A 98,126-nucleotide genomic window follows, 5' to 3' on the forward strand; every position below is an offset into this window, starting at 1 on the left:
TCGCCCACGACAACTCCGCATCGCCCTGAACACTCGCGATCCCCCAGTGGATGAACAAACCCAACCCCGCCTCCGGATACCACTGCGCGTCCGCATGCGTTGTCCGGTGAAAACTGTCTTGGGCGGCGTTCGTATCCTGAACCCCAATGACCTTGTGCTGCTCTTGCGCCGCGTCTTCCTGTGCAATGGTGACAGGCGAAAAGGCTAGACCAATAGCAGTCGCCACAATGAAGAGAAGAGAGGGGGGGTGAAAGCAAACCCGGTTATTCATTTTGCGCACTCCGTTTTATGCAGAACAATGAACCGCGCAATCGCGGGCATCGGTGGCAGCAATATTGGTCAACTTAACGGCCATCATTCGACATCGGGTAACATGCCAACTGTTCAATCACTCACACGCTCAGCCTTTCCGCTTAGCCCTTCCGCTCCGCTTCACCGGTCCGCTTCTCCGGAGCGCTGCAAGCGCGAAATACTCTAGCCTGGGGTGAGATTCGCGTTTCAGACGCGAATCGAAACCCCAGGTATCGACCCCCACCCAATATGAGCCCTGAAAGGGCGAAAGCAACTTACACGCCCTGTCTAACGGCAGCCCTCAGAATAAGCGAGGCGACTGAGTGGTACAAGTGGGAGTCTGCATTGCGTACAGGCAGGTGCTCTCAACCCCGCGACCCGTGTATAGTCGTGGGATGCGAACACTGGGTTCGGGTTTAGGGGGAGACATGAAAACTAGAGTGTACGGCGCTGTAGTTGCCTTCGCGACAATATCCGTATTGGCTTTTGCGGCCGACGCGCCGTTTCCGGGCGCGAAGAGCGACTGGAACGGATACGACAAATACGATTTCGAGTGTGCCGAACGTCCTGCCATGGTTGTGGTACCCAAGGAAGCGGCACCAGGAAAGCCGTGGATTTGGCGGGCGCTCTTCTGGGCGCACGAGCCGCAGGTAGACACCGCCCTTCTCGCGAAGGGGTTTCATGTCGTCTATCTCGAAACATCCGACATGTACAGCAGCCCAAAGTCCATGCAGGAATGGGACGCCTTCTACGATTTCCTGACGAAAGAGAAAGGGCTGTCGAAGAAGGTCGCTCTGGAAGGACTGAGCCGCGCCGGACTTATTTGCTACAACTGGACCGCGCTTCATCCCGAGCGAGTCTCGTGCATCTACGCCGATGCTCCGGTGTGCGACATCCGGAGTTGGCCTTCGGGAAAACTCACCAGCCCGGGTAATCCTTCCGCGTGGCAGGATTTGCTAAAGGCCTACGGCTATACCGAGGAACAGGCCTTTGCCCAGTTCAAGAATCCCATTGATGTGCTTGATCCGATTGCTAAGGCGAAGATCCCGGTGTTGCACGTGGTCGGCGATGCCGATACGGACGTTCCCGTTTCGGAGAACACCGCCATCCTGGAAGAACGCTACAAGAAACTAGGCGGCGATATCGCTGTGATTCACAAGCCGGGCGTGGCGCATCATCCCCACAGTCTTGTCGACCCGACGCCGATTGTCGATTTCATACTGAAGCACACTGAGAGCTTTGGAACAAAGTAGACGATCAGGGCTTATCGCCAAACCGCACATTGGGGTCCGCGATGATGCCGTAGAGTTCCGGGCGCCTGTCACGAAGGTGATTGTCGTCGGTGGACGCGTTGAGGTCCACGTCGCACAGAAGCACGCCAGGATTGTCAAAGCGTTTCGCGGCGAGTCCGCCTCGCGGATCGGTAACGAGTCCCACGCTGGGGTGCGCAAACGCGATGAAGCATTGGTTTTCGTACGACTTGGTGCGCATCCAGTATTCGTTGGTCAGGTGATGCATGCCATACGTCGGGTTCAAAATCAGCCGCGCCCCTTGAAGCCGCAACGTTCGCGCGGTCTCGGGCCACCGCCGGTCCGCGCAGATCATGATGCCTACCGTTCCCCAACGCGTCTGCCAGACAGGTAGCGATTCCCCCTGTGCGAACTGAAGGTCGTGCGTTTGTAGATGGGTCTTGTGGTATACGCCGATCAGCTTGCCTGCGTCATCCCAAAGCCCGGCGGAGTTGTAGATCTTCCCGTTCTCGAGTGACGTGAACCCAAAACAGATGTACGTCTTCCGTTTGCGCGCTTCTTCGGCGACGCGCTGAAGGTAGGTGCTTGACGACAGGTCCTGCGCGACAGTTCGCAGGCGTTCCGGTGAAGACGCCGGGTCCGCCGCCGCATAACCATCCAGCCAGCACTCCGGCGTGATGAAGATATCCGCGTCTTTCGCCTCGTCCAGCTGTTTAAGGAAGGTTCCGAAGTTCGATTCCAAGTCCCATTTCACGGGCATGGATTGCATCAGTGCCAGCCTCACGTGTCCCTCTTCGGAAGACTTCGGCTGTGCGAAGGCAGCGTGTGCGGCATCCCATGCTTTGAGCTGATCCTGCGCGGCCTTCCACCACTCCTGCAGGGCCTTGCCGCTCAGTCCCTCCAGCGCGTTCGAGCGTTTTGCGTCTCCGGGCCGCACGTCCACGACCAACATCCGATCACGCAATTGCGGCGCCTTGGCCACAACCGTTCCACGGGGATCGACGATCACGCTGTTTCCCAAGCTCAAAGACTTGCCATGCTTCGGTCCAATTCCATTGCTTTGGATATACCAGATGTTGTTCTCGACCGCCCGTGCGATGGACTGCGCCCGGTATCCTTCCTTCTTTCGTAGCGCGCCTTCACGTCCATTGATTTCGTAGCTGATATAAAAGCAAATTTGCGCCCCCGCGATCGTCGGCACGCGCACAAGTTCCGGGAAACGGCTATCGTGACAGATGATCAACGTGCACGGAATCCCGTCGATGGAAAAGAGCGCCATGTGATCGCCGGGTTGAAACCACGATTCAGGGAAGTTCTTGTGATACCGCGTAACCTCTTCACCATCTGGTCCGATGACGAATGCGGTGTTGTACGGCTTGTCGGAAGTGGAACGGGATGCCGCACCGAAGATCACGTACATCTCAGTGTCCCGTGCCCTTTGCCGAATACGCTCGATGGCCTGATCCAGCCGCTCCCAGTCCAGCGATTCAATGGCTTCCTTGGAAAGGCCCGTTAATGCAGTCTCGGGAAAGACCACAACGCGCGCACCCTCGGCCTTTGCTTTGGAGATGCCCTTCTCTATCCGAAGGAGGTTCGCGTTCATGTCATTGGTCACGGCCATCTGCACCGACGCAATTCGAATCGATTCGGGCGGTGTAGCCTCCGAGACTTCGTTAGCTGTGGTCGCGTGCAACAGCACTCCAAGGAGCATCAGGACAGCCATAGAACATTCTCCTCGCAATATGGGAACACCCGGCTGCATGATACAGAATCGCCGGAAACGAATGAGCGTCGCGGTACTTGGGCCCAGGCTTATCGAGTTGGCGGCACGTATTTGGGGTTGGGCGTCGGCATGTTCGCATCCACGCGATCGCGCCATGCTCGCAACATTTCGAGAAGTTGCGCCGCGCGAGCGGGTTCAACTTCTGCCAAGTTCTTGGCCTCGCCGATGTCGTCTTTCAGGTTGTACAGTTCCAGCTTCCCATACTCGTAGTTCTCGATAAGCTTCCAGTCACCTGCACGTACTGCGCCTCCAGGCCGGCCCCCCTGATTGGAGAAGTGGGGATAATGCCAATACAACGCATCCCTGCGAAGCGTCGCGCGAGGATTTCGCAGCAATCCGGATAGGTCGACACCATCCACATCGCGCGCCCCAGCAGACCGAAAGTCCACGCCCGCCAGTGCGCAGACCGTCGGCATGAAGTCAATGCTGCAAACCGGAGTCTCGCACACGCTTCCTGCCGCGATGGCCGCGGGCCACGACACAATCATAGGCTCGCGGATACCGCCTTCGTGAAGGTAACCCTTGCCATCTCGCAGCGGAGCATTCGTTGTCGCCGGCGTGTGCGCGCCCTCCTCGACGGATAGACCACCGTTGTCGGAGAAAAACACCACCACCGTGTTTTCTGCAATCCCACAACGCTCCAAAGTCTCCATTACACGGCCGACGCTGTCGTCGACCGATTCCACCATCGCCGCGTATCGCGGATTGTTTTGTTCGCCGGGATTGGCCGGATGCTGCTTCAGCTTCTCTTCGTACTTCGCCAACTTGTCTGGCTTCGCTTCTATCGGCACATGGACCGAGTAGTGGCAAAAGTTGAGGTAGAAGGGACGGTCCTTATTCGCCTCAATAAACCGGCAGGCCTCGTCGGTCAACCTGTCCGCGAGATACTGGCCTTCCGACTCACCCTCGATTGGCGGATTGCCCTTCCAGGCAGGCCAGAAGTAACTCTTTGGCATACCGCTGTAGCAGCCTCCGAAGTTGAAATCGAATCCCTGGTCTTCGGGCCAGAATCCACGCTTGCCCAGATGCCACTTCCCGACATGTCCCGTGGCATACCCCGCCGTCCGAAGAGCTTCCGCAACGGTGATCTCCTCCAGCGGCAACTCATCCAGGTAAGGCGCGGGTGATAGGGGAGAATCTTCCGGGCTCCGCTTGCCCTTGAGATAGTCCGTGAGCTTCAGGCGTGCGGGGTACTTGCCCGTCATGATGCTGGCGCGAGTGGGGGAGCAGACCGGGCACGCGGCGTAGGCTTGTGTGAAGCGTTCTCCGCCCGCAGCCAACCGGTCGATATTTGGCGTTTCATGAAACGTACTGCCGAAGCACCCAACGTCCGCGTATCCAAGGTCGTCAATCAGGATGAACACGAAATTAGGAGGTCGGGTCGGCTGCTTTTCGTGTCGGGCCCAAGTCGCGCAACCGGCCGCGGAAAGCGATGCGGCAGACGCCAAAGTCAGGAAGTCTCTGCGATTAATTGGGCCGTGCATCATGTCAAAGCCTTCTCATTTCGCTTGCGTAGTGCTATTCTCGCTCGGAAGAATAGCGCGACGAAGTGCCGGGAGCAAGGGTTTCCCGATTGTGAGGCAATCGTGTATCGAATTACATCCGTCTCTTTAAACAAAAGCCATATTTTATGGCATCTACTTTTGTGGGAAATTTGCATTTGACGTATTATTTCGGCACAATGACGTTGGAGCGCCACATGGTTCAGAGAGCGGTAGCTATGCTCTTGTTTCTGGTCGCGGCAGTGAGCGGGACAGGGGCCGAACCGGACCTCATCGTTTTGGATAACGGCGCCATCCGTGTAGAATTCGACCCCGGAGTGTTTGCCGTGCGATTTGTGGGGGTTCCGGGAGGCGAAAATGCCATCGCTCCGCTTCCGATTCCCAAGGAATCGGAGAGAGAGCACGACTGGGTGGACGCGGGCGGACTCCAGACCGACTTGTTGCCGTTTACGGGGTTGGATCCGGCGATCCGCCGTGGACCGGGCAAAGTGCTGGAAGTAAGGTCCGATTATTTCGCGGTGCTTGGTCCTGTTTCATCGGTATCGGGAATGCAGGTGAAGAAGGAGGTCCAATTGGTGGGGCGCGAGGGGAAAGCACGTTTTCGGGTGACAGCGTTCCGCGCGGGACCCGAACCGGGGCCGTGCGCAATTCGCAACACGGCGCGCCTTCAAGCTGGGTCTTCGGTGCGGTTGGAACGAAAAGAGGGAGAAGTTCGCATGCTCTCCGGCGGCGCGCAGCTTGTGCCGTTTGTAGTACGATCGCTCAAGTATTGGCTCATCCCTGTTCCGCCGACGGCGCGCGCCGAGAAAGTCGTTTTGGGGGCATTTGCCTCGGGTTGCGCCACGGAGAATAAGTCGGGATTTTGGACGCGTAAGCTCTCGGATAAACCGTCTAAGCCCGAGGGCGTGTCTAATGGTTGTACGTTCCTGTGCTTGCTGGATGACGCCACAAAGACGTACGGAGTGGCCCTACAAAGCGAAACGAAAACTCTGGCGACAGGAGCATCCATGTCGCTGGAAGAAGAATGGAAAGTGGAACGGCGAGGCCGCAAGTAGATTTGCGGTTCTTGTAAGAAGGGAGACCCTCTGATGAGTCAACCTCAGTACAGTGCCCCAATGGCAATGCCGCAGAAAAGCAAGGGATTTCCCTGGTTGTTATTCGGTTGCGGATGTCTGTTCGCAATCGTCGCGTTGGTGGTCGTTCTATCCATTACCGCATACGTGCTCGTGAAGGACGTGGTTGAGACGTATTCGGAGCCTGCCCCGAAAGATATTCCCGTGAGCACCGCCACACCCGAGGAGTTCCAAGCGGTTGACGCGCGCATCAAGACCTTTGTCGCTGCGGTCAAGCAGGGCACGCCCGTGGGTCCCCTGGTATTGACGGGCGATGACATCAATGCGGTCATTGCCAATGATCCGGAATGGGCTCCAATGAAGGGTCGGCTTCACGTGACTATTGAGGGAGACAAAATGACGGCGGAGACCAGCATCCCGCTGGACGCGATTGGATTTTCAGGCCGGTATTTCAATGGCGCGGTCACGCTTTCTTCGCGAATGGAGAACGGGAAGCTCCATATCCATATCGAGTCGGCGGAGATGAATGGGAAGGCCGCGCCCGAACAGGTCATGGGGGCATGGCGGGCGCAGAACCTCGCAGACGAGATGAATAACAATCCGGATATTCGTCCCGCGCTGGAAGCCATGGAGAGTATAGAAGTGAAGGACAGTACCGTTATCTTCACTCCGAAGAAGAAACTGTAGCCCGGGTTGCTCACAAATAGAAGTAGATCTATCTCGCTATCGTCGACTTTGCGAGACGTACACCCAAGAATGGGCAATTCTCCGTGGATGGGGCAATTCGCGGGGTAGAGGCGGTAGAAGAACGTACAGGAAGCGTCATTGATGACAAGCAGATTGAGGGGAGTTCTGCGCCAGAATTGGGTGCGGCCGTTTGGAACACTGTTGTTTGTGATAATCCTCGCGACGGTATTCTCACCCTATCGGCAAGTGGATCCTGCCAGCGCGTCTGGGTGGGACTACGCGGTGAGCAAGGTGTTCGCATTTTCTCACAACGGTATCCCCATATTCTTAGGCGGGGCGAACCTCGCGAATATTCTGCAACAGATTGCGGTCATCGCCGTGATTGCGACGGGGATGACATTGGTTATCATCTCCGGTGGAATCGATCTGTCGGTGGGTTCGCTGCTGGCGCTGTCGGGAACGATATTCGCACACACGCTTTCCGCCAAACAGTGGCCTTTGCCTTTCGCCATTGCCGCTGCCTTGCTGGCTGCTTCGCTTTTCGGGCTCGCGAGCGGCGTGCTCATTTCCGGTCTTCGAATGCAGCCATTCATCGTCACCTTGGCGGCCATGATCGGGAGTCGAGGTTTCTCGCGGTGGCTGGTCGACAATGCCAATATCGATATCGGCTTTGGCGAAGGCTCCGTGACGCGGGTTGTCGAATTCGTTGCCCAGAAGATGTTCTTGATTCCGGCGTTTCTCATTGTCGCGGCCATCGGCCACATTCTGCTTCGCATGACACGATTCGGCAGGTATCTCTATGCAGTTGGCGGGAGCGAGACGGCGGCGCGACTGACCGGCATCAATGTCAATTGGGTCAAAATTCGAGTCTATACGCTGTGCGGATTCCTGGCTGGCGTGGCCGGCATCATGCATTGCTGCGAAAACTATCAAGGGAACCCCAACGCGGGCGTCGCCTATGAGTTGGATGCCATCGCGGCAGCCGTCATCGGCGGGACAAGCCTTGCGGGCGGCAAAGGCAGCATCTTTGGAACCATGGTGGGCGCGCTTGCGCTCGGCATCCTCTCCAACCTGCTTGGGCTCAACAACGTCGATGAAAATATTCAGTTCATGTTGAAGGCAGTGATTATCGTCATTGCAGTATGGTTGCAGTTGGTGGGCACGAAAAGAGACACTTAATCGCACGGTATACGAATCGTTTGGGCGGGCATACCAGTGTTGTGTTTGACGACGGGGAGGGTGAATCCAGTGAAACGGTTTGGCTTTGGCGTGTTGGCGGTGGCGATGTGCGTGGCGATGCTGGGATGCGGACAGCAGTCAACTCCAACAAACGGTCCTACGGAAGGCGCGGGCGGTCAGACGCCTGCGGCAGGCGCGCAGAAGAAGTTGGTGATCGGGTTCTCCCAATGCAACAGCGCCGAACCCTACCGTACGGCACAGAACAACATTTTTCAATCGAAGATCAAGGAGTACGGAGACAAGTACGAGTTGGTCATTCACGATGCGCAACAGGACAATTCGCGCCAACGCGCCCAGATTGAAACCCTGATCACCCAAAAGGTGGATCTGTTGATTGTCGCGCCCAACGAAGCGACGCCCCTGACTCCAGTCGTGAAGAAAGCCCACGATGCGGGTATTAAGGTCATCTGCCTTGAACGCGATCTCGCGGAACCGGTCTACGATGTTTTCGTGGGTGCGGATAACGTCGTGATTGGCGAGATGGCCGGTCAGTATGTCAAGGAATACTGCGAAGGAAAAGGCCTGCAGAACCCGGTCATCGTCGAAATGAAGGGCTACCTGGGGACCAAGCCTCAGGAAGAACGTCACAACGGCGCGCGAAAGAGTATCGATACCATCGCGGGCGTAAAGGTAATCGAAGAAGTCGCGAACTGGCTGCAAGACGAGGCGAAGAAGCGGATGCAGACCATCTTGCAGGCCAATCCGAAAATCGACGTGGTCTATGCGCACAACGATCCAATGGCAATTGGCTGCTACCTTGCTGCGCAAGAAGCCGGTCGCGAAAAGGAAATGATTTTCGTCGGTGTCGACGGATTGGGTGGAGAAGCCGGCGGTATCAAGAAAGTCATGGATGGTGTGCTGGCCTGCACCTTTATCTATCCGCCGTGCGCCTCGGAAGCCCTGGATGTCGCCATCAAAATGCTCAATGGGGAGCCGGTTGAGCCTCGCTTAATCCTGCAACCCACGAAAGTGACGCCGGAGAATGCCAAAGAACTCTACGAGAAGGCCACGGTTGCGGCGCCGTAGCGAACTGGCAGTTGCCCAGACCGCTCGCTCAACCGGCTTTCTCATCCGATTTGCCCGCTGCGCGATGCTTTTTCTAGTGAGCCTCGCGGTGACGGGTTGCGCAGATTCAATTCATGATCGTGCCGCGGCGGGGGACATCTCCGCCGTGGCACGTTTGTTGGAGCAGGACTCCGCGCTCCTAAGTGCCCGAAACGAACGCGGCAAGACGCCCTTGCACATGGCCGTCACCAGTGGAAGCACGCCGATGGTTCAATGGCTGCTTGAGCACGGGTCTGAGGTGAATGCCCAGGACTCAACTGGTCTCACGCCCCTGCATCTGGCGGCGTGGTGGACGGTGACGGAGCGAGCAAAAGTCCTGCTGGATTCTGGAGCGAATCTTGAGGCACGAGATGCCTTTGGTGATACGCCACTGCATATGGCGGCCATGCACGGGCGCAATGCAATGGTCCGGCTTCTGATCGATAGGGGGGCAGACGCATCGGTGCGGAACAAGGACGGGCGTACCCCGGCCGAGTTGGCGCGCACGAAGCGTCATGAATTCACGGCGCAATATATCGAAGGCCGCATAGCCGTTCGATAGGCGACTGCCGTCATGCACGGAGTAACACGATGAGAGCAGCATATTCTTGTTTTGTCCTTGTGGCGATAGTGGGGCTGTTGTCCGCCGCGGGCCACGCGCAGAATACCGTCACGGAGGCGGGGGAGCTTCGGGCTCGCATCGACCTGGTGACGTCTCGGATGCTCGAAGGCGGGGAGCCTCGCTTTACACCCGACTTCGTCCTGGCGGATGTGGAACTGCGCCCTGACTATCCACGGCGCTTTTCCAACTACAGCGGCGATCTGTCGGGACGGGTCATCGGTGCCTTCTCCGAGGTGCCTTTGGAAAAGAGTAGCCCCTATGTGGATGGACTCGTCTCCGAAGCCCTCAAGCATCAAAAGACAGATGGACGGTTCGGCGCGGAATCGCTACCGTTCGAACCCAGTGCCATTGGCAGTGAGCATATGGCGCTCTTGTGGGGCAACGGACGGCTGCTTGTCGGGTTCATGGAGTACTACGCACACAAATCCGATCCCTCCGTGTTGGTTGCATCTAAGCGATTGGGCGACTTCCTGCTGGCGGCCGTTGCCGCGTGTTCGAACGAGGAAGTGAAGAATCGTGTGCTCGGCCTTGGAGCCTCCGGGATGATCTGTTTCAGCCAGCTCAACGAAGGGCTGGTAATGCTGGCTAACACCACCGGCGACTCGCGCTACCTGGACGCATGCAAAAGCATTCAGACATGGTTTCCCGCGGAACGCGGAAAACAACATTCGCACGGCTACCTCACGACACTGCGCGGCCTTGTCATGCAGTATGAGGCTTCGCGCGACTCGGCATTGCTTGAGACGGTGGAGAAGCTCTATGAATCACTTGTCACGTCACCGGAGTTGATGGTCTATGGCGGCGTTAAAGAATTCTTTGGCGACCCCAATTACGAATGCGATGAAGGTTGTTCGGAAGCCGACTTCCTGAGGCTTGGTCTTCAGCTTTGGCGGATTACCGGAAAGGCCGGCTACCTGAATCGCGCCGAACATATTCTCTACAACCAGTTCTACGCGAACCAGTACGCGACCGGAGATTTTGGACATCACTTCTACTCCGCCAAGGGAATCACGCGAAAGGGCGGTCACGGCCGCGCGTGGTGGTGCTGCACGATGCATGGCATGCGCGCCTTCCGCGACGTGCTGGACGCCGTTGTCACGTGCGACTCGAATCGCGTTCGCGTCAACCTCATCGATTCCGTGCAATGGACGAATGACGAGTTCGGAATCACGACTACCGCAGACCGCTCCTCGAAAAACGGCGTCCTGCGCATACGCGTGGACAAGGCCCCTGAGAAGGGAGTGCCCATCTCCATACGCGTTCCGGACTGGATGCTCGGCGAATCCGTTGCTTCCGGCGGCCAACCCCTCAAGTCCGGCAAAGAAGACGGCTACTTGGTCCTGGATAAATCACTTCGCGCGGGGGAGACTGCAGAACTGAGTTTCGAATATAAACTGCAGTTCTTGATGCGCGATGGAACTGTCGCAGATGTCTCTCAACTTACGGCGGAACCCACCGAAGCGATGGTGCAATACGGGCCTTGGCTTTTGGGGATTGATGAGCACTTCAATCCGCTCTTCTACAGCGAACCGATGAGCGACAATGTCGTGACAATTCCTGCAGCCCCCAGACTTGACGAGAGCCGCATCGGGTCCGCGCTTGCAGTCAATGCCGCTCACCTGCAATGCAATTACGTGCACGGCGGCTACCCGGACGTGCAGCAAGTTACTTTGCGCCCTGTCTCGGAACGTACGCTGCACGCGCCACAGGAATTCATGACGTGGCTGCGGATCCGTGCGGAACGATAACTTCCAGCATTTCCCAGGAAAGCGCCAAGCGTGTCAAAGTCGAAAACAGGCAGCCGGATTCAACTGCTACTTGCCGTAGTGATTTGGAGTACGGCCGAGGTTGTCACGCGCACGATCGTCGGCAAGATTACCCCGGTTCAGCTTTCCTGTCTGCGCTTCGGAGTAGGCGCGATCCCGTTGCTCCTCATCTTGCCATTCGACTTGCGCGGCAAGGGCCTGCGCCTTACCCCGCGCATACTCTTGCACGTAGCTTGGGTAGCGCCAATCGGTGTGGTTCTTGCCAATATCACCTATCAGTACAGCCTCGTATACGCAGGAGCCAGTGTCGTGGCGACTGCCTTCGGCACCAGCCCTCTGCTCACCATGTTCTTCTCCACGCTGGTCATGCGCGAACCGATGCGAATCCGGCGCGTAGCGGGAGTCGTCCTGGGTTTTGCAGGCATCGCCGTCCTGGCGATGAGCGATGAGTCTCCAACGTATTCATTCTGGGGCATGACCTTTGCCCTCATTAGCGCGCTGTCAATTGCCATTTTTACCGTTGGCGTCAAGCAAGTTGCCGGACCGTATTCCGGTCTGCCCGTAACCGCCCTCTGTGCGGGTTGTGGCGCCCTCTATTTCATCCCGATGGTGGTGTGGGAAGGACGTTGGGAGACCGTCGCTTCACTCGGGAGCATCTGGCCTCAGTTGGCCTATCTTTCCATTGTGGTCACCGGTCTCGCGTATCTCCTGTATTTCCGTGGCCTTGAAGGTGTCGACGCTACGCAAGCCGCAAGCAGCCTGTTCCTGAAACCTCCATTGGCCACGGCCCTTGCGGCATGGGTCCTTGGCGAGCCGGTGACGTGGAAGCTGGGCGTTGCGCTGGTAGCCGTACTTGGCGGTCTCTATCTCGTCATTGTCGCCGGCGCATCGCCGGTCGCGGCTGAAAGCGGGGCAAGTCCCTGACAAGAGTTGCTATACTTCTTCCCACACCCAAACGGGGTCGTGAGAGTGGCGCTCGTCAAGCGCGGGCGTCTCAAAACAGCACCCTTTCAGGAGTTGTTATCATTACGATATGAGTGCAGCGTTGGTTGAGATTTTCACAGACGGAGGATGTCGTCCCAATCCGGGCGTGGGCGGATGGGCCGCCATCCTTCAGTACGGCGAAAAAATACGCGAGCTATCCGGTGGAGAGTCCAATACCACGAACAACCGTATGGAACTCACCGCGGCGGTGCGCGCGCTTGAAGCACTGAAACGGCCGTGCCGCGTCGTCCTCCACACCGATTCCGAGTACGTGAAACGCGGCATTACCGAATGGATGCCCCAATGGAAGCGAAGCGGCTGGAAGCGCCGCGAAGGCGAATTGAAGAACAAAGACCTGTGGCAGAAACTGGATAGCCTGACGCAGAGTCATACGATAGACTGGAGATGGGTGAAAGGACATGCCGGGCACCCCATGAACGAACGCTGTGATGAACTGGCAACTCTGGAAATCGAGAAGCGCGCCCCGGCATATGGCGATTGAGAAAGGACGTTCACGCAAATGAGTGCAACTCGCCAGCGTCTGCGCTTGCCGCTGTACATGATTCCCATCGTATTGGGTCTGTGCGGCGTGCGGTTTGCGCGCGAGGTCAGCGCCCCGGAAATCCGTTTCACTGTCATCCTGATTTCCGTTGCAGGCCCATCCTTCGCTCTGGGCATCCTCCTAAACCGCGGCCGGCAGGCGGGATATCAACGGTTTGTACTCGTTACTGGCGTCATTATGTTGTTCGTCGGCGCTATGGTCACCGTGGCAAATCTCTCCAATACGGTCACCGGTACGAGCCCCGTACCCGAGAACATCGAGGAGTTGTCCCGATGGATCGGCTTGGTCAGCCTCGTGGTTGGCCTGGCCGCCATTCTCTTCATCATTGCCCGCAGAGAACAACAGATTGAGGAAATGGGTGAACGCTTTGCGCATTTGGCGGAGCACTTGAACGAAGGGTTCATTCTCACCGGCGCAGACGGAACGATCACCCTCGCCAACAACGCCCTCCTCGAGATCATGGGATTGAAGCGCGAGGACATCGTAGGCAAGAACAGCCAGGCATTGGCGGAAGAGTTGGATCTGAAACCGATGCTTACGCCTTTCTCGGGACGTTCCAAAGGCGGGGCATCCGAATACGGTGTGACTTGGCGCGTCAACGGTGAAGAACGTCAGCTCTGGTTCAATGCCACGTCTCTCTTCAACTGGCGGGGCAATTTTGCGGGAGCACTGGCCACCGTCCGCGACGTAACCGAACAGCATCGTCTCTCGAAGCGCCTCGAACGCTATGCGGAAGAGCTGCAACGCGTTGTGGACGAACGCACGCACCGCCTGCAGCAGAGCGAGCAGCGCTACCGCGAACTGCTTGTTCACATGAACGAAGGCTTCGTTACGGTCGACGCCTCATACAGGGTGCGGTTCGCAAACGCCCGCATGTGCGAAATGCTCCTGGTCGATCCCGAAGATATCATCGGCCACGATATGTTCGACTTCGTGGAAGCCGCAAGCAAGGGAAGGCTGCTGGAATTGTTCGAGGTGGCACGTTCCTCATATGCCGATCGCATGCAGCAGGACTTAAGTCTCATTCGAACGGGGGGGGCGAGCGTCCAGGTTATGGCAGCTATTTCGCCCATCGAAGAGTCCCCGGGCCAGGAAGCCCGGTTCTCGCTCGTGATGACCGACGTAACCGACCTGATGCGCATGCAAAGCGAACTGGAACAACGCGCGCACGAGTTGGAAGAAGCCAACGTCGAATTGCGTATGTTGGACCGCGCCAAAGACAGTTTCCTCGCGAGCGTTTCGCACGAATTGAGGACTCCCTTGAGCACGGTGCGCGGCTATGCGGAAATGCTCGAGTCCGGAAACCTGGGCACATTGGCCTCCGCACAGCAAGGCGCGCTGCGCGTATTAATGCGCAACGTGGAGCGGTTGGGAACCCTCATCGACGAGATGATCGAGTTCAGCCGCATGGAAGTGCGTGGAGTCCGCCTGCATCACACGATCTTCTCAATGGGACAGTTGCTTCGTGAATGCGCGGCCTCGATCAAGCCTCAAGCTTTGGCCCGCGAATTGGAGGTGTCGGCGGAAGGTCCGCAAGAAGATGTACTGATGTGGGGCGACCGAAAGCGCATCGCGCAGGTCCTCGCCATCTTCCTCTCGAACGCAGTCAAATTCTCGTCGAAAGGCAACACAATCACGATCACGGGCACGTTGCGCGAAGACGGAGTAGTCGCGCTGGCCGTTGCCGACACGGGTATCGGCATTCCTCTCAATCTGCACAAGCGGGTCTTCGACAAGTTCTTTCAGGCCGACAACACTCTCGCCCGCAAATACGAGGGGGCCGGCATAGGCCTTTCCATCGCCAAGAGCATTTCGGAAGCCCATGGAGGGACCATCGAACTCGTAAGCGAACCCAACAAGGGGAGCATCTTCACGTTGGTTCTGCCTGGATGTGCATTCGATCACGCCAGCGTGCCCTTCACCGAACCCACGGGACCCAAACTCAACGTTCTGTGCGTAGCCAGCGACCGTGTATATGCGCAGGCGCTCGCCGATGTCCTGGGGAGGGATGGATACGATGTTCACACCACCGTCAAGGGACATGAAGCCATTCGCGAGTGGAAGGAACGGAAATACGATCTCCTGGTTGTTGATGAGATCATGGAAGACCTGAGCGGAGCCGCTATGCTGAGCCGCGTAACCCAGGATTGGTCGGAGCTGGATTGCACGGTCCTGCTGCTGGTTGGTGAGGAGGGGCTTCGCCGCGAAGACAGTCACCATGTGCCTGTGGCCGTCCCTGTTCTTGCGAAACCTTTTGCACCGGCACGTCTGCTCGCCATGATTAAACATGTTTTGGGACAGTCCGAACTCTCGGATGACACGGCTGACCTCGCCTGGCGCAACTCGACACATGCCGACAAAGGCATGGTGTTGGCGATTAGTCATGATGGGGATTTGCTTGATTGGCTCTCCACGGCGTTGTCGCGGCGCAAGTTCGTCTGCGTGGGCGTGACCGATCTCGATCGTGCGCGTGATCGTCTCAAGGAGCGTCTGCCGGATTTGATTCTCGCCGATTTGGACGGTACCGATGGATCGGAAGGATCGTTCCTTGGAATGGTTCGCCAGCTTGGCCGTGACTGCGGAGCTAAGGTTTGTGTCATGACCGGTTTGCCCTCGGAGTATTCAGGTCTTGACGTCGAGGATGAGCTTCCGCTTCTGCAAAAGCCATTCAGTGTCAAGGAACTCAGCGAGGTAGTGGGAGCCGCAATGGTTGGCTCTGTGCGATCAAGCATGATAAAGTGAGGCAGGGATGCCGTACGGCTTGAAGAAGGGAGTCTAAAGACGTGAGAGAGTACGCAAAACGGCTGTCTTGGGTTTTCATACTTGCACTGACGATAGGTGTCGCGGGCGCTTGGAGCGCGGAAGACGCGCTTCCTTGCACGAATTACATCATGATGGTCGCGGACACCGGTCTCGTTGTCGACGAATACAATGCGGACGAGCCCCATGCCCCCGCCAGCATGGTCAAGCTTATGCTCATGCTGCTCGTCACGGAGGGTCTTGAGTCCAACAAATGGACGCTGGAGACCCCGATTAAGATCAGCACCGATGCCGCCAACGTGGGCGGTACTCAGGTCGAGTTGCGCCCCAATGAAACGTGGTCCCTCGATCAATTGATGACTGCCGTTGCTGTCGCTTCGGCGAACAACGCGGCCACAGCCGTAGCGGAGGGGCTCTGGGGCAGCATCGACAAATACCTTGAGGCGGCCAACGCGCGCGCCAAAGAGCTGGGAATGAACTCCACGGAATACCACTCGGTGCACGGGCTGCCTCCAGATAAGGGTCAATTATCCGACTTGACCACCGCCCGCGATATGGCCCACTTGGCGGAGGCATGCATTACGAAGGCCCAGATTATGACTTGGGTTGGCGTAAAGGAATTCTCGTTGCGCCCCGAAGAAGCGCCGAAACCCAATACAAACAAGCTCCTATTCAGTCTGGAAGGTTGCGATGGATTGAAAACGGGCTACACGCGCGCTGCCGGCTTTTGTCTGACGGCCACGGCGGTGCGAAATGGAGTCCGCTTGATCACCGTCGTCATGGGATGCCCCGTTTTGAGTCAGCGCTTCGAAGTGGCTCGCGTTCTCCTCGACCAGGGTTTTTCCACGGTTCGCCGGGAACGCATCATTGCCAAGGGCGACCTCATTGAGCCGGCCGTTCCCGTGGGCAACGCCAAAATCGATAGCCTCCAGCTTGCGGCAGGCGAAGACGTTTGGGTCATTGCCAAGGAAACCGACCTGAAGCAGGTCAAATTGGTTGCGGAGCATCCCGAGCGATTGGTAGCGCCGCTGGATGCCGGGGCGGTTGCAGGCACGGTTAAGGTAGAACTGGCCGGCAAACCGATTGGCGAATCGCCGCTGCTTGTTCCAAGCACGGTCGAAGAACCCGGTTGGCGTTGGAAGCTCACGCACAGCGTCTTGGGCAGGTCGCGTCAGACTCAACAACAGGGCGGATAAAAGACGCGCCTCAAGCAAGGCCCGGAACTACGATGAATACTCCGGAGCGGCTGCCTTTAGCGAATCGATGGCTTCGAGCCGAGAGGGGTGCTTGTACACGTACGAGCCCGCCACCAAAACGTTCGCTCCCGCTTGAATGACGACCGGCGCCGTGGTTTGGTCAATACCGCCGTCCACCTGTACGTCCCGTTCGCCCATCATGGCGCGGACGTATTGAATCTTGCGCACCATCTCCGGGATGAACTTCTGCCCGCCAAATCCAGGATTCACGGTCATGATGAGAACCATGTCGAGATTCTCGGCGAGGAACTCGATTTCTTCTTGGGACGTTCCCGGATTCAGCGCGATACCGGCCTTGCAGCCGCAGTCTTTGATCTTGTTGATGATTCGATGAGGATGATTCACCGCTTCAACGTGAAACGAGATGATATCCGCGCCTGCATTGGCAAAGTCTTCAATGTACGCGGCAGGGTCTGTGATCATCAAGTGGACATCCAAGGGCACCGAGCAGTGTTCGCGCAAGCAGGCGACCACCGGCGGCCCAATCGTGATGTTTGGCGTGAAATGGCCATCCATCACGTCCACGTGAATCCAGTCAGCGCCGGCTTCAATCACGGACCGGATTTCATCACCCAGCTTGCTGAAATCGCTTGAGAGTATCGATGGCGCTATGCGTACGGGGGGCACTTCAGGTATTTCCTCCGGAGGTATCTTCAAAATCCACTATCTCTGGCTCTGCGTCGCCCACATAATGATACGAGCGCGCCTTGACTCCATCCAAGAATACTTCGACCATGATTTCATCACGGAAACGAATCTTCTGATTCACTTTGCTTCCGGGATCGAGGACCGGAGGCTTCCCGTCGACGTACTGCGCTTGCGGCGGGAAAATAGTCTGCCGTGCGCCATCTTTCGTAATGACGTCGATCCGGACTTCGCGCTGCATCCACGATTGCGGCACCGTGTACGATACCGTAACGTCACGCCATGCTCCCTCGATGGGGGTATCGCTGCGAATATCGAAGTAAACCCGTGTGCCGGGCGTAATGAGTGTTCCCGTGCCAGGCCTCTGATCGATTACGACATTCGCGGGGGCGTCGGGCCGATCGACTTGCACCGGAATCGCTTCGACCCCCAGCGGTTTCAGCGTCTTGATGGCATCCTGGCTCGTCATGCCGATGAGATTGGGCATGTAGAGCTGTTGCCCTTGGCCGGGGCCGCTGCTGACCAGCAAGTTGATCTTGCTGTTCTCGGGGACAGGTTGCCCGGGTGGGGGGTCCTGCGAAATCACCGTATTGGCGGGCGCTTGATCCGCTACACGCGAAATCTGGCCCTGCTGATACTGCGAACGGTCCAATTCGGCAATGGCCTCTTGAAGCGTCTTACCATGCAGGTCCGGTGCCGAAGCGAACTCCGTTCGGCTGACAGTGGGATAGACCTTTCTTCCCGAGCGAACGACCTTGCCCGCCGCGGGTGTCTGGTACATGACATAGTCCGGCTGCCACTTGTCGCTCGCACGCGCAGTCTGTGTACCCATCTCCAGACCGTTGGCGGTCAGTACCCGGGCCGCTTCCTGGACCGGCATGTTCGTGATGTCAGGGACGGTCACGCAGTTTGCGCCTTGAACCGCCTCGCTGAACACGTAGTATCCCGATCCCGCCATGATTCCGATAAAGAACAAACCGGCAAAGAACCAACGCAAACACCACCAGACGAAGCCAAGACCGAACAGCGACGAGCTCAAGACGCCTTGCGCAACCGCATCAAGAAGAATCCGTCCATATTGCCGGCGTGGGGGAGGGTTCGATATGTTCCGGGACTTATTTTCCAAGGGTTGAGCCATTTAGGTCCGTCTTCCAAAACCACGGGTAACGAAGATTCGGCAAACGCGCGAACATCCACTGTTTCGTCGCGGGTAAACGTGCACACGGAATACACAATACGGCCGCCATTTTCGCAGAGATCGACGGCAGCGCGCAATAATTCGCGCTGAACCGCGCCCATTCGCGCCGCGTCCTCCGGCTGTGCGCGCCACTTCAAATCCGGATGCCTCCGCAGCGTGCCATACCCCGTGCATGGCGCGTCCAACAGGATTGCGTCGAATTTCCGTGCAAACGGCGCCATTCGGCCGTCGGCGGCGATGGGGTGAATTCCGCGCAGCCCCAGCCGCTCCATGTTCTCGCGCACGAGGGCAAGCCGCTCCGCGTTGGCATCTGCCGCGACAATATTCAATTGCGAATCCGCGAGTTGGGCCAGGTGGGTGGTTTTGCCTCCAGGCGCCGAACACACATCCAATACCCATTGCCCCGGTAACGGTTGCATCAGGTGCGCCGCAAGCATTGAAGCCGGGTCTTGCAGCATGTATTGGCCCTGCTGAAAATGCTTCGATTTGAGCGGCGATCCCTTGATAACGGTCAGCTCCTCGGGAACGGCGGTACGCTTCTCCACCAGGAATTCGGCGTGAGTGAGATAGCGAGTGAGCTGTTCGGGCGTACACTTTGTCGTATTGACGCGCAGGGTCGTCGGGGCCTGCTCGTTACACGCCGCGCACAACTTCTCCGCGGTTTCCTCTCCGAATTCCTCAATCCACTGCTCCACCATCCAGCGCGGCAACGAATACCGAAATCCCAAATGGCGGGCAAGCCCTTTCTCGCGCGGCGGAAGCTTGATGTCCTCAAGCGATCGCGGCGCGCGCCGAAGCACGGCGTTGACCAGTCGGGCTGTGCCCGCATGACCCCGTTTCCGCGCCACGCTGACGCTCGTGTGAACCATGGCCGGGAACGTCACGTTGTCGCAGAACAACGCCTGAAAGACCCCCATCCGCATCACCGCCAGAATGGGACGCGGGAGTTTGTCCATTGGCTGATCCAGAATGCGCGAAAGGGCCAGATCGCAGAGCGCCTTGTGACGAACCGTGCCATACACCAACTGAGTCAAAAAGCGCCGCCCGCGTTCCGAGATGGTGGACTTCCGGAGCATTTGATCGAGCGCGTCGCTCAGAAACGCGCCTTCCTCAAACACGCGAAGAAGCACGTCGACGGCGGCAAGGCGTACAGGATCGGCCGGCGTCATGGGATCGACTCGAATCGTTCGCCTACGTCAATCGCGTGGCCCCGAAGGTAATCTTGCATCGGCAGGGCGCGTTTGCCCGGCGCTTGAAAGACCAGAACAGCCAATCCGCCTTCTCCCGTCGCGACGACTGCCCGGTCCTTCTCGACCTGCACGACGGTCCCTGGAGCAGCCGCCGTATCGCAACGTACCGGAAGCGACTGATGTATCCGGCAGACTTCGCCGCGAAAAAGGCATTGCGCACCGGGCCACGGATTCGCCGCCCGCACCAGATTATGGAGTGCGGCTGCGGGCTTGGCCCAGTCGATTCGCCCGTCACGCTTCTCGAACAACCTGCAATAGGTGGCGCGCGCGTGGTCTTGAGGCGTGAAGATGGCTTGGCCTCCTTCGACGAGACTCACACCTTCCGCGAGCATTTCGCCGCCCAGTTCGGCGAGGCGGTCCGTTAAACTCTCCGAATTGTCTTCAGGGAGAATGGAGACACGCTCCTGCGAGAGAATATCCCCGGAGTCCATTTCGAGGGTGATCCGCATAATCGTGACCCCCGTCTCTGTATCGCCGTTGAGAATGGCCGACTGAATCGGCGAAGGCCCGCGATACAGCGGCAACAAGCTGGGGTGCATATTCAGGAAACCGTGAGGCGGTACGTCCAGGATAGCCTGCTTCAGCATGCGTCCATACGCCGCCAGAACGCATAGTCCGGGGTTCTGCGCACGCAGCCACGCCTCGAATTCGCCGTCATTCAATTTCGATGGCTGCACCACCGGAATACCATGCTCCTCGGCCCACACCTTCGTGGGCGGGGGAACAGGTTTGCCGCTGCGGCCCTGCGGGCGGTCGGGTTGACAGACAACTGCGGCCACCTCGTGACGGCGTGCCACCGCCGCCAACGATGGCACTGCGAGTTGCGGAGTGCCGAAGAAGACTGTCCGCATGGCGGGTTGGATACTCCTACCGTGTAATTCGAGGTCTGGCGGACTACGTGAGACCGGGGATGTTCAGACCGCCGGTGATTTCGGACATGCGGCTTTTTACGTGCTCCTGCATGCGGTCAACGGCTTCATTCACCGCCGCGCGCACCAAGGTTTCAAGCACGTCGATTCCGTCCTTGTCGACGACTTCCGGCTCAATGCGGATGGACACGACCTTGAATTTGCCGTTGACTACTACGGTCACCATGCCGCCGCCCGCTGAAGCCTCTATGGTCTCTGCCTCGAGCGAGTCACGCAATTGCTCTACTTTTGCCTTCATCTCCATGGCCTTCTTCATCATCCCGGCCATGTCGCCCAAGCCGCCAAGTCCTTTCGGTAACACAGTCTCTCCTTTAACGGGCTCGCGCCCACGTTGTTCACGATGCCGGGAGTATACCCGTGCATTGGGCATAGGCGCAATGGACGTATCGAGAGCGGTCAAGTCGCAAACGGTTGAAGACCAATTTGGCAACGAGCGCCGCTTTGTTTTGAAGCCAGAGCCTTCGTCCGCCGGAGGCGGCCTCCTAAGAAACGGACCGTGTAAGGTTGCTTTCGCCCTTACAGGGCTCACGTTGGGTAAGGGCTGGTACCTGGGGTTTCGATTCGCGTCGGTGACGCGAATCTCACCCCAGGCTGGAGTCTGCCGTGCCTGCGGCACTTAAGAGTAAAGGCCGTCCGCTTGGCTTCTGTTTCTACCACGGAAACCCGCGCTCCCGCGGTCCCCCGCACAGGATGACAAGTAACGCGATCTCTCACGAACTGTCATTCTGAGTCCGCCTCCGGCGGATGAAGAATCTGGCACAGGCTATTCGCGGGGGATCTTTGTTGTGGCGTGGTCTCCTGACCGCGCCACAGCGAGGAGATTTGAAATTCAGAGCGGGGAATGTGTGGCAGGCATCTTGCCTGCCTCTTCGTGCTCGGACCAATCGGCAGGCAGGATCCTGTCACACACCCAGGGGCAACTGCGTATGAAGACGCCTGCCACATGGCGTGCGTCGAATTTGCTATACTCCCGCCTTCGTATACCCAATTCATGAATACCCCGTTGGAGGTTTTATATGTCGGGAAGTGCGTATGATTTTGTGGCCATCGAGAAGAAGTGGCAGGACTATTGGCTGAAGAATAAGACGTTCAAGACGGAATTGGACCGCAGTAAGCCGAAGTATTATGTGCTCGATATGTTCCCGTATCCCAGCGGCGACGGGTTGCACGTGGGGCATCCGGAAGGGTACACGGCGACGGATATCGTCTCGCGGTATAAGCGTATGAATGGCTTCAACGTGCTGCATCCGATGGGATGGGACGCGTTTGGATTGCCCGCGGAACGGCATGCGGTGCGCACGGGTGAGCATCCCGCCATCATCACGAACAAGAATTGCGAAACCTTCAAGCGCCAGATCCAAGCCCTGGGTCTTTCCTACGATTGGGACCGCGAAGTCAACACGACCGACCCCAATTACTACAAGTGGACCCAGTGGATCTTCCAAGTACTGTATGAACGCGGCTTGGCCTATCAGACGGAAGCCCCGGTCAATTGGTGCCCCGCGCTCGGGACGGTGCTCGCCAACGAAGAAGTCAAGGATGGCAAGTACGTGGAGACGGGCGATCCGGTCGAGAAGCGGATGATGAAGCAGTGGATGCTGCGTATCACCGTATATGCGGAGCGCCTGTTGGAGGACCTCGAAGGCCTCGATTGGCCGGAGAGCACGAAAGTGATGCAGCGGGAGTGGATCGGCAAGAGCGAAGGCGCCGATGTCATCTTTACTGTCGCGGACTCGGGAGAACAGTTCACCATCTTCACCACGCGCCCCGATACGTTGTTTGGAGCAACGTACTGCGTGTTGGCGCCGGAACATCCCCTGACCCTGCAAATCGCGTCGGCTGAGCAACGGGCCGCCGTGCAGGATTACGTTACGTCGGCGTCGCGCAAGAGCGCTCAAGACCGCATGCGCGACGAGCGGGAGAAGACGGGTGTGTTCACGGGCGCGTATGCCATCAACCCCGTGAATGGCCAGAAGGTGCCGATCTGGACGGCGGACTATGTCCTTGCGGAGTACGGTTACGGCGCGATCATGGCGGTGCCCGCACACGACACGCGCGATTACGAATTCGCGACGAAGTTCGGTCTGCCGATCATTGAGGTCATCAGCGGTGGCGACATCAGCAAGGAAGCGCACACCGGCGACGGCATTTTGGTGAATTCGCCGTTAATCGATGGACTGAACGTGGCCGACGCGAAGCGCAAGATATCGAAGTGGCTGGAAGAGAAGGGGCTCGGCAAAGCGACGGTTAACTACCGCCTTCGCGATTGGTTGTTTTCGCGGCAGCGGTATTGGGGAGAACCGTTCCCCTTGATGACCTTGGAAGACGGCACCGTGCGCCTGGTTCCAATTAAAGACCTGCCCGTGATTCTTCCCGAACTGACTGACTACAAGCCGACGGCGGATGGTCAGCCTCCGGTTGCGCGCGCCGCCGAGTGGGTTGAAACCACCTGTCCAGAGACGGGCAAGCCCGCGAAACGCGAGACGAATACGATGCCCCAATGGGCCGGTTCGTGTTGGTATTTCCTGCGCTTTGTCGATCCGCGCAACGAGCGTGAAGCTTGGTCGAAGGAAGCCGAGAACTACTGGATGCCCGTGGACTTGTATGTGGGTGGCGCGGAGCACGCCGTGTTGCACCTGCTGTACGCGCGGTTCTGGCACAAGGTGCTCTATGACGCGGGCTATGTCTCCACCAAGGAGCCCTTCACGAAGCTCTTTCACCAGGGCATGATCCTTGCCTATTCCTACCAGGACGAGAAAGGGAAATACTACTTCCCGCACCAAGTCGAAAAACGCGGCGAGGAGTGGTGCGTGAAGGAGTCTGGCGCGCGCGTGCATGTGCAGATCGAGAAGATGAGCAAATCGCGCTACAACGTCGTGAATCCCGACGATGTGGTGCATCAGTATGGGGCAGATTCCATGCGCCTCTACGAGATGTTCATGGGCCCGCTCGATCGCGAGAAACCGTGGTCGGACGAGGGCGTTCAAGGCGTGCACCGTTTCCTGAAACGGGTGTGGGCGCTATTCGTCGGTGAGGACGGCGGCTTGAGTCCCAAGATTGTGGACGAAGGCGGGGACGCGAGCGTTGAGAAGGTCCTTCATAAGACCATCAAGGCCGTCGGAGCGGACATAGAGCATCTGCAATTCAATACGGCGATTGCCCGGTTGATGGAGTTCGTCAACGCGGCCACGAAGGCAGATAAGCTGAATCGCGCGTGGATGGAGAAGTTCGTCCTTGTCGTATCTGCGTTTGCTCCTCACATCGGTGAGGAACTGTGGGAACGATTGGGCCACTCGAAAACGCTTGCCTACGAACCGTGGCCGGCCTACGATGAAAGCCTTCTGGTTGAAGATTCCATCGAGATTCCTGTACAGATCAATGGCAAGCTGCGGTCGGTGGTCACGGTGGCAGTCGATGCCACGAAAGAAACGGTCATCGCAGCGGCAAAAGCCGATGCAAAGGTGCATGCCAATATCGAAGGCAAGCAACTGATAAAGGAGGTTTTTGTACCAGGAAAACTGGTCAATTTTGTCGTGAAGTGATGTGTCGGGGGGCACGGTGCTTCAAAAAAGGGGAGAGAAGAGATGCGAGCAGCACTGTTGTCCTTGATGATGATGGGTCTAGTTTTGACCGCGGTGGCGCAGGATACGGCCCCTCCGCCGCCCGCGCCCGCAGAGATGATCTTGCCACAGCCCGCGACTCCCGGCGCCGGGCAATTCAACGTCATGGATTATGGCGTGAAAGGCGACGGAAAGACCGACGATACGGCGGCGTTTCAAAAGGCGCTGGATACGGCGGGTGATGCCGGCGGCGGCATCCTCCAAGTGCCGGTTGGCGCCTATGCCATCCACGGCCACTTGAGAGTGCCCGACAAAGTTACTCTGCAGGGTGTGTGGACGCGTCCGCTGTGGAGCAAGCCGATCGATTTCAAGGGATTGAGCGTCCTCCTTGCCTACGAAGGGAAAGGGAAGATGGAGGGTGATCCGTTCATCCTTTTGCAGAATTCCTCTACGTTGCAGGGGATATCGGTGTTCTATCCCGAACAAATCAACTCCCTTGAGCCGCATCCGTATCCTTGGACCGTTGCAGGAAAGGGCGACAACTGCACCATCGTGAACTGCACGTTGTTCAACCCATATCAAGCGGTCGATTTTGGCAGCTTGGGCGGAGGGCGTCATTACGTCAACGGACTGTATGGTCAGCCACTGTTCTTGGGGCTCTACATCGACTCCTGTTTCGACGTGGGCCGTGTAGAAGACGTTCACTTCTGGCCGTTCTGGAGCGGCACCGACCTGAAGGAACCCGTATGCACGTTCATGCGCGAAAAGGGGACGGCCTTCCTCATTGCGCAGACGGACGGTCAGATGTTCTTCAACTGTTTCTGCATCTACTATCGCTACGGTTTCAAGTTCATCGACACACTCGGCAAGAAACCCGACGGCTCGCCGCGCAGAGGACAAGGGTCTGGTGTCTACACAAATTGCTATCCCGACATCTGCAAGACATCGATCTATGTCGAAGAAGTCCAGCCTAATTCGGGCATATCCTTTATCAACGGAATGATCATGGGTGGCGTGGAAGTTGCCGAGACGAACAAGGGGCAGGTCAAGTTCACGGCATGCGGCTTCTGGGCCAATCGCGATCAGGAGACCCATGCGAAACTCTTGGGAAGAGGAATCGCTATCTTTGAAGGATGCCACTTCACCAATTGGGACCGCGTGAACCAAGGGTTGCCTTGCATCGACGCCAACAACAAGAGCCTGATCGTTACCGGCTGCGAGTTCTCGGCGGATAACCCGGACACGAAATTGAAGGTCAAGCTCGGCGCAAACATCGAATCCGCGATTATCACGTCGAACCGCATGGTAAACGGCGTGGAAATCAAGAAAGAGTGCCCGCCCGAATCGGACATTCAAATCGGATTGAATACGGCCAAATGACTTGGGGCAAGTCACGCCTGTTTCTTAGTTACGCGTAGGGATAACCCCGGCATGGCCGGGGTTATCCATTTTAGGGGGGAGTTGTATGAAGCGGTGGAAAACGTCGTGCGTCGTGCTATGCGTATTGAATGCGAGCGCAATGGCCCAATCGGTGGTCTTTCAGGAGACATTTGACGGAGCGGATCTCAAGCAGGGTCAATCAGTCAAACAGCCGCCATTGAGCTGGACCCTTTTGAGTCCGAACGACCCCGCAAAGAACCTCGTCGGTGATCTGCTGATCGGAAAAGGGCCCTCGGGTTTGACGGGGAATTGTTTAGAAGGTTCGACCGCCGCCGCGCCGGATGCGGAGAATTCGTTCCAGAAGACGTTCGCGCCGCTGGTCTGCGGGAAGGCCGTACTAACGTTCAAGGCACTTGCTGCGGGGGAAACGTCTGCGGGGTCTTCTGTAGGGATGAGCGCGATGCAGGCGAAGTACAGCAACCGTGGCGGTGGTTGGATTAGCACGCCAACGGGATGGACCTTCTGGACCGGTCACGTGGACTCCAGCACGTATCCCCTGGGCGATCAGAAGTTCGGTCCGTACGAGATCCTCCAAGATGCAATGAGCGGCGCACACGATGTCCCGGTGAATTTCACGATGACTGTCGACCTTGATCGAAGCAAAGCGTGGGGCGAGGCGCGATGGTTGGATGCGCAAGGGAAAGAGCAGTCTTTTAAATCGCGGGAACTCGATTGGGATACCGCCGCCGGCGACATCTCCAGCGTGATCGTCACTATCGACAAGCGCAGCGGGCACACGGGCATTCTCGTTGACGATATCGAAGTGAGCGGACAACCGGCTTCTCTTCACGCGAGTCCTTTCGAGAAAACGGAGCATCTTGTTCGACACATGGATGGCGACGCGGAGGCTTCGTCCGCTCCGGCCGAATTGCACTGGATCAGCCGGGAATGGGGAGGCGAAAACGCACAGATTCCTTATCTCGCGTACGCACCTGAGAAGAACCGCGTACTGATGTTGGTGGCCTGTGGCTCTCCAATCCACTCGGCGATCATCGAGAGCGAGAACGGCGGCGCAACGTGGAGCGAGCGCCGTTGGCTGAGCGTGGATGACGCGGGTCAACCGAATGCCACAGCATTGGGACTAACCCAGATCGGCTCCGAAACACTATTGGCATATCCCGAGTCCCTCGGCACGTTCTGGATCAGCACTGACTATGGGAGAACATGGAGCAAGCGTGAGTCGCAAGCGCCGGCCGGGGAACGTTACGCCTGGGACCCATTGCTTGTGCTGGACGCGACTCGCCTCGCACAGGCGTGGTGGAAGCCGACGGGAATCCCTTGGGGGTCGGCGGAAGCGCCGTATTCGCAGGCGTATATCCGCTTCAGTAACGACGCGGGCCTCACGTGGAGCGAAGACTCCAAAGTACCGCAGTGGCTAGGTGTCAACGAGGTTTGCATGATTCGCGCGTCGAATGGCAACTGGATTGCCGCGTGCAGGACGGATAGTCCGAAGCGGTTTGCCCACTGGGCTTTCGATCACTACTCGGGCTTGGGCGTAAGCATCTCCAGCGATGAGGGAAAGACGTGGTCCTACCTGAATGTGCTGTACGAATGGGGCCGCCATCATCCGAGCATGGTGCTCTTGCCCGATGGACGGATCCTGATGACCTACGCGGTGAGACTCGGCTATCCCAACACGCCAGACGGTTTCGAGCAATTTGGCGTGGAAGCGGTGATCAGCAATGACAACGGCCAGACTTGGGATTTGGCACACCGCTATATCCTTGCGAAGTGGACGGGCAATATCAAAGGTGAGAACGCGTGGTTTTGCAGCGTTCAGTCGTCGTCGACCGTGATGCTTGAGGATGGCACATTGCTGACGGCGTTTGGCACGGGGTTCCGGAACAAACCCGGAGACTCCACGTGCGTTATGAGTGTCGCTTTGGTCCGGTGGCGCTTGTAGACCTGGCACTATTGGTTGAGTGCGAGTTTTGCCAAACGTAGCGCGCCGGGCTTCGCGTGCTTGCCGGTCTCTATTTTGGGGCCCACGCAGCTCGGACAGCCCTCTTTGCAGGAGCAGCCGCTGATCAACGAAATCGCCGCTTCGAGCAGCCGACGGTGATGCGTGAAGATCTTCTCGCTTATTCCCACACCGCCGGGATAGGTTTCGTAGAGATAGACCGTGGGCTTGTCGGAGAATGGGGCCCGCAGCATGGCAAATGCGCGAATATCCGTGGGGTCGCACAGAATCTGTACGGGGGCAACCTGTCGGAGCGTGTTTGCCAGTCCGTGTAGCGCTTCCGAAAGTTCGGTCTCTTTCAGGTCGAGGCGCTTTGCCAATTCGGCGTCGAACTCGATCCAATACGACGACGTATGCATCGTCGACTCGGGAAGACTGATCTCACCCCAGCCGACGTTTTCGTGCGTGCCGAACTTGATCTTCTTGTAGATGCTCGGCAGCCAGGTCACGCTGACTTCGCCGCAGAATTTGACGGCTTCGCCTTCCGGTTCTTCGCGGAAGCGATCCAGGACTTTCATGTCGACTTTGATTTGCGCGTCGGTGTAGTAATCGACATCGACGGGCCGCGCGTACGCTTTGCGATCTTCGAGATCCAGCCGCTCGATGGTGTATTGCGCGCTTTGGTGGATGTAGATGGCGTTTTGATATACCTCAACGGGCGCGGAAAACAGATCCACCTCGCCGATCACGCGCCCATTCTGCGATGTGTCGAGAATCACGACATTACCCGGCGCAGCCGTGCGCAGGCTGATGTCTTCGGCGGGATAGGTATCCGCGCTCCAGTGCCACTTGTCGCGCACATGACGCAGGATTCGCTGGTCCGCGAGGTACTGCAGGATTTCCTGGGTTGAAGCGGGGTCAAGCCCAAACGCCTCGTTATCTTTGAAGGGAATCTCAAACGCGGCGCATTTCAAATGGCTCGTCACGATAATGAGGTTGTTGGGATCGACCGTCGCGTTTTCCGGAGACTGCTCAAAGAAGTACTCGGGGTGATTGATGATGTACTGATCGAGCGGGGCGCTCGACGCGACGAGGATGACGAGTGAAACTCCGGAGCGGCGTCCTGCGCGCCCTGCTTGCTGCCACGTGCTGGCGATACTCCCGGAGTATCCAACCATGACGCAGACGTCGAGCGAGCCGATGTCGATTCCCAATTCGAGCGCGTTCGTGCTGACGACAGCCATGATTTCGCCGTCGCGGAGTCCACGTTCGATGGTTCGGCGTTCCGTGGGCAGATAACCTCCGCGATACCCGCGCACGAGATTGTGGTCCTTGCCCAATCGGCGGACAGCGTCCTTCAAGTAGGTGGTCAGGATTTCCACGCGTAGCCGGCTGCGCGCAAACACGATGGTCTGGATGTTTCTGGAGAGGACCTGCGTGGCGATTCGCGCGGCTTCCTTGATTGAAGATTGGCGAATGCCTAATTGCGTGTTCACCACCGGCGGGTTGTAGAAGAGAAAATGGCGTTCGCCTGTTGGAGCGCCATTGTTGTCGATGAGGCGCACGGGTCTCTCGATAATACGTTCAGCCATCTCTTTGGGATTGTTGATGGTGGCGCTACAACAGATGAATCGCGGGTTAGAACCGTAGAATTCGCAAATGCGCTTGAGCCTCCGCAGTACATTTGAGAGGTGGCTCCCGAAGACTCCGCGGTAATGATGCAATTCGTCAATCACCACGTATTGAAGATTTTCGAACAATTTCATCCAAATGGTGTGATGGGGAAGAATGCCGGTGTGGAGCATGTCGGGATTGGTGACTACGATGTGCCCGGCATTCCGAATGGCTTTGCGCGCCGACGCCGGGGTGTCACCGTCGAAGGTGTAGGTGCCGATCTGCACCTTGAGGCCTTCAATCAGCGTTTGCAGTTCGTGCACCTGATCCTGCGAGAGCGCCTTCGTGGGAAAGAGGTAGAGGGCGCGCGCATCGGAATTTGAGAGGAGCGTATTCAGGACCGGCAAGTTGTAGCAGAGCGTTTTGCCGGAGGCCGTGGGCGTGACGACACAGACGTGACCACCCGCCAGGACGGCATCAACCGATTCGCGTTGGTGCGTGTAAAGGTTTTCGATTCCCCTGTTCTTCAGGGCGGTTACGAGTCTGGGATCGAGCGCATCCGGGAAGCCTGCATACTGCGGCGGCTTCGCGGGGACAGTGCGCCATGCGGTCAGATTGTGCCGGAATGACGTGTCGGCCTTAAGGCGGTCAATGATTTGCGCGACGTTCATATACCGAGGTTACCCGAAGTTGCGAGTTGGCTGAATATATCATCAGTGACGATGTTGGTCAACCAACCGGCTCCGCATGATATTCGAAACGCCCGATCATGGTACACTTCAGGGTGTGGCCGCGGACATTAGCGTCAAGGCACGGTCCCAGTCTCAAAAATCCTTGCCACGGGGAAGGTATGTTTCCTTCCGTCAGAAGGTGGCGGCGAGATTCCGGTGGGTGATTGCGGTAGTAGGGTGAAGCATGGCTCAGTTTGAATTGGTTCTGCTTAAGGGCGAGTCGAGTATCAGTTCCTTTCCAGTCGGCGCAGATGGACTCATAATTGGCCGAGCCTCCGAATGTGACGTGGTCCTGCCTGATTCGATGGTTTCGCGCCGCCATGCGCGGGTCTACGTCGATGGGGATATGCTGAAGGTCGAGGACCTTGGCGCCCGAAACGGGATCATAGTCAACGGAGAGCGCGTCTCTCGCCTTCGAATCGAGGAAGGTGACGAGTTGACGGTGGGCACGCATACTTTCCAGGTCTCGCGTCTCACCAAACCCAAAGCTCTCTCGGATACGGGGGCCTTGATCACCTTCGAGAAGGCCGGTGACATGTACCAGAAGATGGTGCGTGTGCCAGGCGGCGAATTGCCGATTCTCTACAAAGCCGCGCAGCTGCTGGGGACGGTGTTCGATCTCGACGATCTTCTCCGGAACATCTTGCAGCTTATCTTTGAGGCAATTCCCGCCAAGCGAGGCTACATCCTCACGATGGACAATGAGACGGCCGAGCCGGTGATTCGCGCCAGCCTGCCGGAAGAATCCAAGCGATCCAACCCGACGCTGAGCAAGACGCTGATTGACCACGCCGTTACGTTGAAGAACGCAGTACTTACCCTCAACGCACAGGAAGACTATTCCGCATCCGACAGTGTTGTTGAGTACGGTATACAATCTGCCATGTGCGTGCCGCTGTGTGGAAGGGAAGCGGTGGTGGGTGCAGTCTACATCGATTCGGGCGAGTCGGATGTCATCTTCCGAAACGACCACCTTAAGCTGTTGACGGCGATTGGCCGCGTTGCCGGTGTGGCCGTTGAGAACGCACGCTTGCACCAAGACGCGATTGAGCGCGAACGGCTCGTTGCTATCGGCAAAGCCACGGCGGGTTTGGGCCATAGCATCAAGAACATTCTTGTCGGCATTAAAGGCGGAGCCGAGTTCATTGACTTGGCGATTGAGACGGGGGAGTGGAAGTATCTGCAAAAGGGATGGCCGCTCATTTGCCGTTCAGCGGCGCGCATCGAAGATGTTGTCCTCAATCTTTTGGCGTTCTCGCGCGATCGTGAGCCGGAACGCGTTCCAACGGATTTGAATAAAGTGGTAGGCGAGGTAATCGAAGGTACCTGGTCGTTGGCGGAACGCTCCAAAGTGAAGGTGGATTTCAAGCAAGGCGAGATGACTCCGCTGCAATTAGACAGCCACGGAATTTATCTGGCACTGCTTAATCTCATTACAAACGCGATTGAGGCGTGCGAGGAGAACGGCGGCACAGTCACCGTTAAGACCTTGATCGACGACCGAGGCCGAGCGGTTGTCGAAATCAAGGACAATGGCGTCGGCATCGCCTACGACGCCTTCCCGCGCATCTTCGAAGCCTTCTACAGTACTAAGGGAAGCCGGGGAACGGGTCTGGGATTGGCGTGCTGCAAGAAGATCATCCAGGAGCACGGAGGCACCGTCTCCTTTGACAGCAGGCCCGGCAAAGGCGCCAGGTTCATGGTAACGTTGCCCATCCAGACGCAAGTTGGATAAGGGGCTAGTTGGCGGCCGATTGGGGCCAGGAACGGAGCACGAAAGCGCGGGCTTCGTCCGGTGAGTGGATTGTCCCTTCAAGCTGGGCATCTTCCACAGAACTGAGTATCGCCTTAAAGTCCGGACCCGGCTCGTACCCAAGAGCTATCAGGTCGTGGCCCGTAATCAGCGGCGCAGGACGGCACTCCTCGGGCTTTAGGTTATTGCAGTACTCTTCAATCCACGCGATAGTGCTCAGGTCGCCGTGGCTTGCCAGGCAATCCAACTTCCCGAGTTCGATAAGCTCTTGAAAGCCATCCTCGCGTACGAAGCGCTTGCGTTTGCTTTCGCGCATGCCCGGCGTGTGCGCCAATCGCATGTGTTGTTCAACCAGCCAGGATACGCGCTCGGTTTCATGGTTGGACATGCGCAGCCTTCTGCAGATGGCCTCCGCCATGGTTGCGCCTACTTTGTCGTGGTAATTGAAACGTATCCGGTCCTCTTCCGTGAACGTCTCCGGCTTGCCCACATCGTGGAGCAGGGCGCCCAGTGCGAGTGTGGGCGTGGGATTCTTGAGCAAATCGAGAAGGATCATGGTGTGGATATACACGTCGCCTTCGGGATGGAATTCCTCGGGCTGTCGAACGCCCTTCATTCGCGACACTTCCGGCAGCACATGCTCTAGAAGTCCGGTATCGTCCATAAGTTCGAAAGCGCGCCGCGCTCCGCCTTCGGTGAGAATCTTGATAAGTTCGTCTCGAACGCGCTCGGCGCTGGTGTGGCGGATCTGTGCGGCCATCTCTCGAATTGCCTGAAACGTGTCAGGCTCAATCGAATAACCCAATCGTGCCGCAAATCGTATTCCCCGCATCAGGCGCAGATAGTCTTCGGAGAAGCGCTCTCTTGGATTGCCCACGGTACGGATAACGCGCGACGATAGGTCGTCCTGTCCGCCGACGTAGTCAATCAGTTTCTCGCTCAGAGGGTCATAGAACAGGGCATTGACGGTGAAGTCGCGCCTGAGCGCGTCTTCTTTCTCGTCCGAGAATGTCACGCATGAAGGGTGCCTTCCATCGAGATAGGGCCCGTCCTTGCGAAACGTGGTCACTTCATATTGCGCCTGAGGCAGCACGACGAGCTGAACGCCAAAGGCCGCCCCAACCGGGACAGTGCGAGCGAAGAGTCCTGCGACTTCCTCCGGGCGTGCGTTTGTTGCAATGTCGTAATCCTTGGGAGAGACTCCGAGGAGCATGTCGCGGACGCAGCCGCCGGCAAACAAGGCCCGGTACCCTGCGCGGACAAGGGTGTCGCAAATGGCGACCGCGCCCTCACGGATGCTATCCATGACTGGAGGAACTGCGCACGGCAGGCGGGGGCGGGGGAGCGTTGCGAGAGCGCTTCTCGCGCAAGGTCACGCCCCAGGATATGACCAGCAATATGACCACCACGACAACGCCGCCAAATAGAATCGCGTTTTGAGGATGGCTTTGGCGAAATACGACCCAAATCGTTGCGAGGAGAACCAGCAGAGCGACCCAGCGGTACCGGCTTTCGGCAAATAGGGTTCCGAGTATGGCGGCGGTTGCAGCGATTGCGAGCCAGGCCAGCGGCTGCTGTGACTCCGGGACTTCCGTGACCACTGTAGCGAACGGGACCGTCGCCGCCGCAAACGCGAGCAAGGTGCGGGCTTGCCGTCCCAGGGGCGAGAGTCCTCGCAATTGGGACGTGGTCAAGTACATCAAACGCTCTGAGACAGCCAAGATGAGCGTGATGCCAAGTGCATAGGCCCAAATCCATGGATTATCGGTGATCTCGAAGTGACGCGTGAGGATGCCGTGGACGAATGAGTAGGTGCCCAGTCCAAGGGCAACCAGTGCCGCGCTTTTCAGCGACGTGTATCGGAGCAGAGCGCCCAGCGCCATCAGCGCGAATCCCAGCCCGCAGTGTCCCAGACTCGCGGAAGGAAGAATATAGATGCGGTTCTGAAGCGTTGCGAGCATGACAGTCGCCGCGACATAGGGGATGGATGCGCTGAGGTAATGTTCCGCGGCGCTTACGGCACGGAAACGTTCTGTGAAACGTTCCCAGCGAAACGCGGCGAAGTATGTGTACAGCGCAACGGCGATGGTGTACTCGGCGAAACGAGGCTGATCGGCGAAGCCGGGCTTGTTTACCGATAAGAAGAAGTAGTAGCCGACGTGTCCGGCAATGACCAGCAAGACCGCGCCAATCTCTATTTGAGGTGTGCGGAAAACGGCGCCGATAACAGTAAGACCGACTCCGAACATAACAAGAAGATACGGCAGCGTGGGAGAGTCGCCGTAGTCGGTGATCGTAAGCGCGAGAATGATGAGCGAAGCGGCCGCCGCATGAAGTAGAGACACGACGGCGCGAGGAATGTCCCACAAGGTATCTGCCAGAAACCAGTGTCCGCTTACGACGCGTTGTCTGGGGCGCATCCCGTGCACGCGCCTTTCGTAGTACCAGGAGATTGCCAGGAAAAGGAAGGCCACACCTGCCGCAAGAATCCAGTTTGTGCGGAAATTGACGTCATCGATGGTGAGATCTTGATGTGTCTTAACCGCGTCAATACACATGATTGTCGCAATGACCAAGAGAATAATGTCGAGGACTTTTAGAACGACAAAGCCGGACCAATAGTATCCAATCGCCAACAGGAGGCACTCGAAGGCTAGTGCGATTAGCAACCATTCGCCCGCAAGAACAAACTGAAGAGCAACATTGAGAAGAATGACCGCTTTCGCTATGAAGAGCCTGACGAGGTAGTTGCGGTGCGCACCCAGTGTTTCGGCCCGCCATGCGAACAGCACGGCCAAAACCGCGAATCCGCCATAGACCGCAGCCGTATACGACGAGAACTCGCGATTAACGACTTGCGCCAGGAAAACGTAGAACGCGGCGGCATTGAGAATGGCGAGCAACGCATGACGCCTCTTACCTCTACCGAAACGGCGCGAGTCCCGAATGCACAGGTCATTGAATAGCCAGTAACACAACGTGAGCAACGTCAACGACAGTATTGCCCACGTTGTATCGCTCAGTACCACGTCCACCGGCCGTCTCTCGAAGAACCACCCAAACGTGCTGTAGATAGTTGTAAGGGCAAGAAGCATAAACATGCTCCATTTGCCCATCAGATACGCAAAGATGGCGAGCGCGGCAAGACACGCGCAGGCGAGCAGCGGGATGTTGAGGTTCATCACGGCCAAATCTCTGAACGGAGAATCGGAACCCAGAAGGGTGGTCGATTCCTCGCGCAACGACAAGGCCACGGCGCAGCCGACCATCAGGGTCATGATGACGAGGATAATGCGCGCCATGACGAAGCGCCCTTTCACGGGCATATATACCGGGGGCGGATCGTTGGCGCGGCGGCCACGCGTTGACTGGGCTTCCCGGTCGGCTCGCAGTTGCTCCACCTGAAGCGTCAGGTTCTTTACCTGAGACTCCAGTTCGCGTATCCGCTCTTGCGGCTTTGATTGGCCTTCTTCTGGCATGCCCTCACTCATTGTGAAACGGCGCTTTCCGGTTTTCCCTGACACTGGAAGAGCGTTGTGCCCTCAAGAGGCGAACACGTTAGGTCCGAGAATTTCACCGGGCTGACGAAATTCATAGGCCCGCCCACTATCGTAACAAATCCGTTCCGCTGTGTGATGCTCTTCGCTTCGGGAACCGCTGTCACCACGTAGTGGTGCGTCTGCCCGGGGCGGACCTTGACCACAAATACGAATCCCACTTTGCCGTCTTGATCCACGTAGGATTGGTACCAATCGTTGCCATAGATCTGCTGGTCGTGAAAGAGCCATTTGCCTCCGCGCTCTTCCCACAGCATGGGACCCCGGTGACTGGAAAACCCTTCCACCAGTATAGGCGTCCAATTGTCTCCGTTTTTGAGAGTGAACTCGGCGAAGCCGCGCGAATCCGCTTTCAATCGCCTTGGGAATCCCGGTACGGCCGTTCCGTGCGTGACTTCAATGGTGGCAAGGTTGTTGCCGTAGAGTTCGCGCTGCTTCTCAGCCGGTTTGTAGTCCGTATCGGCATTTCCATACGGCATGACAAAGAAGTGCGCCTCGATGTGGTCACCCTTTTCCAGGCGCGTTAGCGAACCGGGAGCCGTGAGGAAAAGTTCCGTCCATTCCTTGCCGCCGTAGCTACTGAGGCCGAAGGAACTGACCTGCTTGCCGCCCAGCACACCTTCAAAGCGGTTCACGAAGAAGGCGATGTTGCCGTTCTTGTGCGAATAGGCAGCTGCAAAGGGCCATTGGGGACCCAACGGCACTCCTTCCAAAGCCCAAGTCTCGTTGGCGGGGACATCCACGGTAGTCGTTTCGCCTTCCGCGTTCGTGTACGCAACGTGCGGCCAGACGGTCTTGACGATGTAAGCGCCCGCATTCACAAAACGCAGGTTGTGGGCACTGGTCTCGTCGATATCCACCGGTTCAAGGACATCCAGAACCATCTTGATGAAACTGCGCGCTTCGTCGTCCTGCGGCGCTTCGACGATTTCCAGGGTGGTCTTGATCTTCTTGTCCTCGGTCAGATAGTCGAGGGCAAAGTTGGCGAGGTTGGGCGAGGTTAGATAGATTCGCGTGTCTTGCAGAAGGTTGTTGATCCATTTCCCGCCACTCTTGTAACGCAAGCCGCCAATCACCGACACATGATCGTGTTGCGGCTGTTCTGCCCACATCGTGTTCGACAGGCCGCGCACGTCGGCCAGGATATAGTTGCGGTCATCGTCACGCGGGTACTCGAAGGGGACATAGCAGAAGGTCTCCGTGGGCCCGAGCGATGCGTGGAAATAGTGGTGATAGAAGCGGATCGACGAAATCTGTTTGAGAGGATGCGTGCCCCAATTCCCGAAAAGGTGATAGACTCTTCCCTCGAACGGCTTATCGTTGGTTATCGTCAACGGTACGTACGCTTCGCCGTAGGTCTTGTCTCCCTCTTCCTTGCCTTCTTCAAACTCGCTCCCGAAGTTCTTGCACACCTGAACCTGGACGGGCAGAGGATAGCCGTCCTTGTCGGTTACGACTGCTGCTTCAAGTGTCCCGTACGAGTTATGAACGTTGCAGATAATATCGACCGGAGCCTGCCATTCCGGAATGGAAGCCGCCTTGGATGCAGTCAAGTCGACGCGGATACGCTGATTGGGGTTGACACACGCATCTTCGAATTCTTGAGGGCCACGAAACATCGTGGTCACGTCGTAGAACCCTTTTCGGTGGGCGTATCCGTTGAAGACTCCTCCTTTGGCTTCAATGTTTATCGCCTGCGCATACATTTCGTTGCGAACGAGGTGGAGCAGGTCGTCAAAGGACTCGCCCGCCAGGAATATCATGGTGTCTGTCCAATGGGTGTCCGGCGCGGATGTGCGTTTGTGTCCTGTCTGCAGGATGAGCCCCGGTCGTTGGTGAATGGTGTTGGGGATCTTCTTGCCCGTAACGTCTTGCGGGGAAACGACGATCGCCAAAGCCGGGGGCGTCTCGCCCTTAAAGCTCTCCAGTTGTACGCGAAGTTGTTCTTCGTTTGGGGGCATGACGAGAGCGAACTTCGCACCGCCTACCCACCCCAATTCGAATTCCCCTTTCGCTTCTTTGGGATGCACAACCACGTTTACGTACACGCGCTTGGCATAGCAGTAGAGCACGATCTCCATGTCTGCCTTGAGATCCGGGTGGTACAGGTCACGCAAATGCACTTCGTACATTTGCGTTCCGAAGGAATAGATGTTGAACCGTCCTGGACCCTGGATGCTGCCCTTGTTCAAGGTCGGCGTGAGGGTATACTGATTGAAGAGCTCGAAGTTGCCGACGGTGAAGGTCTTGAGAAACGCTCGATTATCGAGACGGAGAACGTACGTCTGGCCTTCGACAACCAACTCGTTGCGTTCGGGGGATTCGAACCGTACAGATACCGCCGCCTGATCGTTGGTCGCGGCGAATCCCCATGCCGATACCGAAATGATTGGCGCGAAAAGAAGAACTATCCAATGCCGCATACATATGATTCCAATGTGCCCTGTTGCTCGAACGGATTCTATCGTTCACAGCGATTCTTTTCCACACCGCGCGACGGTTATTGGGGGAGATGCCGGGAGGCAAGTAACGCCGGAATTGATCTGAGCGCGATCTGCCGATAGACTTTGGCGCGCTATGGCAAACCCAACCCGAAAACCGACAAGACTGGCCGCGTTGCGTCTGAAGTATCGAGGACGTTTCGACGCGGTGATGATGATTGTGTATCTGCTCATCGTCAACGTGTGGGCGCTGTGGGCCTATCCGCTCGGAAGGGACTATGCCATTCTTGCCGATCCCAGGGGCGAGGCGCCGGGCGTTTGCGGAGCCGTGATTGCGTATCTGGCAGACGCATTCGGAGCGTGGATTGCCGGATATCACCTCTTTAACTTTGCGCTCCTTTATGCCTGCATGCTCTGCATCTATCGCATTGTGAATTGCGCAATCGGCGGGCCGTGGTGGCTGGGTACGCTCGCAGCGACGCTTTTCATGGCAAACCCGGTCCACACGGAATCCGTACTCAACCTGACAGGCTCCGCGGACTTGCTGCCTGCTTTGGCCGTTCTGTTATTCATGGCTGCTTATACGAGCACTATCGCTAAACCGGCGGTCTTCCGTTTGATTCTGTCCCTCGTGCTCTTCGTCGTGGCCGTGGCACTCTTTCCACAGAATTGTGCCTTGGTAATCGTAGTCCTGCTTTATGAATGGTTGATCGTACCCGCCGAACGGCGAAACCTGGCGCGCACCTTTGCATTCGTGCTTGTCGGCATGGCAGGGATTGCCATGCACGCGAACGCCCTGCTGCAGTCTCTGCCTGAGTTCCCGGAGAGGCTCGCATCCCTTTATTTCCTTTTCTATCCAATCGGATACTTGCCACGGACAGTCGCTTTCTTTCAGGCAAATCCGTGGGCAGACTGGCTCGTTGCTCTGATTGCCGTGTTTCTTGTTGCGCTTGTGTGTCGTGGCGCGAGGCGTCCAGCGATACTATTTGGAGTTCTGGCGATGGTGGCAGTCCGCATTGCCCCCGGTTCTGGTCCGCTGGATCCGGTACACCTCATTGGCGGTGGGCAATTGCTGACGGCTAACGCATTCTATGCCCTTGCTCTGGTTGCTCTTTTCTTCCGAATCATGGGACATCCCAAGTGGCGGTTCCCGATGGTCACGCTGACTACCGGATTTGCAGCGGTCTTCTTGATTCTCCAATTCTCGGCCAATCTCGACTGGACGAGAGCGGGCAAAAAGGTTAAGGAGTTTCAGCAGGAAGTCGCTACCCGTACCGCGGAGGAGCCAGGCACAATTGTTGGCGTGGCGCCCGATTGGCAGAGTGTGGGGTGGGCGCCTATGAATCTGTCGGATTCGATTCAGTTTTCAACGCCTTTCAGCCAACCCGCGACGCATGTTTCTCTGCTGAAGCTCTCCGCCCCGGACAGGAAGGCGTATCAAGTCGAGTCGGATACGGATACTCCTGCAGTCGCCCGATTCAAGTTTGGCACCGAGCACAAGGAAGGTTTTTCTCACATGGGCGCGCTTGAGACCTCGGAGGGGTATCGTTTGACGCAGTCCGAGAGCCTGGAAAAGGCAGTCAGAGGCGTGTCTGCGCGGACTCTGATTGTTGAGATTGTCCCGGAGGGTAGAGAGCTGCCTCGCATAATTCTGCCCGGCAATTAGCGCGGGAAGAATCCAGTGGCAAGACCAAGACCAATACTTGCCAGCAGTAGAGTTGTTGCCCACACCAGCGTTGTGGAGGCCAGCCGCCAGTTTCTCAGGAGGGGAAGCACCGAGTATCCAGCGGCGTAGGCCACGGGCACAAACGCGGGAACCGAGAACCAATCGGAAGTTGACTCGTGATAGCGCCACATACCCGCCCACACGAAGAGGTTCTCCCCAAGGATTCCCAGCAAGAGCGCCGTGAGCGCAGTGTTTGCCACGGCCCACTTCATTTCAAATCCAAATTCGAGCGTACGGCGCCCCACGTAGAAGATGTGTGTCGATGAGAGCCAACCGATAAGCATGCAGTAGACTGGGGTTTTCCAAACCTGCGGTCCTAAAGCGACATATTCTCCCCACCAGCCCACGGTTTGCGTCACGAAACCTTCACCAATGGGCCACGCGAGGGCAACCATAGCCCCAAACTGCACTGCGGGGCGGAGAGAGCTGGGGATGCGGAGGGACCAAAGCGTCTGCAGGAGAATCGGGACTGCTGACAACACGTAGCATAGTGCCGTGGAATGCCACCAACAGTTGGCAATAAAGCCGATGCAGGCCAGCGAGTTGCTCGCCAGAATCAGAGTGTCGGTCGTTGTCCACTGTGAGCGTATCTTTTTCCATATTTCTTTCATAATTATCTGTAGAATACCCGTAATATTAATGAAGTTCCATGCGTAATTGTGCAGAATTCCAAGTTTTGTTGACGCAGTACACTCCCGGTTGTATAATTCGCTCAACGGTCCGGATTCCATGCGGAAGACCCGGAAAGTGAAGGAATTTAGGGGAGCAATCATTAACGGTACCGGGTAATGGAGAACTGACCAATGCCAACCGCTGCGAACCCCATTAAGTCTGTAGTCGATCTTTGCACGAAATTCATCGAGGCCAAGAAGGGCTCCTGGGATCACGATGCCTGGGAAGGACTTCTCGCGCAAGTTGCTAAGACCGGAATCGAGATTACGGACGAGGTCAAGATAAACCTCGGCAACATGCTTGAGGCCGGTAAGTACTTCTATAAATTGGCCCCGGCCGCAGCTCCCAAGAAGGCAGCCGCCAAGCCCAAAGCCAAGCCGAAGGCCAAATCCAAGGGCTAAAGTTCTTCGCTTGATCCGCTCACAACCTACTCCCGCGCGATTGGTCTGCTCGGCAGTGAAAACCTGTCTGGTAGCGTGTAGCACGTGAGGTGTGTCTAGTCTTAGCCTGGTACGGAGGGGGATATGTTCCGCTTAGGGATAATCGGGTCCGACAACAGCCACGCTGAGGCGTTCAGCAAGTTGACCAATCTCGATGAGGGCTATAACGGCCTCAAGATCGAAGATGCCCGAGTGACTCATATCTACGGAACCGACCCGGTCCGGACGAAAGAAGTCGCCGAGAAAGGCAAGATTCCCAATATCGTCACGCGTCTGGAGGATATGCTGGCGGGCGTCGACGGCGTATTGTGTGTTTGGCGTCATGGCAGCAAGCACCTTCGCGATACACTTCCCTTTCTGAAGGCGGGTATTCCGGCATTTGTGGACAAGCCCTTGGCAAGCAGCGTTGCAGACGCGCGGCAACTCATCGAAACGGCCCAGCAAGCCAAGGTGGGTTTCACGTCCTTTTCCACACTTTATTTTGCGCAAAGCACAGTAGCTTACATTGAGGAACTCAAGAAGACTGCGGGCACGTTGACAGCGGGGTGCAGTTCAGGTCCCGCCAAGCTGGACGATGAATACGATGGGATCTTTTTCTACGGAATTCACGCTGTTCAGATGATGAACGCGGTCTGGGGATACGGGTGTGAGAGTGTGCAGGCAGTGGCGCACAACAACAACTGTGTGGCCGTCTGCAAGTTTGCGGGAGGCGCCCTGGTCACGCTCAACTTGATGGGTAACGCGAAATACGCTTTCCACACCGTCGCCTTCGGCACTGAGGGGTGGAAAGAGATGACGGGTGAGGCGTCAACTTCCTATTACGACGGCATGAAGATAATCCTGGATGTGATGCGCACCGGCAAGTGGGTGCTTACGCCTGAGCAGATGCTTGAGCCGATCCAGATCCTGGCGGCGATTCAGAAGAGTGTCGCGGAAGGGCGCGAAGTGAAGCTGGCGGAAGTGTCATAGAGTTTGCCCATCACGTATACTCCCATGACCATGACTATCGACCAAATCATTCACACCGAGGCAGTCCGCCGAAAAGAGTTTCCTGTTGTCGCCGAGCGTATCTTTCTGGCACACGCTGGCGTGGCGCCCTTGCCTCGTGTCGCGGCGGACGCTATGCGCGAGTTTTGCGATCACGGCGTGGTCAACGCGCAGGAGAATCCGTGGTCGTGGGGAAAGGTGTTGTCGGCGCGAGCATCCGCGGCGGCGCTGATCAGTTGTACGCCCGAGGAAATCGCCCTGCTGGGACCCACCTCGCTGGGTGTGAGTCTGGTTGCCAATGGAATCCCTTGGGACGCCGGCGACCAAGTGCTCTACTACCGGGACGATTATCCCGCCAACGTTTACCCCTGGACCAACCTGGTCGAGCGGGGTGTGGAACCCGTTTCGCTGACCCCCCGGCACCACGGTGTAATCACGTGGGACCTCATTGAAGCCGCCTTGACGCCGCGCACCCGGCTAGTCGCTCTGGCTTCCTGCAATTTCCTGACAGGGTATCGTATCGACGTCGATACCATTGGCAAGAATCTGCGCAGCCGGGGGATCTTGTTCTCGCTGGATGCCATCCAGACGCTCGGGGCGTTTCCCGTGTCGGTAGAGCATGTCGACTTCCTCAGTGCCGATTCGCATAAGTGGCTGCTTGGTCCGGCGGCGGCAGGTATCTTTTACGTGAAACGCAGCCGTTTTGAAGAGTTGAGACCTTCTCTTCTTGGAAGCTGGAACGTAGTCTCCCCGCAATTTGTCGCGCAGGACAACATCCAATTCGAAGACACGGCTCGCCGATATGAACCCGGTATGCTCAATCTACCGGGGATAATCGGCATGGGTGCGTCGATGGACTTGCTCAGAAAGTTAAATATATCTGACATAGCGAAGCGTCTTATCTTGCTTCATGATGCTTTGCTGGAAATTCTTAAGAAAATTGGGTTTAGGCCGTATACAGACGAGGATCAGCTTTGTGATTTGCCAGATGCGGTCTGGAAATCAGGTATTGTAACGGTGACTCATCCAAAGGCGGATATAAAGGAGTTGGCTCGGACCCTCGACTCGAAGGGTGTGGTCGTCTCCTATCGCCAAGACCGGGCAGGAACCCCTGTCATCCGCTTTTCTCCCCATTTCTACAATACGGAAGAAGAATTCGAGCGAGTTGCCGCCATATTGGCGAATGTATAACGTCGTTTACTTCGGTTTGCCCCTGCAAGGCTGAGGATTACTGCTGTGCCGGATCTCCAAGGGCGTACTGTTTTCATCACGGGAGTGACGTCTGGAATTGGTGAGGCCTGCGCCATACGCCTACGCCGTGCAGGGTGGCGTGTTTTGGGGACTGGCCTGACGGAGCAAGCCTGCGCAGCATCTTCTGAGGAACAGGGGGATGTCGTTGTCCAAATGGACTTGCGCGACTCGAACAGCATTCTGCGGGCGGTCGAATGGCTCAAGGGGAAAGTGGGGGACGCGGGGCTGCAGGGCTTGGTGAATAATGCGGCCGTCGATATTCCCGGACCCTTGGAGTTTCTGCCGCTGGAATCGTTGCGGGAGCAGTTCGAGGTTAACGTGTTCGGCCAGCTTGCCGTGATCCAATCGACGATGCCGCTTATCCGGCAGGGCAACGGCAGAATTGTCAATATCGGCTCGATTGACGGCCGCGCGGTCACCCCATTTCAAGGCGGATACGGCGCAACCAAGCACGCCATTGAAGCACTGACCGATGTCCTTCGAATGGAACTCAGCCCCTGGAGGATCCCCGTCAGCGTGGTTGAGCCGGGAGACATCGCCACGCCGATTTGGGAGAAGTCGCTGTCTACCGCCGATCGGATGCTCGAACGTCTCCCCGACCGCTGCCAAGAGTTGTACGGCCCGCTGATGAAGGCGGCCCGCGCGACGGCCGTGTCTATGTCCAAGAAAGCGAAGTCGCCTGACATCGTGGCGCGGGCCGTACAGCACGCCCTTACGTCATCCCGGCCGAGGCCGCGGTACCTCGTCGGAGGCGACGCGCATTTGAGGTTGGCGCTGGAGGTGCTTCCCGCGCGGTGGGTGGACAAGTTGATTATGGGTTTTATCGCGCGTGGCGCTTGATTTGGCTTGCCGCGGAATTGCGTTGATCGTATGCTAAAGTCTGGCACTGGCCACATCCATCAGGGGGACGATGCAATGAACGCCAACCGTTCGTTTACGCGAAGAAGTTTTCTAAAGTCCAGTCTTGCCGCGGGTGCTGTCGTTGCGACTGCCTCGTGCGCCACGTCCGCAAAGAAACGGGTCAGCGCAAATGAGCGAATTGCGATAGGGTGCATTGGGGTTGGCGACCGGGGTAGCTATGTGATGGGTTCGGCGCTGGGATTGCCCGAAGCACACGTTGTCGCGGTGTGCGATGTGAAACGCGACCGGCGCGAAAAGGCCAAGGCAGGGGTTGACGAGGTCAACGGAAACAGCGATTGCGCGGCCTACAACAACTTCGAAGATCTGGTCGCGCGCAACGATATCGATGCCTGCATCATTGCATCGTGCGATCATTGGCACGTTCCTCTCGCGCTCGCGGCCATCCGCGCAGGGAAAGATGTGTACCTGGAGAAGCCGATGGGCCTTAGCGTTGAACAGGATGCGACGCTGCGCAAGGAAGTTCACAGGAAGAAGGCCATTTTTCAATTCGGGACGCAGCAGCGCTCCGATGCAAAGTTCCGGAAGGCGTGCGAACTGGTGCAGAACGGAAGCATTGGAAAGCTCAAGACCATTCACGTCTGGTCGGCTGCAAGTTCTTCGGGCGGACCGACCGAACTCGCGCCGGTTCCCGATACCTTGGACTATGATCGCTGGCTGGGACCGGCACCTAAAGTGCCGTACACGCTGGAGCGCGATTCTAACAAGTGGTGGTGGTTTATTTCCGATTATGCCTTGGGTTTCATTGCGGGATGGGGAATCCATCCGGTTGATATCGCGGTGTGGGGCGGAGGCGACCTGCTCAAGACCAACGTGCGGGTCGAGGGTTCCGGTGTGTTCCCAACCGAAGGCGTGTGCAATACCGCGACGGCTTGGGATGTCACGCTGGCGTACGATAGCGGCGTCACGATGCGGTTCTACTCGCAGCCGGCCCCCGAGGAATTGAAGGCGCGTTACGGGAAGATCATCGATCACGGGACTGCCTTTGAAGGATCCGACGGGTGGGTGTGCGTGGATCGGCAACGTATTCAAGCTTCTTCAGACGCCATACTCAAGGCTGAGATTCCCGGGAACGGAGTCCACTTGCTTGAGAGCAATCACCACGTGAAGAATTTCCTTGAAGGTGTGCGCACACGACAGTCAACGGTGTCATCGATTGACGAAGCCGTGCAGGGCGATACGGTCTGCCAGATAAGCGATATTGCCATTCGGTTGAAACGTCCGTTGCGGTGGGATTACGCGAAAGAGCAATTCCTTGATGACAAGGAGGCGAATGGCCGCCTCACGCGGGCCATGCGTGAACCGTGGCATTTATAGGCGCGGTAGAGTGCGCAGTGTAGGATCCGGCGGAAAACAAGTCCCTGTTTTCCTCCGCTTTTGACTATTGCTTGGATCTTCCAGATAGTTGCCCCAATTACGATTCGCCACACTAGCCCGGATTTCTCACGAACACACTTGAACCTCTCTCGTGACCAGTGTGTTCGCGAGAAATCCTTATGGCATAACCTCAAAGTTTTGCACGTGAGCAATTTGCGCCGGCGCTCAATCGCGCCTGTGCAACTTGCGGACTAGCGGGTGCCATTTGTTTCACGTATTCCACGGCGGCTATTATTCGCCGGTGCTGCACCCAATCTCTGTTCCCATTTCACGTCAAGGAGACATAGCGATGAAGAGGCTTGTCATTTCCGGCAGTGTGCTTGCCCTGATAGTCACGACTACGTTTGTCGGTGCAGTACACGGGGCTGAAAAATCGCCTTGGATCGAGTTGTTCGATGGCACTTCGTTGAACGGATGGCACATCAGTCAGACAAATGGTCACGGAAACACGACTGGCTGGACAGTGGTTGACGGCTCGATTGATGGTACGCAGGACAAGAAGGGCAACGGTGGAATCCTTCTCACCGATCGGGAGTTCGGGGACTTTGTTCTTGAGCTGGAGCTGAATCCAGATTGGGGTTTGGACAGTGGTCTTTTCTTGCGTAGCACCGAGTCTGGGCAGTGTTACCAGATGATGGTTGATTACTACGAAGGTGGGAATGTGGGCGGTATCTACGGCGAAGGAATCGGAGGCTTCCATTTCCCTGCAAGCACCTATGACAAGCACTACAAGAAAGGCGAGTGGAACAAAGTCGTTATCGTGTGCACGGGCAATCCGCCTGCCATTGACGTTTGGCTGAATGGAGAGCACATCACCAGCTACCAAGGCGATAGTCCGGACCTGCTTCCAGCCAAGGGCCGCATCGCGCTTCAGGTTCACGCTGGAGACGGTTTCTTCGGAAAGCACACGCGCTTCAGAAACATCCGAATTCGCCCGCTGGACTAGGCTGCATGAAGTCGTGAAGCAGGAATGTCGAAAACCAGAGGACGTGGCCCTGATTCTATCGCCAAGTTGGCGTAATCAAATAGGTGCGCGTGCCACGTGAAAAAGTTGATCGCATTTCTGCTAATAGGCGCGATACCTATCGCAGGGATCATCATCTCTTATCTGCACCATTCTGAGTATGGAGTCGATGACGCGTACATCACGTACCGGTATGCCCTCAATCTGGTGAATGGACACGGCCTGAACTTCAACACGGACGGTACACGCGTTGAAGGTTACTCGAATCTGCTGTATGTATTGATGATGGCGGTGGGCCTGCTCATCGTGCCTCCTGCGTCAATCTATTACTTCTCGTTGTGCTTGAACGCTGTCTTCCTTACGGTCTGCGCATACGTGTTCTACTGGTTTGCTCAGCGGGAGACGGGAGAGCGTTGGGCCTGCGCCGCGGCATTTCTTTTCTGTCTGTTTACACCGCTGTGGTATTCGGCGGTATTGGGCATGGAGACCCCTCTGGTCCTTTTGGCTCAGCTTGGGATTTGGACGACGGTAACGTACGTCGCAAGAAGAGAGCAAAGTACTTCCAGATTCGTGTTCTGGCTTTGCGTGTCTAGTGTCGCGAGCGTACTGGTCAGAATTGACGGATTCCTAATGCCGGCTGCCGCGGCACTGTATTTGATTCTGCGCGGGAGGTATCGTCCAGCACTTTTGTTGGCAGGGCTTGTCGCTTTGGTCGTGGCGGTTCATTTCTCCTTTCGTTATCACTACTACGGATATTGGTTGCCGAACACGTTCTACGTCAAGGTGGATGGTCCACTCTTCGAGCGGGTAACCAGTGGAATACGCTCGTTCTTCCTCATCGTGCTGATGGCGGACAACTACTTGGTCTTCGCGCTGTCCATCGCGGCAGCACTTGTCATCTCAATGCGCAGAGTCATCAAAGAGAGAGTCGCCTTGTTTGAGGCCGTTTCATTCGGGGGCTTCTTCGCGCTGCTTTGGCAGGGATATTGGGTCTATATTGGCGGAGACTGGATGGGGTCCCGCTTTATGACAATCCTCTGTCCAATAGGGATACTCTCACTTCTTCAACTTCTTGACAAATATCCGCGAGCAACTTTTCTCGGAGTGACCGGAGCTTGCATATTCTCCTTCAGTCATCATTACTATACAGTCGTCACGTTCTTCAAGAGACCCGACTTGGCTCATGAATACTGCTTCAGAGTCATTGTTGTTCTGGCGGTGTCCTCCGCAGTCCTGTATGGCGCTTCCAGGGCGAAAATCCTGCCAGGGCAGAAGTCAATACTAGGTGCACTGGCGGCGGTTGTCGCACTGACCTGCAGCATTCCGGCGAGTTTTGCGTCGGCACCATTTGGGGAGCCAAAGCGCGACATGTGGTATGAGTTGGGGCATTTCCTGGGCAAGGAGTATCCTCACAAGACAATCGCGGTCGATGCTGCAGGCAAGATTCCGTACTTTAGCGGACTACATGCAATTGACATGCTAGGGCTAAACGATACTCATATCGCGCATACGCGAGTTGAGAATTTTGTGGCTGGTCACAGCAAGCATGACGCAGAATATGTTCTGAAGCAGTCACCGGATATTATTACGTGTTGGATCGACACGCAACTGAATATGTCGTATGGACTGACACGGTCACGCTACATTGAGGGCGGATATGAGGTCAGCTACGTTTTGACCGACCTTCCCGACAAGCCGATTATGCTGGATGTTCAAAATGAACCAGCGGACAAGATCAAATCGCTCATAGGGTATGGAGGGTATAGGTATGCCGTCTTGACCAAAGGGGAACTTCGCTTGCGGTAATCAGCTTCAGTCCATCCCGCATTTCAGTGGATTTGGTCTCACCGTGTGACGGAAACGCCCACTGATTGCGACTTGGGCCTTGTGTCCGGAAGATGAATGCGGCAGTATGGAGTATCGCCCGTCTTATCTGTGCAAGACAGGCATGTCGATGCGGAATCTCATACGCAAATACCAGGAGAGAGGATTCTATTCCGTTCATGAATACATTCGTAAGGCGGTATCGTTATTGGAAGAATTCCCGGAAGTTTACGAAGGTGGGGAAGAAGTGCCGGTTTTATGGCGCTGATATTGAAGTCGAGGGAAACGTGGAAGTGGGTGACTACGTCCACATGCGCGAGCACATCATCCTCCGTACTCGCTACGACGGCAAGATCGTCTTAAAGGACCGGAGCATGGTCTCCTGGTATTGCATTATCGAGTCAGGAGGATACGTTGAAATCGGCGAGAATACGGCACTGGCCGAGCATGTCATCATTCGCGATGGAACGCATCTTATCTACGGCACCAAGGAGCATTGGCGGTTTACACCGCACATTATCAAGCCGGTAATCATTGGGCCAAACGCGTGGATCGGCAGCCGCTCTTACATCAACTACGGCGTAACCATTGGCGAAGGGGCAGTGATTGGCGTGGGCAGTATCGTGACGAAAAACGTGGGTCCCTACGAGGTCTGGGCGGGCGCGCCCGCGCGCTACGTTGCTCATCGCACGGATGACGTGCCGCCGCAAAAGCTGGCTGAAGCTCAGGAATTACTCGCAAAGCACGGTGTGCGGCCCGATAGGAGAATGGAGGACTTGTAGTTCCGGTCCTATCGTGTATGTGTTCAAAGAAGGGGAGTCGCTGCCCATGAAAGCCTCCGTTGCATTGTCCCTTTTGTGCGTCATGAGCCAAACCGCGTTCGCACAGACAATCAGCGTGAACCCCAACAAGCACGTTGGGCGTGTTGATCCCCTTCTGTACGGTCAGTTCCTGGAGCACATCTACAAATCGGTCGTCGACGGTCTTTGGGGACAATTGGTTCGTGGCCCGAGCTTCGAAGAAGCACCCATGACCTTGGGCAAAGAATGGAACACTCCGAGCGGGAATTGGCGATTCGACGGCGCGGAATTGCTGTGCGAAGGCAGCGGCCCCGATGCGCAAATAACAACCGGCGATCCAGCGTGGACCGATTATGATTTCTCGGTGGATGCGCGCAAGGAAGGCGGAGCGGAAGGATTCCTCATTCTGTTTCGCGCCAAGGACGCAGACAATTTCTATTGGTGGAACCTCGGCGGGTGGGGCAACACGTACTCCGCCGTGGAGCATGAAGTTGGCGGCAGCCGCTCCTTAGTTGAAGGCACGCGCACAGATACGCGTATCGAAAGCAACCGCTGGTATCGCATTAATGTTTCGGTGAAGGGGGCGCGCGTAACCTGCTCGCTGGATGGACAAGTGCTGACGTCGTTCGATACGACTACAAATCCGGCAGGCTTTATTGGACTCGGTAGTTGGTCAACGGATGTGCGCTATCGCAACGCCAAGGTCGTTGCAGGCGATCGCACGTTGTTTGAGATGAAAGGTGTTGCACCTGAGACGAACACCTTGTGCCGTATGTGGCGCGTCGAACCTGCGGACAGTTCCGCGCGTGTGACGTGGTCGGACCAGGAGCCGCTGAACAGTGCGCGGTGTCAGCGTATTGTTGCCGATGGCAAAGGCGGAGGAATTGCCCAGGACGGTCTCTGTGTTGAAGCGGGCGTGAAATACATCGGATCGCTTTGGTTGCGCGGGAACGGTGAAGTAACCGTGAGTTTGCAGACCGGCGATGACGTACAGGAACAGCACTTCACGATCAACGGAGACGAATGGACGGAGCAGCCGCTCACATTCGTACCGGACATTTCGTCGGATGCGGCAACTCTGTCTATTAGGCTCGATACATCCGGTGATATTACGGTCGACCAGTGTACGCTCCATCGTTCAGGCACTCCCTACCGTCAGTCAATCTTTGAAGCCGTTGAAGGGATTCGTCCCACGTTTATTCGGTGGCCGGGGGGCTGCTTTGCTGAACGATATCGATGGAAGGACGGTATTGGGGCTCCATCTCAGCGTGTGACGAAACCAAACTACGCGTGGGGAAATCTGGACCCGAACAGTTTTGGCACGCTGGAGTTCCTCGAGATGTGCGAGGAACTCGATAGCGAGCCTGTACTCGTTCTCAATATCGGCCAACATGAGAGTCCCGACAGAACTCAGGACTACGTCAAAGAGGCGCTGGAGTGGTTCGACTACTGCAACGGAGACGTCTCCACCGAATTTGGCGCGCTGCGTGCGGCGCATGGACATCCGGAGCCCTTTAAGGTCAGATACTGGGAGATAGGAAACGAGACGTGGGGACTAGGACCGCAAGGTTATGTTGAGCGTCTTAAGCCCTTTGCTGAAGCGCTTCGCGCGCGCGATGCCAACGTGAAGATTCTGGTCTGCGGCAGTGGAGGCCACGATCTGAACTGGAATAAGACCATTATCGAGTCGGCTGCTGACTACGCGGACTTCATTTCTGTGCATCAATATATGGAGGGACCGTTTGACGCAGAGATGCGAGACGGTGTCGTGTATCCTGAGTTTTTAGGCAAGACAGCCGCGCTCATCGCTACGAGCAAGAACCCTTCCATGAAGATTGCGGTAACGGAATGGAATCAACAATCTATCCGTCTTCGCACGGGGCTCTATGCGGGCCTCGTTTTGAATGGATTCGAGCGGCTCGGCGACGTCGTAACCATGAGTTGCCCGGCCCTATTTATACGCAATGTCGATGCACCCTCATGGAACAATGCTTTCATTAATCACGACGGGTGCAAGGCTTTTGTGGCGCCGAACTATCTCGTAATGAAGATGTACCGAGACAATTTCGCGAGCGTTCGCGTCGAATGCGAGGCCCCGGAATCGCTCAATGCCATTGCAACCTGGGACAGCGAAACCGACGACGTAATCCTGAAGGTTGTCAATCCTTCGCCGACTGATGATGTGACCGCGACAATTTCCATCAAAGGCCGCAACACCCTTCAATTCAGGAAGTGGACAGTGTGGTCTCCAACTATCGATGACGAGAATAGTCTTGAACTGCCTGACAAGATCAAGATTGAAATGTCGTTTAGTACCCCGGCAGTCCGTTTCCCGGCGCACTCGGTGGTTGTGTTGCGCTCGGTGACTGGGTGGGAAGGAAAGACGATCGAGGAGATTACCGAAGACGTCCTATAAGGTAGAGGACTGCCGACAGAATTATGCTAATCAAGATTGAGGTGCCCAGGGGGAAGTAGAACTTGAAATTCTCCCTCTCGATGCGAATGTCGCCTGGCAGGCGCCCAAGTCCGAAGTAGTTCACTTTACCTCCGAAATACAGGAGGACACCCGCCACCGTTACGAGCACGCCGACAACAATCAGTAGTTTCGCAAAATCCTGGATCTGCATGAGTATTTCCTTTCCACGATTCTACGTCGCGCCTATCGGATTCGCAAAGCAGAAGGAAGCGTGCAGTCTGATGCGAAGAAGCGCTATAACATGGACGGTCTTTTCTGATTGCGAGGTCCATCATGTCCGAGGCGTACAGTCCCACATCGTCGACCGCCCTGTTCGTCGATTTCATGTACTTGCTCCGCGACTACGGTATACCCGTTAGTCCGCAGGACCTGCTTGATCTGAATCGAGGTCTCGACCGGGGAATTGTTCATACTCTCGATGACTTGTTTGTATTTGCGCGATTGACGTTCGTCCGGCGCAAGGAGCATATGGATGCGTTTGAGCGTGCATTTGCCCACTATTTCTTTGGCATTGACCTCCCTCAGGTCGCCGAAGGAGACCCTGAGTTGCTCCGGACTAAGGCCTTCAAGGAGTGGCTCGCGCGGCAAATCGCCGAAGGAAAACTACCCGAGCGCGCGGTCTATTTGATGAGCGCAGAAGAATTGATGGCTCGATTTTGGGAGACCCTTCGCGAGCAAATGGAGGCCCACGAAGGCGGCAGTAAGTGGATAGGTCAAAAGGGGAACTCGCCATTTGGGCATTCCGGCAACGCGGAGCGCGGCGTGCGCGTGGAGGGACGCTCGCGCAATCGATCTGCGCTTCAGGTCATTGCCAACCGCCGCTATGTCGCTTACTCGGACTCGAATGTCTTGAGGTCGGAGAACTTGCGGCAGGCACTCGAAACCATGAAACACATGAAAGATGCCGGGCCCAGGAACCTTCTGAATCTCAATGAGACCATTCGGCGCACGGCGCGAAACGGGGGAGAAATTGACCTCGTATTCGAGCGCGAACTGCGCGACCGGATCAGTGTCGTGTTATTCGTCGACAATGGTGGTTACTCCATGGATCCTCATATCGATGTCACGCGCACGCTTTTCGGCAAGATGCACGAACGCTTTGAAGACCTTACAACGTTCTACTTCCACAATTCGATCTACCAGCACGTATGGTCGGACTATCGCCGGACCAAGAAGGTCTCGACAGAATCCATACTGCTGCGCAATCCAGACACGCGCATTGTGTTTGTCGGCGATGCGACCATGGCCCCTGAAGAGCTTGAATCGCCCTATGGCTCTCTCTATGCATATGCGCAGGACCCGAACCCAAGTATCTACTGGCTAATGCGCGTGGCGGATCGATTCAGGCACACGGTTTGGCTCAATCCCATTCCACGCGATGCCTGGGGCCGGATCTATGGAAGTTACACGTTGAACCGTGTACGCGAGTTTATTCATATGGAAGACATGACCTTGGGAGGAATCAAGGGGATGGTCGAATATCTAAGCGAAGGGGCTTGAGATGGTCAGTCTTCAAATTCAATACGCCGCTTATCTGGGTCTTCATTTTGACGGTATAGAATCGCGATATTACCGATGATCCCGGCGATAGCGCTGTCAGATCGCGAAGCGAGTTCTTCCGTGAGTTCCTTCTTCTCGTCCTTACGGTCGACAAAACGCACCTTGATTAATTCGTGGGCGGCAAGTGCTTCGGCTACCGACTGAACGACCGGGTCGGTGATACCCTGCTTGCCAACATAGACGCTGGGTTCCAAGTGGTGGGCCAGACTTCGCAAGTAGCGGCGTTGTTGGCTGTTGAGCTGAGTCATTGTCAATCGTTCCTTAAACCTGGTGTCGGGCGAATTGTCGAAATGACAAATTTTCGTCAATCTATGAAGCTATCACACAATAGAGATTCCAAAGGGAGGTCCCTGTTTACATATTGTATCCCTTACAATGCTGGTGTTTACAGCGAAAAATGGTTAATTCATGAGAGTGGTCGCTCCTTGGCGCGTAATATGCTTTATATTTGGTGGGACCGGACGTGCTCGGTGGTGTTATGCGAAGTAGTAGGAAAGGCGAGACAACCCACCCAGACTGATCTACTAGCCCATGCTGTAGAAAGGGGCTAGCCAATCACACAAGATATGGTATACTGTACACTGTTGTGGAATCGGGAGAGTAACATATGCCAGCCTTTACTTATGTAGCTCGGGCGCGGGATGGCAGTCGACGTCGGGGGACCATTACGGCAGATAACCGGCAGGCCGTGATGCGCAATCTTCAGAATCAAGGTCTCTTACCGGAGACGGTTCAGGAGAAGGGGAAGAGTTCAGGCCCACGACGCGACGCGCGCGTAAAGCCCGCGGAAATCCTAGTCTTCACCAGACAGTTGTCGACGATTGTTAATGCAGGTCTGCCGCTGCTTCAAGGGTTGGAGATTCTCGCGGAGCAGACTGAAGACGTTCGGTTTGCCGGCGTTCTGCGAGAGATCGGTGCGGATGTGGAGGGCGGTGAATCTTTCTCAGACGCTCTGCGCAAACATCCACGCGTGTTCGCGGATCTCTACGTGAGCATGGTGCGAGCAGGTGAAGCTTCAGGTAACTTGGACAATGTGCTGTTGCAGTTGGCCGACTACTTGGAATCGATGGAAGAATTGAAGCGGCGCATTCGCGCGGCCATGACGTACCCGGTCGTTGCATTCTCAATGATTCTGTTGATTGCGGCCGGTTTGATTATCTGGGTTGTCCCGCAGTTCGCTGAGATCTTTTCGAGCTTCGACCGCGCGTTGCCTGCACCGACGCAATTGCTGATTACGATCAGCGAAATCCTTCGAAGCTGGAAGGTATTTGTTGTCATTGCCCTTGCGATAGCTGCCGTGATTGGTATTCGTGCGTATGGAGCAACACCCGTAGGCCGATACAATCTGGACGCGATTAAACTGCGCTTGCCGGTGTTCGGAAAGATGTTGCGCAAAGTCGCCATCAGCCGTTTTGCCCGCACGTTGAGCACTCTGACTCGAAGCGGCGTCGCCATACTTGCGGCGCTCGAGATTGTGGAGCGGACGGCCGGCAACGAGGTTTTTGCGCGCGCGGTGCGTAAAGCAGGCGACAGTGTTCGAGGCGGTGAGACCCTGGCAGAACCTCTGGCGCGTAGCGGAGAATTCCCCGCGATGGTCACGCGTATGATTGGCGTGGGTGAGAAGACAGGCGCGCTCGAGCAGATGCTTTCGAAGATTTCCGATTTCTACGATTCTGAAGTGAAAGCCGCTGTTGATGCCCTCACCAGCCTGATTGAGCCTTTGCTTATCCTCATGATGGGTATTGTCGTGGGTGGTATCGTTATCGCGTTGTTCATGCCGATTCTCCAACTCTCCAGCTTGGTCCAGACGTAGACCAGAGCCTTAGGGCGACTTCACCCGGGACGCTGCGACGTGCGGCGTCCCGGTTTTTCTTTGGAGACGCTGACTACGCAGCGGAATGTGAATCCGCGCGCGAGTGTTCTCTCCTACGATGTCTTCACCCGTGGAAGTGTCAGGAACGGGTGCATTGCAAGGCAAGGCTCGGGCGACCGATAAGCTTGGTGACGATTCAGGCTTTGACTACCGGCGCGCGCTGGCAGTCCGGAGGGCAGGCCCGCCAACCACACGAACGAGGAAGGAAATCATGGAGAATTCGCGGAGAGACTTTCTGAAGACGGCGAGTGGCATTGCGGCGGCGGCGACGTTGGCCGGGGCGCCGGTGGCGGCCGCGGCGGAGGGGGCGGCAAAGGAAGAAGCGGCCGGTTTGGGCAAAGTCACGGAGCACACGTTACCTCCACTGCCGTATCCGTACGAAGCTCTCGAACCGTATATCGACGTCAAGACGATGCAACTCCACCATGACAAGCACCACGCTGCATACGTGAAAGGACTGAACACCGCCGAGGCCGCATTGGCAAAGGCGCGGGCCGCGAACGATTTCGCGATGATTCAGTATTGGTCGAAGTCGGCAGCATTCAACGGCGGCGGTCACGCGCTGCATTCGTTGTTCTGGACGATCATGGCGCCCAATGGAAAGGGCGGCGGCGGAGAACCTTCGGGCGCGCTCGGTGACAAAATCAAGGAAGATTTCGGCAGTTTCGATGCTTTCAAGGCACATTTCGCCGCGGCAGCGAAGGGTGTCGAAGGCGCGGGCTGGGGCTTACTCCATTACCGCCACTCGGACAGCCGTTTGATCGTGTTGCAGGCAGAGAATCAGCACAAGCTCTCTCAGTGGGACACGACACCTCTGATGGGTATCGATGTGTGGGAGCATGCCTATTATTTGAAGTACCAGAATGACCGCGCCGCGTACGTGGATGCGTGGTGGAACGTGGTCAATTGGCCTCAGGTCGCTAAGAACTTCGATGCGGCGGCAGCAAAGAAGGCCTAACGTCTATAGCTGAATGGAAAAATGTGGAATAAGAGGGCGTGGGCGTCGGTCTCGCGCCCTCTTTGACTTATCAGCTGCCCTTCTGGTCTTTACTCATTGAGGCAAGCTCTTCGCGAAGCGCGAGTTTGTTCACCTTCCCGTTGGGTAACAGCGGCAACATCGGGCGAACCTCAATCTTCTTTGGAACTTTGAAGTTGGCCAAATGCTGTGTGCAGTATTCGTGAATTGTCTCTGACTCAACGGTCCGCCCTGGGTAGGGCATGACAAAGGCGTGGCCTACTTCCTGATAGACTTTGTGCGGTACACCGATGACCGCCGCCATTAGTACATTGGGAATGGACTCGATGACATCCTCGATTTCTCGCGGGTAGATGTTTTCGCCTCCGGACTTGAACATTTCCGATTTGCGCCCGGTAACGTGAAGATTGCGGTTTTCGTCAAGCCAACCCAGGTCGCCCGAGTAGTACCATCCTGCTTCGTCGACGACTTCTTTGGTGAGGTCCGGCCGGTTGAAATACCCTTTCATCAAGAATGGACCGCGGACAGCAATTTCACCTACGCGCCCTTGGGGCACCTCGACGCGTTGATCGTCGACAATGCGGAGTTCGAAACCTTCCGCTATCTTGCCTGCCGTGTGAGCCAGCGTGTTGAGATCGTCGCCCGGACTTGAATAGCTGACGAACCCGCCCATTTCCGTGGAGCCGTACCCTGTCTTCATCTTCGCGCCGGTTTCGCTGCTAATGTGATGAAGCACATCCAGGACCAGAGCTGGCGCCGCCGACCCCGACCACGCAAAAGCCTCTACGCTTGACCAGTCGGTCTCGGGGAACTTAGGAGTACCAAATTCGAGCAAGAACATGGCTGGAACTTGGCCAAACAGGGTGATGCGCTCGCGCTCGACGGTTTCTAGGGTAGCCGTGGGATCGAATCGATCCATGAGTACGCAGGTCCCTCCGCCGTAGACAGTCCCGAACCCGATCTCGATATCCGCGGCAACGTGGTTTATTGGAAAGTGCAGCAGGCTTCGAAGGGGAGACTTCATGGCCATAAGGCGTTGTACCTGTACGCTCACGTTTCCAAGGATACTTGCATGGCTATGCACAACTCCCTTGGGCTTGCCCGTGGAGCCGGAGGTATACATGAGAAGGGCGTTATCGTCTCGATTGACTGCTGCCGCTCGCGCTTCGAGCGTGGCGTCGAGATCGGCTCGCTCCTGCACCGTCTCTTCATCGTACGAGGCGGCTTCCTCGAATACATCGCCGATGACCAGCAACTTCTTGATGCATGGGTACTCGGATTTAAGCGTCGCGAGGTCAGAGGCAAGGTCCTTACCCGCGAATTGCCGCACCGCAATCAGGACTGTCGGTTGGCTGTCTCCAATGATGTAACGGTGCTCGTCGAGCGAGAACTTGGGTGACATGCCGAGCCACATGGCACCGACTTTGTTGGCGGCCATGAATGTGACAAGGAACTCGGGCCGCGCCATGGAAAGCATTGCGACGCGATCCCCGTGGTTGACTCCGGCGGCAAGAAACGCCTTGGCGGTCCGATTCATTTTGCATTCGAAATCGGCGTAGGTGATTCGCTCGTTTCCGAATACAAGTGCCTCGGCGTCGGGTTTCTGCTTTGCCCACTTTTCAACGTAGCGCCACGTGAAGCCGAGGTCCGGCTGCTGCATTAGAAAGGACTCCTCATGGTGTGAAGCACGCCGAGCGGCGTGCGGGGGAGATTCATTTGGCGATGACCACGAAACCATCGCTGATGGCCCGCTTCCCATCTTGATTGCGGACCTCAAAGAAGTTCGTGATCGTATCCTCCTGCTCGGTCTTGCCGAGAAGGCGTATGGTTACGTCCGACCCTGGAAATACCATGCCGGTAAAGCGGCATCCCAGCCGCTTCAGACGCGTCGGGTCGGCGTTTGCTTCCGCGTTGATAACGTCGCGAATGGCCCAGGATAACGTGCAGGTACCGCAAATGATGCTATCCGGCAAGCCGACCCATTTGGCGAATTGCCGCGAGGTGTGAATGGGGTTATAGATATCCGCACACCCATCGTAGATGTGCGCGGCAAGCGGACTCACGTGTTGGTGATTCTCCCAGATTGGACCGCCGTCCGGGTGAAAGCGCGGAGTAGGGGGAAGCGCGTCCTGGCCTGCACCCTTGTCGAGCAGTTTAACGCCTCTCAGGATGGCGCCCGCGTATTCGGTGAAGACTGGCTCCTGAGCTTGATTGAACGCCCGAAACTTGATGACGAAATAGGTGCCACCGCGATGCGGTTGGATGGTTGCCACTTCGGCGTTGATCGTGATAGCGTCGCCCGGCTTCATCGTTCGATGAAACTCGATCTGCTCGGTGTAATGGACCTGGTGAACAAGCAGATGAAGCGGAAACTCATCTGGCGACCAGAAATCTTCGGCCTTTTCGCCGAACGGCCACGTCAAGGCGACACTCAGCATAGGCGGGACAATGATCCCGTCTTCCCTGACGTCGTCAAGATACATGGGGTTGGCGTCACCGGTTGCCGCGGCAAAATTCATCGAATGCCGCCAGGTAATCTCTTTAGTAAGTGGTTTGGCGACTGCACCAACAGAATCAGAAGTAGCTTCCATGGAATCCCTTTTGAGATGCTTGCCCAACAAGGACTCTGGACAAGACGGACAATCAACGCATACGTTCGTAAACGGTAGCATTTTTTGGTAGGAAAAGTGAAGGATCATTCCCATGCCGAAATTGGCGTATCCTGGGGACTGAAACGAGGATGGGTTCATTGATGGTTGGGTCAACTTCCTCATGCGGCCTTTCGCCAAGGCGCGGAGGATATTCGAGGCTCCGTGAGCACCTTGAGGCGCTCTATTCGCAGTACAATCGCCCGGAGTTCATTCATCCCGATCCCCTGGAATGCGTGTATCGCTTCGCCGACGCGAGCGATCGGGAAATCGTGGGGCTCATTGCGTCGAGTTTGGCATTTGGCGGCGTCAAGCAGATTGTCGCCAGCATAGGTGTCGTTCTGACGCGATTGGAGAACACGCCCTCATCGATTTCCCGCCTTTCCGAGACCGAATTGCGGCGCGTATGTGCCGGTTTTAAGCATCGTTACGCCACGGGTGAGGACCTGTTCCAGCTTCTGAAGGGGGTCAAAAATGCTGTGGCGGAGTTTGGGTCCCTGAATGCTTGCTTTATGGTCGGCTACATTCGGGGCAACGACACCGTGATTCCAGCCCTGACGGCGTTTGTATCGCGTTTAAGGGAGCGCGACCCGCGTCCGCGAAATTTCCTGTTGCCTATTCCATCTGATGGGAGCGCCTGCAAGCGCCTGCACATGTACCTGCGGTGGATGGTCCGCCGCGACGCCGTTGATCCAGGGGTCTGGGAGGGGATATCGCCGAGCCAGCTCATAGTTCCGGTGGATACGCACATGTTCCGCATGGCCAAGTTACTTGGCTTCACCTCACGATCCCAGGGAGACCTCAGGGCTGCTCAGGAGATTACCGCCGCCTTTGCCCAAATCACCCCGCAAGACCCCGTTCGCTACGACTTTGCCTTGACAAGGCTCGGTATCCGATCCGATACTACGGGGTATAAATCCTTGGCAACGTATCGGGCTCTTTCGCAAGGCGAGAGTGCGGTAAAGGCGAGGTCTGCGGAATAGGTGACGCCCATCCGTGCGTTTCTCCTACGATTGCCTGGGGGTAGTCTCTCTGGAAACGAACCCGATTAACCAAGCAAATGCTGTCATGCAGTATCCATCGCGGATTCGGTGCAGGTGCTGCACAGTGGGAATAGCAGAACGAAGTAGTAAGGAGGAATGACCTATGTCGACCCTGGTGACTCAGCCCGCGCCGGAATTCAAGGCGCAAACCGTGATGCCCGACAATTCGTTTGCGGAGAAGACCTTGTCGGAACTGCGCGGCAACAAGTATGCGGTAGTCTTCTTTTACCCGCTCGATTTCACCTTCGTGTGCCCGTCTGAAATCATCGCCTTCGACAAGAAGATCGATGATTTCAAGAAGCGCGATTGTGAAGTAATCGGCATCTCCGTGGACTCACATTTCACGCACTTGGCGTGGAAGAATACGGAACGCGACAAGGGCGGAATTGGCCAAGTGAAGTTCCCGCTGGTGGCAGACCTTACGAAGCAGATTTCCGAGTCGTACGGCGTGCTTGTCAATGGCGCGGTTGCACTTCGTGGGCTGTTCCTCATCGACAAATCGGGCGTTGTACGTCATGCGCTTATCAACGATCTTCCGCTTGGACGTAACGTGGACGAAGCCCTGCGTATTCTTGACGCGCTTCAGTTCACCGAGAAGTACGGGGAAGTCTGTCCGGCAAACTGGCGCCAAGGCGAAGATGGAATGAAGCCGACTGCGGAAGGCGTTGCGAGTTACCTCGCCAAGCACAAGTAAACCGTCCACAAATTCCGAATGTTCCAAGTGACCGCTCCGCACGGGGCGGTCGCTTCTCTTTCAGGCTTCCTCAGGCGCGGCGTCTTCGGCTTGAACGCTTTCTCTGCTTAACTCGAAGAAGCTGAGGCCCTCAAGATGCAAGCAGACAATCCCGAGAATGATGATGGGAAGAAGGTTGCAGACATAGGCGACTAGGGCCAACGCCGTCGCGTCGGCCAAGGTGACATTGGGTACGACCACCAATAGCGAGGCAACAATGGGGTAAGAGAAATTCACCAGCATCCCTATCCCTGGCGCGGCAGGTACACTCACGCCAAACGCCAGAAAGGCCTGAATCACAAACGGCGCGTACCAGGGCGCGTCCAGACCGAATGCTTTGAGGTAGCCTGCAAGTGCCACGACGAAACACCCCCACGTAATCAGTGAATATGTCGTCGATTTCAGCATGTCCGAAGCGGAGCGGAAAACGTGAAGTCCTTCGGCGAATTGCTCCATCACCGAGCACAGCCAATCGGAAAGGCGTTTCGACACCCGGCCAACGGTTGCGCGGGTGATTCCGAACACCAAACCCTGGTTGAGATAGAGCGCGACAAGTATGACTAGAATCGCGGAAAGCCCGATGGCGGCCGTAATACCTGCAGTTTGAACGGCTGTAGCTGGAATGGGGGGGAGTTGCTCAATACCGAAGGTTCCTGGTGGTACGACGATATCACCTGTCGGGCGGAACGCGAAGGCCGCGACGATCATCACAACGAGCAATCCAATGAGGTCGGAAACGCGATCCAAGGTTGCTAGGGCAAGACTCTTGGCAAACGTAACACGGGATAACCGCGACAAGACGATTGCCCGAACGAATTCTCCGAGTCGAAGACCAATGATGAAGTTGACCAGGAATCCCAACTGGGTCGCGCTGAACATGCTTCGGAAGGTAGCAGGGTGGACTGCCCTGACAATGTATTTCCAGCGCAAGATACGGAGCCAGAAACTGGCCCAAACTGGAATCTGCAAGAGCAAGAGCCAGAATAGGTCCACTTTTCGGATGGAAGCGTAGAGTTCCGACCAGCGGACGCCACGAAACAATACCCACGCAAGCACGCCCGCGAGTACGAGGCTGACTACAATCTGAATAGTGCGCTTCATTCGGTCATAAATTCGGTTGCGGCAAACGCGCTACTATAGCATAGCCTCACGCAAATACACACAGTGGAGAAGGGCCGGGAGTCGCGTTATCACGCCTTTCAGAGACCTGCTTTGGCGACCCCGAGTCTGAACTTGCGGAGTTGCAGGATGATTCCGAATCCGATACTCGCAAATAGGAGAACTAGACTTAGAATGACCTTGTGCCGGTCGACTGCCACCGGGATGTTCTCAAGTGGATTCTTGTCCGTCAAGAAAGCGGCGAGATCGGTTTCTCCGTTCCCATCGTAATCCGATGTCCCATCGACTGCACTGAGGTTACCGAAGTACCGGTATTCCCATTCGTCGCCGATTCCGTCGCTGTCGCTGTCCGAGGCTCCTCTTGGATTCAAGGGAAATGTGTCGGAACCATCCTGCGTACCGTCAGCATCCGTGTCAGCTCGCGACGGATCGGTCCCGAGATTGTTCTCTTGCGATTCGCTTAAACCGTCACCATCTTGATCGAAGCTGGACGGGATCGGCAGTTCGAGCGCGCTCAGGTGAGCACCTCCGACATATACCGTGTTGTTGGCTATAACCAGCGGTGCTTTCGCAGGGTCTGGAAGATCCTGTCCGTTATTGGGATTGACCTCAAACCTCGGAAAGTTGCTGCTTGATACGTGAATTCCAATGCGATGCCCCGTGTTGAAGACCAGGCTGGTGTACCACAGGTCGATGGTCAAATCGTCGGACGTGCCTGGAGTCAGAAGTGAGGGTGTCTCGAACGAATCGCGGTATTTGACCCGTTGAATACCGTCCAAGAAGAGCATTTCTCTTCCGTCGGGGTAGACATCGACAAGCTTCGCCGTAAAGTCGGTGTCTACCGCGGTGGAAGAAATTTGCAGTCGAAGAAGCACATGCCCCGTCACTTCCAGGGGAGCGGCAAGCGGCTCTGTGTAGAATTTGAGGATGTCATTTCGTGCGCCAATTGCCCGTTGGTCCATAGGCCCAGCAGGCAAGGCAAGGTTAGCTCCTCCCAAGGTTGGCACCGGGTTCGCGGGATCAAACGCAAATGTATACGAGCCTGTGGGAAGCGTTTGCTCGCCGCTCGCGAGCCTTTCACTTGTGCCCAGCCGGTAAACGCGAGCCGTTGTCGGAAAGGGCGGCCAATCGTTGGCAGTCCGCCATTCGTTGCCGGGCGCTCCTGCCTCGTCCGATGCGCCCATGATGTAATACTTCACCGTAAAGCCGAGACCCGCTCCGGTGTTCTTCATGTAGTAGTTTTGAAAAGTGCGTCGTGCAGCCGTCCTGCCGCCGGGTAAGTCGCTTGATGGAAAGGTCAACTGTCCCATGCCGCCTGCGTGAGTTCGGGGATCGATTACAAGATGTTGTTTGCCTGTCGCGCCGGCAGCGCCGCTGTGCTGTCGGGCCATAAATCCCTCAATGGCCCCCTTCTGAAACATGTCGAACCATCCGGTGAGCAGGAAGCCCGACGATGTTGTCTCTGGTGCGTGCGCGACGCCGTCGTAGGCATTCCAGTACGTATCCTTGGATGGATGACTTCGCCACGTCCCCGTATTGTCCCATGGGAGGGACATGACATCGGACTTTCTGAACACTCCACCTTGGTACACAAAGTCGGAGTAGAAGTCGCAGCAGGCGTTTTCGATGATTTGCGATGAAAGGTCAGGACAAGCGCTTGCGGCCAGCATGCTCGTAACGCCTGGGGCGGAGAATCCGACCGTACCAACCTTTCCGTTGCACCAGGGCTGAGCAAGAATCCACTGTACCGTCGCATCTGCGTCGCGTTTTTCGCCCCATCCATCCGACTCGAAAAGTTGAGCGCCAGTCCCCGTACTCCCGTTGGTTCCACGAATATCCTGGGCGACGAAGGCATAACCGTCCTGCAACCACTTTCGCGCCTCACCGCTGCTTGCGTTGCCCAACGTTGCCTTTCCGTAGGGCGTTCGCGCAAGTATGACGGGATAGGTCCCAGCGCCGGGGAGATAGTAGTCCGTGGCGAGGACAGCCCCATCCACATCCACTCCTGAAACACTGGTTTTGAGCCAGCCCTTGTAGAACTTGTTGATGGCATTTTCGAGCAGCTTCTTGTGCGCTGCATCGTTGGGATGTATGCCGTCGGGCGAAATCCCAGCGGGCATCGGCGAGTTGATGTCTCCTCCCGGAAGCGTTACGGACTTGGCCGGGGCGCCAAACCAGTACTGAAGAACGCCCCAATTGTTGAGATACTCGCAGCGGTCCGTCGCATCTGCTATCTCTTTCTTCTTGTTGCCCAGCTCAACGAACCATTGGTTGAGTTGTGTGACAGTGGCCCCATGAAAATCGAAGTGCCAGAATTTGGCTGCCGCAACAGGGTCCAGATAATCGTAATCGGCAATCACAACACGTATCGTGTTGCGCACGGCCAGGCACGTATCCACAATCTTCTTCACGTTCGCCTTGATTCCGTCCCATACCGCGGCACGCTCTTCGGGAGTCTTCGTAATGAATGCGGGATCCTGGACAGCCGTGAGGAAGTCGTTTCCGCCAATGATGAGATGGACGATGTCAATGCTTGGATACGCGGTCAATTCCTGAGTGATTAACGCCAGGTTCTCCGGCTTTGCCCATTGGGATGCCTTGCGTCCGCCCCAAGCTGTAACTTTACCCTGAGTCTCAACATCAGCTAGCCCATTCTCTGCAAGGGTCTGGTCGAATACGTCACTTGCAGGGAAGCCGTCGTGGTTTTCCGCCGAGAGGGACATCGCCCAGCTATCGCCTACGATGAGGATGCGTTTGGTTTTTGCGTGCGCGGCTGTAAGGGAAATCGTCGCGGCGAGCAGAAATGTCATGACAATTCGCAGCATGAAAAGTCTCCACCTGTCATTTGATGGCCTAAAGGAGTGAATTCCGTGCGCCGCGGACCTAGCGGTCCCCCCAGCCAAAGCATAACTCAAAAGTGGTCCGCGTGACCAATTCCCTGTAAACCTAACTTAGGGGTGAGGCAACCAAAGGGGGTTCGAACGGGGACGGGCTTAGCGGGAGTATCGCTTTTTGATGTCGGTGTAAAACTTGCCCGCTTTGGAGCGCTTTCGCTTCTTATCGACTTCGTCAAGCAAGGAATTGGGAATTCCCTTTGCTTGCGCTCGCCTGTCGGTCATTTCGTGCTCAATTTGTCGCGCGATAGTCCTGGCGGCATCGCCGAAAGCCTTGTTGAGTTCAAGCCTGCATGCCAGGCAGAACTGGGAGCCCTTCTGGGCAGGGCGGTCTTTGCAGCGAACGCACGAGGGAAGCAGTTGGGCCTCTTCGCGCATTTCCTGAAGGGCTGGCTCGCCCATTATACGGCGCACCTCGTCGTGAGAGAGGGCCGCGTAGGACGCGATTTCGTCGACCGTGCGTTTGTTGTGCAAGTACATGGCTTCGTGCACACGCTCGATGTCTTCCCTGTATCGAATGGTGCACCGGGCGCACATGGTGTTTTCTGCAAAGGGCGGAAAGATCTTCCCGCATTTCACGCAGCGTTTCTTGCCCTCAGTCATTGCGCCCGCAATTCCTCGACCAGTTTGTCTACACGGTCCTCAAGTGCCTTTAACTCGCCACTATTGTCTATCACGTGGTCTGCCAACGCAAGCTTGCTTTCCGGGGGTGTTTGCGCGGCGATGCGGCGCAGCACTTCGTCTCGAGGCATACCCCGGCCGTCCATGAGCCTTTGTATGCGAATTTCCGCCGGGCACGTGACGAGAATCAAGCCGGCCAGAAAGGGTTCCTTCTTGCCGCCTTCACTGAGGAGTGCCGCCTCGATGACCGCCAGAGAATGCCCTTGTTCCGCGAGTTTAGCGCATTCGAGTGCGATTTCCGATTGTATCTGAGGATGAAGGATTGCATTCAATAGGCGGCGGGCTTCCGAGTTAGCGAATACCAAAGATGCAAGCTTCTCTCTGTCAACGGCTCCAGCGGACAGAACTGATTCGCCAAACTCTTCGACTACACGTTTGAAGCAGGCTCCTTCACGCTCAAGTAGCTTGTGACCAATTGCGTCGGCATTTAGTACTGGAATTCCAGCGGCAGCAAGTAATTTGGCGACTTCGGATTTGCCGCTGCCAATTCCGCCCGTTAAGCCCCAAAGGCGCATCGGCTAGGTCTCGCCGCGGGCTGGAAACCGGAACTTCCGCCCGTGCGTTTGAGTAAGCGTGAGTTTGAGCAGGTTGCCCACCATAATGGGTTCTTTTGCGATGATTTCGATCAACCGTTCCTTGCCATCGGCACCGATCACATGCTCGACTTCTTCGATTTTGTCGGTGCTTTCGCATTTGATCTGAACGTCTTCGACTTCGTCAGGAAGGCGGAGGACTATCGTATTGAGTTTAATCGGACTATCGAAGGAGAGATGAACGACCTGGCGGTACACCGGGTGGTCGTCTTCACGGTATTTGACCCATCCAAAAGAGAGTGGCGTGAAGATTGGCGCGCTCAACGAATAGACTCCGCGCGGGAGGTTAGGTCTCAGCCAAAAAGCCCCGTCTGGAACGTTGAGATGATACCCGACTATGGCGAACAGCAAATGCCACGATGCAGGCGAAGCGACGTGGCGGTCGGGATTGGGGCCACAGACATCGTTCTTCTCCAAGTCCCACATCATAGGCTGATTGAACGTCCGCCCTCGGCGCCCATGAATGTTCTTGTATGTCTTCTGCACAACGTAGATGCCGCGATCGGCATAACCGTGTCGTATGAGAAGGCACGCGAACTGAGCCGCGTCGAGATTCGGCCACGATACTCCGGCCAATGAATCGTGTACTGGCTTACCCTGCGAGGCCAACTCTTCGGGGAGTACGCCCGCCGATATCCCTGTCTTTCGTTCATTGAGCCGGCAAATCGCACCAAGTGCCCGCTTAATGCGATCGGGCGGAAACAGAGATCCAAGACAAAGGTAATCCGCGTACCACTGGCCCGCGAGCTGTCCGGCAAGGCATGTGTTGTCTGCCTTGAGGTCTCCTTCTGACGCCGCTTCGTTCCACGCGAGGCGATAATAACCACCTTCTTCGTACCAGAGTTTAGTCTCGAAACTCTTCATGGCCACGAGCAACAACTCATCCCACTTGGTCGCCTCATCCTTGTGGCCGAGCTTGCGGCAAAGCCTTGAGAATGCGCGCAATGCCGCAATCCAGAGACTTCCCACATAGCTGGAGACGCCATCGATGCGCACGCCATCGTACGTGGTGGAGACACCTCGTTGTTCGGGCAGACCATCCCGGTCGCGGTCGCACGCCAACACGTGTTCCATCGCTTTGCGCGCACTCGGGAAAATGTGGTCTACGATGAAGCGCCGTCCCGTGCTGATGTAGTTGCGATATACCATCAAGACGTACTTGATGTTTACGTCGACCAATTCATCTTCAGATGCGCCATGCGAAGGACGGTGAAGGCAACCGTTGCCGAGGTATCGATAGATTCGACCAGGCGCGGTCTCATCTTTGAGGCGGCTCACCAACGCCAGTTCCCCGTCATCGAGCCTAGGAAAGAACAGATGCGTTCCGATGGAACTGTAGAACCGTCTATCCAACGATCCGGTGAGCGGGTTCTGCGGTGACTCCATCATCCCAAAGTCGTTGCTTTTGGTGAGAATCGCGTTGGTAGAAAACACGTAGTTGTTGTTGATGAGCATCCGGCTCATCCAACGAGGCAACGAGGCCGAGAGAATACGATTATGCCAGTCATCCACCGCTTGAAAGTAATATCGGTAGTACGTGAGCGCTTGCGTCGCAACGGCAATGGAATCGGGATAGGTGTTCGTGTATCCGTTGCCTTGGTCGATGCCCTCTACCTCGAATAGGGGGCAATACCACGCCAGCACGTACACCAGGCTGCGTCCCTTTTTCGGGGGCAAGTCGAAGGTGCTGCAGACGGCGCCCGAATGGCTTTCCTCGCTTCGGGAAATCTTGTTACTGAGCTTTCCGTCGTAGTAGAACTGCCCCCAAAGCACGTCCAATTCGCGGGGGTCGCGTTCATTCCAGCCCATAACGGTAACGGCAACGTCTTGCTGCTGCTTTGCAAGCAGACAGTAGTTGCCTTCGGCGTTGCTGCGGAAGTCGCGGCGAAAACCAAACTCGAGTCCCGCCAGTCTGGGGGGTTCTTCCTGGGCTGAGGCGGCTTCCTCTTGCTTGAGTTTCGGTTTTTCGTCTCTGACGACCACTGGACGTGTGGGGCCGCGCCTTTCGGGGAAAGATGTCCCCGTACATCCGCACAGATTCTCCCAATTCACAAGAGTAGAGACTTCGTAGCTGACGTCGGTTGGGTTATTGACGTAGAAGGACAAAAACACTACGGGGAGAATCGACGCTTGGTCGTCGTAGGGGATGATTGGACTGAGCGCAGTCCAACTTACTTCAAGTGGAAACAGGCCCTCTTCAAGACGGTAGTTGGAGGAGGGATACAGTCCACGCCAACCGAGCTGTTCAGACGGAGTATAGGCGGGGACAATCCCAGCTTCTTCAAACGGCAGCGCTGAGTCCGGCTGAAGAATACGTGTTTGAACTTTGCCTCTTCGAGCAGCGCGAACAGCGATGAATGAACCCGGCGAGACTTCAATTCGTTCCGCTACGGTACGGTTATTGTTGATGGTGATATTTCGAAACCGGCCGTCTCGCCCTAATTCCAGACTCCCGGCTCCAACTCCCCCTAAGGGTACACCTGCTGTCTGGAATTGATCGTCTGCGTCGGCACGTTCTACTTCGCGCATGGACATGCACTCACACGCAATTCAACATGTTTATTCAAGTTCCTTGAGCATGACAACGGCATCTTCGCCGGTCTTGGGATAGTAGTTCTTACGAAGTCCCACGGGACGGAAGCCCGCGCGCTCGTAGAGAACGCGTGCCCGATGATTGGAAACGCGCACTTCAAGCGTCGCCATTCGCGCGCCAACCTCAACGGCTTTCGCGAGAAGAAAATCCAGCAAGCGACGCCCATACCCGATACCCCGGTATTCGTTGCGAATGGTGACGCTTGTGATATGTGCTTCATCCAGCACAAGCCAGAATCCACCGTAACCAATAATCAGATCACCCATGAAGACGACGTAGAAATGGGATCGGTAGCTGCGTGCCTCTTCTCGAAACATGCCCTCGGTCCAAGGCTCTGGGTACGCCTCGGACTCGATTTCAAGAAGCGCATGAATATGCTTGGGTTCAATGGGCACAAAGCTCAGTGCTGTGGATTCGCTCACACTCATGAGACAACCGCTCTGTCGCGCGCCTGCTCTGCTTGGGATACGCGCAAGTATACGGGGACCACTTCGTCCGGATTCGTCGCCACGGCACCAGACTCAAGAATGTGACGAGCCTCCTGCGCTACGGCGGATGCGCGCGGAGCGCCGAACAAGGGGCCCAATATGTGAGATTCGGGGCGCATGCGCGCAATCTCCGATCGATACAGCAGAGCGCCGTCGCCAAGGTAGTAAGCCTCGGCAGGTGCATTTTCCAAGAAAGCTTGAACGGAACACACTCGATCGGGGGAAAGCTTGACAGGGGAGAGGGACTGAATGGCGTATGCAGCGCCGAAGACCTCACCCATCTTGGCATCGAGCAGCGGACATACCGTTCCGCTCGAGATTCCAACCATTCGCGCCATGGCATCAAGGGTTAGGACTCCGATCAGCGGAAGCCGCGCGCCCACAGCCAGTCCCTTCATTGCTGCAAGACCTACTCGGAGTCCAGTGAACGAGCCAGGTCCAATCGTAACGGCCAGTGCACCGAGGTCAGCCAGGGTCAACGAGACTTCCTTGAGGGCCCAGTCGACGGTAGCAAGCAGGCGCTCGGTATGGCGGCGGTCACACTCCAGGGTCGCCTCGACGAGGACCGAGTCTTGGCGGCAGATGGCGATAGAGAGGCTTGAAGTGGACGTGTCTACGGCGAGTAATTTCATGGCTTATAGATGATAACGCCGGATCGCGCACAGGATCAAATGTGCGCAGTAAACTAAACAGTTTGAACGGCTTATAGGGATGTACAACTAATCCAGATTTCTCACGAACAAACGCGAATCTGTCTCGTATTTACTGCATTCTGGAGACTTGCAGCGACACCCAAGGTGCTTCGCACCACACGCAGTCCTGTCGTGTGAAGTCCGCATGGCATACCCTCAGAATGCTGCCCGTGAACAATTTGCGTTGGCGCAAATGACAGGGTCAGAACGACACCTTGCCGGGGGCGCAGCCTCGTAGACTGGCCTCCGATGGACCTCGGCTACAAATACGCTTGAACTGCTAGAAAAGGGGTTGTGGCGGCTCTGCCGAACTGGAGTCACCCGCAAAAGAAGCTGGCGGCTCCGAACCGGGCGAATCCTCTGTCGCCGTCGGTACGGTCGTAGCGATAAGCTCCTTCATCTGCTTACCCGGCCGAAAAGTCACCACACGGCGTTCGGGGACTGGTACTTGGTCACCAGTACGAGGATTACGACCGATCCGAGAGGCCCTTGTCTTCACCTCGAAGACACCGAAGTCCCGCAATTCCCAGCGGTTACCTTCTGCGAGGGTTCGCGAGATGGTTTCGAATGTGCCCTCGATAATCTTGGCCACATCGCTTTGGGTCATGCCCAACATGTTAGCCACCCGGATCACGAGTTCGCGCTTGGTCATCGTCACGGAAGAAGATCCTCCTTCGCTACGCCAGGGTCATGCTGCTTTGTGGAAATCCAGCTTATTCACCCAAACTGCTAGAACGGAACGCATTATACGTCCCAGACATCGTTTGTGCAAGTGTTTCCGTTTTCGCAGGTTACACGAGACGTGCCCCTTCCTGCAAGTGAATTGTCCACTGTTCCGACACGCACTTGTTGCGCCGGGTGCTCCGGCACCGCCGAATCGGCTCACGACTCTATTGCAGGAGCGTACCCCAAGTGGCGCCTGAAGTACCATGCCATTCGTTTATCGCCTTGCTGTAAACAGTGATACCATTGAAGTTAGGTGGGGTTGCTTTCGTTATTTCAACTTTCGCATGGATTTGGGCCATTTCCAAAGCCGAGGTTGACATTTGGGCACTCATCCGTGCCTAATCCGGTCTAGATGCACGAAGCTCACCACGGAGCAAGGCCGGTGAGCATAGTGCAACCGGGACCAACTCCTATCTGTGAGTTATCTCTTGCGTGTTGCGTCGGTTTTCTTCATAGACCGCTCCTACGAACCCCAAAAGAAGGTTCGGGGCATGGAGGCACAGTGGATACACAAGATTCGCAGAACGCCACACCTCGCGGCTCGCGGGAAAGCAGCTCAAGAGGGAAGCTTGCTTTCCAGATTCTGAGCGTAATCCTTGTGTTGCTTGTTGCGGTATTGCTTCGAGTCTACAGAATTCAGGATGAATCGCTGTCACGCGACGAATTGGCCTGCGCTAACCATCTTCTGCAGCCGGGGCTGATCCAATACATGATCAGCCGCGCCCACGATGACCCCCCCGAGGTCTTGCCGCTGTATTTTGTGGCGCAGTACTATTGGAGCAATATTGTAGGTCCGTCGCCGTTGGCTTGGCGCATCTTGCCGCTCGCTTCCAGTCTTCTTACACTTCTTCTCCTCTATGACTTTGGGCGGCGGCTTCAAGGCCATGTTGCCGGTTTGGTGACGATGCTCTGCGCGAGTTGCTCCAAATTGCTGATTTTCGAGTCGCAGGAACTGCGCATGTACGGATTTACGTTTTTCTTCGGCGTGCTCTCCGTCTATGCACTCTACCGTGCCTTATACGAAGGGCCTCGCTGGTGGTGGGGCGTGCATGCGGTTGCTTCGGCTTGTATGGCCTGGACACATATTCTCTCGCTGCCTCTTCTTGTCGTGTTTGGGGTCTTTCTACTTGCGACGAAGTGGCGCGAATTCGGACTGATCGTTCGTTGGGGCATCGCGGCGGCGGTTCCTGTGTTGGCCATTCCTTTGTATGTTTTGACGGCAAAGGAGACTCCTCCCAATGATGAGATGGCGTGGCTTCCACTGCCATGGAGAGCGCGGTTCATTGATACGTTCCTGTATGCATTTCCAGGGAGCAAGATGGATGTATTCGATCCCTTGGCCCACGCGATTGGCGGGGTGACAGCGGCAATCGCGCTTGCTGGAGTCTTTGCCTTGGCGGGGATATGGCTTGTCTATCGTACTGTGCTGGCGCCTCCGTCCGATTGTCCTCCGGATGTCCGCGTACGCAATCGTGAGATTACCCTGCTTTTGGCGATTTGGCTGGTGCTCCCCCCTGCACTGCTGTATGTGACTTCATATATCGTTCGCCCCTGTTACATCGAGCGCTACGTTTACCTGGCCGCGTTCGCATCTTACCTTGGAGTCGGAAGCGCCATTGCGCTAATTCCGTCTCGTGGGTTGCGCGCCGCAGCCGTAACGCTGCTTGCGTGTCTGTACGCTCTCCTCTGTACCGATCTCGTACGTCCACTGCGCCCGGACTTTCTGAATGGAATAGCTTATGTAAACGAGAATGCGAGCCCGAGCGACGCCTTCGCTGCAACCGACATCAATTCACGGATTCCCGTGAACTACTACCTGAAACATGGCGCATCGCCTGTAGTGTCGCCGGAGGAATTCCCTGAGCACCTGATAAAGGCGGTGAACGAAGGAAAACAGGCTTGGGGGGTGTTCTACGCCGAATACCCCATCAACGCACAGGAATTCGAGAAGAAGCTTCAGGAAAACGGCATTGCATCCGAAGTGCGCGTTTTCCCCGGCTGGCAGGACTTGCGCGTCTACAAGCTGAACCGGGCGACCGTTGCTCCGGCCGGGTAGTGTGATGGCCTGTCAAGACACACCCCCGCCGCTTGTCGCATTCTAGTCCGCATGCTATAGTTCTTGTGCCGGATACATGGTCTTTGAAGGCATAATCCGCAATTTGCATCGGCGCGGTTGAGCGCCGACGCAAATTGCTCATGTGCAAGACTTTGAGGCTGTGCCATGAGGATTTCTCGCGAGCAGACGGTGTCTTAGGAGAACTGCGAAGCATTTCGCCGTAAGTCCTGCAAACGCGCTGGTTACGAGAGAAGGTCGAGTGTGCTCGTGAGAAATCCGGGATAAAACCGCGCTGTCCTGAGTGGCTGTAGACCGTACACACCATATATTGTATAATCCTCTGGTTATTGTACTCCAGATCGTGTATAAATTACCCAAGTTTGGAACGGGACGCGCCTGCGGCGCCACAATCCATGATTGAGATTGAACAACCACCTATCATCGAAAAGGCAGTTCTAGTGCGCCTTGCGCTTCCCAGCGACTCCACAGACGAGATTGAGGAGTCTTTGGGCGAGATGAAACGGCTTGCTCAAACGGCGGGGGCCACGGTGGTCTGTTCGTTTGTCCAGCGCCTTCCACAACCTTGTCCCGCGACCCACATTGGCGCCGGCAAGGTTCGGCAGATTAAGACTATCTGCGATGAGCAGGAAGTTGACCTTGTACTCGTCGACTCGGAACTTACGCCTACGCAGGGCTCCAAACTTCAGGAAGCACTTGACCGAAAGGTCCTCGACCGCACCCAATTGATTCTCGATATCTTTGCGCAGCGCGCGAAGACGAACGAAGGCAAGCATCAGGTCGAGTTGGCCCAGCTCCAGTACACCCTGCCGAGACTTACCGGCCGTGGCGTGGAGATGATGCGCTTGGGCGCTGGTATCGGTACGCGCGGCCCCGGTGAACAGAAATTGGAAGTCGACCGGCGCGTTATCCGCCGACGGATAGCGCATCTCCAAGCCGATATCGAAGCGATTCGGAGGCATCGGCGCGTTCAGCGGAAGCAGCGCAACGAAAGCAGCGTGGGAACCGTTGCGCTGGTCGGATACACGAATGCCGGCAAGTCATCGCTTCTCAATGCGCTGACCAACGCGAAAACGTTTGTCGAGGACAAGCTCTTTGCGACCTTGGATCCCTGCAGCCGCAAGTGCCCGTTGCCCGGGGGCGGCCACATCATTTTGACCGATACCGTGGGATTCATCCGAAAGCTGCCGCATTCATTGGTGGCGGCGTTTCGCGCGACCCTTGAGGAGGTCGTTGAGGCGGATGTCATCCTCTTGGTTGCAGACGCATCGCATGAAGGCGTGATGGACCACGTTAAGGCGGTTTACGACGTGCTGGAAGAGATAGAGGTTGGCTCGTCGCCGATAATCCGAGTGTTTAATAAGATTGATGCCGCAAACGAGGCCTTTGTCCAAGAGCTGCTGGCAGGTCCTGGAGAAAGTCTGGCTGTATCCGCCCGCACCGGGCAGGGGTTGGATTCGCTTCTTAATGCAATCGAGCGCACCTTGTCGTTGCGTCGCAGCCGAGTGACTCTGCGGATACCGCAGAGCAATGCTGGTATCGTGTCCCGCGTATATCAGCAAGGCCGTGTTCACGATAAGAGCTATGACGGCGAATCGATACTTCTGGATGCTGAGATTGATGCGGTGTTGAAAGGGGTACTGAGAGAGTACATTGAGCAGGTACCAGCGTCATGAACGAAAAGAGTGACTTGGCCGTTTCGACAGGATTGATTCCCGATCCGCTGGAGACGCCCCCGCAAGAGTCGCCGCCCAGTTCACCCAGGGTGCGCGTGGCGGCGGTCATCGTTGAGGATGGCAAGCTGTTGATGGTGCGTCATGTCAAAGGCAATGAGTCGTACTGGTTATTGCCCGGCGGGGGAGTGGACTACGGCGAATCGCTGACTGAAGCGCTGGAACGGGAACTGGTGGAAGAGGCGTCGGTCAAAATTCGAGTGGGCGACCTTGTGCTTGCCAATGACAGCATTGCGCCTGATCGTTCGCGGCACACGGTCAACCTCTATTTCGAGGCGGAAATCGTCTCGGGTGTCATACAACGAGGTATTGACGAGCGAGTTGTGGAGGTCCGTTTTATCCCCCTGGATGAACTTTCCTCGATTCGGGTGTTTCCTGATGTGAGGGAACCGCTGTTAAAGGCCATTGCCTGCGGGTTCACGGGAACGGAGACCTATCTCGGAAAGCTGTGGAAACCTGCCTGACGTTAGGGCAAAGCATAGAGGCGGCACAAAATGCGCGTAGCGTTCCTCAACCCGATGTTTGGCAAGGACTTCACGAAGTCCGCACGCTGGTTTGCGCGGTCCAGGGGCCGCGTGCAGCGGCATCCTGACTATTTCTGTACAGCGGCGGCGGTAGTCGAGGCGGCAGGTCATCCTATTCTCTTTGTAGATGCGCAGGCCAAAAACATGCCCACCGAAGAACTCCTGCCCCGGTTGAAGGAGTTTGCGCCCGACATGGTCGTCTACCAGGCGACGACTCCTTCCATTAATGCCGACATTGAGTCGGCCCGAAAATGCAAAGAGGCTGTGGGCGGATTACACGTCATGATCGGGCCTCACGTGACGGCAGAACCTGAAGACACCTTGCGACTTGCCGATGGCGCATTGGATGCCGTGGCGATTGCGGAGTACGACTACACGATTCGTGATCTTGCCAACGGTGTCGCGGTTAAGGACTGCTTGGGCCTTGCGTGGATGGATGGCGGACGGTACGTGGCGAATCCGGGCAGGCCGTACATCGAGAATCTCGATGAATTGCCGTTTCCCGCCTGGAAACACATCGACATTCACGATTACCACGACTTTGGCAAGCTCTTCCCATTCCTCACGCTAATCAGCGGGCGAGGCTGTCGCGCCAAGTGCACGTTCTGTCAGTTGCCGCAGGTCATGAACGGGCACACCTATCGCACTCGGAGTGTCGAGAACGTTGTCGATGAAATCGAATACGACATGAAGCTCTTTCCGAACTTGAAAGAGATCATGTTCGAGGACGACACCTTGACGATGCGCAGCTCGCAAGATCGCCTTGTCGCACTCTGCGAGGAGATGATACGACGAAAGGTGCCTATTTCGTGGAGCGCCAATGCCCGCGTCGATGTGAACGATCTGGAAGTCTTGAAGCTAATGAAACGCGCCGGTTGCCGCTGGCTTTGTGTCGGATTCGAATTCGGCGATCAGCAAGTGTTGAACAACGTCAAGAAAGGGGCGACGGTTGCGCAGATGCACCGCTTCGCTCAAAACGCCTACAAGTCAGGCATTCGCGTGCATGGGTGTTTCATGTTTGGCGGCCCCGGAGAAACGGAGGATACAGCGAGAAAGACGCTCGACTTGTCGCTGCAATTGCCTATCGACACGGCGCAGTTCACGGCTGTTGTCGCCTATCCCGGTACTTCGTACTACAACTGGGCGAAAGAGAATGGTTACCTGAAGCAGACACGGTGGCGCGATTGGGTTGATGAAAACTTCGAGCAGCAGTCGACACAAGAACTACCTGGGTTGAACGCCGAGCAGATCAACGGCTTCATCGATGAGGGTCTTAAGAATTTCTATTTGCGCCCGAGGCAGATGTGGAGAATGCTCCGGAATATTCAGAGCTTTTCGGACTTGAGAGCCAAACTGCACGGATTCAGGAGTTTCGTGCAGTACTTTTCCCATCGCGATCCAAACTTTGTGGGTTTTGTGGGTAACAACTAATGCAGTACTTGAGATCCAGCAAGTGGATAGCAACTTCACTCGTAGTAGCGGCAGGCTGCGTTGCCATGAGCGGCTGCAGCACAACGGGCGGGAGTGACCACGCCAAGCGTGGCAAGGCGTTCCTGCACGTATTTGTGGATGACGACGCAAAATCGATGTCCCCCATGGACGTCCAAGTGTTTATTGACGACAAGTTGGCAATCAATCGCAACTTCAGCATGGGGCGAAACGTGAACGACGGAAAGTACCTGCTTGAGTTGTTGCAGGGCAGGCATACGTTGACCGCCGTGAGTTCGCGTGCAAATACGCGAGTCACGCGGTCGTTTACGATCAAGGACGAGATCTTCATCGAGCTTTATCTTACGAAGGAAGGCAAGGTGAAGTTGACCCCGAAATCGAAACTCAGCATTGCGAAGTTTGTAATCAAGAAGATGAAGGAACCTCGTGAAAAGCAGTTCCATCCAGCTCTGTATACGCGAATGACGGAACGGGACTTCACAACGGTGAAGAAACCGAAATAAGGCGAGGATGATGGCGAAAGCAAACCCCGAGTCGATAGTGGAGCGCGAAGAAGGAGGCAACGGAAGGTCGGATGCATTCAGAGTGGACCTGCCCGACGCAGAGAGCAGGGGGGAGGCCGCTCGGGACTCCCGTGTCTTCGACACGCTTCAGACGCGCATTCTTACGCATTGGCCCGAAGCGCGCATGATTCGCGATCGCGTCATGCCTGCGCCACGCACTGCCATCGTCTATCCCACGTACGTCTGCAACCAGGATTGCCTTTGGTGCGAATACAACTATGAGAACACGAGCCGCGAAACCAAAGGCATCATGTCGAAGGAGAATCTCTTCAAACTCATCGACGATCTGCGCGCGCTTGGTGTGCAGGGCGTCGAATTCTGCGGTGGCGGTGAGCCGACGTTGCATCCCAATCTCGCGGAACTTGTTCGGGATATGAAGAGTAAAGGCACCAGTGTGGGTTTGCTCACAAACGGCACCAAGCTCAAGGGCGAACTGGCCTCCGCTCTCGTCGATTGCGCGAGCTATGTGCGCGTCGGCTTTGATGGCGCTTCACCGGAAATGGTGGATCAAGTGAAACGCCCTCGCACGCCGGAGGCGCGTTTTGAGGCCGTGTGCGCCAACATTGCAGACATGCTGGCGCTACGGCGAGAGCGCGGAACGGGCGTGAAAATTTCGGTCAAGGTAGTGCTGGATCAGAACAACTTCATCGAGCTTGAGGACTGCGTCAAGCTGGCCATCAGACTTGGAGTCGATTCCATTCAATTCAAAGCAGCGCGGCTTGTCGATTCCGAGCTGACTCAGGAGCAGTGCGACCACGTGGATTCTCTGCTCTCGGAGTTGCGCGTCCGGTACCCCGAAATGGTGATCGTGGGCGGTACGGAGAAGATAAATATGACGACGCGGTGCTGGCTGACTCCGCTGCAGCTTACGGTCGACCCGCTGGGTGAGGTCTATCTCTGCTGCTACTATCGCCACCGGAAGGACAAGCACAGTATCGGCAATTGTTTTTCCACGCCGTTGCGCGATCTCTGGTACAGCGAGAACCATTGGCGCGCGATAGACGGCATCAAGCCTCACGAATGCAACAACCTGGATTGCCGGTTCGTGAAGTACAATCAAATCATGGATGAAGTGATGGTGCACAACGATGCTCAGTTCGAGTTCATTTAGCCGGGACTCAATGATGCTTAAGGAAGGCCGGTCGTGAAGGTTCTGCTACTCAATCCCCCCGGGCCGTTTTGCCGCGCGGGATCGCGGTGGCCTCACGGGCGCAAGCAGAAGTCCGTGGGCATCGACTATCATCCATTTCCCTTCCAGCTTGCCTATGCCACCGCGCGCCTCATGGCGGATGGGCACGAGGCGAAACTTGTGGACTGCATCGCCACAAACACGTCGAATGAAGAACTGATCTCGATCACAGACGCGTTCAATCCGGATGTCGTTGTTATGGAGACCAGCGCGCCTAGCTGGTCGTTTGATGTCGAGACTCTGCGGGCATTGGGAAAGCCAACAATCGCGTGTGGCGCACACGCGACCGCGACCCCCGGTGAACACCTTGAAGTTGGATTTTCAGCAGTCATTCGAGGCGAGTACGACCAGGTTATCCCGCAGGCGCTCGCGTTTGAACCGCAGCCGTGGCTGAATCTGCCCGGTTCACCGGCAACCGAGTTCGCGCCGTTGTTACGAGATTTGGATAGCGTGCCGCGGCCACCGTGGGAGACGATGGCCATGGAGAAGTACAACGACCCGTTCTGTTTGGGCCGCTCCGTCACGGTGCTCACGTCTCGCGGTTGTCCGCTTGAATGCGGCTTCTGCACGATTGCTCCATTTGCTGGCAAGCGCAACTACCGCCGGCGCGACCCAAAGAAGGTGTGCGACGAGATTCAGACGCTCATCGATTTGTACCATCCCGATGAGATCTACTTTGACGACGACACGATCACCATCAATCCGAAGCATATTGTGGCGCTTTGCGAAGAGTACAAGTCGCGGAAGTTTGGGTTGCCTTTTAGTTGCATGGGCAATGCGGTCATTGAGCGCGAGGTTATCGCCGCTATGGCGGATGCCGGATGCCGCGCCATCAAATTTGGCGTCGAAAGCGCAGACCCGGAAGTGCTGCGCCAAATTCCGAAGGATCAGAGTCCGGCAGACGTTGCGAGGACCGTCCGCGATTGCCGCGAATTCGGCATCAGCACGCATGCGAACTTCCTGCTGGGTTTGCCGGGGGAAACGCGCGAGAGTGCCGAGCGCACAATCGACTTCGCGCTTCGCCTCAATACGCACACCCTGCAGTTTGCCATCGCGACGCCCTATCCAGGCACGGCTTTCTACGAGAAGGCCAAACACAACGGTTGGCTGACGAAGGAAAGCTGGATGCAGTTTAACCCGGCAGGCGAGGCCGTGGTTTCGTACCCCGGTTACTCCGCCGAAGACATTGCTGCGATGTACGAACGCGCTTGGAGCCGCTGGCAATGGCACATGCTTACGCGCCGCCCGCGGACTCTGCTTCACCATTTTGGAAACGCGTTCCGCCGCGAGGGCATTGGTGGGATGGTGCGCCTGGGCAAATACAGCGCCGCTCGATTCTTCAAAGTTGTCGGAGCCCACTGATGAAGATTGCACTGATCAACCCGAGCGTCCCCCGTTCTCTAAAGAAGGAGAACTTGGGGTTGGCCTATCTGTCGGCCACGCTTCAGGCCGATGGCCATCAGGCGCGCATCATCGATGAAATCGCCGGTCAGAATGTCGAAGACCATCTCGATGACTTTCGTCCGGATATCGTCGGCATCTCCTTCATGACCATGTATGCGCTTCGCGCGTATGAACTGGCGGAGCGAATCAAGAAGGAACGAGGCCTTACCGTCGTGATGGGGGGCGCGCATCCGACCGCGATGCCCGAAGAAGCCATTCAATACGGCGATTGCGTGATCCGTGGCGAAGCCGAATGGACCTTTCCCAAAGCGGTAACCTCCGGGAAGCTGGAAGGCATCGTCGACATCGAAGTGCCGCCCGATCTCGATTCTCTTCCGGAGCCTCGGCGCGATCAATTGGATTTGGATCTCTACGCGTCGGCGGGGGAGGAGATAGCAGGGTTTTCCTATCGAACCCTCGGAATCATTACCAGCCGTGGTTGTCCCTTCGAGTGCAACTACTGCATCAACTCGAAGCGGGAGACCAAACTGCGCTTCCACAGTCCCGAGCGCGTCGTTCACGAGATCAAGTACCTCGTGGATAGGCATCACATTGAAAGCATCGCCTTCTACGACGAGTTGATGGCCACCGATATCGATCGTTTTCGCGCCATATGCGAAGCGATGATCGAGAATGGTCTTGACCGCTTAAAGTGGGAATGCCAGATCCATGCGCGGCGCATTCGACCGGATGTGCTGCAACTCATGAAGCGCGCGGGGTGCGTTCAGATCACCATCGGATTTGAGAGCGGCAGCGAACGCATGCTGGAGCGCATGGTGAAGCATGCCTCGGTGGAGGACAACATGCGGGCTGCGCGCCTGATTCACGAGGCAGGGTTGCGCGTGCGCGGTTGCTTTATTATCGGAACTCCCGGTGAGACCCCCGAAGACATTGAACTGACGCGGAAGTTCATTCGCGACGCGAAGATCGACTTCGCGTCGATACACTATCTGACGCCCTATCCGGGGACTGCGCTCTTCGATGAATTTGCCGATCAGATTCGGGAGGCCGGCATTACGTGGGACAAGTTCACCGCAGGAGATCCGGATACGTTCAACTGCAATCCGGCCATGTCCCCGGAACAGCAAAAGCGGCTATTTCTCAAATTGAGCGCGCGTCAGGCGTTTCGCAACTATACCTGGCCGGAGATGGTTAAGCGCGCGATCCGCAATCCGCGCCATGCGTTTCACGTCGTCTCAAACATGATCTAGTGGCGGAGGACGGGGACAGACACGTTTCCGCTTCGCTGCGCTTGCGTCAGTCCCTGTTTGTGCGCCGCTATTGATACTTCCTTGGGTCAACCAAAATGTTGCCCCAATCACGATTCACTGCACTAGATCCTGCGCGGAAGTGTCTGAGGTCGCGGCCTCTGACAAAAGAAGAGAGCCGCCTGCGGCCTAACCACAAGCGGCTCTACGTGAATCGGCTATTGTCTATAGCGCGTCGTACTTCTTCTGGAGCTCAGTCCGATCGTCTGTGGCGAGCTGTTTCTTCGCGATCTGCTCAAGCTTCTCTTCGTAACCTTCCGGACGCGCCGCGAAGACTTCAGTCTCGATCTGCTTCATCGCAACTTCATCGGCCACATCCATGAAGGCGAACTTGGCAGGACCGGAGCCGCGTTCCGTGTTCTGGTAGACGCCCATGTGGGAACCATCCAGCGTGCGGTAATAGACGCTCCAGTTCCCATTCATCAGGCACTCAGCCCACATCATGCTCGGCGTGCCAAAACGGTCGCTCACGGGAATCTTCGCGAAGAAGTATTTACGGGCCTTCGCAATCTCCAGTTCCTGCGTGTACAAGGAGGTGTACTCATCCAAGAGCGCCGGGTCCACCCACTTCATTCCGGCTGATTTCTGCTTGAGTGCGTTGACGCGCGCAATGCGCACATCGCGCGAGTACTCTTCAGGAGCCAACGGACAGCTCTCACTCACCAGGATTGCCAACTGGTCAATGTTGCTATCCAGCGTGTCCTTGGTCAGCAAGCGACGCTGATTTGCGTCTTCTAACTTGCCCACGAGAGATTCAAGGCGCTCGCTTTCGGCTTCCAACCCTTCTTTGCGCGCGCGTGTAATCGCCGTGTCGTTTACCAACTGTTCGTAGTCGGCTTCCGCCTGCACGAACTCTTCATTTCGCTTGTTGAGGTCTTCGGTGACTTTGGTCAACTCTTCGTTTTTCGAAGCAACTTGTGCCAGGAGATCATCCCGAGTCTTTGTATTCTCATCGATTTCGGAGGTGAGTTTGTCACGCTCCGCAATCATTGCATCAATCTGTTCGCGAGTCAGCGGCTTTTGATCGGTCGTTCCCTTATTCTCGGTGAGTTTTTTCACTTGCGCCTTGAGGTCGTCCCGCTCTTTGGTCGTCGATTCCAGCGCTGTTTTCACCGGATAGGGGATGGCCGGGACGTACTGCTCAATGAATGGGCCAGCAAGCAAACCGACTACCAGCATGATCACCGCTGCCATTACCATCTTGCCTGTTCCGCCGCCCTTGCCGCCTTTTGCGGCAGGCGCCATCGGGGCCTTTGGCGCAACCGGGGGAGGAGTGACGGCTGTCGGCGCCGCGGTGTCAGGACCGAAATCGGGCAACGGCGTGCCCGCGTCAAATCCGCGACCGCCGCCATTCGTAATGCCGGTGAACGCGTCGGCGTCGAACCCGCCCGGGCTCGCACCGAACATGGGCGTTTCCATCGCTTGAGTTGGAGCGGAAGTGTCAGCCGCGCCGCTAAACGTGCCGCCGCCACCAAACGCGCTGTCGAACAGCGGCGTGTCGATATCCGAATCCGGCCCAGGGGGCGCCATTTCCGGCGTCTCGGGCGTGAAATCGCTGTCTGCCGCCAAATCCTGGAACGAGGAGCCGGCTGAAGGTGTGTCCAGTCCGCTGCCGGAAGGCGTTCCAAAAGCAGGCGTGCTGCCAAATGAGGGCGGGGCGACTTTGATGTTGCCACCGGTAGGAATGGGCGTTTCTACAGGAATATCACTGATTGGGGGAAGGCCTTCAGGACCACGCTTTCCAGAATCCATGTCAATTCCACTAAGTGGCGGAAGACCGCTGTCAAAATCCTTGCCGGCGGACGATTCGAAGTCGCTTAGTGGCGGCAGGTTACCGAGGCCTCCTTCGCCACCTGTCAGCGCACCGAAGTCACTGTCTCCGGTTCCGAACGCATCATCCTTTTCCGGCTCCCCCTCACCAAACGGGCGTTGTTTATCCGCCATCGAGCAAGACCTCCCAGCACGTTTATTCGAACGCGAAAGACAGGGTTATCATCATCGCAACTCGATGATAACACGGGGTATACCGAGTGTCAATAAATATCTCCTTTTTCTGGAACCGGTACGTCCGTGAGCCCGAGTTCCCCTTGCACCCAACTTCCTCCCTCATCTGGTGGTTTCGACACGGATGTGTGGACATGCTGCGCCTCTGGTACAGCGACAGCTTCGGACCTCTTGGGTGGCAGTGTAACGTTGGTTTCGCATCAGAATTGCCACGTAAGTACGAAACACCCTTGAAGCGCAGTAAAGTGGACCTACTTAATTGCAGCGCTTGTGCTTTTGCGTTCGGCATACTGAAGCTTCCCCCGGCAAGTCGTGTGAGATACGAGGAATTGTCGGGGTGTCGTAACCTGTTTATATGTAATAGCTTAAATCCAGTAAGTCTGTGTTCTGATGAGCAGCATCCAACGACGCTAGGCCTCGTCAGGAATAAGGAAAAAATCTCGCAATGACGACACCCTACCGTAATTTTCGAGGGTATAATTAAGGTAGCTGAGAGTACCTAACATACCGTAACGGGGCTGTATCGGTGAGACTTGGCATGTACACGCTCGTTCAACTTCAAGGTGTCGAACACAGTCGCGTACGAATCCTGCCTGTTTTCTTTATCACTGAAGACGAGGCGAAGGCGCAAGCAGCGCTCCTCAATGAACGGCTGGCTCATCGCGGAACCACTTACCGGTTTGTTGTCGCGGAAGGCAGTGCCGAAGACTGCGCACACGCGGAGCAGAATCTGCCTCGACTGCACGAGCACCCAGGCTAATCCTTTGACCGGCTTTGACTGTCAAACAAGCTTCTAGGGTGCAACAACTCCAATCGTCAGCAAGAGGTTGGCATAGAGCCGCTGATCACCGGTTACGATCTGAAGACATGTGTCCGGTCCCGAGGCATCCTCGTAAAACTCAAACCTACCCAAGCGGGTCAATTCGACACGGGGCAACTGTCTACGGAACTCCGAGAAGATAGGCGGCTCGGACCCCGATTCTGGATCCATCACTGCCGCGTCTTCCACTGGGATTGCCGTGAGCAACACGCCGAGGACCTCCGTGACGGTGGGCATTCCCGGCGCCAGATTGAGGTAAACGAGGGAGGCATTCTCGCCAAGTTGTGTGATTGCCGGGTAGTTGCCATCGGTGATGAGGACTTTGGAGCCGTGCCCGGCGGATGCGAGCGCCTGAAGAATGTCAGGATGAATGAGACGATGTGTCAGCATAGAATCCTCCTAAGAAACGAGCCGTGTAAGTTGCTTTCGCGCTTACAGGGCTCACGTTGGGCGTGGGGACTGGTAACTGGGGTTCCGATTCGCGTCGGTGACGCGAATCGGAACCCCAGGCTAGAGTCTGCCGTGCCTACGGCACTCAAGAATACAGGCTGCCCGCTTGGCTTTTGTTTCTACCACTCTAACCCGCGCTCGAGCGGTCCCCCGCTCAGACTAAAGTCTTTCTTGAGTCGCAACCCAAGCAGCTTTAGAGTCTACAAAAGCATAGGGTTCTACTACGAGACTGCCTTCCCGAATAGCATTTTCAGCATCCGATCGACTTCGGGCTTCCGTTCCGGATCGATGGCGCCTGCCTGTTCGATATATTTGCGCGCTTCATCGGGCTGACCTGCCGCCAGCATGCATTGACCCAAGCCAATCGACGCGGAAGCTACCATCCAACGGTTCTGCTCATTCGGGGATATCCGCATCAAGGTCGCTAGATGGGACACCGCCTTGTCAAAGCGCTGCTCTTGCATGAACAACTGCCCCAAATGGAGATGGGATTCCAGCTCTTCGTCCCAGAAGGGTTCGGACTTTTCGTCAAACTGCATCCCCGCCTTCTTCTTGGCGTAGAGCTTGATTACCTCTTCGTAGTGCCGGCGCGCGCCAAAAGGATTGTGCAAAAGATCTTCATACGTCACAGCAAGGTTGTACTGAATCCGGGCGGACGTTGGGTTGTACTTCAACGTGGATAGATAAAGCGACTCATTGCTGCGCCAATCCAAGTTACGTTGGACGGTAAGTGCAACGAATAAGGCACACGCGGCGTAGACGAGGGGATAGGCCAGTTTGGGTGCGCGGGAGCCAAGCACTGTCCAAAACAGTTCCAGGAAGGCGAGAAGGAAACCCGCTAACGGCACATAGAGCCAGTGTTCCGCCATGGGGGCATTCAACGGGATCGCGCCCGAAACGGGGAACCATCCCACCAGGAATAGCCCCATTCCAAACGCAATACGATAATTTCCGCGGACCCATGCGCCAAGAAACACTCCCACACACACGAGAAGCAACGCGTAGCCCACTATCGCCAGCCATGCCGGATAGCCATCCAGTGTGCGTTCCATGTGAAGTCCGGTTGGAACGAAGATAAGCTTCAGATAGAGCGCAAACGCTTGACCCACCTCTGCTATACGCTGACCCATGCTCAAGTCTCTAGGCGCCGTGTCGGATTGAAACTTCAGAACAAAAGTGCGCAAAGCCACGTACGCTCCCAGAAGTACCAGAGAACCCAGGAGTGCTGGCAATGGACGAAATGCATGACTCTCATCGGTTGCCCCGACCTTTGCGCGGAAGAGCAGAAAGGCCAGCACGAGCAATGCAGGAAGTATGAGTGCAGATTCTTTGGATATCACTGCCAGAGCGAAGCAGAGACAACTTAGAACGGTGCTGGCGATCCGGCGTTTCGACCGATCATTCTGTAAGGCGAAAAGGAGCGCCGCAAACATGAACGCGGCGGACATGGGATCGGCGCGCCCGCTGATGTAGGCCACGGCCTCGGTGTGCAGTGGATGGCAAACGTAAAGCAGGGGAGCGGCGAGCTGCACAAAGCGGGGTGCATCAAGTCTCACGAGGACGGCAAAAAACAGTAAAGCGGCCGCCATATGCCAAAGCATGTTGGTGAGGTGAAAGACGAACGTAGAAATAACCGGACCGTTCGGCCCCATGGCGCTTTCCGCCCCCGGCGGTCTGGAGAGTAAATAGTCGACCATGAACGATACCGAAACCAAGGGCCGATAGAAATTGCCCTGGCCTCTACCGAAAGCATGTTGGTCTTCCATGAACAACTGCGTGAACTTGCTCGGGTCTTGAACGTGCTTATGAATCAGCACCGAGGAGACGTCGTCCCAAACAAACTCTCCGGGAAACGTGTTCACGTAACACAGAACACCAGCGAGGCCGATGGTCGCCACCGCCAAAAAACGGAATTGAAAATTGGTTGCTGTGCTCACGGACCGTATACCTCGAATACATCGCCAGTGGCTTTGTATTCCAGTCGAATGCCCTTTTTCTTGCCCAGAATCTTCAGAAACTTCAGTCCTAGAAACTCTTCGCCTTCTCGAACGCGCATGCTCACGACCTCGTTCGATTCGGGAAGATAAACCTTAACGAATACGTACACAATCGGCAAATCGACCTCAAGAGGCTCATACCAACCGCGAATGGCCACGATGGGGCGATTAAGCTGAACGGTTGCCCACAACCGGAATCGGTCGATTCGAGTATTGTCCGGCGATACCAGTTCCAGCAGCTCGCATAGATACGAAACCAACCCCACGTTGGGGATGTCCCTTGCCACTATCAGCAAGCGCTCAAGCCTGTGTTGAACGTCCTTGAGTTTCAGTTTGCCCGGATCGGTGCCTTCGTACTTCTTACGCAGCGCCTCCAATTGTCCTTTGAACTTCTGCGCATAGTCCGGGTCAAGTGCCGTTTCGGCCTTTGCATTTTCCACGTAATCATAAAAAGGCCGCAGCAGATTGTCGAACTCGTTCTCGATCTGCTGCGGCTCAATTGGGTTTTTGATATCGCCGGATGGTTTTCCAAGATCCTTCAAGGACTCGGAGTCGCACCCACTGCCCATCAAAACACTCAGGGTAAGTAACGCGGCTACTGCTTGCCTTATCGCACTCACACCTTGTTTCGCCTGCGTATGCTACGGCGCCGGAACCGTGAACGTGGCCCCAGTCGCCTTGTACCTCAGTTGAATCGCCTTCTTGTCGCCGACGATCTTCTCCAGGACTAAGCCAAGGAACTCTTCGCCTTCGCGTCTCTTCACGCTCTCCGTCTTTCCGGTGGTCGGGACAAACACGTCCATGAAGACATTCGTGACGCCATCCTGTTCGAAGAAGCCCTTCACCTTAACCGTTGGCCGGGCCTTTTCGGCCAAGGCCTGATCGCGGTAATTGGATGTCCGAGAGCCTCCGGGCTCCATGACATCCAAGCCATCGCACAGGACCAGCACCAATTCCCATTGTTCGGTACTCCTGGCCTGCTTCAGACGTTCAACCAGGTCGCTGGCCACTTTCTGCTTGGCTTGTGGTCCGTTCACCTGCGCGTTCAGCCCGCTCAGTTCAGCTTGAAGAGCGGCGGCAAGAATGGGTCCCATGGCCGCACTGGGCACGATCGACGGCTCGATCTTCTGCATTACACCTCGATACAACTCATCTGCCGTAGGTGGCGGGGGAGGAGGCGGAGCAGGAGGTTCCGGGGGTGGGGGTTTCTCGCATCCGACGAGGGCGACCAGCGCCACCATTACAATGAGGATCACTTGCTTCATGCTCTTCCCTTCTACGGTCTTTTCGTGAAACGCTTGTCCGGTCTGTACATCCCGAGCACTACATTAAGTATATGGAGGATAGTGAGCTTAAGACAAGTGCGCCGTCCGGCGAAGCGCGCGAGTCGAGTCCATTCATGCGGTGACAACGGGGCGCAAACGAAGTCGAAACGGCTACTCTACCCCTCGATGGCGGCCAGATGCCGAGTGGTTTGATGTTCCGAACGTGCATGGATGATCCGAGGCACTCGCCCGAGCGGATTCTCCGAAATGGCAGCGAGCGTGATTCCGGTTTCACGGACAGTGACCAATTGAAGTCGTTCGCATTCGAGAATTATTGGTAAAGACCCATCCGTGATTCGCGTGCGATCGAGGTTCAGATATTGGAGTTCATGCAGGTTCGGCAAACCGAGAAGATCGCGGTCGCTTATGCGAATGCCGCTCAGGTTCAAGTGACGAAGCCTGGGCAAACCCAGAAGACAGTCCACAGCACCTGCTTCTACCGGCGACCCTTCCAGGTTGAGAACTTCCAGTTGGACGAAACCAGAGAGAAATCTTACGCCGCTGATACTGAGTTGCGAATTCGCGAGCAACAGCACCTTCAGTTTTGCACATTCCCCGAGGTGCGCCATTCCTTTGTCCTCGAAGTGCGTATCATTCGCACTGAAATAGAGCAGGTCCTCCATTCGGGCGAGCGCGTTGGCAGAGACAAGACCACCCGAAATGCCCGTTTGATCGACGTTCAGCCATGTCATTTTGCCGTGAGACGCCAAATGAGCAAGACAGCGATCCGACAGGGCCGGGTTCTGAGATAGATTCAGTGCACGCAACTCCGTTGCGTATTTGAGATAGACGGTATCTTCATCGGTAAGTCCGACCCCCGAACAATCAAGCATGCTAAATGCGTCGAAACCCATTGGCTGTAGAAACGAAAGGTCGCGCTGACGCACACGAATCATCAGGTCAGTGTGTGCTGGCACTTCAATGCGACCCCGAGCCTCTCCCAGATACTGCCATCCCTCCTTGGCGCTCACCCATTTTCCATCACTGGGCTCGGATGAGGGTCTTGCGAACACTAGGCCAACGTTCGCGCCTTCTGGAAAGACCAGCTTTCTGCCGCCCCCACCGAGTACATCGGCGGGCTTGAAGAAGAGAGAAGAAACTCCAAGTATCAATAGCGCCATGGAGACACACGCGAAGGCAATCTCGTGTCCTTCCATGTGTCGTCGAGTCTGGGGAGTTTTGGGGCGCAACCACTCCACGATGTGATTGGCTGTAATTGCACTTCGAATGGTGCGAGTGCGGCGACCTGGTTTGTGATGGCAATCACACGAGTACTGCACGTTTGTACTACTCCTTCAATTGTCCGAGCGCAACTACGTTCGCTTCACCTCTACTTGCTAATGAAGACGAATCATTGCTCACATTCGGTTCATGCTCCGTCGCCGCTACCTTTGAAATGAGCAAGGTATGTGCCAAACGATCACGATCAAATGAAGTGCATCGATATCAGCTACTTCTGCGCAATATGCGAATGCGGACGGAGGATCGAAAATCGCGATCCAGCCCAAGTTTTCAACGGGCTGCGCGATACTTGGCGAACTCGACCAGCGGCACACGACCCCCGTCCGCGTCGTTGCGACGCATGGCACATGCGCTCGCAATTTCGACCAATTCCTACATGGATGAAGTTCTTAGAAGCGGCAAACGACAGGATTGTAAGTGGATCAAGTTGAGTGCGAGCGGATATGCGTTACCCTTACATGCTTCATTCGAGTTTGTCTACCGGTGGCGAAGCCAGTCAAAGGTTTTTGGAACGGATAAGAGTGGCAGAACGGGTATGAACGCAAAGCCCCAGATGAGCGTCAATTCAATCAGCTTGTTGAACAGCGTGTGATAAGGATCGCCCGATGACGGCAGAATGCCATTTCGATCTGCAAAGTAGTGAAAGAAAATACCCACGATAAGCCATGTAACTCCTCCAGCGAGGACGTCGCGACGAAGCAGGTCCCTTACCTTCAACATCGATCGAGCGGACCTCACGGCGACCGTTGCGAAGCCCAACAGAATAAGCACGAGCGCACCGCATACACCGGTCACAATAGCGGAGTCCGCGAAGCCAAGCGAGTCAGCCAATTCGGCGGCGATGATGATTGGGTACGCCACCAAGAGAACTACCAAGATGAGCGGAATGCCAAGCCAAAGGAGTGCCCAAGCAACAAGCGCAACAAACACGCAGTAGGACAAGGCCGGGATGACTACGGAGTCCGTCCCGACGATCAAAAGGACCTCTTCCATGGCCTTGTCCATGATCTCGGTAGAGGCCAGTACATTTGAGGCGGCCACTACAAAGGCAACCAAGCAGGCGGCAATTCCCAAGCTTTGCAGTCCAGACAGTAGCCGGGCCTTGGCGAGCGTGCGCGTTGGCAACGGTCTGGTAAACAGAAAGGCGCCGAGCTTGGCCCGTTCCTGAAAATCGCGTGCTAGGAGAAGCGCTCCCACGACAAAGGCTGCTAGCGGTACGCATACAGGGGCATATATCGTGGACAAGAGCGCCATTGTGGTCGATGTGGCGATTTCCTCTCCTGACTTTCGCACTGGGCCCAAGTCAGCGAACATCTGCATCATGGCGGCCAGCATGAGTGACAGGAAGAGGAACGCGACAAGGGGCACCATGCGCCCGAAGGTGCGCCACTCATACCAACATTGGGCGGACAGCGCAGAGCGAAACGCATGGCGATTCCTTCGGAACGAGAGTGGTATCGCCGCGACGGGGAAGGAGAATCCGCCTCGTCGCATGACACGCACGGCTCCATAGGCCAGAAGATAGCCTGAGGCTACGATGGTAAAGAGAGCCGCGATTCTGAACATGGGACTGCTTAATGCAAGATACTCCAGCGAGGCCGCATAGGCTTTCTGGACCGGAGGGCACAGTATCAACAGCAGTGGAAATCCAATCAAGGCATAAAGACCGCCAGGCCACCAGCATATCGCTTGTATCAAGGAATACGCTGCTGTCAGCACGAGGACTAGGGCGGGCAGGTGCGCTAAGAAGTCCATCATCGCGTCTGGCCACGAAGGCGTCTCAAAAATCAGGATCGCCGGCAGGGCGAGTATGCCGATTATGGCAAAGACCAAGAGCAGTGTTAGTGTGCGCCCTGCCAGCTCGATGAAAGCGAGCCGAGACGTTCGTAAGGGCAATCCCAATAAGGCGCGAGGGAATAGTCTAGTCAGATCGTTTGGGTCAGCGCCGCAAACGAGTATATAGACGGCGAATAGAAACATCGCGCCAGTGACGAAGACGGCACTCAGGTCGGTGTCTCGCGACCCCGTGAGTCCGTTAATGAGGACATTGAGCGCGACCACTGCAGCCGAGAAAAGTATGGCCAGCATCGCAGGGATTCGCACGATGCGCCACTGACGCCAAATCAAAGCACGTGTTGCACTCTGCATGACCGATTCCCCCCTACTCGACACCGCGCACGCGCGCGATGAAGATTTCGTCTATGCTGGGTATCGATTCTTCGACAATCTCGATTCGCTGCTTCGCGGCCGCCGCTTTGAATTCGTCGCATTGACCGTTGCAGATTGCTGTCCATTCTTTGCGCGCGACGCGCACCGATGACTCCAGCCAATAGAGTGTTCCCGGCAACGGCGGTGGAGTAGCGCTCCCTTCAGCGAGACGCACCGTAAACCGGCGATGGCCTGCTTTTGCCTCGTCCAAAGGAGCCGAGAAGGCAAGCTTCCCTTTGTGCAACATGACGACATGGTCGGCGACACGTTCCACCTCATCCAGCAGATGCGACGAGAAGAGCACGGTGCGGCCCTCGTCTGCAACGGTGCGGATGATTGCCGTGAGAATGTCGCGGCGAACCACCGGGTCCAACCCGGAGGAGGGTTCGTCCAGCAGCAGCAAGTCGGGTCGATAGGCGAGTGCTATCAGCAGCCCCGCCTGCGCTTTCTGGCCTCGGCTCAGGTGCTTCACTTTCGTATCCGGGTCCAGGCCAAAGGTTTCGCGCAGTTCTTCGGCGTAGTGGGCGTCCCAGGTGGGATAGAACGCCTGCGTGTATCTCATGAGTTCGCTGATGCGCATCCAACCGGGCATCTCGCGGTTCTCGGAAAGGTAGCCGACGCGGACCAGAACCTTCTCCGGTTCACGTACCGGATCGAGCCCGAACACGCGGACCGAGCCGCTTTGCGCTTTGAACAGTCCCAGCAGATGCTTGATCAGCGTCGTCTTGCCTGCCCCATTCTCACCAACCAGACCCAACACCACCCCTTTGGGCAAGTCGAGCGTGACGTTATCCAAGGCGCGCTTCTTTCTAAACTGCCTTGAAAGCGACCGGACTTCTACGATGTTTTGCGTGTCACTCATGACTCAACTTCCCCTTCGGTTAGCCCCAGGTGGTCCGCACGCTCGCGAACGAGATGGAGGGTCGCCTCTCTGCTGAATCCCAGTTGTTTGGCCGTCACCAACATGGAGTCCACGCGCTCTCCCAAAATCCGCTCCTGCTCATGCCGCGCCAACGGCGACCCCCGGTCGGTGACGTAAGTCCCGGCACCGCGACGGGAGGATAACAACCCTTCCGATTCCAGTTCGCGATAAGCGCGGGCTACCGTGTTTGGATTGATGACCAGTTGTTCCGCCAACGTGCGGATGGGGAGGAGTTCGTCGCCCGATTTCAACCTGCCACTGGCAACCAGGAACTTAATCTGGTCGACAATCTGCATGTAGATCGGGAGACCGTTATTGGGAGAGACGTGTAACTGCATGATGACCTCCGGGCCAATGACCTTTCTGGGGGTGCGTTTGGCTATAGAGTGATTGTATTAAGAATTTAATACAATCCAGGCGAAAAGTCAAGCCTTGCGATGGAGGTCGCTTAAGTCCTTATACGACAAGGGGACGCGAGCGGTTGATGCCCTCGTTGAGGATGTTGACGGTCAGATTGACGTTCTCGACAACCTGAAAATCGTACATCCCGACGCACAGGAAATCCGCACCGCTCTCAAGGGCATAGCGGAAGGTGTCGGCCGGTGTATACGCGCCCGCCGCAAGGATCTTGAAGGCGATCCACGGTTCTTTGCGGGCGTTCATGAACTCGACGGTTCCGTCAGGCTCCTTGCAGAACACGTTATCATGCTCTTCCTCGATCTTGGCAGACCAGTAGGTGAGCGGATGAAGAGTCTTCACCCAAAAGTCCGGGATAAGTCCTTTGTCGACGCAGCCTTGCACCGTGGCGAGCTTGTGTCCGCCGATGCCTGCGGGAAGTCCGTTGGCACGAATGCGGTCCAGCGCCTTGGCGATTGCGTCAAATTCACCGCGTTCCACCAAATTGTCCGCGATGCCCCCCTGCACGTAGCACGCCGACGCGCCGTCGTCGATGGACATATTGACCATTTGCAGCAGGTCCGAGCCGCCGCAGTCGGAGATGTACTGGATCTTGCCCAAACCTTCTTTCCAGTAGTCCTTGATAATCGGCGCGAGCTTGGGGTTCGTCAGAATCGTGTTCACGCCGCACTTCTCCGCCAGCATGAAGGTCTCGAAGACCTTGGTGCGCGTGTGATAGGCCGTGACTAGCTTTGAAACGTAGATGAGGTCGCGCGCGTGCGCCCAGCCGCCAATCAGGTTACCGCCCAGCACAAGCCTGCTGAAGGTCTGTTTCCCGATCTGCGCGGCGGGGACGGGAGCCTTCAAGTCCTTGATGGACGTGAAGCTATAGCGCTTCATCGTCGCGCCCGAGACGCCGTCGACGAGGTTCTTCTCTTCATGGCTGAGCAAACCGCGCTTCTTGGCCAGCGCCGTGCCGAACGCCATCAAGAAGGGGACCGATACCATGGCGCGAAGGACCACGCGACGGCCCGACATGGGAACTGGCTCACGCGATTCCGGCGGCAGCCCCATGATCGCCGTCTCGGACTGCACAGGCTCCTGCCTTCTTTTGCCGAACACGAATCGGTCCAGGCCGGCGAACATGCCGGTCGGGAAGAAGAGCAGGGCAAAGAGCGCAATCGCTTCGACGAGGTTCTTGTCGACGATGAGGTATGCGCCTTCACGCACGACTCCAAAATCGGACCCGAAGAATGGGGGGTAGGCGGCGTAGTAAAGCAGGAGCAGGCACATCCCAAGCAGGCAGGAAATACGCGTGAACAATCCCAGAATGAGGCACACGCCGATGAGCGTGAGGCCCCATATGTTCGCCAGGTCGACTAGGCGCATCACGGTCGGCTGAGAGGCCATCCAGTGAAAACCATCGGCCAGCAACCAGCGAGACGAGAGCAAGTACTCCTTCGCCGTCCACCCGGGCGTGAGCAGCTTCACCACGCCCTCATACAGGAAATGCCAGCCAATCGCGATTCGAAGCAAGGTCAGAACCCACAACTGCGACTTGGATGCGCCCTCAGTCTTCTGATTCATCGCCGTTCCCCGGTTTTCGGAGCGCACAACCGGCCGCCCCCCTTGCCGGCATGATACCCCGAACCGCAGGAATCGACAAGAAGTTGCAATCGTAACATCCAGAATACTGCGCAAGGGAGAAGACGGAAATGGAGCGTGAGTCTGTGCATCGCGACTCTGCGTTAAAGGTGATATTGCAGAAGACACGTTCAATTCATTCTGACAGGATTAACACGATTCACAAGATTAAAGAGAGCCCAATGGGGGTGCGAGGCGGTTGGTCTTCTTCGATTGGAATCGTGTAAATCCTGTCAAGAAGATTTGTTGTGGAATGGGTTCCCTGGATCCCTCTCCAGGGCCGGTTTGGTGGTAGGGTGGAGCGGGGGACAACGGAATACTTGCCCCAATCTCACTAGGACATTAGAATACGCCTCGCGCACAACGTTTCCTTGGCAATCTTGAACTTACCGGCGCGGCACTTGTGGGAAGGATGTTGAATGAGCAAGATTCTGGTTGTAGATGACGATCTCGATTTGGCGGACCTGATTCAGACGAAGCTTACCGCGGAAGGTCATCAGGTTTCGGTGATCAATTCCGGCGAGGGCGCGTTTGAGATGGCGAAGCAGGTCCGGCCGGACCTCATCATTCTCGACATCATGCTCCCCGGGGTCACGGGGTACCAGATTTGCCGCCGTTTGCGGAAAGACCCTGAACTCTACGGGGTTGGAATCCTCATCTTGACCGCGTTGGGAGAGGAACCGGAAGTTCTACACGGGCTCGAACAGGGCGCGGACGACTTTCTTGCAAAACCGTTCAAGCTTGATACGCTGATGGAAAAAATTGAGGCGTTGCGCGCGCTGCTCGACGGACTCTCCAAGCTCAATCCACATACGAATCTGCCCGGCACTGAGGCCATCAAGCGCGAGATCAACCATCGGTTGGCCCGCGGCTCGGCCATCGCCGCCTGCTACGTGGACATCGTCGGCTTCAAGCCGTATTGCGTCGCGTATGGCATGCAAGGACAGCGCAAGGCGCTCGAATTCATGGCCAACATGCTTACGTCGATGACGCGGAACATGGGCGTTTACGAGAGCTTCACCGCGCATTTGGGCGGTGAACACTTTGTCGTCCTGCTCAACATCGAAGACTACGAACGTTTCTGCAGCACATTGATGCGGACTTTCGACAGCAGCATCCAGCAACTCTACTCGGGGCAGGAAGTTCGGCAGGGTTTCGTCCAAATCACGGATAAGAACGGACGAGAACTGAAGTACCCTTTGATGGCGCTTTCCATCGGCGTCGCGCACACCCAGTTCCGCCATTTCAAAAGCGCCAAGAAGATGTTTGAAGTACTTGCCCAGACGCGTCAGATGGCGCAGCCCAAGGGCAAGAGTCTGATGTTTGTCGATCGGCGCACGGCCGATCGCTAAATACCACTTCGAATTAGTTCGTTTTTCCCCCGTGGGGGATGGGAAGGAAGAACCATGTCGCATTCATCCATGACTTCGTTGGTGCTTTCCGCCTTTCTGGGCGCCGCGCTGTGTTCCTCGCGCGCGTCGGGGGCGGAGGCCGCGGACTTGACCGCTAAGTGGATCTGGCACCCGCAGGAGTCGTATCACGAGTACAACGACACGATCATGGCGCGCAAGGAATTCACTCTTCCGGAATTCACGAACGCGCGCCTGGCAATCACCGCGGATACCAGGTACCGGCTCTTCATCAATGGGACGTGGGTCAACGACGGGCCGTGCCGGAGTTGGCCGGATCACTATCAATACGATGTCCTTGATGTCGCCGCTCACCTGAAGGCAGGCAAGAACGAAATCCTCGTTGTCGCGAAGTATTTTGGCGTGGGCACGTTTCACCAAATTCCGCAGCAAGCCGGACTCTTGGTGCAATTGGATGTCACTCCGAAGTCGGGAGATCCGGTGAGGGTGATCTCCGATTCCACGTGGGAAACCTCGAAAGCCAACGGTTGGGTGCCCAATACGCCGAAGCGTTGTGTTCAAATGGGACCTCTCGAAGTCTACGATGCCCGGCGTCAGGGTGAACCGTTGTACAAGCCCGCGGCGGTTTTGTTCGAGGCCGCCGGAGGCCCCTGGAAGGGACTCAACGAGCGGGATTGTCCGCCATTGACGAAGAAGCCGTTCGCGTTCCAATCCTTCCGCGAGGCAAACGTTCTTGACTCGAAGTGGATGTGCGTCACGTTTCCCACGGCGCGCCTCATGTACCCTGGTTTGATCGAAGCCAACGATAAGGTCTCCATGGCGAGCGCCACTGCGACGATCGTCACGGTGCCGAAGGAGACGGTGATTCATCTCGAGTCCCCCGGCTCGACGGTAACGATCAACGGAGAGCGTGGGAGAGACAACGCGTTCACGCTGCACAAAGGCGACAACTTTCTCTTCATGGTCGTCACCAGCTACTTCGGGCACTGGCAGAAAGACAATGAGCTTCGCTTCCACGAGACCGAAGGATTCGAGTTGAGCAACCCGATTAACCAGAGCAAGGAAGATCCTTGGTGTTTCGTGCCGTTTGACGAGGCGAAGTACGTCTCCGCGGATTACGCATTCAAGCTGTTGTCTCCGGAGGAGAGCAAGGCGGTCACATCCAAAATCGAAGGGTGCATCAACACGTATCTTGCCGATGTGAAGGATGTGAAGTCGTTCCGGGCTGCCTTCGGCGATTCGATCCGTGTGTTGTCGACGGCCAATGACCTTAGCGACGACCCTCACATGAAGTTCAAGGCGCGTAAAGTCATCGGTAGCGCGGCTCAGTACGTGGAGAATCCCGAAGCCTTGATCAAGGATGACGCTGCCGTAACCACGGTAAAGCCATCACCCGATGGCGACATCGAATTGGTCTACGATTTGGGTGAAGAGAATGTCGGTTATTACCAGTTTGAATTGACTGCCGAGGCGGGACTCGAAATCGATATCTCCGCGGTCGAGTACGTCACTCCCAAGGGGCGCGTGCAGCATACGGGCGAGTATCGAAACGTCATGCGGTATACCTGCAAGGAAGGACTCAATTCCTTCACGTCGCTGGAGCGGAGAGCCGGGCGATTCGTCTTTATTCGACTTCACAACCAAACGAAGCCCGCTTCGATTCGGCACTTTCAGTTGATTGAGTCCACGTATCCGGTTCAACCCATCGGACGCTTCGCGTGCAGCGATCCCGACCTCGACAAGATTTGGGAGATCTCCGCGCGCACGCTCAAGCTGTGCATGGAAGACACCTTCACGGATTGTCCGCTCTACGAGCAGACGCATTGGGTCGGCGACGCGCGCAACGAAGGCCTTTACGGTCTCATCGCATTCGGGTCTGCGGACCTCACAGAGCGCTGCGTCCGACTGACCGGGTATTCGCTGGAGAAATACCCCATCGCGTTGTGCCAGACGCCGTCCACCTGGGAGACGCTGCTTCCGGCATGGAGTCATCTTTGGGGCATATCGGTGTGGGATTCGTACTTCTACACGGGCGATACGAAGTTCCTCGAAGAAGTGTGGCCGCAGGTGCTGCAGAATTTGCGGGGCACGCAGAAGTACACCACCAACCGCGGTCTGTTCTGCGCGCCCTTCTGGAACATGTTCGATTGGAGTGGCATCGACGACAATCACTCGACCGTCCTCCACAACAGCATGCTCGTCGTGGGCGCGATCGACGCGGCTCTGAAGTGTGCCGACGTGCTTGGCGACACCGAGAACGCCAAGTGGATCGCGGAGTATCGCGCTTCGCTGGTGGCGTCGATTAACGCCCTGTGGAACGCTGAGAAGAAGTGCTATCCCGACAGCATCCACGACGACGGCACAATTAGCGCGAAGTCGTCTGTGCATACCAGCTTCCTGGCGTTGCTCTACGACATCGCGCCAAAGGAGAACGAAGCGATCCTTCTGGAAAATGTGCTCAATCCGCCGGAGGGCACGACGAAGGTTGGTGCGCCGTTCGCCATTCAGTACGAGTACGAGGCGCTGGAAAAGCTCGGCAAGCAGAACGAGATCATTGCCTCGATTCGCAAGAACTACGATCCCATGATCGATATCGGCGCCACGACCGTCTGGGAGAGCTTCGCCGAAGGCACCACGGGCGGCGATGGCTTCCCAACGCGCAGCCACTGCCACGCATGGTCCTCCGCGCCGATTCAGTTCCTCAACCAAATCGTGCTTGGCATTGTACCAACGGAAGTAGGAGGGAAGGCCGTCACGATTAGCCCGTTCCCAAGCGGGCTGACCTGGGCCAAAGGCGCATCGGCCACCATCAACGGACCCGCCGAGGTCGAGTGGAAGCTCGAAGGCAACAAGCTGAACATTACGGCAAAAGTTCCTCAAGGCGTTGCGCTTACTTTCAAACCCAACGAGTCGTTGAAGGGGATGGAAGTCGTATTCAACGGCGCTGTAGTGCAGTAAGACTTAGTCGGCGTTCTTGAGAAAGAGTTAGTGCAGGTTTGCGTCTTCAGCGACCTTCGCTACTTCCGGAGTTTCAGCCAGTAGTCCCTGAATGACATTAGCCGGGGCAACGACTCACGGTCTTTAGCTCGGCCTGACGCTTGTTTGCTGGCGATAATGTCGTTGATGTGGCATACGGGAAATCCCTCCACCTCTACACGCCGCTTCCATGCATCTTCGAACCGTTCGATTCCGTCCGGAGCGAATACAAGATCCAAATCGAAAGGGCCATTCTTCAACTGCACGAAGTCTTTGCCCCGCTTCACTTCCGCTGACTGTGATTCCGTGAGCGAAAAACCTAGATCGTGCAGTGCCGCGACCAAAGCCTCTCCGTTTTCAGGTGATTTTTCGGCGAAGATGTCAGCATCTTGAGTCGTATCCGGAAACCCAAGAAGTATCGCCCCGGATTTTCCGATAAACATATATCGCACCTTGTGTCGTGCGAATGAATCCCGGATTTCTTCTGCCTGACGATACTCAAACGCGGCCATACCCTAGCCAATCCGGAAGGTTCTCCTCGCACCAGCGGCGATAGTCCTCCATCGTATCGAATGAACGATAGGGTTCATCATCCAATACGGGTTTGTAGGTGTGAATGAAGGAATACCGGAATCGCG

Annotated in this window: 77 protein-coding genes; 41 read left to right on the forward strand and 36 right to left on the reverse strand. The window is 56.4% G+C overall.

Going from position 1 to position 98,126, the window contains the following annotated elements; translation table 11 throughout:
• Positions 1-271: hypothetical protein (locus K1Y02_01210; GenBank protein MBX7254948.1), on the reverse strand; the 271-nt coding region annotated here is incomplete at its 3' end.
• A 448-nt stretch (positions 272-719) separates the two neighbouring features.
• On the opposite strand from K1Y02_01210, the gene K1Y02_01215 reads away from it, so the two are divergent.
• The gene (locus K1Y02_01215) at positions 720-1,544 is read left to right on the forward strand and encodes a prolyl oligopeptidase family serine peptidase (GenBank protein ID MBX7254949.1); all 825 of its coding nucleotides are present in this window, start codon (positions 720-722) and stop codon (positions 1,542-1,544) included.
• 4 nt (positions 1,545-1,548) lie between these two features.
• Here the strand turns inward: K1Y02_01215 and K1Y02_01220 are convergent, their stop codons facing one another.
• Positions 1,549-3,264: a carbon-nitrogen hydrolase family protein gene (locus tag K1Y02_01220; GenBank protein ID MBX7254950.1), complete on the reverse strand. Its 1,716-nt coding sequence runs from the start codon at positions 3,262-3,264 to the stop codon at positions 1,549-1,551.
• An 89-nt stretch (positions 3,265-3,353) separates the two neighbouring features.
• Positions 3,354-4,811 (reverse strand): sulfatase, encoded by a 1,458-nt coding sequence (locus K1Y02_01225; GenBank protein MBX7254951.1) that lies wholly within the window; start codon positions 4,809-4,811, stop codon positions 3,354-3,356.
• Positions 4,812-5,023: 212 nt separating this feature from the next.
• On the opposite strand from K1Y02_01225, the gene K1Y02_01230 reads away from it, so the two are divergent.
• The 10 genes from K1Y02_01230 to K1Y02_01275 all read left to right on the forward strand — a co-directional run bounded on the left by K1Y02_01230 (position 5,024) and on the right by K1Y02_01275 (position 16,759).
• Positions 5,024-5,881 carry a hypothetical protein gene (locus K1Y02_01230; protein ID MBX7254952.1) on the forward strand — a complete coding sequence of 286 codons (858 nt, stop codon included), beginning with the start codon at positions 5,024-5,026 and terminating at the stop codon, positions 5,879-5,881.
• A 33-nt stretch (positions 5,882-5,914) separates the two neighbouring features.
• Complete coding sequence (locus K1Y02_01235) at positions 5,915-6,586, forward strand: hypothetical protein (GenBank protein ID MBX7254953.1); 672 nt, start codon at positions 5,915-5,917, stop codon at positions 6,584-6,586.
• Between the two features lie 141 nt (positions 6,587-6,727).
• Complete coding sequence (locus tag K1Y02_01240) at positions 6,728-7,765, forward strand: ABC transporter permease (GenBank protein ID MBX7254954.1); 1,038 nt, start codon at positions 6,728-6,730, stop codon at positions 7,763-7,765.
• 69 nt (positions 7,766-7,834) lie between these two features.
• Positions 7,835-8,851 carry a substrate-binding domain-containing protein gene (locus K1Y02_01245; protein MBX7254955.1) on the forward strand — a complete coding sequence of 339 codons (1,017 nt, stop codon included), beginning with the start codon at positions 7,835-7,837 and terminating at the stop codon, positions 8,849-8,851.
• Positions 8,852-8,996: 145 nt separating this feature from the next.
• Positions 8,997-9,431, forward strand: coding sequence for an ankyrin repeat domain-containing protein (locus K1Y02_01250; GenBank protein MBX7254956.1), 435 nt, complete (start codon positions 8,997-8,999; stop codon positions 9,429-9,431).
• Positions 9,432-9,460: 29 nt separating this feature from the next.
• A complete protein-coding gene (locus K1Y02_01255) occupies positions 9,461-11,239 on the forward strand; it encodes a glycoside hydrolase family 127 protein (protein MBX7254957.1) in 1,779 nt (592 codons plus the stop codon).
• A gap of 30 nt (positions 11,240-11,269) precedes the next feature.
• Positions 11,270-12,181: a DMT family transporter gene (locus tag K1Y02_01260; GenBank protein MBX7254958.1), complete on the forward strand. Its 912-nt coding sequence runs from the start codon at positions 11,270-11,272 to the stop codon at positions 12,179-12,181.
• Between the two features lie 109 nt (positions 12,182-12,290).
• On the forward strand, positions 12,291-12,743 hold the full coding sequence (rnhA, locus tag K1Y02_01265; protein ID MBX7254959.1) for a ribonuclease HI: 453 nt from the start codon (positions 12,291-12,293) through the stop codon (positions 12,741-12,743).
• An 18-nt stretch (positions 12,744-12,761) separates the two neighbouring features.
• A complete protein-coding gene (locus K1Y02_01270) occupies positions 12,762-15,545 on the forward strand; it encodes a PAS domain S-box protein (GenBank protein MBX7254960.1) in 2,784 nt (927 codons plus the stop codon).
• Positions 15,546-15,586: 41 nt separating this feature from the next.
• Positions 15,587-16,759, forward strand: coding sequence for a D-alanyl-D-alanine carboxypeptidase (locus tag K1Y02_01275; GenBank protein ID MBX7254961.1), 1,173 nt, complete (start codon positions 15,587-15,589; stop codon positions 16,757-16,759).
• Positions 16,760-16,786: 27 nt separating this feature from the next.
• Here K1Y02_01275 and rpe read toward each other — a convergent pair whose 3' ends face one another.
• The 5 genes from rpe to K1Y02_01300 are packed head-to-tail and all read right to left on the reverse strand — an operon-like array spanning position 16,787 to position 21,109.
• Entirely contained in the window at positions 16,787-17,446 is a 660-nt protein-coding gene (gene rpe / locus K1Y02_01280) for a ribulose-phosphate 3-epimerase (protein ID MBX7254962.1), read from the reverse strand.
• Position 17,447: 1 nt separating this feature from the next.
• Positions 17,448-18,503: a PASTA domain-containing protein gene (locus K1Y02_01285; protein ID MBX7254963.1), complete on the reverse strand. Its 1,056-nt coding sequence runs from the start codon at positions 18,501-18,503 to the stop codon at positions 17,448-17,450.
• The gene (rsmB, locus tag K1Y02_01290; protein MBX7254964.1) at positions 18,500-19,831 is read right to left on the reverse strand and encodes a 16S rRNA (cytosine(967)-C(5))-methyltransferase RsmB; all 1,332 of its coding nucleotides are present in this window, start codon (positions 19,829-19,831) and stop codon (positions 18,500-18,502) included. Before rsmB ends, K1Y02_01285 begins: the two co-directional genes overlap by 4 nt.
• Entirely contained in the window at positions 19,828-20,763 is a 936-nt protein-coding gene (fmt, locus tag K1Y02_01295) for a methionyl-tRNA formyltransferase (GenBank protein MBX7254965.1), read from the reverse strand. Before fmt ends, rsmB begins: the two co-directional genes overlap by 4 nt.
• A gap of 43 nt (positions 20,764-20,806) precedes the next feature.
• Positions 20,807-21,109 carry a YbaB/EbfC family nucleoid-associated protein gene (locus K1Y02_01300; protein ID MBX7254966.1) on the reverse strand — a complete coding sequence of 101 codons (303 nt, stop codon included), beginning with the start codon at positions 21,107-21,109 and terminating at the stop codon, positions 20,807-20,809.
• Positions 21,110-21,857: 748 nt separating this feature from the next.
• Between K1Y02_01300 and leuS the strand changes: the two genes are divergently transcribed.
• The 3 genes from leuS to K1Y02_01315 all read left to right on the forward strand — a co-directional run bounded on the left by leuS (position 21,858) and on the right by K1Y02_01315 (position 27,744).
• Entirely contained in the window at positions 21,858-24,383 is a 2,526-nt protein-coding gene (gene leuS, locus K1Y02_01305; protein ID MBX7254967.1) for a leucine--tRNA ligase, read from the forward strand.
• 42 nt (positions 24,384-24,425) lie between these two features.
• Positions 24,426-25,781: a glycoside hydrolase family 55 protein gene (locus tag K1Y02_01310; protein ID MBX7254968.1), complete on the forward strand. Its 1,356-nt coding sequence runs from the start codon at positions 24,426-24,428 to the stop codon at positions 25,779-25,781.
• A gap of 85 nt (positions 25,782-25,866) precedes the next feature.
• Positions 25,867-27,744: a glycoside hydrolase gene (locus K1Y02_01315; protein MBX7254969.1), complete on the forward strand. Its 1,878-nt coding sequence runs from the start codon at positions 25,867-25,869 to the stop codon at positions 27,742-27,744.
• Between the two features lie 8 nt (positions 27,745-27,752).
• Here the strand turns inward: K1Y02_01315 and K1Y02_01320 are convergent, their stop codons facing one another.
• On the reverse strand, positions 27,753-30,026 hold the full coding sequence (locus K1Y02_01320) for a DEAD/DEAH box helicase (protein ID MBX7254970.1): 2,274 nt from the start codon (positions 30,024-30,026) through the stop codon (positions 27,753-27,755).
• A 244-nt stretch (positions 30,027-30,270) separates the two neighbouring features.
• On the opposite strand from K1Y02_01320, the gene K1Y02_01325 reads away from it, so the two are divergent.
• A complete protein-coding gene (locus K1Y02_01325; protein ID MBX7254971.1) occupies positions 30,271-31,821 on the forward strand; it encodes an FHA domain-containing protein in 1,551 nt (516 codons plus the stop codon).
• 4 nt (positions 31,822-31,825) lie between these two features.
• Here the strand turns inward: K1Y02_01325 and K1Y02_01330 are convergent, their stop codons facing one another.
• From K1Y02_01330 to K1Y02_01340, 3 genes are read right to left on the reverse strand one after another with little or no spacing between them, the layout of a single operon-like run.
• Positions 31,826-33,145, reverse strand: coding sequence for a CCA tRNA nucleotidyltransferase (locus K1Y02_01330; protein ID MBX7254972.1), 1,320 nt, complete (start codon positions 33,143-33,145; stop codon positions 31,826-31,828).
• Positions 33,138-35,318 carry a hypothetical protein gene (locus K1Y02_01335; protein MBX7254973.1) on the reverse strand — a complete coding sequence of 727 codons (2,181 nt, stop codon included), beginning with the start codon at positions 35,316-35,318 and terminating at the stop codon, positions 33,138-33,140. Before K1Y02_01335 ends, K1Y02_01330 begins: the two co-directional genes overlap by 8 nt.
• An 8-nt stretch (positions 35,319-35,326) precedes the next feature.
• Positions 35,327-37,819, reverse strand: a complete 2,493-nt coding sequence (locus K1Y02_01340) for a hypothetical protein (GenBank protein ID MBX7254974.1) — start codon at positions 37,817-37,819, stop codon at positions 35,327-35,329.
• 154 nt (positions 37,820-37,973) lie between these two features.
• Between K1Y02_01340 and K1Y02_01345 the strand changes: the two genes are divergently transcribed.
• Positions 37,974-39,503 (forward strand): hypothetical protein, encoded by a 1,530-nt coding sequence (locus K1Y02_01345; GenBank protein ID MBX7254975.1) that lies wholly within the window; start codon positions 37,974-37,976, stop codon positions 39,501-39,503.
• Here the strand turns inward: K1Y02_01345 and K1Y02_01350 are convergent.
• The gene (locus tag K1Y02_01350; GenBank protein MBX7254976.1) at positions 39,500-39,958 is read right to left on the reverse strand and encodes a hypothetical protein; all 459 of its coding nucleotides are present in this window, start codon (positions 39,956-39,958) and stop codon (positions 39,500-39,502) included. The genes K1Y02_01345 and K1Y02_01350 overlap by 4 nt on opposite strands.
• A 408-nt stretch (positions 39,959-40,366) precedes the next feature.
• Between K1Y02_01350 and K1Y02_01355 the strand changes: the two genes are divergently transcribed.
• The 9 genes from K1Y02_01355 to K1Y02_01395 all read left to right on the forward strand — a co-directional run bounded on the left by K1Y02_01355 (position 40,367) and on the right by K1Y02_01395 (position 51,212).
• On the forward strand, positions 40,367-40,636 hold the full coding sequence (locus tag K1Y02_01355; protein ID MBX7254977.1) for a hypothetical protein: 270 nt from the start codon (positions 40,367-40,369) through the stop codon (positions 40,634-40,636).
• A gap of 123 nt (positions 40,637-40,759) precedes the next feature.
• Positions 40,760-41,644, forward strand: a complete 885-nt coding sequence (locus K1Y02_01360; GenBank protein MBX7254978.1) for a Gfo/Idh/MocA family oxidoreductase — start codon at positions 40,760-40,762, stop codon at positions 41,642-41,644.
• Positions 41,645-41,674: 30 nt separating this feature from the next.
• Complete coding sequence (locus K1Y02_01365; protein MBX7254979.1) at positions 41,675-42,853, forward strand: aminotransferase class V-fold PLP-dependent enzyme; 1,179 nt, start codon at positions 41,675-41,677, stop codon at positions 42,851-42,853.
• A 45-nt stretch (positions 42,854-42,898) separates the two neighbouring features.
• Entirely contained in the window at positions 42,899-43,753 is an 855-nt protein-coding gene (locus tag K1Y02_01370; protein ID MBX7254980.1) for an SDR family oxidoreductase, read from the forward strand.
• Positions 43,754-43,828: 75 nt separating this feature from the next.
• Positions 43,829-45,148 (forward strand): Gfo/Idh/MocA family oxidoreductase, encoded by a 1,320-nt coding sequence (locus K1Y02_01375; GenBank protein MBX7254981.1) that lies wholly within the window; start codon positions 43,829-43,831, stop codon positions 45,146-45,148.
• Between the two features lie 349 nt (positions 45,149-45,497).
• Positions 45,498-46,154, forward strand: coding sequence for a DUF1080 domain-containing protein (locus K1Y02_01380; protein ID MBX7254982.1), 657 nt, complete (start codon positions 45,498-45,500; stop codon positions 46,152-46,154).
• 96 nt (positions 46,155-46,250) lie between these two features.
• Positions 46,251-47,978 (forward strand): hypothetical protein, encoded by a 1,728-nt coding sequence (locus K1Y02_01385; GenBank protein ID MBX7254983.1) that lies wholly within the window; start codon positions 46,251-46,253, stop codon positions 47,976-47,978.
• Between the two features lie 197 nt (positions 47,979-48,175).
• Positions 48,176-48,778, forward strand: a complete 603-nt coding sequence (locus K1Y02_01390) for an acyltransferase (GenBank protein MBX7254984.1) — start codon at positions 48,176-48,178, stop codon at positions 48,776-48,778.
• Between the two features lie 46 nt (positions 48,779-48,824).
• Positions 48,825-51,212 carry a DUF1080 domain-containing protein gene (locus K1Y02_01395; protein ID MBX7254985.1) on the forward strand — a complete coding sequence of 796 codons (2,388 nt, stop codon included), beginning with the start codon at positions 48,825-48,827 and terminating at the stop codon, positions 51,210-51,212.
• On the opposite strand, the gene K1Y02_01400 is transcribed toward K1Y02_01395, so the two are convergent.
• On the reverse strand, positions 51,193-51,417 hold the full coding sequence (locus tag K1Y02_01400; GenBank protein MBX7254986.1) for a DUF2905 domain-containing protein: 225 nt from the start codon (positions 51,415-51,417) through the stop codon (positions 51,193-51,195). The genes K1Y02_01395 and K1Y02_01400 overlap by 20 nt on opposite strands.
• Before the next feature lie 128 nt (positions 51,418-51,545).
• Between K1Y02_01400 and K1Y02_01405 the strand changes: the two genes are divergently transcribed.
• Entirely contained in the window at positions 51,546-52,772 is a 1,227-nt protein-coding gene (locus tag K1Y02_01405; GenBank protein ID MBX7254987.1) for a hypothetical protein, read from the forward strand.
• 5 nt (positions 52,773-52,777) lie between these two features.
• On the opposite strand, the gene yhbY is transcribed toward K1Y02_01405, so the two are convergent.
• The gene (yhbY, locus tag K1Y02_01410) at positions 52,778-53,080 is read right to left on the reverse strand and encodes a ribosome assembly RNA-binding protein YhbY (protein MBX7254988.1); all 303 of its coding nucleotides are present in this window, start codon (positions 53,078-53,080) and stop codon (positions 52,778-52,780) included.
• A gap of 359 nt (positions 53,081-53,439) precedes the next feature.
• Between yhbY and K1Y02_01415 the strand changes: the two genes are divergently transcribed.
• Together K1Y02_01415 and K1Y02_01420 are read left to right on the forward strand one after the other, a co-directional pair.
• Positions 53,440-54,645, forward strand: coding sequence for a type II secretion system F family protein (locus K1Y02_01415; GenBank protein ID MBX7254989.1), 1,206 nt, complete (start codon positions 53,440-53,442; stop codon positions 54,643-54,645).
• Between the two features lie 271 nt (positions 54,646-54,916).
• On the forward strand, positions 54,917-55,663 hold the full coding sequence (locus K1Y02_01420; GenBank protein ID MBX7254990.1) for a superoxide dismutase: 747 nt from the start codon (positions 54,917-54,919) through the stop codon (positions 55,661-55,663).
• A 70-nt stretch (positions 55,664-55,733) separates the two neighbouring features.
• Here the strand turns inward: K1Y02_01420 and K1Y02_01425 are convergent, their stop codons facing one another.
• Positions 55,734-57,341 carry an acyl--CoA ligase gene (locus K1Y02_01425; GenBank protein MBX7254991.1) on the reverse strand — a complete coding sequence of 536 codons (1,608 nt, stop codon included), beginning with the start codon at positions 57,339-57,341 and terminating at the stop codon, positions 55,734-55,736.
• A 52-nt stretch (positions 57,342-57,393) separates the two neighbouring features.
• Positions 57,394-58,272, reverse strand: coding sequence for a MaoC family dehydratase N-terminal domain-containing protein (locus K1Y02_01430; protein MBX7254992.1), 879 nt, complete (start codon positions 58,270-58,272; stop codon positions 57,394-57,396).
• Between the two features lie 161 nt (positions 58,273-58,433).
• On the opposite strand from K1Y02_01430, the gene K1Y02_01435 reads away from it, so the two are divergent.
• A complete protein-coding gene (locus tag K1Y02_01435) occupies positions 58,434-59,312 on the forward strand; it encodes a TIGR02757 family protein (protein ID MBX7254993.1) in 879 nt (292 codons plus the stop codon).
• 163 nt (positions 59,313-59,475) lie between these two features.
• Positions 59,476-60,066, forward strand: a complete 591-nt coding sequence (locus K1Y02_01440) for a peroxiredoxin (protein MBX7254994.1) — start codon at positions 59,476-59,478, stop codon at positions 60,064-60,066.
• 60 nt (positions 60,067-60,126) lie between these two features.
• Here K1Y02_01440 and K1Y02_01445 read toward each other — a convergent pair whose 3' ends face one another.
• The 8 genes from K1Y02_01445 to K1Y02_01480 all read right to left on the reverse strand — a co-directional run bounded on the left by K1Y02_01445 (position 60,127) and on the right by K1Y02_01480 (position 69,817).
• Positions 60,127-61,206, reverse strand: coding sequence for a flippase-like domain-containing protein (locus tag K1Y02_01445; GenBank protein ID MBX7254995.1), 1,080 nt, complete (start codon positions 61,204-61,206; stop codon positions 60,127-60,129).
• 98 nt (positions 61,207-61,304) lie between these two features.
• Positions 61,305-64,049: a CocE/NonD family hydrolase gene (locus tag K1Y02_01450; GenBank protein ID MBX7254996.1), complete on the reverse strand. Its 2,745-nt coding sequence runs from the start codon at positions 64,047-64,049 to the stop codon at positions 61,305-61,307.
• Between the two features lie 168 nt (positions 64,050-64,217).
• On the reverse strand, positions 64,218-64,721 hold the full coding sequence (locus tag K1Y02_01455; GenBank protein MBX7254997.1) for a hypothetical protein: 504 nt from the start codon (positions 64,719-64,721) through the stop codon (positions 64,218-64,220).
• Positions 64,718-65,314: a dephospho-CoA kinase gene (coaE, locus tag K1Y02_01460; protein MBX7254998.1), complete on the reverse strand. Its 597-nt coding sequence runs from the start codon at positions 65,312-65,314 to the stop codon at positions 64,718-64,720. The genes K1Y02_01455 and coaE overlap by 4 nt, the downstream gene beginning before the upstream one ends.
• Before the next feature lie 3 nt (positions 65,315-65,317).
• Entirely contained in the window at positions 65,318-67,921 is a 2,604-nt protein-coding gene (locus tag K1Y02_01465) for a hypothetical protein (protein MBX7254999.1), read from the reverse strand.
• A gap of 30 nt (positions 67,922-67,951) precedes the next feature.
• On the reverse strand, positions 67,952-68,413 hold the full coding sequence (gene rimI, locus K1Y02_01470; protein ID MBX7255000.1) for a ribosomal protein S18-alanine N-acetyltransferase: 462 nt from the start codon (positions 68,411-68,413) through the stop codon (positions 67,952-67,954).
• Positions 68,410-69,105 carry a tRNA (adenosine(37)-N6)-threonylcarbamoyltransferase complex dimerization subunit type 1 TsaB gene (gene tsaB, locus K1Y02_01475; GenBank protein MBX7255001.1) on the reverse strand — a complete coding sequence of 232 codons (696 nt, stop codon included), beginning with the start codon at positions 69,103-69,105 and terminating at the stop codon, positions 68,410-68,412. The genes rimI and tsaB overlap by 4 nt, the downstream gene beginning before the upstream one ends.
• A gap of 340 nt (positions 69,106-69,445) precedes the next feature.
• Positions 69,446-69,817, reverse strand: a complete 372-nt coding sequence (locus K1Y02_01480; GenBank protein MBX7255002.1) for an integration host factor subunit beta — start codon at positions 69,815-69,817, stop codon at positions 69,446-69,448.
• A gap of 576 nt (positions 69,818-70,393) precedes the next feature.
• On the opposite strand from K1Y02_01480, the gene K1Y02_01485 reads away from it, so the two are divergent.
• The 8 genes from K1Y02_01485 to K1Y02_01520 all read left to right on the forward strand — a co-directional run bounded on the left by K1Y02_01485 (position 70,394) and on the right by K1Y02_01520 (position 80,077).
• Positions 70,394-71,947: a glycosyltransferase family 39 protein gene (locus K1Y02_01485; protein MBX7255003.1), complete on the forward strand. Its 1,554-nt coding sequence runs from the start codon at positions 70,394-70,396 to the stop codon at positions 71,945-71,947.
• 413 nt (positions 71,948-72,360) lie between these two features.
• Entirely contained in the window at positions 72,361-73,641 is a 1,281-nt protein-coding gene (gene hflX, locus K1Y02_01490) for a GTPase HflX (protein MBX7255004.1), read from the forward strand.
• Positions 73,638-74,162 carry an NUDIX domain-containing protein gene (locus K1Y02_01495; GenBank protein ID MBX7255005.1) on the forward strand — a complete coding sequence of 175 codons (525 nt, stop codon included), beginning with the start codon at positions 73,638-73,640 and terminating at the stop codon, positions 74,160-74,162. The genes hflX and K1Y02_01495 overlap by 4 nt, the downstream gene beginning before the upstream one ends.
• A gap of 30 nt (positions 74,163-74,192) precedes the next feature.
• The gene (locus K1Y02_01500; protein MBX7255006.1) at positions 74,193-75,653 is read left to right on the forward strand and encodes a B12-binding domain-containing radical SAM protein; all 1,461 of its coding nucleotides are present in this window, start codon (positions 74,193-74,195) and stop codon (positions 75,651-75,653) included.
• Positions 75,653-76,174, forward strand: a complete 522-nt coding sequence (locus tag K1Y02_01505) for a hypothetical protein (protein MBX7255007.1) — start codon at positions 75,653-75,655, stop codon at positions 76,172-76,174. Before K1Y02_01500 ends, K1Y02_01505 begins: the two co-directional genes overlap by 1 nt.
• Before the next feature lie 7 nt (positions 76,175-76,181).
• The gene (locus K1Y02_01510) at positions 76,182-77,345 is read left to right on the forward strand and encodes a radical SAM protein (GenBank protein MBX7255008.1); all 1,164 of its coding nucleotides are present in this window, start codon (positions 76,182-76,184) and stop codon (positions 77,343-77,345) included.
• A 33-nt stretch (positions 77,346-77,378) separates the two neighbouring features.
• On the forward strand, positions 77,379-78,785 hold the full coding sequence (locus tag K1Y02_01515; GenBank protein MBX7255009.1) for a radical SAM protein: 1,407 nt from the start codon (positions 77,379-77,381) through the stop codon (positions 78,783-78,785).
• A complete protein-coding gene (locus tag K1Y02_01520) occupies positions 78,785-80,077 on the forward strand; it encodes a B12-binding domain-containing radical SAM protein (GenBank protein MBX7255010.1) in 1,293 nt (430 codons plus the stop codon). The genes K1Y02_01515 and K1Y02_01520 overlap by 1 nt, the downstream gene beginning before the upstream one ends.
• A gap of 222 nt (positions 80,078-80,299) precedes the next feature.
• Here the strand turns inward: K1Y02_01520 and K1Y02_01525 are convergent, their stop codons facing one another.
• Entirely contained in the window at positions 80,300-82,078 is a 1,779-nt protein-coding gene (locus K1Y02_01525; protein ID MBX7255011.1) for a hypothetical protein, read from the reverse strand.
• Between the two features lie 586 nt (positions 82,079-82,664).
• On the opposite strand from K1Y02_01525, the gene K1Y02_01530 reads away from it, so the two are divergent.
• A complete protein-coding gene (locus tag K1Y02_01530) occupies positions 82,665-82,898 on the forward strand; it encodes a hypothetical protein (GenBank protein MBX7255012.1) in 234 nt (77 codons plus the stop codon).
• A gap of 33 nt (positions 82,899-82,931) precedes the next feature.
• Here the strand turns inward: K1Y02_01530 and K1Y02_01535 are convergent, their stop codons facing one another.
• The 9 genes from K1Y02_01535 to K1Y02_01575 all read right to left on the reverse strand — a co-directional run bounded on the left by K1Y02_01535 (position 82,932) and on the right by K1Y02_01575 (position 93,085).
• Positions 82,932-83,348, reverse strand: a complete 417-nt coding sequence (locus K1Y02_01535) for an RbsD/FucU family protein (protein MBX7255013.1) — start codon at positions 83,346-83,348, stop codon at positions 82,932-82,934.
• Positions 83,349-83,629: 281 nt separating this feature from the next.
• The gene (locus tag K1Y02_01540; GenBank protein MBX7255014.1) at positions 83,630-85,345 is read right to left on the reverse strand and encodes a tetratricopeptide repeat protein; all 1,716 of its coding nucleotides are present in this window, start codon (positions 85,343-85,345) and stop codon (positions 83,630-83,632) included.
• Positions 85,342-86,025, reverse strand: a complete 684-nt coding sequence (locus K1Y02_01545; GenBank protein ID MBX7255015.1) for a hypothetical protein — start codon at positions 86,023-86,025, stop codon at positions 85,342-85,344. The genes K1Y02_01540 and K1Y02_01545 overlap by 4 nt, the downstream gene beginning before the upstream one ends.
• Positions 86,026-86,046: 21 nt before the next feature.
• Positions 86,047-86,670, reverse strand: coding sequence for a hypothetical protein (locus tag K1Y02_01550; protein ID MBX7255016.1), 624 nt, complete (start codon positions 86,668-86,670; stop codon positions 86,047-86,049).
• A 176-nt stretch (positions 86,671-86,846) separates the two neighbouring features.
• Positions 86,847-88,010, reverse strand: a complete 1,164-nt coding sequence (locus K1Y02_01555; protein MBX7255017.1) for a hypothetical protein — start codon at positions 88,008-88,010, stop codon at positions 86,847-86,849.
• Positions 88,011-88,449: 439 nt separating this feature from the next.
• The gene (locus tag K1Y02_01560; protein ID MBX7255018.1) at positions 88,450-90,120 is read right to left on the reverse strand and encodes a hypothetical protein; all 1,671 of its coding nucleotides are present in this window, start codon (positions 90,118-90,120) and stop codon (positions 88,450-88,452) included.
• A gap of 13 nt (positions 90,121-90,133) precedes the next feature.
• The gene (locus K1Y02_01565) at positions 90,134-91,042 is read right to left on the reverse strand and encodes an ABC transporter ATP-binding protein (protein MBX7255019.1); all 909 of its coding nucleotides are present in this window, start codon (positions 91,040-91,042) and stop codon (positions 90,134-90,136) included.
• On the reverse strand, positions 91,039-91,440 hold the full coding sequence (locus K1Y02_01570) for a GntR family transcriptional regulator (GenBank protein ID MBX7255020.1): 402 nt from the start codon (positions 91,438-91,440) through the stop codon (positions 91,039-91,041). Before K1Y02_01570 ends, K1Y02_01565 begins: the two co-directional genes overlap by 4 nt.
• Positions 91,441-91,558: 118 nt before the next feature.
• Entirely contained in the window at positions 91,559-93,085 is a 1,527-nt protein-coding gene (locus K1Y02_01575; protein MBX7255021.1) for a DoxX family protein, read from the reverse strand.
• A 476-nt stretch (positions 93,086-93,561) separates the two neighbouring features.
• Here K1Y02_01575 and K1Y02_01580 point away from each other — a divergent pair, with 476 nt between their 5' ends.
• Both K1Y02_01580 and K1Y02_01585 read left to right on the forward strand, forming a co-directional pair.
• A complete protein-coding gene (locus tag K1Y02_01580) occupies positions 93,562-94,494 on the forward strand; it encodes a response regulator (protein ID MBX7255022.1) in 933 nt (310 codons plus the stop codon).
• A 54-nt stretch (positions 94,495-94,548) separates the two neighbouring features.
• Positions 94,549-97,470, forward strand: coding sequence for an alpha-L-rhamnosidase N-terminal domain-containing protein (locus K1Y02_01585; GenBank protein ID MBX7255023.1), 2,922 nt, complete (start codon positions 94,549-94,551; stop codon positions 97,468-97,470).
• Between the two features lie 59 nt (positions 97,471-97,529).
• On the opposite strand, the gene K1Y02_01590 is transcribed toward K1Y02_01585, so the two are convergent.
• Positions 97,530-97,931 (reverse strand): hypothetical protein, encoded by a 402-nt coding sequence (locus K1Y02_01590; protein MBX7255024.1) that lies wholly within the window; start codon positions 97,929-97,931, stop codon positions 97,530-97,532.
• Between the last annotated feature and the right edge of the window lie 195 nt (positions 97,932-98,126).

The organism is Candidatus Hydrogenedentota bacterium, from assembly GCA_019695095.1.
Lineage (GTDB): Bacteria > Hydrogenedentota > Hydrogenedentia > Hydrogenedentales > SLHB01 > JAIBAQ01.

Coding starts and splice junctions, on each gene's coding strand:
- K1Y02_01495 (MBX7255005.1), top strand. CDS start 73,638: ATGAACGAAAAGAGTGACTTGGCCGTTTCGACAGGATTGATTCCCGAT.
- K1Y02_01315 (MBX7254969.1), top strand. CDS start 25,867: ATGAAGCGGTGGAAAACGTCGTGCGTCGTGCTATGCGTATTGAATGCG.
- tsaB (MBX7255001.1), bottom strand. CDS start 69,105: ATGAAATTACTCGCCGTAGACACGTCCACTTCAAGCCTCTCTATCGCC.
- K1Y02_01320 (MBX7254970.1), bottom strand. CDS start 30,026: ATGAACGTCGCGCAAATCATTGACCGCCTTAAGGCCGACACGTCATTC.
- K1Y02_01455 (MBX7254997.1), bottom strand. CDS start 64,721: ATGACTGAGGGCAAGAAACGCTGCGTGAAATGCGGGAAGATCTTTCCG.
- K1Y02_01340 (MBX7254974.1), bottom strand. CDS start 37,819: ATGCGGCATTGGATAGTTCTTCTTTTCGCGCCAATCATTTCGGTATCG.
- rimI (MBX7255000.1), bottom strand. CDS start 68,413: ATGAGTGTGAGCGAATCCACAGCACTGAGCTTTGTGCCCATTGAACCC.
- K1Y02_01430 (MBX7254992.1), bottom strand. CDS start 58,272: ATGGAAGCTACTTCTGATTCTGTTGGTGCAGTCGCCAAACCACTTACT.
- K1Y02_01335 (MBX7254973.1), bottom strand. CDS start 35,318: ATGCCAGAAGAAGGCCAATCAAAGCCGCAAGAGCGGATACGCGAACTG.
- K1Y02_01570 (MBX7255020.1), bottom strand. CDS start 91,440: ATGCAGTTACACGTCTCTCCCAATAACGGTCTCCCGATCTACATGCAG.
- hflX (MBX7255004.1), top strand. CDS start 72,361: ATGATTGAGATTGAACAACCACCTATCATCGAAAAGGCAGTTCTAGTG.
- K1Y02_01525 (MBX7255011.1), bottom strand. CDS start 82,078: ATGGCGGATAAACAACGCCCGTTTGGTGAGGGGGAGCCGGAAAAGGAT.
- K1Y02_01565 (MBX7255019.1), bottom strand. CDS start 91,042: ATGAGTGACACGCAAAACATCGTAGAAGTCCGGTCGCTTTCAAGGCAG.
- fmt (MBX7254965.1), bottom strand. CDS start 20,763: ATGCGGACAGTCTTCTTCGGCACTCCGCAACTCGCAGTGCCATCGTTG.
- K1Y02_01380 (MBX7254982.1), top strand. CDS start 45,498: ATGAAGAGGCTTGTCATTTCCGGCAGTGTGCTTGCCCTGATAGTCACG.
- K1Y02_01325 (MBX7254971.1), top strand. CDS start 30,271: ATGGCTCAGTTTGAATTGGTTCTGCTTAAGGGCGAGTCGAGTATCAGT.
- K1Y02_01355 (MBX7254977.1), top strand. CDS start 40,367: ATGCCAACCGCTGCGAACCCCATTAAGTCTGTAGTCGATCTTTGCACG.
- K1Y02_01575 (MBX7255021.1), bottom strand. CDS start 93,085: ATGAATCAGAAGACTGAGGGCGCATCCAAGTCGCAGTTGTGGGTTCTG.
- K1Y02_01310 (MBX7254968.1), top strand. CDS start 24,426: ATGCGAGCAGCACTGTTGTCCTTGATGATGATGGGTCTAGTTTTGACC.
- K1Y02_01415 (MBX7254989.1), top strand. CDS start 53,440: ATGCCAGCCTTTACTTATGTAGCTCGGGCGCGGGATGGCAGTCGACGT.
- K1Y02_01240 (MBX7254954.1), top strand. CDS start 6,728: ATGACAAGCAGATTGAGGGGAGTTCTGCGCCAGAATTGGGTGCGGCCG.
- leuS (MBX7254967.1), top strand. CDS start 21,858: ATGTCGGGAAGTGCGTATGATTTTGTGGCCATCGAGAAGAAGTGGCAG.
- K1Y02_01420 (MBX7254990.1), top strand. CDS start 54,917: ATGGAGAATTCGCGGAGAGACTTTCTGAAGACGGCGAGTGGCATTGCG.
- K1Y02_01395 (MBX7254985.1), top strand. CDS start 48,825: ATGAAAGCCTCCGTTGCATTGTCCCTTTTGTGCGTCATGAGCCAAACC.
- K1Y02_01300 (MBX7254966.1), bottom strand. CDS start 21,109: ATGGCCGGGATGATGAAGAAGGCCATGGAGATGAAGGCAAAAGTAGAG.
- K1Y02_01230 (MBX7254952.1), top strand. CDS start 5,024: ATGGTTCAGAGAGCGGTAGCTATGCTCTTGTTTCTGGTCGCGGCAGTG.
- K1Y02_01365 (MBX7254979.1), top strand. CDS start 41,675: ATGACTATCGACCAAATCATTCACACCGAGGCAGTCCGCCGAAAAGAG.
- K1Y02_01425 (MBX7254991.1), bottom strand. CDS start 57,341: ATGCAGCAGCCGGACCTCGGCTTCACGTGGCGCTACGTTGAAAAGTGG.
- K1Y02_01445 (MBX7254995.1), bottom strand. CDS start 61,206: ATGAAGCGCACTATTCAGATTGTAGTCAGCCTCGTACTCGCGGGCGTG.
- rnhA (MBX7254959.1), top strand. CDS start 12,291: ATGAGTGCAGCGTTGGTTGAGATTTTCACAGACGGAGGATGTCGTCCC.
- K1Y02_01520 (MBX7255010.1), top strand. CDS start 78,785: ATGAAGATTGCACTGATCAACCCGAGCGTCCCCCGTTCTCTAAAGAAG.
- K1Y02_01270 (MBX7254960.1), top strand. CDS start 12,762: ATGAGTGCAACTCGCCAGCGTCTGCGCTTGCCGCTGTACATGATTCCC.
- K1Y02_01225 (MBX7254951.1), bottom strand. CDS start 4,811: ATGATGCACGGCCCAATTAATCGCAGAGACTTCCTGACTTTGGCGTCT.
- K1Y02_01480 (MBX7255002.1), bottom strand. CDS start 69,817: ATGACCAAGCGCGAACTCGTGATCCGGGTGGCTAACATGTTGGGCATG.
- K1Y02_01375 (MBX7254981.1), top strand. CDS start 43,829: ATGAACGCCAACCGTTCGTTTACGCGAAGAAGTTTTCTAAAGTCCAGT.
- K1Y02_01435 (MBX7254993.1), top strand. CDS start 58,434: ATGGTTGGGTCAACTTCCTCATGCGGCCTTTCGCCAAGGCGCGGAGGA.
- K1Y02_01465 (MBX7254999.1), bottom strand. CDS start 67,921: ATGCGCGAAGTAGAACGTGCCGACGCAGACGATCAATTCCAGACAGCA.
- K1Y02_01505 (MBX7255007.1), top strand. CDS start 75,653: ATGCAGTACTTGAGATCCAGCAAGTGGATAGCAACTTCACTCGTAGTA.
- K1Y02_01510 (MBX7255008.1), top strand. CDS start 76,182: ATGATGGCGAAAGCAAACCCCGAGTCGATAGTGGAGCGCGAAGAAGGA.
- K1Y02_01450 (MBX7254996.1), bottom strand. CDS start 64,049: ATGCTGCGAATTGTCATGACATTTCTGCTCGCCGCGACGATTTCCCTT.
- K1Y02_01350 (MBX7254976.1), bottom strand. CDS start 39,958: ATGGTTGCCCTCGCGTGGCCCATTGGTGAAGGTTTCGTGACGCAAACC.
- coaE (MBX7254998.1), bottom strand. CDS start 65,314: ATGCGCCTTTGGGGCTTAACGGGCGGAATTGGCAGCGGCAAATCCGAA.
- K1Y02_01560 (MBX7255018.1), bottom strand. CDS start 90,120: ATGCAGAGTGCAACACGTGCTTTGATTTGGCGTCAGTGGCGCATCGTG.
- K1Y02_01500 (MBX7255006.1), top strand. CDS start 74,193: ATGCGCGTAGCGTTCCTCAACCCGATGTTTGGCAAGGACTTCACGAAG.
- K1Y02_01585 (MBX7255023.1), top strand. CDS start 94,549: ATGTCGCATTCATCCATGACTTCGTTGGTGCTTTCCGCCTTTCTGGGC.
- K1Y02_01580 (MBX7255022.1), top strand. CDS start 93,562: ATGAGCAAGATTCTGGTTGTAGATGACGATCTCGATTTGGCGGACCTG.
- K1Y02_01405 (MBX7254987.1), top strand. CDS start 51,546: ATGTCCGAGGCGTACAGTCCCACATCGTCGACCGCCCTGTTCGTCGAT.
- K1Y02_01345 (MBX7254975.1), top strand. CDS start 37,974: ATGGCAAACCCAACCCGAAAACCGACAAGACTGGCCGCGTTGCGTCTG.
- K1Y02_01590 (MBX7255024.1), bottom strand. CDS start 97,931: ATGTTTATCGGAAAATCCGGGGCGATACTTCTTGGGTTTCCGGATACG.
- K1Y02_01330 (MBX7254972.1), bottom strand. CDS start 33,145: ATGGATAGCATCCGTGAGGGCGCGGTCGCCATTTGCGACACCCTTGTC.
- K1Y02_01220 (MBX7254950.1), bottom strand. CDS start 3,264: ATGGCTGTCCTGATGCTCCTTGGAGTGCTGTTGCACGCGACCACAGCT.
- K1Y02_01235 (MBX7254953.1), top strand. CDS start 5,915: ATGAGTCAACCTCAGTACAGTGCCCCAATGGCAATGCCGCAGAAAAGC.
- K1Y02_01360 (MBX7254978.1), top strand. CDS start 40,760: ATGTTCCGCTTAGGGATAATCGGGTCCGACAACAGCCACGCTGAGGCG.
- rsmB (MBX7254964.1), bottom strand. CDS start 19,831: ATGACGCCGGCCGATCCTGTACGCCTTGCCGCCGTCGACGTGCTTCTT.
- K1Y02_01390 (MBX7254984.1), top strand. CDS start 48,176: ATGAATACATTCGTAAGGCGGTATCGTTATTGGAAGAATTCCCGGAAG.
- K1Y02_01440 (MBX7254994.1), top strand. CDS start 59,476: ATGTCGACCCTGGTGACTCAGCCCGCGCCGGAATTCAAGGCGCAAACC.
- yhbY (MBX7254988.1), bottom strand. CDS start 53,080: ATGACTCAGCTCAACAGCCAACAACGCCGCTACTTGCGAAGTCTGGCC.
- K1Y02_01535 (MBX7255013.1), bottom strand. CDS start 83,348: ATGCTGACACATCGTCTCATTCATCCTGACATTCTTCAGGCGCTCGCA.
- K1Y02_01550 (MBX7255016.1), bottom strand. CDS start 86,670: ATGAAGCAAGTGATCCTCATTGTAATGGTGGCGCTGGTCGCCCTCGTC.
- K1Y02_01215 (MBX7254949.1), top strand. CDS start 720: ATGAAAACTAGAGTGTACGGCGCTGTAGTTGCCTTCGCGACAATATCC.
- K1Y02_01255 (MBX7254957.1), top strand. CDS start 9,461: ATGAGAGCAGCATATTCTTGTTTTGTCCTTGTGGCGATAGTGGGGCTG.